We start from the raw sequence: 112,124 nt of genomic DNA on the forward strand, positions 1-112,124 counted from the left end.
GGGCCCTCCGGGCGCTTCCCTTCGGTACTTCATTTTGTGTTGCTGTTGTTCTGTTCTTGCGTTTCCGACTCTATCAGATGCTTTCGTATCCGATTCCCCCGGCCGGCGGGGCCGCCTTCCAGGTTTCCGCTTTCGCGTTTCCCTTTCCAGCGATTCTGACTCTACCAGAACCTTTCGGGCCTGATTCCCAGTCAGAGGGGGGCTTGTCATCCCGGCCCTTCGGCCGTTCCGACGAGTGAGACTTTAGCGGAATCACTGGTCCCGACGCTAATCGGGGCCGCGTCCCTTCGAACGCGGATTCCTCATTTCGCAAAGGCGCACGCAAAACAAGGCGACCTGTTGTCGCTCGTTTGTCGTGTGTCCTGCGGAATGACTGCCCGGGGACCGGACCTAGCCGGTGCTCACGTCGGACAGCTCGCAGCACATTACGGAGGTGTGTAGCGCGTGTCAAATCGAGGTCCTGCGGCTAGTCTTGGGGCCATGACAACGCATGCGTGCATCCTTCAGTGGTGGACCGCCTGACGGCGGCCGCCCCCCACGCATGTACTCAACGGCCGCCGCTTTCGGCGGCCGTTCGCGTTTCTCCCCCCGGGAGCCGGCCGCACGGGCGGTGGCTCCGATCAGGAGGGTGATTCGGGATGACACGGATCTTCAGCGGGATCAAGCCCACGGGGCATCTGACGCTGGGCAACTACCTCGGGGCCGTACGACGGTGGGTCGAGGTCGACCAGCACCAGTCGGACGCGCTGTTCAGCGTGGTGGATCTCCATGCGCTGACGGTCGAACACGATCCGGCCCGCGTGCGCAGACTCACCCGGCAGGCCGCCACGCTGTTGCTGGCGGCCGGGCTGGACCCTGACCTGTGCACCGTATTCGTACAGAGTCATGTGGACGAGCACACCCGGCTGTCGTACCTGCTGGAGTGCACGGCGACCGACGGCGAGCTGCGGCGCATGATCCAGTACAAGGAGAAGAGCGCCGAGGCGCGGACGTCCGGGGAGAGCGTGCGGTTCTCCCTCCTGTCGTATCCGGTGCTGATGGCGGCGGACATCCTGGCCTACCGGACCGACGAGGTACCGGTGGGTGAGGACCAGACGCAGCACGTGGAGCTGACGCGGGATCTGGCCGTGCGGTTCAACCAGCGGTACGGGCACACGTTCGCGATTCCGAAGGCCACGCGTCCGCCGGTGGCGGCGCGGGTCATGAATCTCCAGGACCCGACGTCGAAGATGGGCAAGTCCCATGAGTCCGGCGCCGGGATCGTCTATCTGCTGGACGAGCCCGACGTGGTGCGGAAGAAGATCATGCGGGCCGTGACCGACAGCGGATCCGTGGTCGGGTACGACCGGGAGACCAGCCCGGGGGTGGCGAATCTGCTGGAGATTCTCGCGGCGTGCGAGAACGGGAACCCGATCGACCTGGCCGGTGTATATGAGTCGTACGGCGCACTGAAGAAGGACACCGCGGACGCTGTGGTCGAGGTTCTCCGGCCGTTGCGCGAGCGGCATGCGGTCCTGGCGGCGGATCCCGGCCAGGTGGACGCGGTGTTGAGGGAGGGCGCGGAGCGGGCGAGGGGGATGGCACGTCCGGTGGTCGACGCGGCCTATCGGGCGGTCGGGCTGCTGCCGGCGGGCTGAGGGGGGCGCGTGGCCCGGAAGGCGGCGCGGTAGGTGCTGGGGCTGGTGGCGAGGTTCCGTGCGAAGTGCTGGCGCATGGTGATCTCGCTGCCGAAGCCCGTGCGGCGGGCGATCTCGGTCACGGGGAGGTCGGTCCGTTCGAGCAGTTTCTGGGCCGCGGCGAGGCGTTGGGTGATCAGCCACTGGAGGGGGGTGGTGCCGGTCGTCGCGTGGAAGTGGCGGGCGAAGGAGCGGGGTGACATGCCGGCCCAGGCGGCGAGGTCGGCGACGGTGAGCGGGTCGGGGAGGTGGCGCAGGGCGCGTTCCCGTACGGAGGCGAGGGCGTCGGCGTCGCGGTCCGCCCGGGGTGTGGGTCGTTCGATGAACTGGGCCTGGGTGCCGGTGCGGAAGGGGGCCGTGACCATGGAGCGGGCGACGGTGGCCGCGGCTTCCGCGCCGTGGGCGGTGCGGACGAGGTGGAGGCAGAGGTCGATCCCGGCGGCGGTGCCCGCCGAGGTCCAGAGGGTGCCGGCCCCGGTGGTGTCCTCCACGAAGAGGGCGTCGGCCTCGACCGTGACGGCGGGGTGCCTGGTACGCAGGTCGTCGGCCAGCGCCCAGTGGGTGACGGCGCGGCGGCCGTCGAGGAGGCCGGCCTGGGCGAGGACAAACGCCCCGGCGCAGAGGGCGGCGACCGGGGTGCCCGCGGTGTGGGCGGTGCGGAGGGCTTCGAGGACCGGTTCGGGGGCGGGGAGGTCCGGGCTCTCCAGGCCGGGTACGACGACGAGGTCGGCGTCGGCGAGCCAGGTGAGGGGGCGGTCGGGGGTGAGGCTCAGGCCGCCGGGCATGGCGATGGGGTCCGGGGCCGCGGCCGTGCGGTGGAGGGCGAAGGGCGGGACGGCGCCGGGGGTGCGGTCGGTGCCCCACACCTCGGTGATGACGGAGACGTCGAACGCGCGGATGCCGGGGAAGGCGACCAGCGCCACGCGGTAGGGGGAGGCCATGGGGCCAGTCTGGCAGAGGGCTGGCAGGAAGCCATCGGTGAGCGGCATTGCCGTCACTGTCGACGGGAGGGGGGACGGCTCAGGATCGGGGGCATGGAGATTCGGGAGAACGCAGCGCTGGTGGTCGTGGACGTGCAGAAGGGTTTTGAGGAGGAGGTCTGGGGGCGGCGGAACAATCCGGACGCGGAGGGGAACATCGCCGCGCTGATCGACGTGTGGCAGGCGAGCGGGCGGGCGGTGGTGTTCGTACGGCACGACTCGACGCAGGTGGAGGAGTCGGCGTCGCCGTTGCGGCCGGGGTACGCGGGGAACGGCTTCAAGGACTTCGTGGAGCGGCGGCGGGGGAAGGGGAGCGGGGCTGAGCTGTTGGTGACGAAGAACGTGAACTCGGCGTTCTACGGCGAGCCGGACCTGGACGCGTGGCTCAAGGGCGCGGGTGTGGGGCAGATCGTGGTGGTGGGGATCCAGACGAACATGTGCAACGAGACGACCGCGCGGATGGGCGGGAATCTCGGGTACGAGGTGTTCTTTCCGCTCGACGCGATGCACACGTTCGATCTGGAGGGCCCGTTCGGCTGGACGCACACGGCGGACGAGCTGTCGCGGGCCACGGCGGTGTCGTTGCACGGGGGCGGGTTCGCGAAGGTCGTGACGACGGAGGAGCTGGTGGCGGCGGCCGGTTGAGAGGCTCGTCCGCTGTCAGCCGTTGCCGGTGGCGAGTTCGCGGCTGCGGTCGCGGGCCGCTTCGAGGGCGGCGATGAGGGCGGCGCGTACGCCGTGGTTCTCCAGTTCGCGGATGGCGCTGATGGTGGTGCCGGCCGGGGAGGTCACGGCTTCGCGGAGCTTCACGGGGTGTTCGCCGCTGTCGCGGAGCATCACGGCGGCGCCGATGGCGGCCTGGACGATGAGGTCGTGGGCCTGGGCGCGCGGCAGGCCGAGGAGGATGCCGGCGTCGGTCATGGCCTCGACGAGGAAGTAGAAGTAGGCGGGCCCCGAGCCGGAGAGGGCGGTGGCCGCGTCCTGCTGGGACTCGGGGACGCGGAGCGTCTTGCCGACTCCGCCGAAGATCTCTTCGGTGTGGGTGAGGTGTGCGGCGAGGGCGTGGCTGCCGGCGGAGATGACGGACATGCCTTCGTCCACGAGGACGGGGGTGTTGGGCATGACGCGCACGACGGGGGTGCCGGTGGCGAGGCGTTCCTCGATGAACGCGGTGGTGATGCCGGCGGCGGCGCTGATGACGAGGCGGTCGGGGGTGAGGTGGGGGCCCAGCTCGTCGAGGAGCTTGCCCATGTCCTGGGGTTTGACGGCGAGGATGAGGGTGTCGGCGCGTTTGGCGGCGTCGGCGTTGGTGACGGCTTCGACGCCGTGGCGGTCGTGGAGTTCCGTGGCCCGTTCGGGGCGGCGGGTGGTGACCAGGAGGTTCGCGGGGCGCCAGCCGGCCCGGATCATGCCGCTGAGCAGCGCCTCGCCGATCTTTCCGGTGCCGAGGACTGCGACTGTCTTGCTCATTACGGGGGTCACCTCGCCGGTGGGTGGGTGGGGCGGTCGTACGTGACCATCCTCGCACCGGGGGCGGTGGGAAGCGGGCGGTGTCCGAGGGGCGGGCGCCGGGTCGGGGGGCCTGGGGTCGGGCCGTACGGCGGTCAGGCGGTGCGGCGGCGGAGGGTCGCCGCGCCGAGGGCGAGGACGAGGAGGGCGCAGCCCGCGACGACCAGGGCGTCGCGGACGAAGTCGCCGGTGATGTCGGTGTGGCGGAGGACCTGGTTCATGCCGTCGACGGCGTACGACATGGGCAGGACGTCGGAGATCTTCTCCAGGACGGGCTGCATGGCGGAGCGCGGGGTGAACAGTCCGCACAGCAGCAGCTGGGGGAAGATCACCGCGGGCATGAACTGGACGGCCTGGAACTCGGAGGCGGCGAAGGCGGAGACGAAGAGGCCGAGCGCGGTGCCGAGCAGGGCGTCGAGGAGCGCGACGAGCAGTAGGAGCCAGGGGGAGCCGACGACGTCGAGGCCGAGGGCCCAGACGGCGAGGCCGGTGGCGAGGGTGGACTGGATGAGGGCGAGCAGGCCGAAGGCGAGGGCGTAGCCGGCGATCAGGTCGCCCTTGCCGAGGGGCATGGCGAGCAGGCGTTCCAGGGTGCCCGAGGTGCGTTCGCGCAGGGTGGCGATCGAGGTCACCAGGAACATGGTGATGAGCGGGAAGATGCCGAGCAGCGAGGCGCCGATGGAGTCGAAGGTGCGCGGGCTGCCGTCGAAGACGTACCGGAGCAGGAAGAGCATCACGCACGGGACGAGGATCATCAGGGCGATCGAGCGCGGGTCGTGGCGGAGTTGGCGCAGTACGCGGGCGGCGGTGGCGAGGGTCCTGGCGGTGGAGAGGGTGCCGCTGAGGCGGGAGCCCGTGGTGGGGGCGCTCGCGGCGCCGCCGTCGCCGGTGGTGCCGGTGAGGGGGGTCGTGGTGCTCATCGGGCGTTCTCCTCGAGTGCGTTGGCCTCGTCGACCAGGTGGAGGAAGGCTTGTTCAACGTTCTCGGAGTCCGTACGGCGGCGCAGGGCGTCGGGGGTGTCGTCGGCGAGGATCTCGCCGTCGCGCATGAGGAGCAGGCGGTGGCAGCGTTCGGCTTCGTCCATGACGTGGGAGGAGACGAGGATCGTGACGGCGCGCTGGGTGGCGATCCGGTGGAAGAGCTGCCAGAGGTCGCGGCGCAGGACGGGGTCGAGGCCGACGGTCGGTTCGTCGAGAACGAGCAGTTCGGGTGAGCCGAGCAGGGCGACGGCGAGGGAGACGCGGTTGAGCTGGCCTCCGGAGAGCCGTCCCGCGAGCGAGTCGGCGTGGGAGACGAGGGCGACGTCGGCGATGGCGCGGGCGACGGATTCCTCGCGGGCGTCGCGGCGGGCGCGGCCTGGGTCGAGGACGGCGGCGAAGTAGGCGAGGTTCTGGCGGACCGTGAGGTCCCCGTAGACGGAGGGGGATTGGGTCACGTAGCCGACGCGGGCGCGGAGGGTGGCGTGGCCCGCGGGGTGGCCGAGGACGTCGAGTGTGCCGGTGACCTGGGCCTGGGTGCCGACGACGGAGCGCATCAGGGTGGATTTGCCGCAGCCGGAAGGGCCGAGGAGGCCGGTGATCCGGCCGGGCGGGACGGCGAAGTCGAGACCGCGCAGGACGGTCCTGTCGCCTCGCCGGACGGTGAGGCCGCGGGCCAGGACGGCGGCTCCCGAAGAATTCATCATGTGATGAATAATGCGAGCACCGGCTGCCGCCGTCAAGGGGGTTGAGCGGAACCCCGGATCGGGAAGTCCGATCCGGGGTCCGTCGTTACTTCGTGCACCGCGGCCGTCTGCCGCACCCGCTCACAACTGGTCGGCCGAGCAGGCGGCACCGCCCGGGCCGCCGGCGCCGCCGGTGGCACCGCCGTTGCCGACGCCCGCGTTGCCCCCGTTGCCCGCGCTTCCTCCGTTGCCGGTGCCCGCCCCGGCTCCGCCGGCGCCTCCGACGCCCCCGGCACCTCCCGCGCCGGAGGGGGCGGAGGCGTCCCCGCCGTTGCCGCCGTCGGTGCCGGAGACCCCATCCCCGTTCGGAGCGGTGCCCGCGGCGCCTGCCACACCCGCGATGCCCGCGGGCCCCGCGTCGGCGTGTGCGGGGGTGCCGAGGGCGAGGAGGGCGGCGGTGAGGAGGATGGGTGCGCCCAGAAGGGCGGTGAGCCGTTGCCTGTTCACGGTGGAGTCTCCTTTGCCCGCATGTGCCGGGAGAACCGACAGCGATGCGGCGCACGTTGTGATGCAACGGGGCCCGGCCTCGGCCGGCCCCCTTCGGTGGGTGCCGACGTGGCTCGCACTCAGAAGAGCACCCAACGACCGATACCGCCTGTTCAGCCAACGGCCCTAATCCAACGGAGTTGTCCGCCCCCGCCCGCACCGCCATACGGCCCTGAGGCGCGGCCGTGGCGAGAAGGGCGGGCCTGCCCGGCAGGGTGGTGAACCGGCTTCCCCCATGGTCAAACCGCCTTCGCCCCAGGCGTTTTTGTCGGCGCGGACGTGATCTCCAGGAGGACATAGGGGGTTTTCGGTGATCTTCTTCCCAGTGTGAGCCGGCCCGGTCCCGGGTCGGCCCGGGCCTTTGGAGTCCCGTATGACGATCCACCGCATCGCTCTCGCGTCCCTGGCCACCGTGGTTCTCGCGGTGGGCGGCACCGCGCTCACCGCGGCTCCCGCCGGCGCCGCCCCGGCCTCCTCGCACCGGGCGGCCGTCCCCGACCCCGTCACCTGCGCCGCCGCCACGACCACCACCGAAGCCGCCGTGACCAATGCCCGTACCGCCGCGGTCGCCGCCGCGGCGGACGCGGCCGGCGCCGCGGCAGCCCTCAAGACCCTCACCGCGGCCCTGGCCGCCGTCCCGCCGGACGCGGCCGCCGTCGCCGCCGCCGCCACGACCGCCACCGCCACCGCGGCCGCGGCCGTCACCTCCGCCGACGCGGCGGTCGCCGCCAACGCCTCCGCCGTCACCGCCGCCGCGGCGGCGGTCACCGCCTGCAAGGCCTAGGGCGTGTCCGCGAACGACAACCCGAACGGCACGTAGTTCCTTTGCGGTTGGCGTGAAAAGTCGGTGCTGCGCCGTGACCCCGCGCGGCCACCGGGTGCGGCCCCGTGAAGATCCGCCGGAAAACGACCTAGCCGATGCCGGGGACGTAGCGGAGCGCGGCGGGGTGGCGGGAGGCCAGGCGGAGCATGCGGACGGTGGAGAGCACCACCTGTTCCTTGACGTAGGCGGCCGGGCGGCCGGTGAGGACCCGGGCGCGGGGGGAGTCGTCGGCCCGGACCGGCTGGATCACCCCGTCCCGGCGGCCGAGGCTCACGCACTGGAGCACATAGCCGAAGCGCAGCGGCGGCGGCTCTTCGCCGCGCAGGTCGGCGGCGATCGCGACGGCGGCGTGCGCGCCCGTCGGCAGCGCGGTGGCGCACGCCATGCGCAGGGGGCCGGCGGCGGAGGTGTGCGCGGCGGCCGAGTCGCCCACGGCGTAGACCTCGGGGTGGGACACCGAACGCAGCGCCGTGTCGACCGTGATCCGGCCGGCCCGGTCGACCGCGATCCCCGCGCCGGTGGCGAGGCCGGTGGCGGGGACCATCGAGGCGGCCCAGAGCACCACGTCCGCGTCGACCGCGTCCGGGCCCGCGACGCGGTGGCCCTCCTCGATCCGTACGCCCCGGTCGGCCAGCACCGTACGGACATGCGCCCGGCCGCGCTCCGACAGGCCGGCGCCGACGGCCCCTTCGGTGTGCAGGCCGAACCGCCATCCAGGGTGGGTCTCGGCGAGTTCGGTGGCCAGCTCGACGCCGGTGAGGCCACCGCCGACGACGGCGAGGGAGCCGGGGCCTTCGAGGAGGCGCTTGTGGAGTTCGGCGGCGGACTCGGTGGTGTAGGCGCGCTCACCGTCGGCCTGTGTCCCCTCGACGGGGGTGGTGCGGCTGCCGAGGGCGTGGACCAGACGGTCGTAGGGCAGGACCCGTCCGTCGTCGGTGTGGACCTCGCGGGCGGCGAGGTCCAGCCGGGTCGCCCGTGCGGCGACGTGCGTGATGCCCGTGCCGCGCAGGAAGCCGTCGAGCGCGTGGGTGACGTCGGGGCGCCCGGAGGCCCGTTCGTGGAGGCGGACGCGTTCGGTGAAGTGTCCGGCCGGGTCGACCAGTGTGACCCGGGTGTGCGGGGCGAGACGGAGGGCGGCCATCAGGCCGCCGTATCCCGCGCCGAGGACAACGACGTGGTGGGCGGAGGAGGGACGGTCGGACGAGGGGCCGGTGGTGTTCTGTGTCCGTGGGAGCGTCATGCAAGGGGGACGACACAGCCCCTCCGGGTGTGACACTCCCCCCGTCCTGAGGCCGGTCCGGACGGGACGGTGAAGGTCAGCGGGCGGGAAGGGTGAGGTGTCGCAGCTTCTCCGGGTTGAGTATCGCGTCGATCCCCGTGATCCGGCCGCCGTGCACGGTGAAGGCGAAGACCACGGACGGGGCGCCGGTGGGGTCGGTGAGGATCAGGCCAGGGGCGCCGTTCACGTCCCGCGCGAGCACGGACATCGTCTCCGGGTCGTAGCCACGGGTGAGGCGTACGGCAAAACGGGCGGCCTTCTCGTGCCCGAGGACCGGGAGGCGGGCCGCCGTGACGAGGCCGCCGCCGTCGGAGCGCCACACCACGTCCGGGTCGAGGATCCGGAGCAGCCCGTCGAAGTCCCCGCCCATCACCGCGGCGAGGAAGGCGTCCACGGCCCTGCGGTGCTCGTCCCGGTCGACCGAGCGGCGCGGGGCCTCGGCGCGGACCCGGCGGCGGGCGCGGGAGGCCAGCTGCCGTACGGAATCGGGCGTACGGCCGACGACCTCCGCGATCTCCGGGAACGGCACCGCGAACACGTCGTGCAGGATGAGCGCCGTCCGCTCCGCCGGAGTCAGCCGCTCCAGCACGGTGAGCAGGGCCACCCCGACGGACTCGTCGAGCGTCGCCCGCTCCTCGGGCCCCGACTCGGTGACCACGGGCTCGGGGAGCCAGGGGCCGACGTACACCTCGCGCCGGGCGCGCGCCGAGCCGAGCTGGTCGTAACAGATCCGGCTGACCACGGTCGTCAGATAAGCCCGGGGGTCGTGGACCTCGCCGTCCGGCAGCCCCTGCCAGCGCAGCCAGGTCTCCTGCACCGCGTCGTCCGCGTCCGCGACGGAGCCCGTGACGCGGTACGCGATCGCCCACAGTCGGGTGCGCTGCTCTTCGAATTCGGCCGGGTCTGCCATGGGGTGGGCTCCTCTCCCCGGGTGTCCTGCTGGATTTTCGCTTCTACCGGGAAGACGGCGCAGGGGGCCGAAACGTGAGGGTCAACTCGACCACGTACGACTCCTCCACCGTCCCGTCGGGGAAAAGCCTCAGCAGTTCGTCGCGCTCCCGGCCGAGGAATGCGGTCGTGGCCTCGTCGCCCAGCACGCGGAAGACGGAGTGGCTGCCCAGGTTGTCCAGGTGCGTGGCCAGGGGGACGCGGCGGGACCAGGGCACCTGGCGCCGTACGGTCTTCGGCCCCGTCGGCACGTGCCGGTCGCGCGCTCCCGTGCCGTGGGCTCCGTGGGCCGGACCGCCCGCCTCCTCCCGCAGCCGGGCGTCCTGCTCGGCGATCCAGGGCACGGCGCGGTCCGAGACGTTCCACCACAGGGCGAGCGCGCCGCCCGGGCGCAGGACCCGCATCGCCTCGGGGAGGGACCGGGCCGGGTCGGTCCAGTGCCAGGCCTGGGCGTACGTGATGAGGTCGGCGGTCGCGTCGGCGAGGGGCAGGGCGTCCCCGAAACCGCGCACGAGCGGCACGCCGGGCACGGAGAGGCGCAGCCGGGCCGCCATGCCGGGACCGGGTTCGACGGCGACGACGTGCGCGCCGCGCTCCCGCAGCAGCCGGGTGGCGATGCCGGTGCCCGCGCCGACGTCCACGACACGCGAGCCCCGCAGGGGGCGGCCCGTCACGGCCTCGATCGTGTCGAAGAGGGCGGGCGGGTAGCCGGGGCGGGCGGTGTCGTACTGCTCGGCGACGGCATCGAAGGAAAGAGCGCGCTCGTTCATACGACCCATCCTGTCCTGAGCCTTCTTCCGATGCGCCTTGTTCCCGGTGCGCCTAGTTCCGGTGCGCCTTGTTCTGATGCGCCTTGTTCTAGCGGCGTTTGGGCTTGCGGCCCTTACCCGCGCGGCGGGCGGCCGGGTTGCCGGTACGGGCCGTCCTGCGGCGTTCGTACTCGGTGACCGCCGTCTCGTACTCGCGGCGGCGCAGGCTCTCGCCCGGGGCCTCGGTGAGCGAGCGTACGAAGTACGCGAGCAGCGAGCCGACAAAGCCGATCATCTTGAGACTGCGCAGGGACGCGTCACGGTCCGGGTCCACCGGGCGGCGGGAGAAGCCCGCCCACGTCTGGCGGAACGCGAGCGCGCTGCACACCGCGAACATCACCACCAGCAGGACGTCCACGAAGCCGCCCACGCCCGCGATCGCCAGCCCCTCGTACGCGAAGTTGAGCACGAAGCACGCGGCCACCGCGGCGGCCAGCGAGCCGACGGCCGCCCCGACCCGGCGGAGACCGTAGACGCCGTCGTGGCCGAGCCAGGTCGTGCCGAAGAAGGGCAGCGTCTCGGGCTCGGGACCGCCTGCGGGACCGCCTGCGGGACCGCCGCCGTTACCACCGCCCGTGGTCTCGGTGGCCGCCGTGGCCGTGGCCGCCGTCGTCGTGTCGGTGGTGCGCTCGGGTCGTTCGGTGTGCTCGCTCACGGGATCGAGTATCCCTGGCCGGATCCCGCCGTGCGCACGGTGACGGTCGTGTCACCGTGCGCACGGGGCGGCGTCAGGAGCAGTGCGGCGCCACGTATCCGTCGGAGCCCGTGTGGACGTACGAGTCCGAGACGAACTGACCGTTGGCGATGCAGTCCCAGAGGTTCGTCGTCCCGTACGGCCCCGAGATCCATTCCCCCGGCTTCTGGCAGTTGATCGGCACACTCGCGCCGTACGCCAGCACCCGCACGATCTGGTAGCTCGTCCCCGGCCCGCTGCGGACGTTCACCCGGTAGCCCGGCGCGACCGGGTACCGCGTGGCCGTCGTCGCGGCCGTCGCTTCCACGGCCACCGGAGTGTTCTCCGCCTCTTCGATCGACATGTGTCCTCCCCCATTGAAGGTGCGCACCCTGCGCCGCGCAGGCTAGCAACCCCTGGCTGGATCGCACGCATCATCGACTAGGCTCCGTGCGTCGCGCTTGCGCACGAACACACGGGGGTGGGCGATGCCACCACTGCGCAACACCGGGCAGGCCCCGGAAGCAGAGCGTCCGGAATACGCCGGTCGCTACCTGCTCGAATCCGACCTGGGTTCGGGTGGAATGGGTGCGGTCCATCTGGCCACATCCGCTTCGGGGTTGCGCCTGGCCGTCAAGATCATTCACTCCAACCACGCCTCGGATCCCGAGTTCAGAGCCCGTTTCCGTCAGGAGATCACAGCCGCCCGCCGGGTCAGCGGCGCGTTCACCGCGCCCGTCGTGGACGCCGACCCGGAGGCCGAACGGCCGTGGATGGCCACGCTGTTCATCGACGGCCCGACCCTCTCCGAGCGGGTCAAGCGGAGCGGGCCGCTGAGCACGGACGAGCTGATTCAGCTCGGTGCGGGCCTGGCGGAGGGATTGCGGGACATCCACCGGGCCGGTGTGGTGCACCGCGACCTCAAGCCCAGCAACGTCCTGCTCGCGGCGGACGGTCCCAAGGTCATCGACTTCGGCATCTCGCGTCCCACGGACAGCGATCTGCACACGGAGACGGGCCGGTTGATCGGCACCCCGCCGTTCATGGCGCCGGAGCAGTTCCAGCGACCGCGTGAAGTCGGCCCGGCGGCCGACGTGTTCGCGATGGGCGCGGTGCTCGTCCACGCGGCGACCGGCAAGGGGCCGTTCGACTCGGACAGCCCGTACATCGTCGCGTACCAGGTCGTGCACGACGAGCCGGACCTGTCGGGCGTGCCCGAGAGCGTCCAGCCCCTGATCGCCCGCTGTCTGGCGAAGGAGCCGGCCGACCGGCCGACGCCCGACGAGTTGATGACCGCGCTGCGTATGAATCCGAAGGGGTCGGCGACCGCGCTCGTGCCGCCGAGCCGGAAGCCCTGGACCGACGGCGGCGACCCGACCCCCACCACCCATCCCAAGGCCGGCCGGTCCGGCGGCGGCCGTCCGTGGACCGTGCTGTCGCTCAACCGCCGCGGTCCGCGCACCCGTTGGGCCGCGATCGCCGCCGTCCTGGCCGTGGTGGCGGGAGCGGGTCTGGTGGGGATGCACGCGGCCGGTGACGGGCCCGGCCCGGCGCCCGCGAAGGCGCGCCCCGGCCACGTGGGTCCCACGGAGCGGAAGTTCAGCCCCTGGGACCTTCGACTGCGGGGCGGCACGGGCGAGAACCGCATACCCGCCTGCGCGGCGGACGCTACGGGCGTCTACTGCGCGGCCCCCGGCATCAAGGCGGCCCGGCTCGACCCGCTGAACGGCCACCTCGACTGGTCGAAGAAGAACACCGGCACGGCGACGGACGGCGCGGGCGGCGCGGCGCCCGTCCTGTCGGGCGGCCTCCTGCACGTCATCACCAAAAACGGTGACGGTGGCCGCCTGGAGGCGCTCGACCCCGCCTCGGGCGCGAAGCGCTGGGACGTCGACCTGTCCTCGTACCCCGTCGTGCGCCACGCCGGTGACTCGGTCCTGCTCGTGGCCGACGACGGCACGGTCCGCTCCCTCGACAGCGGAACGGGCAAGGAACGCTGGACGGAGCCGAGGGGCGGACCGGGCTCACTCTGGGTGGCGACGGACGGCGGGGGCTCCGGATCGGACAGCGATCTGTTCGCCGTGACGACGTCGTCCGACGGCGCCTCCACCCAGGTCAGTTCGGTCGATCCCGCGACCGGCGCCCTGCGCTGGGAGAAACGGATCACCGGCACGCTGACCCCGGTGTCCGCGTCGGACGGCGCGCTGTTCCTGCTCGCCGGCAACCTCGACAGCATGACGGTCGGAGTCGTACGGCTGGACACGGCGACCCGTGACGTACGGCGCGTCCCGCTCTCCTCACCGCTCGACCAGGCCCAGGCCACCGTCGCCGGGGACACCGTCTACCTCATCGGCTACTCGGGGTCGCTGGTGGCCGTCGCGACCGAAGGAGGCGGGGGGAACGGGGGGAACGGGGCAGCCGAGCGCTGGCGGCTGGAGACCTCCGTCGCGTGGACGTCGGCCCCGGTGGTCCTGGACGGGCGCCTCTACCTCAGCGCGGGAGACGGACGGCTGCTCGCGGTGGACGCGCGGCGCGGGGTGCTGGAGGGCGAGACCAAGCCCCGGATGGACGACGGGCGGCACACGTTCACCGCCACGCTGGCCGCGCCGGTCGCCGTACCGGGCCGGGTGTACGCCAGCGCCCCCGACGGTTCCGTCTTCGCCGTCGACAGCCGCGACCCCTCGCGCTGGTGACACGCGGTACGTGACAACGGCTGTGGGCCCCGCCCCCCAGAAACATTTCGGGGGACGGGGCCCACAGCCGTCAAAAGAGCAGTCAACCCGGTAAGAGCAGTCAGCCCAGTCGCGAGACGTCCCGCACCGCGCCCTTGTCCGCGCTCGTCGCCATCGCCGCGTACGCCCGCAGCGCCGCCGAGACCTTGCGCTCGCGGCCGACCGGCGCGTACACCCCGCCCAGAGCCGCCCGCCGCGTCTCCAGCTCCCCCTCCGGGACGAGCAGGTCGATCGAGCGGTTCGGGATGTCGATCCGGATCCGGTCTCCGTCGTGGACCAGCGCGATCGTGCCGCCCGAGGCCGCCTCCGGCGACGCGTGCCCGATCGACAGACCCGACGTACCACCGGAGAAGCGGCCGTCGGTGACCAGGGCGCAGGCCTTGCCGAGGCCGCGGCCCTTCAAGTACGACGTGGGGTAGAGCATCTCCTGCATACCGGGGCCGCCGCGCGGACCCTCGTACCGGATGACGATCACATCGCCCTCCGCGATCTCCTTACGGAGGATCTTCTCCACGGCCTCGTCCTGCGACTCGCAGACGACGGCGGGACCCTCGAAGGTCCAGATCGACTCGTCCACGCCGGCCGTCTTCACCACACAGCCGTCGACGGCGAGGTTGCCCTTGAGGACCGCGAGTCCGCCGTCCTTGCTGTACGCGTGTGCCACGTCGCGGATGCAGCCGCCCGCCGCGTCCGTGTCGAGGGTGTCCCAGCGCTCGGACTGCGAGAAGGCCTCGGCGGAGCGGACGCAGCCGGGCGCCGCGTGCCACAGCTCGACGGCCTCCTCGGACGGCGAGCCGCCGCGCACGTCCCACGTCTCCAGCCACGGCTTGATGCCGGGCGAGTGGACGGTGTGCACGTCCTCGTGGAGCAGCCCGCCGCGGTACAGCTCACCGAGGATGGCGGGGATGCCGCCGGCGCGGTGGATGTCCTCCATGTAATACGTGCCGCCGGGGGCGACGTTCGGCGCGACCTTGGACAGGCACGGGACGCGGCGCGAGACGGCGTCGATGTCGGCGAGGTCGTAGTCCAGCTCGGCCTCCTGCGCGGCGGCGAGCAGGTGCAGGATCGTGTTGGTCGAGCCGCCCATGGCGATGTCGAGGGCCATGGCGTTGTCGAAGGCCGCGCGGGTGGCGATGGCGCGGGGCAGGACGGACGCGTCGTCCTGCTCGTAGTAGCGCTTGGTGATCTCGACGACCGTACGGCCCGCGTTCTCGTACAGCGCCTTGCGGGCGGTGTGCGTGGCGAGCACCGAGCCGTTGCCGGGCAGCGACAGGCCCATGGCCTCCGTCAGGCAGTTCATCGAGTTGGCGGTGAACATGCCGGAACAGGAGCCGCAGGTCGGGCAGGCGTTCTCCTCGATACGGAGGATGTCCTCGTCCGAGACCGACTCGTTGACGGCGTCCGAGATCGCGTTGATCAGGTCGAGCTTGCGGACCGTACCGTCGACCAGGGTCGCCCGGCCGGCCTCCATCGGACCGCCGGAGACGAAGACCGTCGGGATGTTGAGGCGCAGCGCGGCGTTCAGCATGCCCGGGGTGATCTTGTCGCAGTTGGAGATGCAGATCAGCGCGTCCGCGCAGTGCGCCTCGACCATGTACTCGACGGAGTCGGCGATCAGGTCGCGGGACGGCAGGCTGTAGAGCATGCCGCCGTGGCCCATCGCGATGCCGTCGTCCACGGCGATCGTGTTGAACTCGCGCGGCACGGCGCCCGCGGCCTTGATCGCCTCGGAGACGATCCGGCCGACCGGGGCGAGGTGGGTGTGCCCGGGGACGAACTCGGTGAAGGAGTTGGCCACGGCGATGATCGGCTTGCCGATGTCCGCGCTCGCCACCCCGGACGCCCGCATCAGGGCACGTGCGCCTGCCATGTTCCGGCCGTGGGTGACAGTGCGGGACCTCAGCTCGGGCATCGTCGCTCGCTCCTTCGGTGAATCCTCGGATCCGGGGTCGAAAATGACTGTCTACGAGCGTACGCCCCGGCTCCAGGATCTGGACAGGTTGTCCGCAATACGGAACGACTGCCCACATTTCCGGTCACGCCCCGGCTCAGGCGCGCGCACGCGCCGCTCACGCCCCGGCTCAGGCGCCCGCGCCCGTCAAGTACCGCTGGAGCGTCGGCGCCACCATCGCCACAATCTCCTCAGGAGGCACCGACGCGAGCGGCTCCGCCTGGATCACATAGCGCAGGAACACGATGCCGACCATCTGCGAGGCGGCCAGCTCCGCGCGGAACGTCGGGTCCGGTACGTCCAGCTCCTCCGCGATCCGCTCGAGAAGCCGTTGCAGCACGAACGTACGTACGATCTTCGCCGCCGCCTCGTGCGTCAGCGCGGAGCGGACGATCGCGAGGAGCGGCGCCCGGCTCACCGGGTTCTCCCACACGCCGAGGAAGAAGCGGGCCAGCCGCTCGCCGAGCCCTTCCGTGCCACCGGCCAGCAACTGCGGCAGCAACAGGGCCGGCTCGAAGGAGACCTCGACGGCGGCGCCGAAGACCTCGTCCTTCGTACCGAAGTAGTGGTGTACGAGGGCGGGGTCGACGCCCGCGGCCTTCGCGATGCCTCGTACGGAGGTCTTGTCGTAGCCGTTTTCGGCGAATTCCGTACGGGCGGCCTCCAGGATCTTCTCCCGGGTGCCGGGGCCGGTCGCGGACCCGTCGCGCGCGGGGCGTCCGCGGCGGCGCGGAGCCGTGTCGGTCATGAAGGACGCGCCCCCGCCGAGGAAGAGGAGGAGGAAGAGGACGGGGCCCCCGGGGGTGTCACGGGTCCGGCCGACGACGACGCCAGATGCAGCCGCGTGAAGGCCAGCGCCTCCGCCAGATCGGACTCGCGCTCGGCCGCGGACATCGCGCGCCGGGTGTTGACCTCGATCACCACATGTCCGTCGAACGCGCTGCCCGCCAGGCGCTCCAGCAGCTCGGCGCAGGGCTGCGAGCCGCGCCCCGGCACCAGGTGCTCGTCCTTCGCCGAGCCGTTGCCGTCCGCGAGGTGGACGTGCCCCAGCCGGTCGCCCATCCGCCCGGCCATCTCCAGGGCGTCGTTGCGGGCGGTCGCGGTGTGCGAGAGGTCGATGGTGAAGTGCCGGTAGTCGTCCTTGGTGACGTCCCAGTCGGGGGCGTACGCGAGCATCTCGCGGTCCCGGTACCGCCACGGATACATGTTCTCGACCGCGAACCGTACGTCCGTCTCGTCCGCCATCCGCCAGATGCCCTCGACGAAGTCGCGCGAGTACTGACGCTGCCAGCGGAACGGCGGGTGGACGACCACCGTCGACGCGCCGAGCTTCTCGGCCGCCGCCCTGGCCCGCCGGAGCTTCACCCACGGGTCGGTCGACCAGACCCGCTGGGTGATGAGCAGGCAGGGGGCGTGCACCGCGAGTATCGGGATCCCGTGATGGTCGGAGAGGCGGCGCAGCGCCTCGATGTCCTGGCTGACGGGATCGGTCCAGACCATGACCTCGACACCGTCGTAGCCCAGGCGCGCGGCGATCTCGAAAGCCGTTGCCGTGGACTCGGGATAGACCGAGGCCGTCGACAGGGCGACCTTCGCATCCGGGATGCGCACCACTGGTTCTGCCACGGAGACAGCCTACGGGCCGTTACCGGGTGGTCGGGAGATGATCCAGCCGGTTCAGGATGACGCCCTCGCGCAACGCCCAGGGGCAGATCTCCAGCACCTCGACCCCCAGGAGATCCATCGCGCCCTCCGCGACGAGCGCTCCGGCCAGCAGTTGCGCGGATCTGCCGTCGGAGACACCGGGCAGGGCGGCGCGCCGGAGCGTGGTCATGCCGGCGAGCTTCGGAACCCACTCCTCCAGTGACGAACGACTCAGTTCGCGCTGTACGTAGAGCCCCTCTGCGGAGCGCGCCGCGCCGGCGATCCTGGCGAGCTGGCGGAAGGTCTTGGAGGTCGCCACGACGTGGTCGGGCTTGCCGAACCGCGCGAACTCTCCGACCGTACGGGCGATCTCGGCGCGTACGTGGCGGCGCAGCGCCCGTACGTCCTGGGGGTCGGGGGGATCGCCGGGCAGCCACCCCGCGGTGAGGCGGCCCGCGCCCAGCGGCAGCGAGACCGTGGCGTCCGGCTCCTCGTCCAGGCCGAACGCGATCTCCAGCGACCCGCCGCCGATGTCCAGGACCAGCAGCTTCCCGGCGGACCAGCCGAACCAGCGGCGGGCGGCGAGGAAGGTCAGCCGGGCCTCCTGGCGGCCGGTGAGCACCTCAAGATCCACCCCGGTCTCGGCCTTGACGCGCCCGAGGACCAGATCGGCGTTGCTGGCCTCCCGTACGGCGGAGGTCGCGAAGGCCAGGACGTCCTCGCAGCCCTTGTCCTCGGCGGCCTGGAGCGCTCCGGCGATCGTCGTCACGAGGCGGTCGAGGCCGACGGGCCCGATGGCGCCGTCGCCGTCGAGGAGTTCGGCGAGGCGCAGCTCGGCCTTGTGCGAATACGCGGGCAGGGGCCGGGCGCCGCGGTGGGCGTCGACCGCCAGCAGATGAACGGTGTTCGAACCGACGTCGAGGACTCCGAGTCTCATGGACCGAACGCTACTGCCGCCGCGGCATACGCTGGACCCGTGCCAAAGACGAAAAAGGCGAAGCCGGGCAAAGCCACGGTCAAGGTCCGGGACACCGTTTCCGCTGAGAACGCGCGGACGCACCCTGATACGAAGTACCAGCAACTGGAGGCGCACAAGGATCTGGCGGGCGCCCGGGGCGTTCCCGACGAGAAGGGCATCGATTTCGCCCGCGCGTGGGTGGAGTTCCCGGACCCGGCGGACGAGGACCAGGTCTTCCGCTGCGACCTGACGTGGCTCACCTCACGGTGGTCGTGCATCTTCGGCAGCGGCTGCCAGGGCATCCAGGTGGGCCGCGCCGACGACGGGTGCTGCACGCTGGGCGCGCACTTCTCCGACAAGGACGACGAGAAGCGGGTCGCGGGGCATGTGGCGCGGCTGACGCCGGAGCAGTGGCAGTTCCACGAGGAGGGCACGGCGGGCGGCGGCTGGACGCAGACCGACGAGGACGGCGAGCGCCAGACGCGCCGCTGGAACGGCTCGTGCATCTTCCAGAACCGGCCCGGTTTCGCGGGCGGCGCGGGCTGCTCGCTGCACATCCTGGCGCTGTCCGAGGGCCGGGAGCCGCTGGAGACCAAGCCGGACGTGTGCTGGCAGCTGCCGGTGAGGCGTACGTACGACTGGATCGAGCGGCCGGACGACACGAAGGTGCTCCAGGTGTCGATCGGGGAGTACGACCGGCGGGGGTGGGGGTCCGGCGGCCACGACCTGCACTGGTGGTGCACGTCGGCGACGTCTGCGCATGGGGCGGGGGAGCCGGTGTTCCGTACGTACGCGCCTGAGCTGACGGAGCTGATGGGGGCGGCGGGGTACGAGGCGCTGGTCGCGCTGTGCGAGGTTCGTCTGGCGAGCGCGTTGCCGCTGTTGGCTGCGCATCCGGCGGATCCGGGTTTGTAGCGTCTGCCCGGTGCGTTTGGCGCGGCTTACTGCTTGTCCTCAATCGCCGGACGGGCTTGGGTGTGCCGTGGTGACGGGGGGCGGGGCCTCCGGAGGCACGTATGTCCGGACTGCATGTTTTACGTCGCGTTCAACCGGTCCAATTGATTGACGATCGCCACGCGACACAAAACACGCTCTACGTCCGGACACACGCACCTCCTCCGACCCCACCCCCCTCACGCCGCCGGGGAGACGGAACGACCCCGCCCGCCCCGGACCGTCTGCCGCCCAGTGCGCGGGCGCGGCTTACCGATGTCCTCAAACGCCGGACGGGCTGGATTTGTTCTGACGCGGGCCTGGAAGGGGGACGGGCAGGGGTCGTGTCCGGAACGTAGAGCGTGTTTTGTGTCGCATGGCGACCGTTGATCAAAACAAGTCGCTGAACGCGACGTAAAACATGCAGTGCAGGACACGACCCCTGACCGGCCCCCGGCAACCGACCCGCACCAAGACCACCCGGCCGCAGCGGCACAACCAAGCCCGTCCGGCGATTGAGGACAACAGTGACCGCAACGCGGTCAGCTCGGCGCAGACGGGGACGGTGGCGCATCCGTGGGGGACGGACTCGGTGGCGTCGGAGTCGGGGTCGGGGACGGCGGGTCCGTGGGGGCGGAGGGATCTGGGCCGGGATCGGACGAGCCGGTGGGATCTGGATCCGACGGACCGGGACCGGGACCGGGGTCCGTCGGCCGGGTCGGCCGGGTCGGCCGACTCGGCCGGGTCGGGGGCGCCGACGACGCCGCACGGCCGTAACCGTCCAGCCTCACGATCGCGCCCGAGGGATGCAGCAGAATCCGAGCCGTCCAGACGCCCCGCGGCTCGTACCGCCGGTCGACCAGGACGCGCAGCGTCACCGCGCCGCCAGGCACAAGCGTTCCCGAACTTTCGCTGAGCCGGATCCAGCCCGCACTCGTACCCGCCGACCACGTCACCGGACCGCCCCCGTACGCCCGGAGCGTGAGCGTGGTCGTGCCGCCGGACGACCGTGCCTCGACCGACAGCCGGCCGGGAGCCGGCTCCCCGGGCCGGGCCGGGCGCGGAGGCGGACCGTCGCTGATCACCTCGACGGACACGTCAGGCGTACGACCCCCACCGGGACCGCCCGCACCGCCCGCAGCCCTCGCTGCGAACCCGTCCCCCGGCCGGACCTCCGCGTTGCCCGCGTTCTCGTAGCGCTCGTACGCGCGGGCCTCCTCACCCGGCGCCCCGTCCCTGTCCCGCGCGCTGACCGAGGGGCCGTCCTGCCCCTCCCCCGCCTGCGGCCCGCCCCGGTACGCCGCCCAGAGCGCGAGCACCGGCGCGGCGACGACCGTCGCCACGACGGTGGTGGTCACGGCGCGGGCGCGCAGCCGGTCGCGGCGCGCGGCCCGGTCCTTGGGGTCCATCGGGAAGCCGTTGCGGCCGAAGCGCGGGGAGGTCGCGCGGCCGCGCGGCGCGCGGACCATCGCGGTGTACGCGGCGGCCCTCGGCGCCTCGATCAGCGGGAGGACGGCCGGTGAGGTACGGGTACGGGCCGAGGGCGTCGTACGGGAACCGGGCCACGGCGCCGACGCCTCCGCGCGCTCGGCGACCCGGCGGCAGCGCGGGCAGTCGTCCACGTGCCGGACCAGTTCACGCCGGAGCGTGGCGGAGAGCAGGACCTGGTTGTCGCCGGTGAGCCGGGCCACCGAGGGACAGCTGCCGGTCTCGACGACCGCGAGGGCGGCGCGGGTGCGCTCCACCTCGCACGCGGCGGAGGCGAGCAGCTCACGCGCCGCCGTCGGCTCCATCGACAGGACGGCGGCCACCTCGTGCGGGCCGAGCTGGTGCCGTACGGCCAGCTCCAGGATCTCGCGCTGCTCGGGCGTCGTGCCGGCGGCCTCGGGCCAGGCCAGCTGGGCCAGTTCACGCCGCCGACGCTCCTCGGTCGCGGCGACGGAGACGGGGTCGGCCGCGGCCGGTACGGCCGGGTCACCCCAACGGCCCCAACCACCCGGCGCGTCCAATCCGCCCGACCGGTCAGCCCGTTCCGGCGTTTCCGACCCGCCCGACCGGTCCTCACGCCCCGGCATGCTCCGCATACCCGCCGCGCCGATGCCGCCAGGCCCGTCTGCGGAGCCTGCCCGGTCTGCCGCGTCGGTCCTGTCCGCACCATCCGCCGTGTCCGACCTGCCGGGCCCGTCCACCAGACTCGACCGGCCCGCCGTGTACGGACCGCCGAACGCGTCCGCCCAAGCCGACGTGTCGGGCCTGCTCGCCGAGCCCGTCCCGTCCGCCCCACCGGGCCTGCCCACACCAGACCGGCCCGCCCCGCCAGACGCGTCCGCCACGCCCGACCAGTCCGCCCAAGCCGACGTGTCGGGCCTGCCCGTCGAGCCGGCCCCGTCCGCCCCACCGGGCGCGTCCGCCCCACCGGGCGCGTCCGCCCCACCGGAGCGGTCCGGGCCACCCACCGCGTCCGGCCTCCGCAGTCCACCAGGGCCGTTCGCCACGCCGGACCGGTGCACACTGCCGGCCGCTTCCGGCCTGCCCGCACCGCCCGCCGCGTCCGTACCACCCATCGCGTCCCTACCGCCCACCCCGCCACGCCCGCCCGCCGCACCAGGCCGACCCGCCGCGTCCGCCGCGCCACCCGCGACGCGCGACCGGCGGTCGGAGCCAGGCCTCCGGTCCCGGGTGGCCGGGCAGTCGCCCGCCTGGTCGCCCACGGCGTCCGCCGCGCCCAGCGCGCGCTCCGGCTCGCGGGGCGCCGAATGCGCCCCGTGGCGCTTGCGGCGCTGGTCGGTGAGTTTGCGCAGGCACGCCCAGCGGGCCAGCGCGTACAGCCACGCCTTGCGCTCCCCCGCGTCGGACGGCGAGCGTCCGAACTGCCGCTCGGAGAGGGCCAGGACGTCGCCGAGCACCTCGGTCGCCGCGTCGTGGTCGCAGAGCACGGAGAGGCAGTAGGTGAACAGGCCGTCCAGATAGGGCTCGTACCGTACGGGCGGCCGCTGCTCCAGGGGGCGGGGGGCGCGACGGGGCGCGCGATGTGCGCCGGTGGTGTGCGGGGAGGTTTCCGGACTGCTGCTGGTCACCCGGTGACGTTAGACAGAGCGGCCCGCGCCCTTCTCACTCCTTGAGCCCATTTAATCCTAACGAGTGACGGTATCCCTCAAAAGGGGACAGGAATCCCCGATTCCGGCGGGCGGAAGGCAAGGACGGTGTTGTGGCCGCCGAACCCGGCCGACGTGCTGAGCGCGAGTCGGACCGGATGTTTGTACGCCCCGCCGGTGACGAGGTCCAGCTCGCCCGTCCCGCTGTCAGGACGCCGGAAGTTCGCGGTGGGCGGCGCCAGTTGGTGGGAGACCGTCAGCACGGTGAGCGCGGCCTCGATGGAGCCCGCCGCGCCCATGGGATGCCCGGTGACCCCTTTCGTGGAGGTGACCGTCGGCGGGCGCGCCCCGAAGAGCCGGCGCAACACGCTCGCCTCCCGCGCGTCGTTGAGCGGGGTGCTCGTGCCGTGGGCGTTGATGTGGTCCACCTCCGCCGGCCCGGCTCCCGCCGCGGCCAGGGCCCGCACCAGCGCCTCGTGCAGTCCGCGCCCCTCGGGATGCGGGGCGACCGGGTCATGCGCGTCGGTGGTGGAGCCGTGCCCCACGAACAGCGCGTGCACCGGCGCACGCCGGGCGGTGGCGTCCGCCGTACGTTCCAGCACCAGCACCCCCGCGCCCTCCGCGATGACAAAGCCGTCCCGGTCCGCGTCGAACGGGCGCGACGCGGCGGCCGGATTGCCCCCGCGCCCGGACAACGCGCCCATCTGGGAGAAGGCCGTCACGCACAGCGGCGTGACCATGGCGTCGGTGCCGCCCGCGACCGCGATGTCGCAGGCTCCCTCACGCAGGAGCATCGCGGCGACGATCAGCGCGGTGGCCCCGGACGCGCAGGCCGTGGCGGTGTGCAGGACGGGGCCCCGCGCGTCGAGGGCGATGGCGGTCTGCCCGGCGGCCATGTTCGGCAGGAACGCCGGGAGGGTGAGCGGCGAGACCGAACGCGGGCCGGTGCGGATCAGCCGGGTGTGCTGGCTCTCGTACGTCGTGACTCCGCCGGCCGCCGATCCCATGACCACCGCGACCCGGGCGCCGTCCCAGGACGCGGGGTCGAGCCCGGCGTCCGCGACCGCCTCCCTGGCCGCCGTGATGCCGAACTGCGTGCAGCGGTCGAGGCGCCACGCCTGCCGTACGCCGACGTGGATCCGGGGGTCGAAGCCCGGGACGCGGCAGGAGAACGGGACGGGGAGGCCGGCCAGTTCGGGGTCCGTGGCGGCGGTCGGCACCCCGGCGCAGACGCGGTCCCAGGTCGCCCGCGTGCCGATGCCCGCGGGGGTGACGAGGCCGATGCCGGTGACGGCGAGAGATTCCGCGGCGAGAGGTGCCGTACGGTCGGCCGTCGCGTGACCGGTCACCGCGCGGTTCCGGTGTCGGCCGCGGCGGAGTCGGTGGAATCGGCGGCGGAGTCGGTGGAATCGGCGGAATCGGCGGAATCGGCGGCGTCAACAGGACCGCCGCCCTCGGGCAGTTGGTCCGCGACCAGCCGCGCCAGGTCGTCGATCGACAGCTCGGCGGCCGCGTCGCTGTCGTCCAGCTCGACGCCCCAGCGCTCCTGCACCGTGACGAACAGCTCCACCACCGCCAGGGAGTCCAACTCCAGCTCGGCGAGGGTCGATCCGGGCTTGACGGCATCGGGGTCGACGTCGAACTTGTCGACGAGCAGGGTCACGAGGTACTGGCTGACAGTTTCCATGACGGATGACTCCGGTCTGTAGGAGGAGGGGAATGGGGGTGGGGCCGGGAAGGGGAATGAGGCGTCGGGTCGGCGGAGAAAGGCAGGACGGCGGGCCAGGTGAGCGCGATCGCTCCCCAGGTCAGCCCGCCGCCGAAGGTGGTGAGCAGCGCCCGCGCGCCGGGCCTGACGAGCCGCCGGGCCGCCGTGTCGGCGAGGGCCAGCGGAATGGACGCGGCGGCGGTGTTGCCGACGTCCGCGATGTTGCCGAAGCGGTGGTGGGCGGGGACGTCGAGCCGTTCGGCCACGGAGTCGAGGATGCGCTGGTTGGCCTGGTGGCCGATGAACGCCTCGACGCTCGGGGCGGGCCAGCCGGCCCGGTCGAGGGCGGTCTGCGCGGAGCGCGTCATGTGCGTCACGGCCTGCGCGTACACCTGGCGTCCCCGCATCCGGAAGTACCTTTCGGCACGGTCGAGTTGGGCCGTGTCGGGCAGCCGGGAGCCGCCCCCGGCGACGGCGATCAGGTCACTGCCCGCGCCGTCCGCGCCGAGGTCGGCGGCGACGAGGGCGCCGGGCTCGTCCCGCTCCCCCGCCCGCAGCAGGAACGCCCCGGCGCCGTCGCCGAAGATCGGGGCGGTGTCGCGATCCTGGGGATCGACGATGGCCGAGTACTTCTCGGCGCCGATGACCAGCGGGTAGCGGCAGGTGCCGTGGGCGATCAGGGCGTTCGCGGTGGTCAGGGCGTACAGGAATCCGGAACAGACGGCCGCGAGGTCGAAGGCGGGTACGGGGCCGAGGCCCAGCCGGTGGGCGACGTCGGGGGCCGTGGCCGGGCACGGCCGGTCCGGGGTGGTGGTGGCGATCAGCACCAGATCGGGCCGGATGCCGGGGGCGGACCGCATGGCCGCCTCTCCCGCCGCGAGGGCCAGGTCGCCGGTGCTGACGTCGGAGGCGGCGTGGCGGCGGCGGGCGATGCCGGTGCGGGAGCGTATCCACGCGTCGGTGGTCGCCAACTCGCCCCGGGCCACGATCTCTTCGTTGGTGAGGGAGCGCGGCGGGAGGCAGGAGCCGATGCCGCAGACAACGGCGGTGGAGTCAGAGACGGGGGAGACGTTCACGGCGTGGGGTCCAAGAACGGCAGCGGCTCGGCAGCCGGGGAAGGCGAGGGCGCCGGCGCCGGCACCGGAGCCACGAACGGGGACGGCGGCTTGGGAGTGCCCGCCAGACCTCCGTCCGGTACGGACATCCCGCCGTCCAGCACCAGCGCGTGGCCGGTCAGGTACGCGGACGCGGGCGAGGCCAGATAGAGCGTGGCCGCCGCCACGTCCGCCACCTCGGCCCACCGCCCCAGCGGCACATGCCCCATCAGCCAGTCGGAGAGCGGCCCGCTGCCGTACGCGAACGCCGTCATGTCCGTGCGGGTCCAGCCGGGGCAGAGCGCGTTGACCCGGACCCCCTGGTGCGCCCAGCCCGTCGCCAGACTCCGTACGAGTGAGATCTGCGCCGCCTTTGAGGCCGCGTACGCCTCCATGCGCGGCGCCCCGACCACCCCGGCCACGGACGACATCAGCACCAGACTGGCCCGGGGGGAGTCCACGAGGTACGGGTACGCGGCCCGGCACACGGCGGCGGTGGCACCGAGGTTGACGTGCAGCACGCTGTCCCAGTCCCGCTGGAAGGACTCCTGGAGGGGCAGGACGACCGGGGACCCGTCGGCCTCCATGGGCAGGATGCCCGCGTTGTGCACGACGATGTCGAGGCCGCCGAGCGCCCGCGCCGCCTGGTCCACGACGTGGACGGCCTGGGCGGTGTCGGCGAGGTCGCCGGGCACGAGCACCGCCGTACGCCCGTGGTCCTGGACGAGGCAGGCGGTCTCCTTGAGCGCGTCGCCGGTACGGGCGGAGAGGGCGACGTCGGCGCCCGCCTCCGCGAGGGCCTGGGCGACGGCCCGGCCGATGCCCCGGGAGGCGCCGGTGACGAGCGCGCGGGCGCCGTCGACGCGGAAGGTGGACAGGACGGTGCTGCCGACACGGGTGCTGCTGGTGCTGCTCGCGCCGGTGGTGCTCACGCCGGTACTGCTCGCGCTGGTGGTCACTGGTGGCTCCTTCGCCGTTCCGTGGGAGGGGGTGCGCCGGGGATCCCGGCGCCGGGGGCGCCGGTCCAGTCGAGGAGGGCGCTGCCCCAGGTGAGGCCCGCGCCGAAGACGGTGATCAGGACCCGCCCGCCGTCCGGTACGAGGCCGCGCGCGGCGGCGGTCGCCAGGGCGTACGGGGCCGAGGCGGCGCCGATGTTGCCCACCTGGTCCCCGACGATCACCAGGCGCTCGGGCGAGATGCCCATCTCGGCGCCGAGGCGTCGCAGCAGCACGGGATTGGGCTGGTGGACGACAAACATGTCGATGTCGTCCAGGACGAGGTCGTTGCGCTTGAGCGTCTCCTCGACCAGCCGGGGAAAGACGTCCACGATGAAGTCGCGGACGGCCCGGCCGTCCATGTGGATGTAGTGGGCGCCGCTGTCGAGCGTCGCGGCGGTGGCCGGCCTGCGGCTGCCACCGGCGGGGATGAGGACGTGATGCGCGCCGTGGCCGTCGGAGCCGAGGCGGAACTCGCTGAATCCGCGGCCCTGTTCGACCGGTCCCAGGATGGCCGCCGCGGCGCCGTCGGCGAAGAGCACCGCCGTACCCCGGTCGGTGAGATCCAGGAACTTGGAGTACGTCTCGACGCCGACGACCGCCGCGTACCGCGCCCGGGAGTCGCCGCGCAGCCAGTCGTGGGCGACCTTGGCGGCGAACAGCCAGCCGGAGCAGGCGGCGCTGACGTCGAGGGCGACCGCGTGGTGGGCGCCGGTGAGGGCCTGGACCCGGCAGGCGGTGGAGGGGCCCAGTTCGTCGGGGGTGGAGGTGGCGGAGACGAGGAGGTCGATCTCGTCGGTCCTGATGCCGGCCGCGTCGGCGGCGGCGCGGACGGCGGCCGCCGCGAGGTCGGAGGCCGCCTCGTCGGGGGCGGCGACATGGCGGGTGCGGACGCCGGTGCGCTCGGCGATCCACTGCGGGGTGACCCCGGCGGACCGGGCGACCTCCTCGTTGTCCCGCTGCCGGGCGGGGAGGTGGGCGCCCATGCCGAGGACACCGATGGAGGGATCCGTATGCGCGCTCATGTGGCCCTGCCTCGTTCGGTGTTGGTGTGGTGGATCCCGGTCCTGTACGGGTCGGTCCCGTACGCGCCCCCGTCCAGCCCCTCCACCAGCGCCGCCGCGTACTCGTCCGCGCCCAGCGGCGCGGGGGCGAGCCCCTCGGGCAGGGCCATGCCCCGCGCCAACAGCGGCAGGTACGGGGTCAGTTCGTCGCACTGGTCGTCCATGAGCGCGGGCAGGGCGGTGACGGTCGGGGCGTCCAGGACCCCCGTGGACTGGAGGACGCCGGACAGGCGGTGCGCCTGGAGCAGTCCGTACAGCGCGGCCAGCGGCGGCAGCGCCTGTTTCACCCCGGGCTCCTCGGCGGCGTTCACGGCGGCGGTGAGGTTCTCGGCCGCGAGCCGGTGCGCGTACACCTCGCCCAGCTGTTGCGCCTGCCTGAGCAAGGGGTTCCACAACTCCAGCCCCTCCAGGCCCTGTTCGGTACGGGCCCGCAGGGCGCCGCGCAGGTCTGCGGTGAGCCGGCGTTGCAGGGCGCGGGTGACGGCCGGCCACCAGGCGGGGTCGGCCGGGGAGAGCGCGTGGTGCGGGGTGCCCGGCTCGGGCTCGGGCGGTACGTCGTCGGTGGCGAGGGCGCGGCCGGTGTCGAGCGTGATCAGCGTGCTGTCGCCGCCCGCGCTGTCGAAGGCGTGGGCGAAGCCCTGCCAGGACTGGAGCCGGTTGACGTCCAGGAATCCGGCGAGTCCGCTGCGGTGCTGGCAGGAGGCGGCGAGCCGGGCGGTCTCCCGTACGGTGAACGCCTTGTAGGCCGCCAGCGGCCGGTCGACGGCCGACCAGGGCGCGAACGTCATCTTCGCGCCGGCGCGTGCCTGGGCCGTCCCCGCGCCGTCCGCCCCCGTGCCTCCCGGGGGCCGGTGGGCCGCGCTCCACGTGTCGCGGGCCGTACCCGCCGTACAGCTCAGCGCGAAGGCCTCCGCCAGGGCGCCGAGCACCGCGTGCTGCTGGGTGCGGTACGTGAGCACCGGCGCGCCCGGGGCGAACCTGCCGTGGGAGCGGCGGTGGGTGGAGTGGCGCAGGGTGGTCACGGCGGCGCCGCGTGCCATCGCCGCCATCGCGGTCGGCAGGGTCGCCCAGAGCGCCTGCCCGACGGACAGGGTCCGCTGGAGCCGGGCGTCGGGGGTGCCGAGCGGGTCGTGCGGGACGCCGTCCGCGTCGAGATCGGCGCTGTCCCGCAGCCAGTTGTCGTACGGGACCCTCACCTGGTCGAAGCGGACCACGGCGTACGCGAGGGGCAGCGCGTGCGCCGAGAGCGGGCCCGAGATGTGGACGCCGGGCACGGTCACGCCGTGGTTGTCGCTCAGTTCGACGGCGAACGAGAACACCCCCGCGTCCCGGCCTCCGGAGAGGACCCGCGCGCAGACGACCGCCGTCTGCGGGAGGCCGAGCACGGCGACGGCGGAGAACTTCGCGGCGCGGGCGTCGGGGGTGTGCAGGACGAACTCCCGCCGCTCCGGGTCGAAGGTCGCGGTGGTGCGGATCGCCAGGTGGCTGCTGGCGTCGCCGATCTCCGTGACCATGAACACGCCCCGGGCGCGCGCCCCTTCGAGCCGCGCCAGGGCGGGAGCGGGCCGGTCCCCGCCGGACAGGGTGAGGACGGAGCCGGCGCACAGGATGTAGTGCGAGAGCACCGCCATGTAGAGGCTCGGGTCGGCGGCGGCGACACAGGCGCTGACCTCGGCGAGCAACTCGGTGTCGGAGAAGACCTCCTGGATGCCGGGCAGGGACTCGGCGAGGCGGCGCAGCCGCAGGTGGACGGCGTGGTCGTCGGGGAGTCCGGCCTCGGCGGGGAGCGGGGCGGGGCCGCCGGCGAGCGCGGCCACGATCCGCTCGCGCAGGCCGGCCGGGCAGGAGGTGCCGGTGATCCGGGCGAGTTCGGCGAGCGCCGCCTCGGTGGCGGTGAAGGAGGCGGTGAAGGGAGCGGTTGCTGAGGTGGGCGCGGTGACGGGCGGGTTCATCCGACGGCTCCGGGGTGGGGTACGGGTACGGGTACGGGGTGCGGCGACCAGCTGAAGCCGGGGTCGGCGAGGGGCGCCCGGGCCAGGGCGCCGGGCACGATGTGCCGGGCGTTACGGGTCAGGGCGCCGCCCGTCCCCGCCTCCAGCAGCAGGGCGGGGCCGGGGGCCGCGCGCCGCAGGGTCTCGGGCAGCCGGGCGGGGCGGGTCAGGCAGTGCGCCAGCGCGGCCGGGAGGTCGGTGCCGGGGCCGTGGACGCCCTGCGCGACGGCCGAGTGGACGGGCAGCAGCGGCGGCCGGGCGGGCAGGTTCCCGACGAAGGCGGCGAAGACGGCCGCCGTGCGGCCCAGCGACGGGTGGTGGGAGAGGAACGGCAGGCGCAGCCGCGTGGCCGGGATCCCTCGCTCGTGGGCGAGTTTCTCCACCAGTTCGAGGGCGGGCAGCGGACCCGCGAGCACGGTCTCGTGGGGGTCGTTGACACAGCCGACCACCACCCGTTCCCAGGAGGGGCCGAGGGCCACACCGGCCGTCCGCACGAGCGCGTGGGCGGTTTCCTCGCCCGCGCCGAGCAGGGTCAGTCCTCCGGGGCAGTCGTGCAGCAACTGCCCCAGCCGCAGGGCGATACGGGCGCCGTCGGGCACGGTGAAGCAGCCGGCGGCGACCAGGGCGGGGATCTCGCCGAAGCTGACGGCCAGCAGCCGTTCGGGGACCCGCCCGGCCGCGCACAGCGCCCGGTGCACGGACAGAGAGGCCCCGAACAGCGCCAACTGGGCGGTCCCCGGCGGCCCTTCGGCCAGGTCGCGCCCGCTGGGCGGAGCGTCGGAGACCAGGCGCGGGCCCAGCGGGGCGAGTCCGTGCTCGACGGCGACCCGGTCGACCTCCTCGAACACCCCGGCGACCGCGTCGCGCAGGGGTGGATGGGCCAGCAGGCCTTTCACCAGAGGGGTGAGAGCGAAATCGCCCTGGCCGGGAAAAAGGTGGAGAGTGGCACGCGGAACGGTGCCGGGAGATGAGGCGGGCATTGCCCCGGACCTCCTGTCGGAAGGAAAGAGAAACATGCGGCCGACACCCCGCTGAACGGGCGGGCCGACCGGCGATCTTCCTCCAGAGTGAAGTACGTGCCCTGTCCCCAAGAATTTTCCGGGCGCCTGACCTGTTAAATGTTCGGCGCTGTCAAAAAGGTGCGGAACACACCGCCCCACCGGCGGTCCACCAATGATCCACCAGTGATCCACCGGCGATTCAAGAGACGCGTGGGGCAGATCCGTACTCAGTTACCTCGCAGACCACAGGGGTCAGGAGACGCGAATCGGACATCGGAGGGCGGCTGTCCGAAAACCCGGTTGTGGATATTGGACACAGGACTGCTCCCTGTCGAATGTGTCGAATGTCGGGGCTGCGGAGGACAATGAGGCGCGCGCATCCGCCACATTCCACAATACGGCCGCCGTTCGAATCAGTTACAGGCCAGTAAATTCATATCGTGGTCACGTGCGTGTTTCTTTGAGCGCCAAAAAGCGCCGGAAGATGAGTCCGAAAGGTTTCCCATGACGTCACGGCGTCCGCCGAACGGATTGTTCAGGGACCTCCTGGCCGAAACAGGCTGGACCGGTGAGGAATTGGCGCGCGCCGTCAATCGCCTCGGCGCCGAGTCCGGCCTGACCCTCCGCTACCAGCGGGCCTCGGTGTCCCAGTGGGCGGCCGGGATCCGCCCCAGACCCCCGGCCCCCGAACTGCTCGCGGAGGCGTTCTCCCGCCGCCTCGGCCGGCGGATCACGGTCGCCGACGTGCTGCCCGAGGCGACCGCCCCCGGGGCGGAGCCGGCGGCCACGGAGACCGGATCACCCGTCGAGACACCCACCCCCGCACGGCAGTTGGTGGATCTGGGCCGGCGGGTCTCCCAGCGCGACCGGGCGGCGGCCGCGCTGGTGTACGAACACGATCCGCGCCCCTCCCCCGACGCACCCCACCCCGGGCACCCCGCCGCCCCGCCCTCGCCCCCCGTCCCGCAGCCCGCCCCGCAGCGCCTGACCCCCGCCGCCACCGCCGCCGTCGCCGCCATGATCGACGTCTTCTCCACGGCCGACCGCACGCACGGTGGAGGCTTCGCCAGGGCCGCGCTGGCCGCGTATCTGAGCCAGAGCGTGGCGCCCCTGCTCCGCGCCCCGGGCCCCTCGCCCCTGCGGCGCCAACTCCTGCGCTCCGGAGCAACGTTGAGCTACCTGTGCGCCTTCATGCACTTCGACGACGAGCTGCACGGACCCGCCCAGCGGTACTACCGCACCAGCCTGGAGCTGGCCGAGGCGGCCGGTGACCCCACGGCCCAGGCCCTCGCCCTGCGCGCGCTGAGCATCCAGGCCCACACCCTCAAACACCACCGGCGCGCCCTGGACCTGGCCGAGGAGGCGCACCGCCGGGTGACGGCGCGTACCCCCGCGCAGGTCCGCGCGGGCATACTCGGACAGCTGGCCGTGGCCGAGGCGGCGACCGGCGGGGGACCCGCCTCGACCCGCCGACTGGACCAGGCGGCCCGGGAGTTGGAGAACGCCGACCGGAACGAACCGGCCGTCGGCGCCTATCACAGCGCCTCCCTCGCCCATCAGCACGCGGCGGTCGCCGCCCACCTCGGCGACGGGACCCGGGCCGTCACCGCCCTCCAGGCCTCCCTCGACCGGCGCCCCGACACCGAACCGCGCTCGCGGGTCATCACCTGCGCGGCCCTGGCCGAACTGCACTTCGCCCGTGGCCATCTGGAGGCCGCGTGCGCGACCTGGCACAGCTTCCTCGACGGATATCCGGCGGTGTCCTCCGCCCGCGCCGACACGGCGCTCACCACGATGAGGTCGCTGACCCGGGTGCACCGGCGCCAGCCCACCGCCCTGGCCCTCATCCAGCGCGCCGCGTCACTGCAACGCCGCTGAGGCGTCACTGGCGTCACTGCAACGCCGTGGACCGCCCGCCCTGTTGGGGCAGGTGCCCGGACCCCCGGACCACGACCCTGCGGTGGATCTCCTGGCGCACCACGCTGTACGGCCCCAGACCCGACAGCGCCTCGGTGACCTCGGCCAGCAGACCCCCGGACGCCTCAGGCCCGGCGGCCACCCCGACGGTCGCGCGGCCGGCGAGCCACTCGCGCCGGATGTCCCGTACGGCCGCGACGGGACGGACGGCCGCCGGGCCCGGCAGATCCGCCAGGAGGGCCGGGTCCGGCCGGTCGAGCAGCAGCACCACGTCACTCGCCGCGGACAGGGACCGCAGGGTGTCCCTGCGGTCCGCCGACCGGTAGCACCACTGGTCAGGATGCTGTCCGCGCAGCCGGGGAAAGGTTTCGCGCAGCGCCTTGAGGACCGGTACGACGTCGTCGACCGGGGTGCAGGGCCGTACCACGAAGGAGACGCTCTCCGGGTCGGCGACCGCCCTCAGCCGGGTCAGCTGACGCTCCACCTCGCGGGTGCTGTCGAACGCGACGAGCCGCTCCGGGCGGTCACCCCCGCGTGGGCCCCCGGGGCCAGTCCTGTCCAGCTCCCCCGAGCCGATCTGGACCACCGTGTCGCCCCGCCGCAGGAACTCCGCCACGGTCTCCCGGGTACGCGCCGCCCCCGCGCAGGACGCCGCCGCCGCCTCCGTACCGGAACAGGTGGCGGCCGTCTCGGCGATCAGCAGCCGGCGCGTACGGAAGAGGGCCGCCCACTCCCGTACGGACCGCTCGGCGGCATCCAGGACGTCCGCGCCCAGTTCCGCCGCCCCCGCCACCGCCACCCCGGCCACCGTGCCGTCGACGTCCACATAGGTGGCCGCGAACACGGCCGCGCTCCCGGCCACCGCCCCCTCCCCCGGACGCCCGGCCCCCAGCCTCAGCGGCGCGAGATGCGTGGGATGCCCGAGCAACTCCAGATCGGCCGCGACGAGCGGCGCGGCGGAACAGCGTACCGCCCCCCGCTCCGGATGCACGGCGGAGGTGGCCACCGTCAGACACCCCGGGCGGACGGCCTCCGTGGCCGACCGCTCGTACAACAGCGTCCTGTTCACCCTCACGACCCTCCGGCCCGGGAAGGGCCGCTCGTCACTCTTCCCTCCGGATTTCCTCCGGCTTTCACCCGGATTTCCTCCGGACCGGCCGGTCAGGGGCGGCATTTCGGCACTCATCCGGCAGAAGTCACCGGATCGGGGCGGGACACCGTGCCGGACGGATTGTCAGTGGTGCCCTATACGGTGGGCGCCATGGCAACCGCCCGTACGAAATCCGCCAAGGACAGGCCGTCCTACCGCTGTACCGAATGCGGCTGGACGACGGTCAAATGGCTGGGGCGCTGCCCCGAATGCCAGGCGTGGGGGACGGTCGAGGAGTACGGCGCACCGGCGGTACGGACCACCGCGGCCGGCCGGGTGTCGACCGCCGCGCTCCCCATCGGCCAGGTCGACGGGCGTACGGCCACGGCGCGCTCGACCGGGGTGGACGAGTTCGACCGGGTCCTCGGCGGCGGGCTGGTGCCCGGGGCGGTCGTGCTGATCGCGGGCGAGCCCGGCGTCGGCAAGTCCACGCTGCTGCTGGACGTGGCGGCCAAGGCGGCCAGTTCCGAGCACCGCACGCTCTATGTGACGGGCGAGGAGTCCGCGAGCCAGGTGCGGCTGCGCGCGGACCGCATCAAGGCCATCGACGACCACCTCTACCTCGCCGCCGAGACGGACCTCTCCGCCGTCCTCGGCCACCTCGACGCGGTCAAGCCCTCCCTGCTGATCGTGGACTCCGTGCAGACCGTGGCGTCGCCGGAGATCGACGGGGCGCCGGGCGGGATGGCCCAGGTCCGCGAGGTGGCGGGCGCGCTCATCCGCGCGTCCAAGGAACGCGGCATGTCCACGATGCTGGTGGGCCATGTCACCAAGGACGGCGCGATCGCCGGGCCCCGGCTGCTGGAACACCTCGTGGACGTGGTGCTGTCCTTCGAGGGCGACCGGCACGCCAGGCTGCGGCTGGTGCGCGGTGTCAAGAACCGGTACGGCACGACCGACGAGGTCGGCTGCTTCGAGCTGCACGACGAGGGGATCACCGGCCTCGCCGACCCGTCGGGGCTCTTCCTGACCCGCCGCGCCGAGGCCGTCCCCGGCACGTGCCTCACGGTCACCCTCGAAGGCCGGCGCCCGCTGGTCGCCGAGGTGCAGGCCCTGACCGTCGACTCGCAGATCCCCTCCCCCCGGCGGACCACGTCGGGCCTGGAGACGTCCCGGGTGTCGATGATGCTGGCCGTGCTGGAGCAGCGCGGCCGGATCACCGCCCTCGGCAAGCGGGACATCTACTGCGCCACGGTCGGCGGCGTGAAGCTCACGGAGCCCGCCGCGGACCTGGCGATCGCCCTCGCCCTGGCCTCCGCCGCCAGCGACACCCCCCTGCCGAAGAACCTGGTCGCGATCGGCGAGGTGGGCCTCGCGGGCGAGGTCAGACGGGTCACCGGAGTCCAGCGCCGGCTGGCCGAGGCGTACCGGCTGGGCTTCACCGAAGCCCTCGTGCCGAGCGACCCCGGACGGATTCCCGCCGGTATGAAGGTCACGGAAGTCGCCGACATGGGGGATGCTCTGAGGGTGCTGCCGCGCCGAGGTCGTGCGGACGCCCCACGGGACAACAACGCTCGCCGGTAGACTTTGCCCTGGTCTCGCCCATCCGTACGAGCCGGAGGAGTGCAGTGGCAGCCAACGACCGGGCATCAGCACCCGGAAAGTCCGGCGCGGGCTCCGGCAACGAGGCGCTGATGCGCGCCTCCCTGAGCGCCGTCGCGCCCGGGATGCCGCTGCGTGACGGCCTGGAGCGGATCCTGCGCGGCAACACCGGCGGTCTGATCGTCCTCGGCATGGACAAGACCGTCGAGTCGATGTGCACGGGCGGCTTTGTCCTGGACGTGGAGTTCACCGCGACCCGGCTGCGCGAGCTGTGCAAGCTCGACGGCGCGCTCATCCTGGACAAGGACATCACCAAGATCCTGCGGGCCGGTGTGCAGCTGGTCCCGGAGTCCTCCATCCCTACCGAGGAGACCGGCACGCGGCACAGGACCGCCGACCGCGTGTCCAAGCAGTGCGGGTTCCCGGTGGTCTCGGTGTCCCAGTCGATGCGCCTGATCGCGCTGTACGTGGACGGGGAGCGCCGGGTCCTGGAGGAGTCGGCGGCGATCCTGTCGCGGGCGAACCAGGCGCTGGCGACCCTGGAGCGCTACAAGCTCCGTCTGGACGAGGTGGCGGGCACGCTCTCCGCGCTGGAGATCGAGGATCTGGTCACGGTCCGGGACGTGACGGCGGTCGCGCAGCGCCTGGAGATGGTACGGAGGATCGCCACGGAGATCGCGGAGTACGTGGTCGAGCTGGGCACCGACGGCCGTCTCCTCTCGCTCCAGCTGGACGAGTTGATCGCGGGCGTCGAGCCGGAGCGTGAGCTGGTGGTACGGGACTACGTACCGGAGCCGACGGCGAAGCGGTCCCGTACGGTGGACGAGGCGCTCGCGGAGCTGGGCTCGCCCAGCCACGCCGAGCTGCTGGAACTGGCCGTGGTGGCCAGGGCGTTGGGGTACAGCGGTTCACCCGAGACGCTCGACTCCGCGGTCTCGCCGCGGGGTTACCGGCTGCTGGCGAAGGTGCCGAGGCTGCCGGGCACGATCATCGAGCGGCTCGTGGAGCACTTCGGCGGACTCCAGAAGCTGCTCGCGGCGAGCGTGGACGACCTCCAGACGGTGGACGGCGTCGGCGAGGCGCGTGCGCGCAGCGTCCGCGAGGGCCTGTCACGGCTGGCGGAGTCGTCGATCCTGGAGCGGTACGTCTGAAGGTTTTCTTGGTCCCCCGGCCGGCGGCTGAATCCAGCCCGTCCGGCGCTTGAGGACACGGCCGAAGGCCGTACCGGGCGGCCACCCCACCCGCCAGGGTCAGTCCTTCTCCAGCCGGATGGACTTCTGCCCCTGCTGCACCGACGCGCCCGCCGTGGTGATCTCCACCAGGTACGTCCCCGGAGCCACCGCCCCGGCAGGCGCCTTCGCACACTTCGGGGCGCTCTTCCTACGGTCCCACTCCACGGTCCGTGTGATCGTCGCGCCCGCCGGGATCTCGAACAGCGCCCGGCCCGTCTTCGGGCAGTCCCCGGAGGACCAGAGCTGGTCGTCCTCCGCGTCGGTGACGGTCAGCACCACGGCCTTCGGCCCGAAGTCCGCCTTGCACGTGGTGGTGGACGTGTTGGTGGCGATGAGCCGGAACGCGGGCTTCTCGCCGGGCTCGTACGCGTTCTTGCTGACGTCGAGGCGCAGGATCAGCGAGCCCCGGACGCAGTTGGGGAGGGTGGAGCCGGCCGGTACCTGCCGCCCCGAGTTGATGCTCCCGGTGCCCCCGGCGCCGCCCGTACCCGCCGTGCCCGTACCGCCGCCCGTACCGCCGTTCGCGGCTCCGGCCGTACCACCGGAACCGGCGCCGCCCGAACCCGCACCGCCCGAACCCGCACCGCCGGAACCCGCGCCGCCCGTGCCCGCCCCGGCGCCGCCGGTGCCCGCGGGGTCGCCGTTCTTGCCGCTGTCGCCCGCGCCGGAGTCCGTACCGCCCTCGCCGCCGCTCCCGCCCGACTCGTCGCGCCCGCCCGGCTGTTCGCTGATGGCGGGCCCGGATCCCGAGGGCCCCGGCGTGATGGACGTGGCCGGATTGGCTCCGTCCGACCGGTCGTCGTTCTTCTTACCGCCGCCCTCACCGGAGGTGACGATCCACACGACCAGCAACGCGAGCAGCGCGATCAGCGTCGCCGCTACTGCCCTCCGTCGCCAGTAGATGGGAGAGGGGAGCGGCCCGACCGGATTACGCAAAGATCCCACGTCGCAAACTGTACGAGAGATCTCCGCCAACTCCCGCCCCCATGCCGTCCGTCTTCGCAAGTTTTACGGATCATCAGCTTGCGCTGATCCTGACGGTGGCCGGTCACGTGCCGAAGACACCCCTCCACACGTCGAAGGCACCCCGCCGCACACGCGTCCGATGCGCCGTCCGCAGGTCGGAACATGCCAGGATCGGAGGTGCCATGACTGCTACCTCTCCGACTCCCGAGACCTCCGCGACGCCGCCGCCCCCGGCCACGGCGTCCGCCGCCGCCCTCCACGCCCCTGTCATCGAGTGGTTCGACACCCACGCCCGCGATCTGCCCTGGCGCCGCCCGGAAGCGGGTGCCTGGGGGGTGATGGTCAGCGAGTTCATGCTCCAGCAGACCCCGGTGAGCCGGGTGCTCCCGGTCTACGAGGCGTGGCTCGCCCGCTGGCCGCGCCCCGCCGACCTGGCGAAGGAGCCGCCCGGCGAGGCCGTCCGGGCGTGGGGGCGGCTCGGCTACCCCCGCCGCGCGCTGCGCCTGCACGGGGCCGCGCAGGCGATAACAGAACGGTACGGAGGGGATGTGCCCAGCGAGCACGCCCAGTTGATCTCGCTGCCCGGGATCGGCGAGTACACGGCGGCGGCCGTCGCGTCGTTCGCGTACGGACAGCGCCACGCGGTCCTCGACACGAACGTGCGCCGGGTCTTCGCGCGGGCGGTCACCGGCGTGCAGTTCCCGCCGAACGCGACCACGGCCGCCGAGCGCAAGCTGGCCCGCTCCCTGCTGCCCCCGGACGAGCCGACCGCAGCCCGCTGGGCCGCCGCCTCCATGGAGTTGGGCGCGCTGGTCTGTACGGCGAAGGGCGAGGAGTGCGTACGGTGCCCGATCGCCGACCGGTGCGCCTGGCGGCTGGCCGGCAAGCCGGCGCACGAAGGACCCGCCCGGCGCGGTCAGACGTACGCGGGCACCGACCGCCAGGTGCGCGGCAAGCTGCTCGCCGTCCTGCGCGAGGCGCTCACCCCCGTACCGCAGGAGGTGCTGGACGCGGTGTGGGAGGAGCCGGTGCAGCGGGCCCGCGCGCTGGACGGGCTGGTGGCCGACGGCCTGGTAGAGCCGATGGAGAACGGTGTGTACCGCCTGCCCCTGAGCTGACGCGTTGAGCCGACCCGTACGCGGGCCCTGGGACCAGGACCCCAGAGGCCCGCCCCGCCTTCCGTTACACAACCGATGGACAGCCGTGCGTTTGCCGACGGCTGCCCCGCACAGCCCCGTGACAACCGCTCCGTAATTTCAGTGGCGCAAGGAAGAACGCGGGAACGGTCACGGGGTCGGAGGCGGTTGGCATGGCGCAGGGCGAAGTGCTCGGAGAGGTGCTCGGGTTCGAGGAGTACGTACGGACCCGGCAGGAGGCCCTGCTGCGCAGCGCCCGGCGGCTCGTGCCCGACCCGGTGGACGCCCAGGACCTGCTCCAGACCGCCCTGGCCCGTACGTTCGGCCGCTGGGACGGCATCGCCGACAAGTCCCTCGCCGACGCCTACCTGCGCCGCGTCATGATCAACACCCGTACGGAGTGGTGGCGCGCGCGCCGGCTCGAAGAGGTCCCCACCGAGGAGCTGCCCGACGCGAGCGTCGAGGACGGCACCGAGCAGCGCGCCGACCGCGCCCTGCTGATGGACATCCTCTCCGTCCTGGCTCCCAAGCAGCGCAGTGTGGTGGTGCTGCGACACTGGGAGCAGATGAGTACGGAAGAGACGGCCGCGGCGCTGGGAATGTCGGCCGGTACGGTCAAGAGCACGCTGCACCGGGCGCTGGCCCGGCTCCGCGAGGAGCTGGAGAGCCGGTCCGCCGACGAGGCGGAGGCACGCATGCTGGAACGGGCGGAGCACGGCGGCGGCCTCATCGGCCGCCAGGATCGGGGGCGGGAGCGGTGCGTGGCCTGAGGGGCCCGGTCCGGCCGGCGACGGCGGGACCACTCACGGCGGGTACGGCGGGATCATTCGCGGCGGCTACGGCGGCCATGGTCGCCGTGGCCGCGCTGTGCCTGCTGGCCGCCGGGTGTTCGACCGGTGGTACGGGTACGAGGGACGAGGGCGCGGCCGTGACCACGCCCGTGGAGCGGGGAGTGCCCGCGCCGGGGGCCTCGGCGGTCCCGCCGGTGAAGACGGTGGACGCGGCGTGGCTGCTGCGCGGGGACCCCACGGTCAGCAAGCGGATCAAGGCCGATCTCAAACCGTGCTCCGAGGGCGCCTATCCGGTGGACACCTCGTACGGGAATCTGACCGGCGGATCCGTCCCTGACGTGGTGGTGAACGTGATGACCTGCGGGGACGCGGTGGGCATCGGCACGTACGTGTACCGCGCGAAGGACGAGACGTACCAGAACGTCTTCGCCGTCGAGGAACCGGCCGTCTATGCCACCATCGACCGGGGGGAACTGGTCCTCACCCAGCAGGTGTACGCGAAGGGTGACCCGGTGGCGTATCCCTCCGGGGAGGACGTGGTCACCTACAGCTGGAGCGACACCAAGTTCACCGAGCGCTACCGCGTGCGCAACAACTACAGCAGCGCGGTCGGCGACGGCGCGGTGGAGGCGCCGGACGCCGTGGACCCGACGGTGCCGCGCCAGAACTGAGACCGCCGCGAACCCACCGCCGACCCACCGCCGACCCACCACGGACAGAGAGAGCAGAGAGAGCCGCCCGATGGCCGACACCCACGTGCTGTTCGTCGAGGACGACGACGTCATCCGCGAAGCCACCCAGCTCGCGCTGGAGCGGGACGGCTTCGTGGTGACCGCGATGCCCGACGGGCTGTCCGGTCTTGAGGCGTTCCGCGCCGACCGCCCCGACATCGCGCTGCTCGACGTGATGGTCCCGGGCCTCGACGGCGTCAGCCTGTGCCGCCGTATCCGCGACGAGTCGACCGTGCCCGTGATCATGCTCTCGGCGCGCGCCGACGCGATCGACGTGGTGCTGGGCCTGGAGGCCGGCGCGGACGACTACGTCACCAAGCCGTTCGACGGGGCGGTGCTGGTGGCCCGGATCAGGGCCGTCCTGCGCCGCTTCGGGCACGCGGGCCGGGCGGCCGGGGACCCGGCGGGGCGGGAGGGGCCCGACGAGCGGGGGGTGTTGACCTTCGGCGAGCTGGAGATCGACACGGAGGGCATGGAGGTGCGCAGGGGCGGGGTGCCGGTCGCGCTGACCCCGACCGAGATGCGGCTGCTGCTGGAGTTCTCGACCGCGCCGGGCACGGTCCTGTCCCGCGACCGGCTGCTGGAGCGGGTCTGGGACTACGGCTGGGGCGGGGACACCCGGGTGGTGGACGTCCACGTCCAGCGGCTGCGTACCAAGATCGGGCAGGACCGGATCGACACGGTCCGCGGCTTCGGCTACAAGCTCAGGGCATGAGGCTCCGCATATGAAAGGCATGAGGCTCCGCGTATGAGGCGCCTGGCGCTGCGGACCGGGGTCCGCTGGAAGATCAGCATCGCGATCGCGGCGGTCGGCGCGCTGGTCGCGGTGGCGCTGAGCCTGGTGGTGCACAACGCGGCACAGGTCTCGATGCTCGACAACGCGCGCGAGGTGCAGCTGGAGCGGCTGCTGTTCGCGCAGCGGATGTACGACACGACCAAGGAGCCCAAGTTCGGCACGAAGGTCAACGACCCGGCGCTGCCGCACGACCTGCGGGAGAAGATGGCGCAGGGCCGGCGGGCGACGTACGTGCAGGACGTCAGCGCCGGTGTGCCGGACGTCTGGGCGGCCGTCCCGCTGGGGAACGGCACGGTGCTCTCCCTCCACAACAAGTTCGCCGACCGCAGTACGACGATCATGAAGGATCTGGACCGGGCCCTGATCATCGGCTCGGTGTCGGTGGTCTTCGGCGGCTGCGCGCTGGGCGTGCTGATCGGCGGCCAGCTGTCCCGCAGGCTGCGCAGGGCGGCGGCAGCGGCGGGCCGGGTCGCGCAGGGCAACACGGACGTACGGGTGGGGGACGCGGTCGGCGGGGTCGTACGCGACGAGACCGACGAACTGGCGCGCGCGGTGGACGCGCTGACCGACGCCCTGAACGAACGGATCGAGGCGGAGCGCCGGGTGACGGCGGACATCGCCCACGAACTGCGCACCCCGGTGACGGGCCTGCTCACGGCGGCGGAACTGCTGCCGCCGGGCCGCCCGACGGAACTGGTGCGGGACAGAGCCCAAGCACTGAGAACACTGGTGGAAGACGTACTCGAAGTAGCCCGCCTGGACAGCGCGTCGGAACGGGCGGAACTCCAGGAGATCGAACTGGGCGAGTTCGTGAAGCGGCGGGTCACCGCACTGGACCGGACGATCACCGTGCACGTGACGAACGACTCGTGGGTGAACACCGATCCCCGCCGCCTGGAACGCATCCTGGGCAATCTGCTGGCCAACGCGGCGAAGCACGGCGGGACGCCGGTGGAGGTCACGGTCGAGGGCCGGGTGGTACGGGTACGGGACCACGGCCCCGGTTTCCCCGACGCGCTCCTGCGCGAGGGCCCGAGCCGCTTCCGTACGGGAGCAAGTGACCGCGCGGGCCACGGCCACGGCCTGGGCCTGACCATCGCGGCGGGCCAGGCCCGCGTCCTGGGCGCCCGCCTGACCTTCCGCAACGCGGCCCAGGACCCCACCCCCACCCCGGAAACCGCCCCCGGGGCGATAGCGGTCCTCTGGCTCCCGGAACACGCCCCCACCACGACAGGCAGCTTCCCGATCCTGCACCTGCCGGGGCCGAGGTGACGCGGCGGACGCGGCTCCGCCCAGAATGCAGCCATGACCGAACGCGACCTGATGCTCAACGAACTCGCCCAGGGACTGCGCTCGATGTCACAGGGCATCGAATGGTTCGAGGCCCTGGGCCCGGCAGAGCAGTCCGAGACACTGCGGTATCTCTCCCATCACTGCGCCCAGGCGCGCGCCGTCACCGAGGACGGCCCGGAAAGCATCCGCCGAGCCGGGCTGCGCCCCACCCACACCCCCGCGGTACTGATCACCCACGGCCGGATCGACCAACAACTGTGGAAAATCGCGTCCCTCACTCCACCCGACGAACGCCGCAAGGCGTTCCGACTGCTGATCGCGCTACTCGCGATCGCCGACGAGCGGCGCCGCGCACGCCACTGCTCCGACGGATGCGGCCACTGGTGGCACAACCTGTCCGTCGCTGACCGGTCGGGGTTCGCCCCCCATGCGGCAGGGCGACCGCACTGCGCACACAACGGAACGTCCCCCGGCGCGAGCGCGTCGGGGGACGTTCCGTTGTGAGTGTGTGCCGCCGGGCGTCAGGCCGACTGGGGGACCCTGCCCTCCGCCGGGGACGGGTCGTCCGCCGGCTTCGGGCCCGCGCCCCGCAGCGGGACCTCCTTGACGAAGAACGCCGCGACGAAGCCGATCACCGCGATCGCCGCGCCCAGCGTGAAGGCGCCGTGGATGCCGGTGGACACCGCGTGCTGGTACGCCTCGCGGGCCGCGTCCGGGAGCTTCGCCAGGCTGGCCGCGTCCAGTTGGGCGGACGCGAGGCCGCCGCTGGTGCTGCCGCCCCTCGCCGCCATCTCGTCCTGTACGCGGGAGTTGAAGAGCGCGCCCATGATGGCGACACCGAACGAGCTGCCCAGCGTACGGAAGAGGGTCGTCGAGGAGGACGCGACGCCCATGTCCTTGGCCTCGACGCTGTTCTGCGCGACCAGCATCGTGATCTGCATCAGGAAGCCCATGCCCGCGCCGAGCACGGCCATGTAGACGCCGGACGTCAGCCGCGAGGTCTCGGTGTCCATCTGCGCGAGAAGGAACAGGCCGACCGTCATCAGGGCGCCGCCCAGGATCGGGAAGATCCGGTACTTGCCGGTGTTGGTGGTGACCCGGCCCGCGATCAGCGAGACGACCATCATCGACAGCAGCATCGGCAGGAGCAGCAGGCCCGAGTTGGTGGCGGAGGCGCCCTGCACGGACTGCTGGTACAGCGGCAGGAAGAGCACCGCGCCGAACATCACGAAGCCGGTGAGGAAGCCGATCACCGACATGAGGGTGAAGTTGCGGCTGCGGAAGATGTGCAGCGGCAGCAGCGGCTCCGCGGTCCTCTTCTGGACGACGACGAAGCCGATGAGCGCGACCACACCGAGCGCGATGAGCTCCATGATGATCGCGGAGCTCCAGTCGTACTCCGTGCCGCCCCACGTCGTGACCAGCACGATCGAGGTGATGCCGACGGTCAGCAGCCCGGCGCCCAGGAAGTCGATCCTGACCTTCGAGCGGTCCTTCTTGGGCAGGTGCAGGACGGCCGTGACCATCGCCAGCGCCACCGCGCCCAGCGGCAGGTTGATGTAGAAGCTCCAGCGCCAGCCGAGGTGGTCGGTGATGGCGCCGCCGACCAGCGGTCCGCCGATCATGGCGAGGGCCATCACGCCGGCCATCATGCCCTGGTACTTGCCCCGCTCGCGGGGCGGGATCAGGTCACCGATGATCGCCATCACGCCGACCATCAGACCGCCCGCGCCCAGGCCCTGTATCGCGCGGAAGCCGATCAGCTGGCTCATGTCCTGGGCCATCCCGCTCAGCGCGGAACCGATCAGGAAGATCACGATGGAGACGAGGAAGACGCCCTTGCGGCCGTACAGGTCGCCGAGCTTGCCCCAGATCGGGGTCGAGGCGGCGGTGGCCAGGGTGTACGCGGTGACCACCCAGGACAGGTGCTCAAGGCCGCCCAGCTCCCCGACGATCGTCGGCATGGCCGTACCGACGATCATGTTGTCCAGCATCGCCAGCAGCATCGCGATCATGAGCGCGAGCAGCACGATGCGCACGCTGCGCGGCTGCGGCTCCGGCTTGCCGGGCGTCAACGTCCCGGCTGACGGGTCCCCGGGTGCCGCGGCCTGTTCGGCCTTCCCCGTCTGACGGCTCGTCTGACTCATCGTCCCCTACTCCCCTGACTTACTTGCCGCCCGGCAAGCTAGCATTACACTCAGGAAGGTAGACGGCTAACTTGCCGGGCGTCAAGTAAGTTTTTCCCCAAGGAGAGCACCGTGGGCAGCACTCAGCACCCCCGACGGGGCAACACCCGTCAGCGCATCCAGGATGTCGCCCTGGAGCTCTTCGCCGAACAGGGATACGAGAAGACCTCGCTGCGGGAGATCGCCGAGCACCTGGACGTTACCAAGGCCGCGCTCTACTACCACTTCAAGACCAAGGAAGACATCCTGATCAGCGTCTTCCAGGACGTGACACGGCCGATCGACACGCTGATCGAGTGGGGCAAGACCCAGCCCGCCACGCTGGAGACGAAACGGGAGATCCTGCGCCGCTACAGCGCCGCCCTGCGCGGCGCCTCCCCGATCTTCCGCTTCATGCAGGAGAACCAGGCGACGATACGGGACCTGAGCATCGGCGAGACCTTCAAGGACCGCATGATGGCCCTGATGGAGCTGCTGCTGGACCCGGACGCCACCATGGTCAACCGCGTACGGTGCACCAGCGCGATCTTCACCATGCACGCGGGGCTGTTCGCCCTCAAGGACATCGAGGCGGACCCCGAGGAGAAGCGGCTGGCCATCCTGGAGGTCTCCACCGACCTGATCACCCAGGCCCACCACGTCGAACTCTGAGGACGGCCCTCGATCAGGGCCCGTCCGGCCGATCCTCGTGATCTTCGTGTACGAGGCGGCCCGCGAACCACGTCTGCCTCACCCGCGTGGCGTGGATCCGTTCGACCGGCACGTCGAAGAGGTTGTGGTCCAGCACGATGAAGTCGGCGGACATGCCGGGTGAGAGCCGCCCGGTCCGCTCGGCCAGGCCCATGGCGAGGGCCGCGTTGACGGTGTGGGCCCGTACGGCCGTGTCGAGGTCCAGCGCCTGGTCGGCCGCCAGCGCACCGGGGAACGCCGGGTCGGGGCTGCGGCGCGTGACCATGGTCTCGATGCTCAGCCACGGATCGGGCAGCGGCATGGCCACGGGCCAGTCGGATCCGGCCGCCACGAGGACGCCCGCGTCGTGCAGGTCCCGCAAGGGCCAGATGCGTTCCATGTAGTGGTCTTGGACCTGCTGGGCGATGATGCCGTTCATCGGGTGGGGGAACCACAGCACCGGTGAGGCGTCGGCCACCACACCCAGGTCGGCGAAACGGATCACGTCGTCGGGGTGGACGAACTCCGGATGCGCGACATGGAACAGGGGACCGTCGCCGTGCCGCTCCCGCATGACGGCGATGGCGTCGAGCGCCTGGCGTACCGTCGCGTCCGCCGTGGCGTGCAGCTTGACGTGCAGCCCGCGCGTGACCGCCTCCTCCAGCAGCCGGAGGAGTTCCTCGTCGCTGAACAGCCCCTCGCCGTGGAACGGGCACACATGACCGGCCGGGGTACCCCCGGGAGCGAACGGATCGGGCTTGTACGGGTCCAGGAACTTCGAGGTCCGGGTCATGGGCACCCCGTCGAGCACCCCCTTCACGAAGTCCGACCGCACATGCGCCGACCGGCGGGCCGGAGCGGTGTCGAACAGCTCGGTCCCCGCCGGGCCCGACTCGACGAACTCCCTCGCCGGCAGAGACCCCACGATCCAGGCGTTCAGCTCGCCCGCCCGGTCGAGTGCGGTGAACACGTCCAACCAGGCCCCCATCGTCGCCGCGTCCTGGATCGCGGTGACCCCCACCGAGTTGAAGATCGACACGGCGGTGCGCGCCGACCGCGCATCCCGCTCGGGTACGTCCCCGGAGCTCCGCCGGACGGCCAGTTCGGCATCGGTGGACGGCCCGCCCAGCAGGAGTCCGACCGGACGGCCCGCCGCGTCCCGCACATAACTCCCGCCGGTCGGCTCAGACGACGCCACGCCCACGCCCACGCCGAGGATCTCCAGGGCCCGGGAATTCACCCACCGGTTGTGCAGCGAGTCGTCCCGCAGCATCACCGGCCGGCCCAGACTCGCCTCGTCCAGGGCCGCCAGACTCTCCAGACTGCCCAGCGCGTGGAACACCGGACTGCTGACGACACCGCCGGCCACCCACGCGTCGGGACCCAGGCCGCGGGCCCGGTCCCGTACCGCCGCGAGGATCTCCTCGACACCGGACGCCGGCGACAGCGCCAGCTCCCAGGCGGCCGCCTGACCGCCGAACCCGACATGGGCGTGCACGTCGGCCAGACCCGGCATGACCATGCCGCCCCCGGTCTCGACCACCCGGGTCTCCGGGCCCGTCACCGCCTCGACGTCGGCCTCGTCGCCCACCACCAGGACCGTCCCGTCCCGCACCGCGAAGGCGTCCGCCCACGGCCGGCCGGGGTCGAGGGTGTAGACGGCGGAACCACGGACGACCAGGTCAGCGGGTTGACTACCAGGGGCGGACACCTGAGAAGACATCGGGCACACCCTCCGGGCCCCACCGGAAGGTGCGGCCTCACATCCACGTCAGAAGATGCCGTGATGGCACCTTTTGTCACGGTAGAAGCGCCCCCGCCTCACACCCCGCTCAGACCGTGACACCCGCGTGGCGCAGGAAGGTGAGCGGGTTGATCGCCGAGCCGTAGTTCGGGGTCGTACGGATCTCGAAGTGCAGGTGGGGACCGCTGGAGTTGCCGGTGTTGCCGGAGTACGCGATCCGCTGGTCGGCCTTCACGTGCTGGCCGACCCACACCTTGATCTTGGACAGGTGCGCGTACTGCGAGTACTTCCCGTCACTGTGCCGGATCACGATCGCGTTGCCGTACGCGGATCCGTCACCGGCGCCGTTCGGTCCCGCCTTGACCACCGTGCCGCTGTGGGCCGCCTTGACCGAGGTGCCGGTCGGTACGGCGAAGTCCTGGCCGGAGTGCTTGTGGGACCACATGCTGCCGCCCCGGCCGAACGTCGCGCTCAGCTGGTAGCGGTCGACGGGGTCCGTCCAGCCGTGCGCCTTCTTGATCTTGGCCGCCTTCGCCTTGGCCCTGGCCTTGTCCGCCTTCATCTTCGCGGCCTTCTTCTTCGCCTCGGACTCGGCCTTCTTCGCCTCCGCCTCCGCGCGCTCGGCCTGGGCCTTCTTGGCGTGCGCCGCGGCCGTGGCCTGCGCGGCGGCCTGCTTCGCCACCGCGCCGGACGCCACGGAGGCGGTCGCGGCGGTCGCGGTACGGCTCACTCCGCCATCGGCGCCGTCGCCACCGGTCGCGGCGACCGCGGCCCCCGCCCCGCACGCCATGGACACCCCGAGGCCGGCGGCCAGCAGGCCGGTACGGGTACGCAGGGTGGACGGGAGACGGGAGAGACGGAACTGGTCGCGCTGGAACATGCGGGGAAAACCTCCGGGCATGAAGGGACCCGACACGGATGCCGGGCGGTCCCCACCTTGGTAACCCAGACCCCCATCTCCGCCCAAACCACCCATCTACGACATGCCGTCGTAGGAGTCGGAACGGCATAAAGTCCCTTGACGCGGACACCGCCCCATCCGGCCCCGGCCCCCCGGGCCCACCCCGCTCCGCACCCGGCACTACGTCCCCTAGTAGCCCCGAAACGCCCTGTGCGGCTTGTCACGACCCCCGGACCGAAGCCCTGTCCGTTTCAGGACCAAGGGCCCCACCGGCCGGACATCCAAAAGGCACACGCCGCAAAGGCACACACGCCAAAAGGGGCTGCCCCGCACCGTGAGAAACGGTCCGGGGCAGCCCCTTCGTGCGTACGCGCCTTCGCGAGGACTACACGTCCTTCGTCAGGTTCGGGCCGCCGCCCGCCGCCTGCTCGATCGGCGGGGCGTCCGGCAGCGCCGACTTCTCCTCGCCGCGGAAGGTGAACTTCTTCGCCTCACCCTCGCCCTCGGTGTCCACGACCACGATGTGACCCGAGCGCAGCTCGCCGAAGAGGATCTTCTCCGACAGCATGTCCTCGATCTCACGCTGGATCGTCCGGCGCAGCGGCCGGGCGCCCATCACGGGGTCGTAGCCCTTCTTGGCGAGGAGCGACTTGGCGGCCGGGCTGAGCTCCAGGCCCATGTCCCGGTCCTTGAGCCGCTCGTCCACCTTGTCGACCATCAGGTCGACGATCTGGATGATGTCTTCCTCGGTGAGCTGGTGGAAGACCACCGTGTCGTCCACACGGTTGAGGAACTCGGGCCGGAAGTGCTGCTTGAGCTCTTCGTTGACCTTCGTCTTCATCCGGTCGTACGTGCTCTTGGTGTCACCCTGCGCCGCGAAGCCCAGGTTGAACCCCTTGGAGATGTCCTTGGTCCCGAGGTTGGTCGTCATGATGATGACCGTGTTCTTGAAGTCCACGACCCGGCCCTGGGAGTCGGTCAGGCGACCGTCCTCCAGGATCTGGAGCAGGGAATTGAAGATATCGGGGTGGGCCTTCTCGACCTCGTCGAACAGAACGACGGAGAACGGCTTCCTGCGCACCTTCTCGGTGAGCTGGCCGCCCTCTTCGTACCCCACGTAACCGGGGGGCGAACCGAAGAGGCGCGAGACCGTGTGCTTCTCGCTGAACTCCGACATGTCGAGCGCGATCAGCGCGTCCTCGTCGCCGAAGAGGAATTCGGCGAGCGTCTTGGACAGCTCGGTCTTACCGACACCGGACGGACCGGCGAAGATGAACGAGCCACCGGGGCGCTTCGGGTCCTTCAGACCCGCTCGCGTACGGCGGATCGCCTGGGAGAGCGCCTTGATGGCGTCCTTCTGGCCGATGACGCGCTTGTGGAGCTCGTCCTCCATGCGCAGCAGCCGCGAGGACTCCTCCTCGGTGAGCTTGAAGACCGGGATGCCGGTGGCCGTCGCCAGGACCTCGGCGATCAGCTCCTCGTCCACCTCGGCGACGACGTCCATGTCGCCGGCCTTCCACTCCTTCTCCCGCTTGGTCTTCGCCGCCAGCAGCTGCTTCTCCTTGTCGCGGAGAGACGCCGCCTTCTCGAAGTCCTGGGAGTCGATCGCCGACTCCTTGTCGCGGCGGACGCCCGCGATCTTCTCGTCGAACTCGCGGAGGTCCGGCGGGGCCGTCATCCGGCGGATGCGCATCCGGGAGCCGGCCTCGTCGATCAGGTCGATCGCCTTGTCCGGCAGGAAGCGGTCCGAGATGTAGCGGTCGGCGAGCGTCGCGGCGGCGACCAGCGCGGAGTCCGTGATGGACACGCGGTGGTGCGCCTCGTAACGGTCGCGCAGCCCCTTCAGGATCTCGATCGTGTGCGGCAGCGACGGCTCCGCGACCTGGATGGGCTGGAAACGGCGCTCAAGGGCCGCGTCCTTCTCCAGGTGCTTGCGGTACTCGTCCAGCGTGGTCGCACCGATGGTCTGGAGCTCACCACGGGCCAGCATCGGCTTCAGGATCGAAGCCGCGTCGATCGCGCCCTCGGCGGCGCCCGCACCCACCAGGGTGTGGAGCTCGTCGATGAACAGGATGATGTCGCCGCGGGTGCGGATCTCCTTGAGGACCTTCTTGAGCCGCTCCTCGAAGTCACCGCGGTAGCGGGAACCGGCGACGAGCGCGCCCAGGTCGAGGGTGTAGAGGTGCTTGTCCTTGAGGGTCTCGGGCACCTCGCCCTTGACGATGGCCTGCGCCAGTCCCTCGACGACCGCCGTCTTGCCGACGCCGGGCTCGCCGATGAGCACAGGGTTGTTCTTCGTCCGGCGGGACAGCACCTGCATGACCCGCTCGATCTCCTTCTCGCGCCCGATGACCGGGTCGAGCTTGGACTCACGAGCGGCCTGGGTGAGGTTCCGGCCGAACTGGTCGAGGACCAGGGACGTGGAGGGCGTGCCCTCGGCAGGACCGCCGGCGGTGGCGGCCTCCTTGCCCTGGTATCCGGAGAGCAACTGGATGACCTGCTGCCGCACCCGGTTGAGATCGGCGCCCAGCTTCACGAGGACCTGGGCGGCGACGCCCTCACCCTCGCGGATCAGGCCGAGCAGGATGTGCTCCGTGCCGATGTAGTTGTGGCCCAGCTGAAGGGCCTCGCGGAGCGACAGCTCCAGGACCTTCTTGGCACGGGGAGTGAAGGGGATGTGGCCGGACGGGGCCTGCTGCCCCTGCCCGATGATCTCCTCCACCTGCTGGCGGACCGCCTCGAGCGAAATCCCGAGGCTCTCCAGGGCCTTAGCGGCGACACCCTCACCCTCGTGGATAAGGCCCAGGAGGATGTGCTCGGTGCCGATGTAGTTGTGGTTGAGCATCCGGGCTTCTTCCTGAGCCAGGACGACAACCCGCCGCGCGCGGTCGGTGAACCTCTCGAACATCGTTAATCGCTCCTCAGAGCGGTCAGGCAGTAAAGGGGTCGGTCCCCTCCCTGTCCTTCCGCAGCTTAGTCCCGCAAGCGGGGACCGCTCATTCCAACTGCCGGGTCCCGCGTCCTCGGCCGTGAGCCCCGGACGCCGTCAACAGCTCCAACCTGATGGTGCGAGACGATGTTCCCGCAGGCCAGGCAGATACCCTCATCGGCAGTACGCCGATGGCGAACGTGAGACGCCCGAAACCGCGTGTCGCCCCTCCCCACTAGGAATGTCTTACCCGCAAAGACTGACAGTCCATGCGGCGCACGCCGATTCCCTCCGCTACGGGCGAACAACCTTGCGCTCCGCAATGCGCCCGTACGCCCGCAAGTCGGACACTCTGTGCGACCTGTCGCACACATTCCGTAACTCTGGGTCGCCCCCGGGAGTTCCCCGTTCATGACGGCCACCGTTCCACTCCCCCGCCGCGCACCGCTCCAGGGCGGTCGCGTCCCCCGTGCTTCCGCGTGGGCGCGGTGGTACGGCGACGGGCCCGGCGGACTCGGCTGGCCCACGGACGGGGGATCCCCGCTCGCTCTGCTGACGGGCGTGCGCTTCGACGTGCTGGAGCTGCCCGCGGGCGCCGGTGCGGCCCTGCTGCGGCGGATCGGCCCGACCGGTCCTGTGGCGCTCGGCGACGGGCGGATGCGGCTGCTGGTGGCCGCGGGAAGCTCGGAGGAGCTGCCGGGGCTGCTCGACTGGCTGGAATGGGGCGCGACCGGCTCCCTGACGCCGGGCCTGACCGCGCTCGGCGCGGGAGACCGGACGCCGGCGCCCGTACCGCCATGGTGGCCGGCGGAGGGCGTCGCGCAGGGGGCCGCCGTATGGCTGCGGCCCCCCGAGCCTGGGCGCGAGGTGGAGGCGACACTGCCGGCGCTCGTCCCGTTCGGACGTGTCACGGGCAACGGGGGCAGTGGGGTTGCCCCCGATCTCGTACGCCTCGTGGACGCGGCGGCGACGGAGTGCCACCGGGCCCGGCTGCTGCACAGAATTACGCTCCGTACGAATGCTCAGCCGTTGGCGTTCTCGTAAGCCTCGCGGATCTCGGCGGGAACGCGGCCGCGATCGTTGACGCTGTAGCCGTTCTCCTTGGCCCACTTGCGGATTTCCGCGGTGTCCTTGTTACCGCCGGCCGCGACACGGCCCTTGCCACGGCTGCCCGCGGCACGGCCGCCGGTACGCCGGCCGCCCTTGGTGTACGGATCGAGGAGACCCCGCAGCTTGTCCGCATTGGCGGTAGTGAGGTCGATCTCGTAGGTCTTGCCGTCGAGAGCGAACGTCACTGTCTCGTCTGCCTCGCCACCGTCGAGGTCATCGACAAGAAGGACCTGAACCTTCTGTGCCACCGGATTTCCTTTCATCGAAAAATGCAGTACGCGGAAAGGAAACCGCTTTTCTCAGGAAAACACAAACCCTCGGCAGAGGTTCAGTGGCGCGAGAAGACGGGAAACGTGCGCGATTCGGACATAGGGTTCCGGCACATCGGACGGTCACAGGTGCAGAAGCATCCGACTGTTGCCCAAGGTGTTCGGCTTCACCCGTTCGAGACCGAGGAACTCCGCAACACCCTCGTCATAGGAACGCAGCAGCTCCCTGTACACATCTCGGTCGACCGGTGTCCCGCCGATCTCCACGAAGCCGCGCTTCGCGAAGAACTCGACTTCGAAGGTGAGGCAGAATACGCGCCGCACTCCGAGCCAGCGGGCGGTCTCCAGCAGCTTGTCCAGCAACAGATGGCCCGCTCCCAGGCCTCTGACCGCAGGATCCACGGCCAGGGTGCGCACTTCGGCGAGGTCTTCCCACATCACGTGCAAGGCGCCGCAGCCGATGACACGCGCGTCCTCGTCGCGTTCCGCGACCCAGAACTCCTGGATGTCCTCGTAAAGCGTCACCGGCGCTTTGTCGAGGAGGATGCCTTGGCGTACGTAAGGGTCCACGAGTCGGCGGACCGCCGGCACATCCCCGGTCCTGGCCCGCCGGACCGTGAGGGCATTTGCGGGTGCATTGGGAACCGGAACGGCTGAGGACATGCCCGGACGCTATCGCCCCGCCTCCGCGGCCCCGTCGGCGCCCTCGGCGGGGCGTTCCCCGCGACGTTCCCCGCGACGGCCTTCCGCCGGGGCACCTTCCCCTTGCCCTTCCCCTTCCCCGGGACCGCCTTCCCCCGGGGAGTCTTCCGCGGCGTCGCCTTCCGGGCGGTCGGCGCGGGCCATACGGACGGCGTCTTCGAGAGATCTGCGCTGCTCGGGCGACATCATGCCGAAGAACGCGACAAGGGCGGCGGCCGGGTTGTCGCTCTTCGACCATGCTTCGTTCATCAAGGCGGCGGCGTAGGCGGCGCGGGTGGAGACCGCCGTATATCGATAGGCGCGGCCGTCGACTTCCCTCCGTACCCAGCCCTTCTGATGGAGATTGTCCATTACGGTCATGACGGTGGTGTAGGCGATGGACCGTTCCTGCTGAAGGTCTTCGAGCACTTCCCGGACGGTGACCGGGCGGTTCCATTGCCAGACGCGTGTCATGACGGCGTCCTCAAGGTCTCCCAATTGGCGGGGCACAGCGCCACCATAGTAGGAGATGTCGGAATGGCCGGTTATTGACGTAACAAAAAGGACGTACGACTGGGAATCAGTCGTACGTCCAGGTCACGGGCGACGGGGTCGGGGCGGCGCGCCGGCCGGGCGCCCGCCGGCGCCTCAGACGCCGTGGGTGTCCGGTGTACGGCCCTGCTGGGCGGCCTCCGCGCGGGCGAGCGCCGCGTCCACGGCCGCGTCCTCCTTGGCCTTGTTCGCACCGCCCTGGCTCTTGACGATCGTCCGGACCAGCGCGATGAAGAAACCAGCCATCACCACAGGGGGCACAAGCGCGGATACGTAGTCCATGGCGACCAGACTAGCTAAGGGCTGTCCCGCGATCCCCGGCGGGCGCGCGACGCCAGCTACGGCACCTCGCGGCGTTGTCGGAATGCCCGCATACGGCCAGTATGCGGGCATTCCTCCGCCTTGCGAGGCACCGCATCTGACGCCGCGCGCTGATCCACCGGGGATCACGGGACAGCCCTTACCCTGCCGCCCGTTCTTCTGGCGGGGGCTTCGGGCGGCGGCGCGGCGGGAAGACCTCGGACGGCTTGGGCATCGGGCGGGGGGGCTCGCCGGGCTTGCGCGGCTCGCGGGGGTCCTGGGGCCGCTTCGGCTGGTTCGGCTGGACGGGCTGCGGCTGCCTGGGCTGCTTCGGTTCGTCGGCGGCGCGGCCGCCGGGGAGCGAGAAGAGCCGGGTGCGGGGGGCGGGGAGGTCCTGGCAGCGGTCCAGCAGGGCGGCGGCGAGGGTGTTGCCGCGCAGGGCGCGCAGGGCGGCGAGGTCGTCGGGCCCGGGCACGTAGCCACCGGCGAGGGCGTCCTGGAGCAGCTCCAGGTAGCCCCCGACGGAGCCGGGCAGGGCGGCGCGGTACCGGGCGAGGTCCGCGAGCAGGAACGCCCGCATGCGGTCGGCCTCCCCCTCCGCCTCGTCCACGGACTCGGCGAGCCGCAGGCAGGCCCGGACGTCCTCGTCGGGAAGCGGGGCGGGACGAAGGGCGACGGCGAGGGCGCGTCGGAGCACACGCAGCTCGTCAGCGCCGAACGCCATGCCGCCACGGGATCCGTATGGCGTGGGCATGCGGCGACCCTACGCGCTGGGGGGACAAAATCCGCTTAACGGTCCTTCCCGGGCGCGGCCCGGCGGCCCCGCCCGGCGCCGCCCGGCCTCACCTGGTGGCGGGCCGGCGGACGGCGGACAGCGTCACATGCGCGAGACGTTGCGTTCGTACACCAGCCGCAGCCCGATCAGCGTCAGCCACGGTTCGTGCTCGTCGATCACCGACGCCTCCCCCAGCACCATCGGCGCCAGGCCGCCCGTCGCGATCACCGTCACCTCGTCGGGGTCGTCGGCCAGCTCCCGCTTCATCCGGGTCACCACCCCGTCGACCTGGCCCGCGAAGCCGTACACGATGCCGGACTGCATCGCCTCCACCGTGTTCTTGCCGATCACGCTCCGGGGGCGGGCCAGCTCGATCTTGCGGAGCTGCGCGCCCTTCACCCCGAGCGCCTCGACGGAGATCTCGATGCCGGGGGCGATCACCCCGCCCGCGTACTCCCCGCGCGCGCTGACGGCGTCGAACGTCGTCGCCGTACCGAAGTCGACCACGATCGCCGGACCGCCGTAGAGATCGACGGCGGCGACCGCGTTGATGATGCGGTCCGCGCCGACCTCCTTGGGGTTGTCCATGAGAATCGGCACCCCCGTCTTGATGCCCGGCTCGACCAGGACGGAGGGAACGTCTCCGTAGTAGCGGCGAGTCACCTCGCGCAGCTCGTGCAGGACGGAGGGGACCGTGGAACAGATCGCGATCCCCTCGACCCCCTCGCCCAGTTCGTCGCCGAGCAGCGGGTGCATCCCCATCAAGCCCTGGAGCAGGACGGCGAGTTCGTCGGCGGTACGGCGGGCGTCCGTGGACACACGCCAGTGCTCGACGATGTCCTCGCCGTCGAACAGGCCCAGAACCGTATGGGTGTTGCCTACGTCGATGGTGAGCAGCATCAGGCGCCCGCCCCGTCGGGTCCGTCGTGCGGCTCCGCGTCCGACACGAGATCGGCGAGGGCGTCCGCGTCGAAGGGCTCGGCCTCGCGCAGGTCCAGGCCGATGTCCAGGATCGGGGAGGAGTGCGTGAGCGCCCCCACCGCGAGGAAGTCGACACCCGTCTCCGCGTACGCACGCGCGGTGTCGAGCGTGAGCCGCCCGGAGGACTCCAGGATCGCGCGTCCCGCGACGATGCCCACCGCCTCCGCCGTCTCGGCCGGGGTGAAGTTGTCCAGCAGGATCAGGTCGGCGCCCGCGTCCAGGACCTCGCGGACCTGGTGGAGGGTGTCGACCTCCACCTCGACGGCCAGGCCGGGGAAGCTGTCCCGTACGGCCTTGAAGGCCTCCGCGACACCCCCCGCCGCGACCACGTGGTTGTCCTTCACGAGCGCCGCGTCGGACAGCGACATCCGGTGGTTGACGCCCCCGCCGCACCGCACCGCGTACTTCTCCAGGGCCCGCAGCCCCGGCGTGGTCTTGCGGGTGTCACGGACCTTCGCCGACGTCCCGTCCAGGACGTCCGCCCACTCGCGCGTGGCCGTCGCGATGCCGGACAGCCGGCACAGGAGGTTGAGCGCGCTCCGCTCGGCGGTGAGCAGGTCGCGGGTGCGGGCGGTGACGCTGAGCAGCTTCTGCCCGGCCTCCACGCGGTCGCCGTCCGCGACGTGCCGTTCCACCGCGAACTCGTCGGTGGCCACGACGGACAGCACGGCCTCGGCGACGTGCACGCCGGCGACCGTGCCGCTCTCGCGGGCCGTGAAGTCACCGGTGGCGACGGCGTCCTCGGGGACGGTCGCGACGGTCGTCACGTCCACCCCGTGGTCGAGGTCCTCCTCCACGGCGACGTGCGCGATGTCCTCGACCTGGACGGGGTCGAGGCCGGACTCGGCGAGCAGCTGGGCGAGCACGGGATCGAGCCCGCACTCCAGGTCGTCGGGGCCGAAGCCGTCCGCGCCGCCGGAGCAGCCGCAGCCGTCGCCGCAGCCACCCCCGGCGGACGCCGCGGCCGGGGCGCCGATCTGGATCAGGGGTACGTCCACGGGCTCGGGGCGCGGACTGTCTTCGGGCGTGCTCACGGTTACGGCTCCCTGGGGACGTCGGGTTCTGCATGTACGTATACGGGGTCGACGGCCGGGAACGCAGCCGTTCCGGTACGCCGGACCGTCAAACTACGGTCGGGTGCCAAACGGACGACCAGATGCCGGCGCCACTGCGCGTCGTCGCGCTCGGGCCGGTCCTCGCGCCAGTGGCAGCCACGGGTCTCCTCGCGCTCCAGGGCGGCGGCGACGAGGACGCGGGCGACACAGAGGAGGTTCGACGTCTCCCAGGAGTCCACACCGGGGACGGCGGCCTTGGCCTCGCCCTCCCCCGGCTGCTCGTCGGCGCGCAGGGCGTCCAGGTGGACGGCTTCGAGGGCCTGGGCGGCGGTGCCGAGGCTGCGGGCCGAGCGGAGGACTCCGGCGCCCTCGGACATGATCCGCTGGATCCGGATGCGGGCCTCGGGGGTGATGAGGGGGAGCTGGCGGGAGGCGGGCGGGGAGAGGTCGGAGGGGCGGAGGGGGGCGTCGGGGATGGCGTCTTCAGTGGAAGAGACGGCACTCGCCCCGGGAGAGCGGCGTTCCGCCACGTCCGCCGCGATCCGCTCCGCGAACACCAGCCCCTCCAGGAGCGAGTTCGACGCCAGCCGGTTCGCGCCGTGGACGCCCGTGCAGGCCACCTCACCGCACGCGTACAGCCCCGGGACCGTCGTCCGCCCGCGCAGGTCCGTGCGGACGCCGCCCGAGGCGTGGTGGGCCGCCGGGGCCACCGGGATCGGTTCCGTCACCGGGTCGATGCCGTGGGAGCGGCAGGCCGCCAGGATCGTGGGGAACCGGGTCTCCCACATCGCCGCGCCGAAGTGCCTGGCGTCCAGGTACATGTGGTCGGCGCCCTGCTCCAGCATGCGCCGCATGATCGCCTTGGCGACGATGTCGCGGGGCGCCAGCTCGGCCAGTTCGTGCTGGTCGCGCATGAAGCGCACCCCGTCGGCGTCCACGAGGTGGGCGCCCTCGCCCCGTACCGCCTCGGACACCAGCGGCTGCTGGCCCTCCGAGCCCGCGCCCAGGAACAGCACCGTCGGGTGGAACTGCACGAACTCCAGGTCCGAGACCTCGGCGCCCGCCCGCAGCGCCAGTGCCACGCCGTCGCCGGTGGAGACGGCGGGGTTGGTGGTCGCCGCGAAGACCTGGCCCATGCCGCCGGTGGCGAGGACGACCGCGGGCGCGTGGACCGCGCCGACGCCGTCGTGCTGGCCCTCGCCCATCACATGGAGGGTGACCCCGGACGTACGGCCGTGCTCGTCGGTCAGCAGGTCGAGGACGAGCGCGTTCTCGACGGTCGTGAGCGCGGCGGCGCGGACCGCCTCGACGAGCGCCCGGGAGATCTCCAGACCGGTCGCGTCGCCGCCCGCGTGGACGATACGGCGCCGGTGGTGGCCGCCCTCGCGGGTGAGCTGGAGTTCACCGCCCGCGCCGGTGTCGAAGTGGGCGCCGGTCCCGATCAGCCGGCGTACGGCGTCCGGGCCCTCGGTGACGAGCGTGCGGACGGCCTCCTCGTCGCACAGGCCCGCGCCCGCGATCAGCGTGTCGTCCAGGTGCTGCTCGGGGGTGTCTCCCTCGCCGAGCGCCGCGGCCACGCCGCCCTGGGCCCAGCGGGTGGAGCCGTCGTCCAGGCGGGCCTTGGTGACGACGACCGTACGCAGTCCGGCGGCGGTGCAGCGCAGGGCCGTGGTGAGCCCGGCGACGCCCGAGCCGACCACGACGACGTCGGCGTCCAAGGCCCAGCCGGGGGCGGGGGCGGCCAGCCGTATCCCGGTCGCGGCGGCGTACGGCGCTCCGGGGGGTATCTCCTGGGAAGGCGCGGATCCTGACGATCCGGGGAGCGTCCCCCGGAAGGACTCTGCGGTCACTGGGGAGCTCCGAAGGTCAGGGGGATGTTGTCGATGAGCCGGGTGCCGCCGACCCGCGCCGCGACGGCCAGGATCGCCTCGCCGGTGTGGTCGTCGGGGACTTCCGTGAAGTCGGCGGGGTCGACCAGGGCGAGGTAGTCCAGCGTCAGGGGCGGCACGGCCCTGGCGGCGGGCATGAGGACCGCGCGGGCCGCCGCCCGTACGGCGTCCGCCCCGCACGGGCGCGCCGGCGCCCCGCCGCGCGCCACCGCGTGCGCGTCGGCCGCGAGCCGGGGCTCGCCGAGGGCGGAGAGTCCGGCGGCACGCGCGTCCGGCGCGGGCGCCCACTCCGCGCGGGCGCGCAGCGCGTGCTGGGCGCCGAGGCGGTCCCGGGCCGCGAACAGGGCGCGGGAGAGCGCGAGGGCGGTACGGCGTTCCGCCACGGACAGGAAGCGGTTGCGGCTGGACAGCGCCAGGCCGTCGTCCTCGCGGACCGTCGGTACGCCGACGATCTCGACGGGGAAGTTCAGGTCGCGTGCCATGCGGCGGATCAGGGCGAGCTGCTGGGCGTCCTTCTGGCCGAAGAACGCGACGTCGGGGCGGGTGAGGTGGAGCAGCTTGGCGACGACGGTGAGCATGCCGTCGAAGTGGCCGGGCCGCGAGGCGCCTTCGAGCAGTTCGCCCATGGGGCCGGCCGTGATCCTGACCTGGGGCGCGCCGCCCGGGTACACCTCGTCCACGGACGGGGCGAAGACGGCGTCGGCGCCCGCGTGCTCGGCGGTCTTGAGGTCGGCGTCGAGGGTGCGGGGGTAGCGGTCGAGATCCTCGCCGGCGCCGAATTGCAGCGGGTTGACGAAGACGGTGACCACGACGAACCCGGCGGGGCCGACGTGCGCGCGGGCCGCCCGTACGAGCGTGGCGTGCCCTTCGTGGAGGGCGCCCATGGTCATGACGACCGCGACCGCGTCCCGCCGGCCGGGGTGGGTGGCGTGCCACGCGTCGAGCAGGCGGTCCAGGTCCGCGCGGGAGGGGACGGGGGCGAGGCTCATCGGGTGCCCCCGCCGGCGCCTCCGCGGGTGTCCCCGAGGCTGTCGCCGTCCGCGAGGACGTCCAAGAGGTCTTCCGCCAGCTCGGGCTTGAGCATGCCGTGGGTGAGCGCGCGGTCCGCGGTCGTCCGGGCCATCGCCAGGTAGCCGGCGACGGCGGCGGGCGCGTGCTCGCGCAACACCTCCACGTGCGCGGCGACCGTGCCGGCGTCCCCGCGCGCGACAGGGCCGGTCAGGGCCGCGTCGCCGGAGCGCAGCGCGTTGTCGAGGGCCGCGCCGAGGAGCGGGCCCAGCATCCGGTCCGGGGACTCGACCCCGGCCTTGTGCAGCAGCTCCATCGATTGGGCGACCAGCGTGACCAGGTGGTTCGCGCCCAGCGCCAGCGCCGCGTGGTAGAGCGGACGGGATTCCTCCGCGATCCACTCGGCCTCGCCGCCCATCTCGATGACCAGCGCCTCCGCCGCCAGCCGCAGCTCCTCGGGCGCCGTCACGCCGAACGAGCAGCCCGCCAGCCGCTGCACGTCCACGGAGGTGCCGGTGAACGTCATGGCCGGGTGCAGGGCCAGCGGCAGCGCGCCCGCGCGCAGGGCCGGGTCGAGCACCTTGGTGCCGTACCGCCCCGAGGTGTGGACGAGCAACTGCCCCGGCCGTACGGCCCCGGTCTCGGCGAGCCCCTGGACCAGCGCGGGCAGCGCGTCGTCCGGGACCGTCAGGAGGACCAGCTCGGCGCGCGCGAGGACCTCGGCGGGGGTGACCACGGGGACGTCGGGGAGCAGGGTGGCGGCGCGCCGCACGGAGGCGTCCGAGACGCCGGAGACGGCGACCGGGCGGTGCCCCGCGAGGCGCAGGGCGGCGGCGAGGGCCGGGCCCACCCGGCCGGCTCCGACCACGCCGACCGTGAGCCGGGCGGGGCGGTCCCGCGGGTCGAGAGGTTCCTGTGCTGCTGAATTCACGCGTCGGGGCCTTCCGTTCCAGTCCGCGGCGGGTACCGGACGATTTCTGGCCATGCTACGCCAGCGCCGGGCCCGCCTCCCCGGTTGTCCACAGCCCCCGGACCGAGTTGTCCACAGGGCTGTGCGCGCCGGACGGCGGCTGGGCGATGATCGGTGCATGGGTGACACGAGCGAACAGGCCGAGGACGTACGGGACACCTCTCCCGGAAAGGCGGGGGACGGCTTCGCCGGCGCCGGGGACGGCTCCCCCGCCGACGAGCGGGACCGTCGGCGGGCCGCCTGGCACGCCTCCGGGCGGACGCTGTGGCGCGGCTCGGTGAACGAGCCGATGGGCGAGCGGCTGGCCGCGCTCGCGGCGGACGCGGCGTCCGTGTACGACATGGACGGCTGGGCGGACGTGTACGGGGACGGGGTGGTCGCCGAGCTGGAGCGCCGGGTGGCCGCGCTGCTCGGGTTCCCCGCCGCCGTCTTCTTCCCGACCGGCACGATGGCCCAGCAGGTGGCGCTGCGCTGCTGGGCGGGGCGTACGGGCAACCCGGTGGTGGCGCTGCATCCGCTGGCGCATCCGGAGGTCCACGAGGGCGGTGCCCTGTCGGTCGTCAGCGGGCTGCGGACGGTCCGGGCGACCGGCGAGCCCCGGCTCCCGACGGCCGGGGAGATCCAGGAGCTGGCGGAGCCGTTCGGCACGCTGATGCTGGAGCTGCCGCTGCGGGACGCCGGGTTTGTCCTGCCCACGTGGGACGAGCTGGTCGCGGTGGTGGACGCGGCACGCGCGCGGGACGCGGTGGTGCACTTCGACGGCGCGCGCCTGTGGGAGTGCGCGTCCCACTTCGGCCGCCCGCTGGCGGAGATCGCGGGGCTCGCGGACAGCGTGTACCTGTCCTTCTACAAGTCCCTCGACGCCCTGTCGGGCGCCGTGCTCGTGGGTCCTGAGACGCTCGTGGAGGAGGCGCGCGTGTGGCGCCACCGCTACGGGGGCCAGCTGTTCCAGCAGTACCCGGCGGCCCTGTCGGCGCTGCTCGGCCTGGAGCGTGAGCTGCCGCGCCTGCCGTCGTACGTGGCGCACGCGCGCGTGGTCGCGGCGGCGCTCGCCGAGGGTCTCGCGGAGTCGGCGGTGCCGTGGTTCCGCGTCCATCCGGAGCCGCCGCACACCCACCAGTTCCAGGTGTGGCTGCCGTACGACCGGGAGGTGCTGAACGACGCCGGGGTGCGGCAGGCGGAGGAGACGAAGGTGACGCTGTTCCGCCTGTGGCGCGAGGCGGGGGCGGGGCCGCCCGGGGTCTCGGTCACGGAGGTCACGGTGGCGGAGGCGGGCCTGGAGTGGAGCGCGGAGGACGTGAAGGCGGCGGTGGGGGACTTCGTACGGCGAGTGACCGGGTGAGCGGGTGAGCGGGGTGGTCCGCCAGGAGGCGCGGCGGGGATCAGGCTCCGCCGCCGCCCGCCCGTACCAGCCCCGACTCGTACGCGAGCACGACCACCTGCACCCGGTCGCGCAGACCGAGCTTGGTGAGGATGCGGCCGACGTGGGTCTTCACGGTCGCCTCCGACAGCACCAGCCGCCCGGCGATCTCACCGTTCGACAGGCCCTGCGCGACCAGGAGCATCACCTCGCGCTCCCGCTCGGTCAGCCGTTCCATCTGCTTGTTCCGCGGCTTGTCGGCGCTGGGCAGCAGCGGGGCGAACCGGTCGAGCAGCCGCCGTGTCGTGGAGGGCGCGACCACGGCGTCGCCGCTGTGCACCGAGCGGATCGCGCTCAGCAGTTCGCTGGGCGGCACGTCCTTGAGCATGAAGCCGCTGGCCCCGGCCTTGAGCCCGGAGAACGCGTACTCGTCCAGGTCGAAGGTGGTCAGGATGAGCACCTTCGGCGGGTTGGGCTCCGCGCAGATCCGGCGCGTCGCCTCCACCCCGTCGAGCCGGGGCATGCGGACGTCCATCAGCACGACGTCCACGGCGGTGGCGCGGAGGTTCTCGATCGCCTCGGCGCCGTCCCCCGCTTCCGCGACGACCTCCATGTCGGGCTGCGCGGCCAGCACCATACGGAAACCGGTACGCAGGAGCATCTGGTCGTCGACGAGCATGACGCGGATCGACATCGGGGGTTCCTTCTCCGTGGGGTGGGGGCTCATGCGTGCGGGGCTCATGCGCCGGGCCTCGTGCCCGGGGGCGCGCTCGTGCGCGGGGGTCGCGACGGTGCGGAGGAGCGGCCGGGCACGTCAGTGTGCCGGTTTCAGCGGGAGCAGCGCGCTGATCCGGAAGCCGCCGCCGGGGCGGGGCCCGGCGTCCAGCGTGCCGCCGACCATCCCGACCCGCTCCCGCATCCCGATGAGGCCGTGGCCGTGGCCGTCCGCGCCGCCGTCCACGTACAGCTCGTGGGCGGCGCCCCGGCCGTCGTCCTCGACGAGCAGGCCCAGACCGTCGTCGAAGTAGACCAGCCGCACGCTCGCGCCCACGTCGGGTCCGCCGTGCTTGCGGCTGTTGGTGAGGGCTTCCTGCACGATCCGGTACGCGGTCAGCTCGACCCCGCTGGGCAGCGGACGCGCGGTGCCCTCGATCTTGAAGTCCACGGTGAGGCCGGCCCTGCGCACCTGCTCGACCAGGTCCTCGATCTGGTCGACGTCGGGCTGGGGCACGTACTCCCCGCCCTCCCGCGTGTCCCCGGTCCGCAGGACACCGAGCAGCCTGCGCATCTCGGCGAGGGCCTGGCGGCCGGTGCTCGAAATGGTCTCCAGGGCCTGCTTGGCCTGGTCGGGGGCGGCGTCCAGGACGTACGCGGCGCCGTCGGCCTGGACGACCATCACGGACACGTTGTGCGCCACGACGTCGTGCAGCTCCCGGGCGATCCTGGCCCGCTCGGCGGCGACCGCCACCTTGGCCTGCGCCTCGCGCTCCTTCTCCAGCCGGGTGGCGCGCTCCTCCAGCTGGTCGAAGTAGGCGCGGCGGGTACGGAGGGAGTCGCCGAGCACCCAGGCGAGGACGAACGGCACGGTCAGCACCACACCCGCGAAGACCCGGCCGAAGGTACTCGCCTCGTCCACGGGCCAGCGCAGCTGCGAAAGCGGTGCCGCGAACAGCCCGCCGACCAGGGCGAGCCGGGAGGCCCAGCGCGGGCCGCCCTCGGCTGCCACGGTGTAGATGATGACCAGCATGGCGAAGTCGCCGGGATTGACCGGGACGTCCAGCGCGAGCTGGACCACGCCCAGCGCGACGACGAGCAGCAGCATCCTGGCCGGGGCCCGGCGGCGCAGCGCGACCACGATGCTGAGCAGCACGACCACGCCGATGGCCCGCAGCCGCGGCCCGACCCCGTCCACCGCGGTGACCGCCCACAGCAAAGACACCCCGAGGAGCATGACAGCCAGGAAGGTGTCGACGCCCGTGGGGTGTCTGCGGAGGAAGTCGTAGAAGCGCTGCACGTTATCCAGCGTAGGGAGGCGGAGAAGGCGGAGGGGTCAACCGGAGGGTCGATCCGGTCGGCGGAAGCGTACTCCCCAAGGTGGAGACTTGACGCCGTGACGGATGACAACGGGAAGCACCGGGGGGCGCGCGCCCGCCCGGACGATCCCCTGGCCACCCCCCAGGACGGCCTCCGGGCCGAGGGGTGGCGGGCGGCGGCGGAGCGCGCGCTGTACGGGCCCGGGGGCTTCTACCTGCGGCCGGAGGGCCCGGCCGGCCACTTCCGCACCTCGGTGCACGCCTCCCCGCTCTTCGCGGCGGCCGTCGCCCGGCTGCTGACCGCCACCGCCCGGGCGCTGGGGACGGACGAGGTGGCGTTCGTCGACGTGGGCGCGGGGCGGGGGGAGTTGCTGACCGGGGTGCTCGCCGCGGTCCCGGCGGGGCTGACCGTGCGCCCGTACGCCGTGGAGCGCGCGGCCCGGCCCGCGGGGCTCGATCCGCGTGTGGAGTGGTGCGCGCGGCCCCCGGCGGGGGTCGGCGGGCTGCTGTTCGCGAACGAATGGCTGGACAACGTCCCGGTGGACGTCGCCGAGACGGATCCCGACGGGGTGGTGCGGTACGTGCTCGTGCGCCCCGACGGCTCGGAGGAGCTGGGCGCACCGGTCGGGGGCGCGGACGCGCGGTGGCTGGCGCGCTGGTGGCCGCCGGCCGGGCCCGGCACCCGCGCGGAGATCGGCCGGCCCCGCGACGAGGCCTGGGCGGCGGCCGTCGCCACGCTGGAGCGCGGGCTCGCGGTCGCCGTCGACTACGCGCACGTACGGGACGCCAGGCCGCCGTTCGGGACGCTGACGGGCTTCCGGGAGGGCCGGGAGACGGCCCCCGTACCGGACGGGAGCTGTGACCTGACCGCCCATGTGGCCCTGGACGCCTGCGCGTTGCCGGGCGCGGAGCTGACCGACCAGCGCACGGCGCTGGGCCGCCTGGGGGTGAGCGGGGCGCGCCCGCCGCTGTCCCTGGCCGCCGCGGAGCCGGCCGCGTACGTACGGGCGCTGGCGGCGGCCGGGGAGGCGGCGGAGCTGACGGCGCGGGGCGGGCTCGGCGACTTCGGCTGGCTGGCCCAGCCGGTGGGCATCACGCCGGGCGGCCTGGGCGGCGGCGCCCTCCCCACCCTCGCGGACCCGGGCGTCTGACGGTGCCCCCCGGACCTCCGGGAGTCCGGCCCCCGGCCTCTGAGAGACTGTCGTCCATGACGGAGACCACGCGGACGACGGTCGGCATCGGCGGCGCGGCGGAGAGCACCGACATGGTGCTCAACATCGGCCCCCAGCACCCTTCGACGCACGGTGTGCTCCGGCTCCGCCTGGTGCTCGACGGCGAGGTGATCCGCGAGGCGGAGCCCGTCATCGGATACATGCACCGGGGCGCGGAGAAGCTCTTCGAGGCGCGCGACTACCGGCAGATCGTGATGCTCGCCAACCGCCACGACTGGCTGTCGGCGTTCTCCAACGAGCTGGGCGTCGTGATGGCCGTCGAGCGGATGCTCGGCATGGAGGTCCCCGAGCGCGCCGTGTGGACCAGGACGCTGCTGGCCGAGCTGAACCGCGTGCTCAACCACCTGATGTTCCTCGGCTCGTACCCGCTCGAACTGGGCGGGATCACCCCGGTGTTCCACGCGTTCCGGGAGCGGGAGGTCATACAGGCCGTGATGGAGGAGGTCTCCGGCGGCCGGATGCACTACATGTTCAACCGGGTCGGCGGCCTCAAGGAGGACCTCCCGGCCGGCTGGCAGGGCCGGGCCCGGCAGGCGGTCGCCGAGGTCCGCTCCCGGATGGACGTGTACGACGGGCTGGTCCTCGGCAACGAGATCTTCCGGGGCCGTACGCGCGGGGTCGGCGTGCTGTCGCGCGAGGCGGTGCACGCGTACGGCGTCTCCGGGCCGATCGCCCGCGCCTCCGGCGTCGATTTCGACCTGCGCAGGGACGAGCCCTACCTGGCGTACGGCGAACTCCAGGACACGCTCACCGTCGTGACCCGGGAGGCCGGGGACTGCCTGGCGCGGTTCGAGTGCCTGCTGGAGCAGACGCACAACGCGCTGGACCTGGCGGACGCCTGTCTGGACCGGCTCGCGGAGCTGCCTCCCGGGCCGATCAACCAGCGGCTGCCCAAGGTGTTGAAGGCCCCGGAGGGACAGACGTACGCCTGGACCGAGAACCCTCTCGGCATCAACGGCTACTACCTGGTGTCGAAGGGCGAGAAGACGCCGTACCGCTTGAAGCTGCGCTCGGCGTCGTTCAACAACATCCAGGCGCTGACCGAGCTGCTGCCCGGGACGCAGGTCGCGGACATGGTGGCGATCCTGGGGTCGCTGTTCTTCGTCGTGGGCGACATCGACAAGTAACCGACACGTGGCCCACAGACAGCGTCACCGTCAACCGGTGGCGCTGCGTACGCCTCCCACTTCGAGACGCCCCTTCGCGTCCTTCTCCGCAGGGTCGTCTTCGCCGGCCTTGTCCTCGCCGCGGTCCGGCTCGGTCAGGTCGATGACCGCGCCGACCGCCGGGTCCTCGGACCGCCGCCGCTCGGCGAGAGCCTCCTCGCCCACGACGTCCGCGAGATCCTCGCGCTCGACGGTGGTGCTCCCGGACGACGCGGCAGGCGTGGCCGGCGCGGGGTCGTCCTGGTCCGCCGATTCCACCGAGTCCCTGGTGCCCTTGCCGCCGCTCGCGGCCGGCTGCGGGCCGCCCGCGTCCTCCGCCTTGGGGTGCGCCCCGGCCTGCGTACCGAAGAAGTCGAAACCGCTGCCCGGCCGCCGCGCCGGGCGGCGCTGCGCGGAGTACGGAACGATCGCGGACGCGCCCGGCACCCGCTTGGCGAGCGCGGCGGCCGGGCGGGTGTGCTGCTCCGCCGTACTCCGGCCGGTGCCCGCGCCGTCGAACACGGACGCGTCCGCGCCCTCGGCGTCGTCGCCGGTGCCGTCCGTCGCGTCCTCCGCCGAGGCGTCGCCCGGGGCCCCGTCGCCGGGCTCACCGCCGGTGGCCGCGGGCTCCTTCGCCGGCGCCTCGTCCGTGGCGGCTTCCTCCGCGGTGGTGTCCGCCCCGGACCCGCCGTCCTTCGCGCCCCCCTCCGGGGTCGCCGCCGGCTGGAGCGCCCGCCGGTCCTCGGCGGTCTTGATCAGATTGTCGAGCGCCTGCGCCGCGCGCAGATAGACGGACGCGGTGGGCGTACTGCCCGCCGCCGGGAGCGCCTTGGGCTCGACGGCCGCCTCCAGGGCGAGCTGGCGCCGCCCCTCCAGCGCGGTGGCACGCTCGGTCTCCGCCGTGGCGTACCGCCGCAGCAGCGCCGCGTGTTCACCACGCAGCCCCGCCAACTCGATCCGCTTCGTGCGGAGTTTGGCGTCGAGCTTGACGCGCAGTTCGCGCGACTCGTCGACGTCCGCCTCCAGCTCGGCTATCCGCTCCTCGGTCTTCCACTGGTCGCTCTCCCGCGCGCGGATCAGATCCGCGACCCGGCGACCGGCGCTCTCGTCCCAACTGCGCATGAACACCGCGCCGGTGAGCGCCGCCACGGCCGTGGCGGCGACCAGACCGCGCAGCGCCGCCGGATCCGCGAGGAGCCAGGCCCCCGCCGCGCAGAGGACCGCGGCTCCGGCGACCGCCAACGGCGGAAGAAGCTTGTGGAGAGGTGGGGAATGGCGGTGGCGTCCACGTGGCATGGCCTGAAATTTACCGTGCGTGGAGACCGGATGGGGTGCCCGTCGGACAATCTTTCCCGGCCCGTTGCCGTTCCGCCGCCGATTCGGCTTTCCCGCCCCGCCATTCGCCGACCCGCTCTACTTCGTAAGAAGGCCCTTCGACTCCAGGTACTCCTTCGCCACGTCCTCCGGCTTCGCCCTCTCCGCGTCGACCTTGAGGTTCAACGCGGCGAGATCGCTGGTGGTCAGAGCGGCCGTCAGCTTGTTCAGGACCGCGGCCACCTCCGGCGTTCCGGCCTCCTTGGCATTGACGACAGGAAGCAGGTTGTCCGCGTTCTGGAGCTTCTTGTCGTCCTCCAGCACCACCAGTCCGAAGCTGTCGAGCGTGCCGTCGGTGGTGGAACTCAGCACGACCTGGTCCACCCCGTCCTTGACGGCCTGCTTGGACTGCGGCGTACCGACACCCTTGGGGTCGATGCCCGCGACGTCGATGCCGTACGTCTTCTTGAGGCCCGGCGCGCAGAACGGGCGCACCTCGCACTCGTCACCCGCGGCGATCTTCACCTTGATCTTCGACTTGCCGAGATCGGAAAGCGTCTTGAGGTTGTTCTTCTCGGCGAATTCCTTGGTGACCGCGAAGGCATTCTGGTCGACGGCCTGACCGACCTCCAGCACCTTCAGTCCGCGCGGCTCGGCTAGCTTCTTCAGCTCGGCCACGGTCGCGGCGGCGTCGCTGGACGCGAGCGGGTTCGCCTCGGCCTTCTTCGCGCCGTTCACCTTGGCGTTGAGGAATTCCGTGATCGTCGCCGCGTATTCCGGTACGACGTCGATCTCGCCCTTCTCCAGGGACGGTTCGTACAGCTCACGGTTGTTCACCGTGGTGACCGACGTCGAGTACCCGGCGTCGCCGAGGATCTGGGCGTACAGCTGTGCCAGCACCTTGGACTCGGTGAAGGCCGCCGCGCCGATGACGAGCGAGCCCTTCTTGCCGGAGCCGGAGCCGGAGCCCGCGTCGGTGCCCGTGGAACTACCGGAGTCGCTCTTGCCCTTCTCCAGGCTGTCGCCGCCGCACGCGGCGAGCGAGACGGTCAGCACCGAGGCTCCGAGGACCGCACCCGCGATGCGCGAGATCTTGCTCATGAGATTCACCATCCAAAAAAGAACAGAAGTCGTTGTTCACGCGGTCGTGGGGGACCCGGCGGCATCAGTGGCACCGGAAGTCTGTGAGGGGCGCGAGCGCGCGGAGGCGCTGCGCCTGCCGGGGTCGATCAGCCGGTCGAGCAGCAGCAGCGCGCCCTCGACGAGCAGGGCGAGCAGCGCCACGAGGAGCGCGCCCGCGACCACCTGCGGGGTGTTGTACGTGTTGAAGCCGGCCGTGATGATCCGCCCGAGCCCGCCCTGGCCGACCATCGCCGCGATGGTGGCCGTGGCCACCACCTGGACGGCGGCGGAGCGCAGGCCGGTCATGATCAGCGGGTACGCGAGGGGCAGTTCGACCCGTACGAAGACCTGGCGCCCCGACATGCCCATGCCCCGGGCGGCCTCCACCACCGCGCGGTCCACCTCGCGCATGCCGACGTACGCGTTGGTCAGCAGGGGCGGCACGGCGAAGAGCACCAGCGCGATGATCGTCGGCACATAGCCGGAGTTGCGCAGCGGCGAGACCATGAAGAGGGCGAGCACGGCGAACACGGGGACCGCCCGGCCCACGTTGGAGATGTTGATCGCGAGCGCGCCGCCCTTGCCGAGGTGGCCCAGGTACAGCGCGACGGGCAGGGCGACGAGGCAGGCCAGGACGAGGGCGACCCCGCTGACGTACACATGCTCCCCGAGTCTGTTCCAGACCCCGCTGGTGCCCGACCAGTTGGCGCCGGTCGTCAGCCAGGTCCAGGCGTCTCCCAGGACTCCCACGGTCAGCCCACCGCCTTCACGGGATCGTCGGCGGTCGTGCGGTCGTCGTCCGTGGACGGGCCACCGGTGCCCGGCCGGGCGGCGCGGTCCGTACGGCGCGGGAGGCGCGCGCGGCGCGAGGCGCGCCCGGTGCCGGCCCGGGTCCAGGGCGTCAGCAGCCGCTGCACCCCGAGGAGCAGCAGGTCGGCGACGACCGCCAGCAGCACGCAGAGCACCGACGCGGCGAGCACCTGCGCCTTGAAGAAGCTGGTCAGCGCGTCCGTGATCAGGTTCCCGAGGCCGCCCTTGCCGACGATCGAGCCGACCGTCGTGAGCGCCACCGTCGAGACCGTGGCGATGCGCAGCCCGGCCATCAGGGCGGGCAGGGCGAGCGGCAGCTCGACCTCCCAGAGCAGCCGTCCGGGGCCGTAGCCGAGTCCGCGGGCCGCTTCCCTGGCCTCCTCGGGCACCGATTCCAGCCCCGCCATGATGTTCCGCACGAGGATCGTCAGTGAATACAGCACCAGGCCGGTGATCACGAGTCCGGCGGAGAGCCCGAAAAGCGGCAGCAGCAGCGAGAACATCGCCAGGGAGGGAATCGTGTACAGCAGGGTCGTCAGTCCCAGCACGGGTCCGGCGAACGCCGGCCTGCTCCGCGCCAGCAGTGCCAGCGGGAAAGCGACGAGCAGCCCGATGGCGACCGACACGGCCGTGATCCAGATGTGCTGGACCGTCGCGTCGGTCAGTTCTTGGCTACGGGAGCGGAGATACTCCCCGCAGATCCAGTCGTTCGCCGCCAGGCATCCTTGTGCGCTCATCCGTCCCCGCCTCCCCCCTCTTCCCGTACCTATGTGTCCGAACGTATGTGTCGTCCGTGTGTCCGGCGAGACTATCCCCGACCACTGACATTCGCGGAAATCCGCCACATTCCAGCAACATGGCCTTCACATAAGACGCCGCACAATGGGGAATCATGATCCGATTCGAGAACGTCACCAAGCGCTACCCGGACGGCACCACCGCCGTCGACGACCTCTCCTTCGAGGTCTCCGAGGGCGAGCTGGTCACGCTCGTCGGACCGTCGGGCTGCGGCAAGACCACGACCATGAAGATGGTCAACCGGCTGATCGAGCCCTCCGAGGGGCGGATATTCCTCGACGGGGACGACATCTCCGCCATCGACCCGGTCCAGCTCAGGCGGCGTATCGGATATGTGATCCAGCAGGTCGGGCTGTTCCCGCACAAGACCGTGCTGGAGAACACCGCGACCGTCCCGCACCTCCTCGGCTGGAAGCGCGACAAGGGCCGGGCCCGCGCCGCCGAACTCCTCGACCTGGTGGGCCTCGACCCTTCGGTGTACGGCGACCGGTACCCGGAGCAGCTCTCCGGCGGCCAGCGCCAGCGCGTCGGCGTGGCCCGCGCCCTGGCCGCCGATCCGCCCGTCCTGCTGATGGACGAGCCGTTCGGCGCGGTCGACCCCGTGGTGCGCGACCACCTCCAGAGCGAGTTCCTGCGACTCCAGGCGGCGGTCCGCAAGACCGTGCTGTTCGTCACGCACGACATCGAGGAGGCCGTGCGGCTCGGCGACCGTATCGCCGTCTACGGACAGGGCAGGATCGAGCAGTTCGACGCCCCGGCGGCGGTGCTCGGCACGCCCGCCACCCCGTACGTCGCGGACTTCGTCGGCGCCGACCGCGGTCTCAAGCGGCTCTCCGTGACCCCGATCGAGGAGGGCGACCTGGAACAGCCGCCCGTCCTGCACCTCGACGACCCGCTGAGGCGCGCCGCCGCGAAGCTGGAGAAGGAGGGCGCGCGCTGGGCGGTCGTCCTGGACAGCGACGACAACCTGCACGGCTGGATCTCCACCGAACAGACCGGCGCGGAGGGGACCGTACGGGAACACGCGCGCCGCATGGAGGCGTGGCTCCCCGTCGGCGCCTCCCTCAAGCAGGCGTTCTCCACGATGCTCCAGCACGACGCGGGGTGGATCGCGGTGATCGACAAGGAGGGGACGGGACGCTTCCTGGGCGTCCTCACCCCGGCCCGGCTCCACGAGGCGCTGCGCCGCTCGATCGACGCGGACGCGCACGCCGTCCCCCGTACCGCCGTGGAACTGGAAACGATCAGCAAGATCGGGTGAAGCCCCTCTCCTACCGACAACCCCTAGGGTGTCGGTATGAGTACGTTTCGCGGGCGAGGCACGGTCGAGGGACTGCCGCAGTGGGACCGCTGCGCGGTCATGGGGGTCGTCAATGTGACGCCCGACTCCTTCTCCGACGGAGGCCGCTGGTTCGACACCACGGCCGCCGTCAAGCGCGGCCTCGACCTGGTCGCCGCGGGCGCGGACCTGGTCGACGTCGGCGGTGAGTCGACACGCCCCGGGGCCACCCGGGTCGACGAGGACGAGGAGCTGCGGCGGGTTGTCCCCGTCGTGCGCGGGCTCGCCTCCGAGGGCGTCACGGTCTCCGTGGACACCATGCGCGCCTCGGTCGCCGCGCGGGCGGTCGAGGCCGGGGCCGCCCTGGTCAACGACGTGAGCGGCGGCCTGGGCGACCCCGACATGGTGCCCGTCGTCGCCGCCGCCGGGGTGCCCTTCGTGGTGATGCACTGGCGCGGCTTCAGCCAGGAGATGAACAGCCTCGCGGTGTACGAGGACGTCGTCGCCGAGGTCGTCGCCGAACTCCGCACCCGGATGGACGCGGTGATCGCGGGCGGCATCGCCCCGGAGCGGATCGTGATCGACCCCGGCCTCGGCTTCGCCAAGCGGGCCGAGCACGACCTCGCGCTGGTCGCGCACCAGGCCGAGCTGCGCACCCTGGGCCGCCCGCTCCTCATCGCCGCGTCCCGCAAACGCTTCCTGGGGCACGTCCTGGCCACCGAGGGCGCCCCGCCCCCGGCCCGCGAGCGGGACGCGGCCACCGCCGCGATCTCCGCGATCACCGCCCACCAGGGCGCCTGGGCGGTCCGGGTCCACGAGGTACGGGCCACGGCGGACGCGGTCCGCGTGGCGCGCGCCGTCGAGGACGCCGCATGACCGCCCGCACGGACGTCGAGCAGGTCGAGCTGGCGAACACCACCTTCTACGAGGCCATGGAGCGGGGTGATCTCGACGCGCTGACCGCGCTCTGGCTGGAGGACGAGGACGGCATCTCCTGCGTCCACCCCGGCTGGCCCGTGCTCTCCGGCCGCGCCGAGGTGCTGCGCTCGTACGCCCTGATCATGGCGAACACCGAGTACATCCAGTTCTTCCTCACCGACGTCGTCGTGTCCGTCGCCGCCGACACCGCCCTCGTGACCTGCACCGAGAACATCCTCAGCGGCGGCCCCGCCGAGGAGAGCGGCGAGCTGGGGCCGCTCGTCGGCCAGCTGGTCGTGGCGACCAACGTGTTCCGCCGCACCCCGGAGGGGTGGAGGGTCTGGTCGCACCACGGTTCCCCCGTCCTGACGGAAACCGATGAGGAAGAAGAGGAGGAGCCGTCCTCCTGAGTGGGTAGGGGCCTCTTGCGGGACGGGGCCCCAGGGCCCCGTGGAAGAGCGCTGTCGGTGCCCGAAGGTAGATTCGAATAAGGGCACCCCGCCGCCCACCCGCGGCGGGACGTCCCGACGACCGACAACAGCAGGAGTGATTCGCGTGGATCGTGTCGCGCTGCGCGGCCTCAAGGCCCGCGGGCACCATGGCGTCTTCCCCAGGGAGCGCGAGGAAGGACAGACCTTCGTCGTGGACGTGGTGCTCGGCCTGGACACGCGCCCCGCGGCGGCGGACGACGACCTCACCAAGACCGTGCACTACGGAATCGTGGCCGAGGAGGTCGTGGAGATCGTCCAGGGGGATCCGGTCGATCTGATCGAGACACTCGCGGAGCGCATCGCCCAGCGGTGCCTCAAGCACGACGGCGTCCAGGAGGTCGAGGTGGTGGTGCACAAACCCGACGCGCCGATCACCGTGCCCTTCGACGATGTGACCATCACCATCACCCGGAGCCGACTATGACCGCCCCCTACGCGAACGGGCCCCAGAGCGACCCGACCGTCCAGCCGGTACCCGCCTCCGTCGTCGCCCAGGTCGACGCCGCCGACGTCACGCTGTCCAACCCCAAACGGGCGGTGGTCGCCCTCGGCTCGAACCTGGGAAACCGGCTGGAGACGCTCCAGGGGGCCATCGACGCCCTGGAGGACACCCCGGGCCTGCGCGTCAAGGCCGTCTCCCCGGTGTACGAGACCGAGCCGTGGGGCGTCGACGCCGGCTCCCAGCCGACGTATCTGAACGCGGTGGTCGTGGTCAAGACCACCTTGCCGCCGTCGTCCCTGCTGGAGCGCGGCCAGGCCATCGAGGAGGCCTTCGACCGGGTACGCCTGGAGCGCTGGGGTCCCCGGACGATCGACGTGGACATCCTGGCGTACGCGGACGTCGTCCAGGACGATCCGCTGCTCACCCTGCCCCACCCCCGCGCCCACCAGCGCGCCTTCGTCCTGGCCCCGTGGCACGACGTGGAGCCGGAGGCCAAGGTGCCGGGCCTCGGGGCCGTCGCCGACCTGCTGGCCTATGTCGGGACGGACGGCGTCCAGCCCCGCGCCGACCTGGAACTCCGCCTGCCCGATTAGTCGTTAGGCTCAACGGATTCCGGTACGGATTCCCGGCACGGATCCGCGACCCGGATTCCGTACGGCTCAGGACGGCAAGGCGAAGGGCGGCTCTCTCGGTGCAGCAGTTGCGGATCAAGGTGCTCGCCGGCCTGTTCGTGGTGGCCGGCGTGCTCTCCTGGGGCGCCGCCCGTCTCTGGGACGCCGTCGGCAGCCTGCCGGGGGTGCCGCTCGCGGCGCCCATCGTGCTCGCGGTGATCGCCGTGGTCCTCGCGGCCACGGCGCTGTCGCTGCGCTCACGGCTGCGGGCCCAGCGCGAGCGGCGGCCCGGGGCCAAGGGCGTCGACCCGCTGATGGCCGCCCGCGCCCTGGTCTTCGGCCAGGCCAGCGCGCTTGTCGTGGCCCTGGTCTCGGGGATGTACGGCGGCGTGGGCGTCTTCCTGCTCACCAAGCTCGACGTCCCCGCCCGCCGCGACCAGGCGATCTACTCGGGCTTCGCCGTCGTGGCCGGCATCGCGGTGATCCTCGCGGCCTTCTTCCTGGAGCGCGTCTGCAAGCTCCCGGAGGACCACGACGACGACCACCCGACCGCGACGCGCGCCTGAGCCGTACGTTCAGCGGGCCATGATCAGGCTCATCGCCTCGGCACGCGTGGCCGGCACCCTCATCTGACCGCGGACCGCCGACGTGATCGTCTTCGCGCCCGGCTTCCGTACCCCGCGCATGGTCATGCACATGTGCTCGCACTCGATGACCACGATCACCCCACGGGGATCGAGGATCTCCATCAGCGAGTCGGCGATCTGGGTCGTCAGCCGCTCCTGGACCTGCGGGCGCCGGGCGTACACGTCCACGAGCCGGGCCAGCTTGGACAGTCCGGTGATCTTGCCGTCCGCCGACGGGATGTAGCCGACGTGGGCCACTCCGACAAACGGCACGAGGTGGTGCTCACAGGAACTCATGACCTCGATGTCCTTCACCAGGACCATCTCGTCGTGCCCCAGGTCGAACGTGGTCGTCAGGACGTCCTCGGGCGTCTGCCACAGACCCGCGTATATCTCCTTGTACGCACGTGCCACCCGCTCCGGGGTCGCTCGCAGACCGTCGCGGTCCGGGTCCTCACCGATGGCGAACAGCAGCTCCCGCACCGCATTCTCCACCCGCTTCTCGTCGAACTCGCGGATCGGGCTCTCCCCGTCCAGAGTCACCGGGTCGGTCATGTATGTGCCTCGTTCCTCTGCCGTCCTGTGGGCGCGCAAACGAATGCCGCGCCCCCACAGGCTAAAACCTGGGGGACGCGGCATGCATTCCGGGCCTTCTCGGCGGTCCGGGATCAGCTTTCCGGGCGGTCCTCGGGGATCGCTTCGGTCGGTGTCTCACCGGTCGTCACGGAGGGCAGGCCACCGTTCGAACCGTTGGCGCCGATGGCGCCGTTGGTGAGCGCCAGCTCCTTCGGTGAGAGCACCGGCGGACGCGTCGAAGGCGTACGACGCGAGGAGCCGGTCCACGCCGGGCGGGCGGGGCGCCGAACAATGGTGGAGAAGATCTCGGCGATCTGCTCCTTGTTCAGCGTCTCCTTCTCCAGGAGCGCGAGGACCAGGTTGTCGAGAACGTCGCGGTTCTCGACCAGGATCTCCCAGGCCTCATTGTGCGCGGTCTCGATGAGCTTCTTGACCTCTTCGTCGACCAGCGCCGCGACCTCTTCCGAGTAGTCGCGCTGGTGGCCCATCTCACGGCCGAGGAAGGGCTCGGTGTTGTCGCCGCCGAACTTGATGGCGCCGAGCCGCTCGGTCATGCCGTACTGGGTCACCATGGCCCTGGCGGTCGCCGAGGCCTTCTCGATGTCGTTGGCGGCGCCCGTGGTCGGGTCGTGGAAGACCAGTTCCTCGGCGGCGCGCCCGCCCATCATGTACGCGAGCTGGTCGAGCATCTCGTTGCGCGTGGTGGAGTACTTGTCCTCGTCGGGCAGGACCATGGTGTAACCCAGGGCCCGGCCGCGGGACAGGATGGTGATCTTGTGCACCGGGTCGGAGTTCGGAGACGCCGCGGCGACCAGGGCGTGTCCGCCCTCGTGGTACGCGGTGATCTTCTTTTCCTTCTCGGACATGATCCGGGTCCGCTTCTGCGGGCCCGCCACCACACGGTCGATCGCCTCGTCCAGCGCGTGGTTGTCCACGAGCTTCTTGTCACCGCGCGCGGTGAGCAGCGCGGCTTCGTTCAGCACGTTCGCCAGGTCGGCGCCGGTGAAGCCGGGCGTACGACGGGCGACCGCGCTCAGGTCGACGTCCGGGGCGACCGGCTTGCCCTTCTGGTGGACCTTGAGGATCTCCAGACGGCCCAGCATGTCGGGGCGGTCGACGGCGATCTGCCGGTCGAAGCGGCCCGGGCGCAGCAGCGCCGGGTCGAGGATGTCGGGCCGGTTCGTGGCGGCGATCAGGATCACGCCGCCCTTCACGTCGAAGCCGTCCATCTCCACGAGCAGCTGGTTCAGCGTCTGCTCGCGCTCGTCGTGGCCACCGCCGAGACCCGCACCGCGGTGCCGGCCGACGGCGTCGATCTCGTCGACGAAGACGATCGCCGGGGCGTTCGCCTTGGCCTGCTCGAAGAGGTCACGCACGCGGGACGCGCCGACACCGACGAACATCTCGACGAAGTCGGAGCCGGAGATCGAGTAGAAGGGCACCCCGGCCTCCCCCGCGACAGCGCGGGCGAGCAGCGTCTTGCCCGTACCGGGCGGGCCGTACAGCAGCACACCCTTCGGGATCTTGGCGCCGACGGCCTGGAACTTCGCCGGCTCCTGGAGGAACTCCTTGATCTCGTGGAGCTCCTCGACGGCCTCGTCGGACCCCGCCACGTCGGCGAACGTCGTCTTCGGGGTGTCCTTGGTGATGAGCTTGGCCTTGGACTTCCCGAACTGCATGACGCGGGAGCCGCCGCCCTGCATCGAATTCATCAGGAACAGGAAGACCACGACGATCAGCACGAAGGGCAGCAGCGAGAACAGCACCGAGAGGAACGGGCTCTGCTTCGACGGCGAGACCGTGTAGCCCTTCTTGATGTCGCCGCTGTCGAACTTCGCCTGAAGCGTCTTGGCCAGGGTCGAGCCCTGGCTGCCGATGTAGCTCGCCTGGATCTTGTTGCTGTCCTTGATCTTCACGCCGGGCGCGAGCTCGGCCTTGATGATCTGATCGTCGCCGGTCGTCAGTTTGACCTGCTGGACCTGGTTCTTGTTGATCGCCTGGATCACCTGGCCGGTGTCCACTGTCTTATAGCCGCCCGACGAGCCGACGACCTGCATCAACACGACCACGGCGAGGACGGCCAGCACGATCCACATGACCGGCCCACGGAAGTATCGCTTCACGTCCATCCATACGGAGCGAGAACGCTCCGTCCCTCCTGCCCGTAGGTAAATGCCGCTGTGAGAAAAGACTGTTCTTCGGACGGTACCCCAGCATTGTCACCCGCGACCGCACGGGACGGCTGACAAACCGGCCTTCCCATGCTCCAACGGCGGGAGGGGGGCCGGGGTTCCCGTCCGGGGCCGAACGGTTCAGCCGCCGTACACGTGCGGTGCGAGTGTGCCGACAAAAGGCATGTTGCGGTACTTCTCGTTGTAATCCAGGCCATATCCGACGACGAACTCATTCGGAATGTCGAAGCCGATCCACTTCACGTCGATCGCGACCTTTGCGGCATCCGGCTTACGGAGCAGGGTGACGACCTCCAGCGAGGCCGGCTCCCGGGAGCCCAGGTTGGACAGCAGCCACGACAGGGTCAGCCCCGAGTCGATGATGTCCTCGACGATCAGGACGTGCCTGCCCTTGATGTCGGTGTCCAGGTCCTTGAGGATCCTGACCACACCGGAGGACTGCGTGCCCGCCCCGTACGAGGAGACGGCCATCCAGTCCATCGTCACGGGGGTGGACAGAGCTCGCGCCAGATCCGCCATCACCATCACGGCGCCCTTGAGCACCCCGACGAGAAGCAGATCCTTGCCCGCGTACTCCGCGTCGATCTTCCCGGCCAGCTCGGCCAGCTTCCCGTCGATCTCTTCCTTGGTGATGAGTACCGATTGAAGATCGGTGCCCAAGTCCTTGTCGTCCACCCGCATCACTTTCGTCGTCGCCAGGAGACCAGCGCTTCAGCCCTGCCGGATGACCAGTCTGCCACCCTGCCTCCTGGCCTCCACGCGGCCGGGCAGGTTGATGGCTCCCTGGCCGCGCCAGCCCGTGATCAGGCGGTCGACCTCCTCGATGTGCCGGGCGAACAGCGAACCGGCCGGGGCGCCCGCGGTGATGACCGCCGTACGCAGCACCCGGCGGCGGACGGCGGGCGGCAGCGCGTACAACTTGGCGCACTCCAGCAGACCCGACGCGTCCCGTACGGAACGCTCCACGTCGGCCGCCCAGGCGTCCAGGGCGTCGGCGTCGTCGCGGGAGAGCCGTGCCGTGCGGGCCAGGGCCTCCACCACCCCTTTGCCGAGCGCCTTCTCCAGGGCGGGCAGGCCCTCGTGGCGCAGCCGGGAGCGGGTGTAGGCCGGGTCGGTGTTGTGCGGGTCGTCCCAGACGGGGATCGACTGCACCAGACAGGCCTTGCGGGCGGTCTGGCGGTCGACCTGGAGGAACGGGCGGCGGTACCGGCCGGCCGCTCCCGAGACGGCCGCCATACCGGAGAGCGAGCGGGTGCCCGAGCCGCGGGCGAGGCCCAGCAGCACGGTCTCCGCCTGGTCGTCGCGGGTGTGGCCGAGCAGGACGGCGGCGGCGCCGTGGCGCTCCGCGGCGGCGTCCAGCGCCGCGTACCGCGCGTCGCGGGCGGCGGCCTCGGGGCCGCCGTCGCGGCCGACGGTCACCGCGACGGACTCGACGGGGTCGAGCCGCATGCCGCCCAGGCGGGCCACGACCTCGGCGGCGCGGAGGTCCGAGCCGTCCTGGAGGCCGTGGTCGACGGTGACGGCGCCGGCGCGGACGGAGAGTTTGGGGGCCTCGAAGGCGAGGGCCGAGGCGAGCGCCATGGAGTCGGCGCCGCCGGAGCAGGCGACGAGGACGAGCGGGCGGTCGTCGGCGACGAGCGTCGAGGAGCGGTGGGGGGTGGTGACGCGGGACGTCTCGGGTCGCTCGGTGAGGACGTCGTGCAGTACGTCGTGGAGTACGCGGCGGACCGCCAGGCGTATCGCCGCGACCGCAGGATGGGGACCCATGTCCGGTGCCCTTCGTGATGTTTTTCGGGGGGTGCCTCGGTCGGAGACCGGCCTGAGACCGTCACGCAGAGTGCGTAGATGGTGACAGATCCGAGCCACTACCCGAGCATGGCACGCCTACCCCTGGCTCACGGTCCCTCGGACGGGTGATTACTGAGGCGTACTTCTGCCGTCGGCGGGATCCGGGTCAGGAATCTGTCTTACGGTGCACCCTCGCCACCCAGTCCGCGGGCTTGGCGATCTCGGCCTTGGTGGGCAGGGTGTTCGGCGAGGTCCAGACGCGGTTAAAGCCGTCCATGCCGACCTCGTCCACCACGGCGCGCACGAACCGCTCCCCGTCCCGGTACTGGCGCAGTTTGGCGTCGAGCCCCAGCAGCTTGCGCAGCGCCTGGTCGAGCCGGCTCGCGCCGCTGGCCCTGCGCTGCTGGAACTTCTCGCGGATCTCCGCGACGGACGGCACGACCTGCGGTCCCACACCGTCCATCACGTAGTCCGCGTGGCCTTCGAGCAGGGACATCACGGCGGTGAGCCGGCCGAGGACCTCGCGCTGCCCGGGGGTCTGCACCAGTTCGACGATGCTGCGCCCGCTGTCGCCGTCGATGTCCGCACCCTCGGGGCGACTGCCCGTCAGGGACTGCGCCGCCTCCCTGAGCCGTTCCACGACGGTCATGGGGTCGACGTCGGTCTCGGCGAGGAAGGACTGGATCTCACCCTGGAGGTGGTCCCTGAGCCAGGGCACGCCGGTGAACTGCGTGCGGTGCGTCTCCTCGTGGAGAGCCACCCAGAGCCTGAAGTCGTGGGGGTCGACGTCCAGTTCGCGCTCGACGTGGACGATGTTGGGGGCGACGAGCAGCAGCCGGCCGCCGCCGTTCGCGCCCGACGGCAGGTCGCGGGTGGGCGGTGCGAACGTCTCGTACTGGCCGAGGACCCGGGACGACATGAACGACAGCAGCATGCCCAGCTCCACGCCGGTCACCTTGCCGCCGACCGCGCCGAAGACGGCGGAGCCGGGGCTGCCCGAGCGACGCTCCTGCATCTTCTCGAACAGCGGCTTGAGCAGCTCGCGGAACCCGGCGACGTTGGCGCGCACCCAGCCGGCCCGGTCCACGACCAGCACGGGGGTGTCGGCGGGCTCGTGCCCCTCGGGGATCATCCGGGTGTATCCCCGGACGTGCTCCTCGGAGGCCTTGGCGTGCCGCCGCAGCTCGGCGACGATCTCGCGCGCCTCGTCCCGCGTCACTTCCGGGCCGGGCCGCGCCAGGCGGATCGCGGTCGCGACCGCGAGGTTCCAGTCGACCATCTCTGCACCACCGATGCTCGTCATGCGTCAACCGTACGTGCTCGGCGGCGGAGTCGTCAGGGGACGACCGGCACGGCCCGGCGGCCTCAGCGGTGGCCGAGGGCGGCGGAGAGGCGGTCCAGGGCCGTCTGGGCGGGGTCGGGGGCGGGGGTCGCGCCGGCCAGGAAGGCGAAGGCCAGGAGCCGTCCCCCGGCGTCCACGACGGTGCCCGCGAGGGTGTTCACGCCGGTGAGCGTGCCGGTCTTCGCCCGAACGAGTCCCCTGGCCGGTACGTCGTCCCCGTACCGGCCGCGCAGGGTGCCGCTGAATCCGGCGACCGGCAGCCCGGTCAGGACGGGGCGCAGCTCCGGGTGGTCGGGGTCGGCGGCCCGGGCCAGCAAGGCCGTCAGCAGGGAGGCGCCGACCCGGTCCTCGCGGCTCAGTCCGCTGCCGTCGGTGAACCGGGCGTGGCCGAGGGGCAGTTCCAGTTCCTCGATCTCCTCCGCGACGGCCCGTCCGGCGCCCGCGAAGCTCGCCGGTTCGTCCTCGGCGAGCGCGGTCTGGCGGGCCAGGGACTCGGCGATGTCGTTGTCGCTCTCGGTCAGGGTGCGCTCGACCAGGGCGGACAGGGGGGCGGAGTACGTCCTGGCCAGGGGCTTCGCGTCCTTGGGGGCGCGGTGGGGCCCGGTGGTGGCGGTGATCCTGACGCCCAGGTCGCGCAGCAGCCCGGCGAAGACGTCGGCGGCGTCGCCGGCCGGGTCGCCGCTGCGGGGGGCGGGCCCGCTGGTGGAGTCGTCGAGGCGGCCCTCGTCGGCCATCAGGGCGACGACGGGGGCGATGTTGTCGTTGGGGCCGATGGGGTGTTCGCGGGGGCCCGAGTAGAGGGAGACGTCGTAGCCGATCTCGACGGCGGCGATCCCCCGGTCGCCGAGGGCGCGGGCGGTGTCGTCGGCGAGGGCGCCGAGCCGCCGGGTGTCGAGGGTGGCGTCGCCGCCGCCGACGAGGGTCAGCTTCCGCGCGTCGCGGCCGGCCACGACGGTGGTGGGGATGCGGTGTTCGGGGCCGAGCGCGGAGAGGGCGGCGGCCATGGTGGCGATCTTCACCGTGGAGGCGGGGACCATCGGGGTGTCGGGGCCCTTGCCGTACAGCCGCCGGCCGGTGGCGACGTCGATGACCTCCGCCGTACGGACCTTGCCGAGCGCGGGGTCGTCCAGGAGCGGCCCGAGCTTCTTCCCGAGCCTCTCGGCGAGGCCGGCGGGCAGCCGGGCGGCGGCCGGGGCCGCACCGCCGAGCGCGGCGAGCACGGCGGGGGCGCTGGGAGCGGGGGCGGGGGCGGGCCGCCGGGCGGGGCCGTGCGCGGCCGGCGGGCCGTGATCTGCGCCACCTGTACGGTCCTGGGCGGCGGCCCAGCGCCGCTCGGCCTTACGCTGGCCGGAGTCCCACGGGCCCGCGAGCGTGACGGCACCGGCGGCGAGCACCAGGCCGACGGCGACAGAACCCGCCGTGAGCTGCCACACTTTCGGCTCAAGCACGGCTGACCAGCCCCTTTCGCGAACACACAGCTGCGTGGGGGACACTTAATCACTGCGCCTTGCCACGAGCACGGCACCCCGGCCAACGGCGGCCCGTCCGGCCGCGGCACGGGGTGCTTCTCCGTGAGGCCGCAACCTCACCGTACGCATGTGTTGATCATGGAGGAGCACCCGTGGAGTTCGACGTCACCATCGAGATCCCTAAGGGTTCGCGGAACAAGTACGAGGTGGACCACGAGACCGGTCGGATCCGCCTTGACCGTCGTCTCTTCACCTCGACCAGCTACCCGGCCGACTACGGCTTCGTCGAGAACACCCTGGGCGAGGACGGCGATCCGCTGGACGCGCTCGTCATCCTGGACGACCCGACCTTCCCCGGCTGCCTCATCAAGTGCCGCGCGATCGGCATGTTCCGGATGACCGACGAGGCGGGCGGCGACGACAAGCTGCTGTGCGTCCCGGCGTCGGACCCGCGGGTGGAGCACCTGCGCGACATCCACCACGTCTCCGAGTTCGACCGCCTGGAGATCCAGCACTTCTTCGAGGTCTACAAGGACCTGGAGCCCGGCAAGTCCGTCGAGGGCGCCGACTGGGTCGGCCGCGCCGAGGCCGAGGCCGAGATCGAGGCCTCGTACAAGCGCCTTGAGGCGCAGGGCGGCGCGCACCACTGACCGCCTGACCGTGTACGACCGTACGGGCGGCGCATCCCTCCGGGGGTGCGCCGCCCATCCGTGTGTAAGGGCTACGGGGGACCGCAGGACAACAAGACGACGTGGAAGAGAGCGGGAAGCAGACAGTGGTGGCCGAGTTGGACGGTCCTGAGGACCGCAAGCCTCCTTCGGACGAGGCGCGCAGTGCCTTCGCCCCTCCCCTCCGGGCGGGCAGGGCGCCCGCGTACGGTCTGCCGTCCCAGGCCCTCACCCCGGCGGAGGGCACCCCCCTCGTCCGGTTGACGAAGGACGCGCCCTGGCAGGACCGGATGCGCACCCTCCTACGGATGCCGGTCGGTGAACGGCCCGTACCGGAGACCGTGCAGCGGCACGACGACGCGGGCCCCGCCGTCCCCCGGGTGCTGGACCTGACGCTGCGTATCGGTGAGCTGCTGCTCGCGGGCGGCGAGGGCGCGGAGGACGTCGAGACGGCCATGTTCGCGGTCAGCCGCGCGTACGGACTGGCCCGCTGCGAGCCGACCGTGACCTTCACCCTGCTGTCGATCTCCTACCAGCCGTCGCTGGTGGAGGACCCGGTGACGGCCAGTCGGACCGTACGGCGCCGGGGGACGGACTACACGCGGCTCGCGGCGGTCTACACGCTCGTGGACGACATCACGGCCGAGGACACGGACGTCACGCTGGAGGACGCGTACCGCCGGCTGGCGGTGATACGGCGCAACCGCCACCCGTACCCGGGGTGGGCCCTGACGCTGGCGAGCGGGCTGCTGGCGGGGGCCGCGTCGGTGCTGGTCGGCGGTGGTCCCGTGGTGTTCGTCGCGGCGGCGCTCGGGGCGATGCTCGGCGACCGGCTGGCGTGGCTGGCGGCGGGGCGCGGGCTGCCGGAGTTCTACCAGTTCGTGGTGGCGGCGATGCCGCCGGCCGCGATGGGGGTGGCGCTGACCCTGCTGGGCTCGGCTGTGCACTGGGACGGCCGGCCGTCGGCCGTGATCACCGGTGGACTGTTCGCGCTGCTGCCGGGACGGGCGCTGGTGGCCGGGGTGCAGGACGGGCTGACGGGGTATTACATCACTGCGGCCGCGCGCCTGCTGGAGGTCATGTACTTCTTCGTCGCGATCATCATCGGTGTGCTGCTGGTGCTCTATCTGGGGGTGCAGCTCGACGCGCAGCTGAACCCGGACGCGGCGCTGAACACCCCCGCGCGGCCCGTGATACAGATCGTCTCGGCCGTCGTGCTGAGCTTCGCCTTCGCGATCCTGCTCCAGCAGGAACGTTCCACCGTGCTGATGGTGTCCGTCAACGGCGGGGTGGCGTGGACGGTGTACGCGGCGATGCACCACACCGGGGGCATCTCGCCGGTGGCGGCGACGGCCGTGGCGGCGGGTCTGGTGGGGCTCTTCGGACAGCTCTTCTCGCGCTACCGCTTCGCGTCCGCGCTGCCGTACGTGACGGCGGCGATCGGTCCGCTGCTGCCCGGCTCCGCCACGTACTTCGGGCTGCTGGGCCTCGCCCAGAACGACCTGGACCACGGGCTGGCGTCCCTGTCGAAGGCGGCGGCGCTGGCCCTGGCGATCGCGATCGGGGTGAATCTCGGCGGGGAGATCTCCCGGCTGTTCCTCAAGGTGCCGGGAGCGGGCCGTGCGTCCGGCCGCCGCGCGGCCAAGCGGACGCGCGGCTTCTGATCGGCGAGATGCGGGGGGACAGCGGGGTCAGCGCTTCGCGTGGCGGCCTCGGCCGCCGCCCTCCGGGGCGGTGTCCGGGACGGTCCGGCCCGCCGTGGAGCCGCCCTCCTTCTTGGACTTGGAGCGCGCCCGCAGGAACTCGATGGCGATCGGCAGCACCGAGATCAGCACGATCGCGATCAGGATCATCTCGATGTGCTGGTGGACGAAGGCGATCTTGCCGAGCGCGGCGCCGAGCAGGGTGACGCCCGCTCCCCAGAGCGTGCCGCCGATGATGTTGAACGTGATGAACGAGCGGTAGTTCATCCGGCTCACACCGGCGATGATCGGCGTGAACGTCCTGACCACCGGGACGAAGCGGGCCAGGACCAGCGACTTGGGCCCGTACTTCTCGAAGAATTCGTGCGCCTTCTCGACGTTCTCCTGCTTGAAGAGCTTGGAGTCCGGGCGCTTGAACAGCGAGGGCCCGACCTTGCGGCCGAAGAGATAACCGACCTGGTCCCCGATGATGGCCGCCAGCACCACCAGCACACAGACGAGCCACAGCGGGTGGTCGAGCGTGCCCGCCGTGACCAGCAGGCCGGTGGTGAAGAGGAGCGAGTCCCCCGGCAGGAAGAAGCCGATGAGGAGGCCGGACTCGGCGAAGACGATGGCGAGGACACCGATCAGTCCGAAGGTCCCGATCAGATAGTCCGGGTCCAGCCAGCTGGGTCCGAGCGCAAGGGTGGTCACGGGTTCCGGACTCCTGTGTCGTTGGTCGGTCGATCGTCGAATCGGCGTGGTCGGCCGCGCACAAGCTATCAACGCCTACCCCCGCTCCCTGGTTCCACCCGCCCCCATGAGATCCGCCCCGGTCCCAGGGGGACAAATGACCCCGGGAACGGCCCGCCGTCCCCCCGGTCCCGGCCGGCGGTTCTTTCCGGCCGCCATGCCCTCTTTTGCGGGGGTACGGGCCATCCGCCGCCGTACGGTGGGCGCGTGGCCCCCGACGCTCCGCCGACCGGCACCGCGCCGGCGCCCGCGCCCTCCGCGCGCACGCTGCTGCCCCTGGTCGTCCCCTCCCTGGTGACCGGCGTGGTCGCCAGCCTCGTCCTGCTGGGGGTGAGCGGGCTCGCGGACCGGCTCAAGGACGTCCTGTGGAAGCTGCTCCCCGACGCGCTCGGGGTCGGCCGGTACTCCTCGCTCTGGATGATCGTGATGCTCACGGCGACCGGGCTGGCGGTGGGGATCGTCGTGCGGCAGGTGTACGGGCACGCCGGACCCGACCCGGCCACCACCGGCCTGGTCGACAGGCCCATGCCCGCGGGGGTGGTGCCCGGCCTGCTCGTCGTGACCGTGCTGGCGCTGGCGGGCGGGGTGAGCCTCGGCCCGGAGAACCCCGTCACGGCGGCCAACATCGCGCTGACGTACTGGCTCGGCCGCAAGGTCGCGCCGAAGGCGCCCGCGGTGCTGTGGATCTCGCTGGGCGCGGCCGGCACGATCGGCGCGCTGTTCGGTACGCCGGTGGCCGCCGCGCTCGTCCTCTCCGAGACGCTCGCGTCGCGTCCCGGTCCCGGCTCGCTGTGGGACAAGCTGTTCGGTCCGCTGATCGCGGCGGGGGCCGGCGGGCTGATGACCGTACTGATCGACCACCCGACGTTCGACCTCGACCTGCCGGATCATTCCGGCACCCACTGGAGCGACGCGCTGGCCGCGCTGGTGATCACGCCGGTCGCGGCGGGGCTCGGACTGGTGATGGTCTATGCCTTCCCGTACGCCCACACGGCCTTCCAGCGCCTCCGGCGCCCCGTCCTGGCCCTGACAGTCGGCGGGTTGCTGCTGGGCCTTCTGGGGGCCCTGGGCGGCCGTCTGACGCTTTTCAAGGGGCTGGACGAGGTGAAGACCCTGGCCGCCGATCCCGACGGCTGGTCGGCCGGGTGGTTCGCGCTGATGGCGGTGGTGAAACTGGCGGCGGTGCTCGTCGCGGCCGCGTGCGGTTTCCGGGGCGGCCGGATCTTCCCCGCGCTCTTCGCGGGGGTGTCCCTCGGGCTCTGCGCCCACGCCCTCGTGCCGGGCGTGGACACCACGGTCGGGGTGGTCTGCGCGGTGCTCGGGATGCTGCTCGCGGTCACCCGGCAGGGCTGGCTCAGCCTGTTCACTGCGGCGGTGCTGGCCGCCGACCCGAACCTGCTCCCGCTGCTGTGCGTGGCGCTGCTCCCGGCCTGGCTGCTCGTCACCGGCCGTCCGCAGATGCAGGTGCGGGAGGACGGGACGGCGGTGCGGTGAGCGTGCGTCCCGCGCGTGCGGCGTTCGGGCTCGCGTGCGCGCCGCTCGTACGGCCGCCCCGTTCGTCCGGCTGCCCCGTTCGTCCGTCCCGTCGGGCGACCCGCGCCGAACCTCCGTATCCTCGCCGAGGGGGCCTTTCCGACGCCTAGGAGACCCGCCGTGTCACTCCACCGAGGAGCGCCCCCGTCGCCGCACGGCTCCGAGGAGCACGCCGCCGAGACGCGCAGGCTGTCGCTCAACCCCTTCTACGGGGAGGCGGATCCGGTCGGCGGCATGACCTCCGCGCCGCCGCTGCACCGGCTCGCCGACGGTCCGATGCCACCCTCCACGGCGTACCAGCTGGTCCATGACGAGCTGCTCCTCGACGGCAACTCCCGGCTCAACCTCGCCACCTTCGTCACCACCTGGATGGAGCCCCAGGCGGGGATCCTGATGGGTGAGTGCCGGGACAAGAACATGATCGACAAGGACGAGTACCCCCGTACCGCCGAGCTGGAGCGGCGGTGTGTGGCGATGCTCGCCACTCTCTGGAACGCCCCCGACCCGGTGACGGCCGTCGGCTGTTCCACCACCGGGTCGAGCGAGGCCTGCATGCTCGCGGGGCTGGCGCTGAAGCGCCGCTGGACCACCCGTAACGCCGCTCGCTACCCGGCGACGGCCCGGCCGAACCTGGTCATGGGGATCAACGTCCAGGTCTGCTGGGAGAAGTTCTGCAACTTCTGGGAGGTGGAGATGCGGCAGGTGCCGATGGAGGGCGACCGCTTCCACCTCGACCCGCAGGCCGCCGCCGACCTCTGCGACGAGAACACCATCGGCGTGGTCGCCGTTCTCGGCTCGACCTTCGACGGGAGCTACGAACCGGTCGCCGAGCTGTGCGCCGCCCTGGACGCCCTCCAGGAACGCACCGGTTTTGACATCCCCGTCCACGTCGACGGGGCGTCCGGCGCCATGGTCGCGCCCTTCCTCGACGAGGATCTCGTCTGGGACTTCCGGCTCCCGCGTGTCTCGTCCATCAACACCTCGGGGCACAAGTACGGCCTGGTCTACCCGGGGGTGGGCTGGGCGCTGTGGCGCTCGCCCGCCGAGCTGCCCGAGGAGCTGGTGTTCCGGGTGAACTACCTGGGCGGCGAGATGCCCACGTTCGCGCTGAACTTCTCCCGGCCGGGCGCGCAGGTGGTCGCGCAGTACTACACCTTCCTGCGCCTGGGCTGGGACGGCTACCGGGCCGTCCAGCAGACGGCCAGGGACATCGCCACGAACCTGTCCGGGCGAATCGGGGCGATGGCGGAGTTCCGGCTGCTCACCCGGGGGGACGAGCTGCCCGTGTTCGCCTTCACCACGGCCCCCGGGGTGACGAACTTCGACGTCTTCGACGTGTCGCGGCGGCTGCGCGAGCGGGGCTGGCTGGTGCCCGCGTACACCTTCCCCGCCAACCGCGAGGATCTGGACGTCCTGCGGATCGTGTGCCGCAACGGCTTCTCGGCGGACCTCGGCGAGCTGCTGATCAACGACCTGGAGAAGCTGCTGCCCGAACTGCGCGCGCAGGAGCACCCGCTGGCCCGGGACAAGACGGCGGCGACGTCGTTCCACCACTGACGGACGGCCGTACGGGTCCGGCGAGTGCCCCGGACCCGTACGGCGGCGGTGGACAGAGCCGCGGACACGCCCTAGCGGCTCAGGCGGCCGAACCGGCGTACGGCCAGGGGGAAGAACACCAGGAACAGTGCCACCGGCCACGCCACCGCCAGCAGTCCCGCGTGCTCGGCCGGCCATGAGCCGGCCGTCACGACCGGGTTGCCGAAGAGGTCACGTACGGCCGTGGCCGTGGCGGACAGCGGATTCCACTCCACCACCGCGCCCAGCCACCCCGGCATGGACTGCGGCGTCGCGAAGGCGTTGGAGAGGAAGCCGACCGGCCAGACGAGGATCTGGACCGTCTGCACCATCTCCGGCCGGCCCGCCACCATCGCCAGCTGGATGCCGGCCCAGAGCATGGCGAACCGGAACAGGAGCAGCAGCCCGACGGCGCCCAGGAAGGCGACGGGACCGTCGTGCCAGCGCCAGCCGATCGCCCAGCCGACGCCGATCATGACCACCAGGCCGGCCGCGGACTGGATCATGTCCGCGACGCTGCGTCCCACCAGGACCGCCGACGCCGCCATCGGCATGGAGCGGAAGCGGTCGATGACGCCCTTGTTGAGGTCCTGGGTGACGGCGAGCATCGTCGATTCGATGCCGAAGGCCATCGTCAGGGCGAGCATGCCGGGCACGAGGTAGTCGACGTAGTCCCCGGCGAGGCCCCGGCCGCCGCCGATCAGGAAGCCGAACATCAGGAGCAGCATCACCGGGAAGGCCAGCCCCACGACGATCTGGACGGGCTGCCTCGCCCAGTGGGCGAGTTCGCGCCGGGTCATGGTCCACGAGTCGGCGAGCGCCCACCCGAGCCGGTTGCCCCCGCCGGGTGCGGGGACGGGCGGTGTGGTGTCCAGGGTGGTCATACGAGAGCCTCCCGCTGCTGGTCGTGGTGGCCCGGGGTGTCCCCGCCGGTGAGGTGGAGGAAGACCTCGTCGAGCGTCGGCCGCCGCAGCGCGATGTCCTCGGCCTCGATGCCCGCCGCGCCCAACACCCGTACCACCTCGGTCAGAACGGCCATCCGGTCCGTGACGGGCGCGCTCAGCAGGCGCCGGTCCACGTCCGTGCCGACGGCGTACGTGCCCGCCGCGCCCGCCAACAGTCTTGCCGCCTCGCCGAGTTGGTCGGCGTCCCGCAGGACGACGTCGATCCGGTCGCCGCCGATCGCCGCCTTGAGCGCGTCCGCCGTACCGTCCGCGACGACCCGCCCGCCGTCCACCACCGAGATGTGGTCGGCCAGTTGGTCGGCCTCCTCCAGATACTGGGTGGTGAGGAGGACGGTCGTCCCGCCGCCCACCAGCGAGCGCACCGCGCTCCACACCTCCGCCCGGCCGCGCGGGTCGAGCCCGGTGGTCGGCTCGTCCAGGAAGAGCACCTCCGGGCCGGTGATCAGCGAGGCCGCGAGGTCGAGGCGGCGCCGCATCCCGCCGCTGTACCGCTTGACCGCCTTGCGCCCGGTGTCCCCGAGGCCGAAGCGGTCGAGCAGTTCGCCGGCTCTGGCGCCGGCCCGCCGGGCGCCGAGCCGGTGGAGCCGGCCGAACATCTCCAGGTTCTGACGGCCGCTCAACTCCTCGTCCAGGGCGGCGTGCTGGCCGAGCAGCCCGATCCGCCGCCGCACCTCGGCCCCCTGCGTCCGTACGTCGAAGCCGGCCACCCGCGCCACGCCCTCGTCGTGCCGCAGCAGCGTGGTCATGACCCGTACGGCCGTGGTCTTGCCCGCGCCGTTGGGCCCCAGCACACCGTGCACCGTGCCGCGCGCCACCGTCAGGTCGAGACCGTCCAGCGCCCGCTTGTCGCCGTACCGCTTCCGTACGCCGTCCATGACGATCACATCGATCAGGTCAGCCACCAGCGTCTCCTCCACCCCGAGTAGTCAAATTTGACCAGGACGAGAAAGGTATCCCCTGACCGCGCATTGGTCAAACTTGATTAGCTTCTGTCGCCCTCGTGGGTGACACCCGTCGCGTACGGGTTCTCCTCGCCCTCGCCGAGCACCCCGATGAACGGCTCGCCCTCGCCCGCGAAGGTGTACGCCCCGCCCTCGATGCGCGCGATCAGCCCGCGCGTCCACTCCGCGCCCGCGTCCGCCGTGTACACCCAGAGGTTCAGGATCTCGCCGATGTGGCCGAGCTGCTCCGGGCCGTCCTCCGGTACGTAGTTCTCCGTCACCGCGCCCCGCCAGGCCTCGATCGCGGCCACCCGCTTCTCCAGCAGGTCGACCACCTCCGCCCTCGGCAGGTCGAGGATGAAGCCGACGGCGGCGGAGAGCACGTCCACGTTCTGGTCGTACGCCGTCAGCGACTCGCGGAGCAGCCTGAAGTACTCCGCGTGGCCCGCCTCGGTGATCTCGTACTCGGTCCGCGGCGGCCCGCCCGCCGTGCTCGGCGCCACCTCGTGGGCCAGCAGCACGCCCTGCTTCGCCATCTGCTTGAGGGCGTGGTAGATCGAGCCGGGCTTGGCGTTGGACCACTCGTGCGCGCCCCAGTACTCCAGGTCGTTGCGCACCTGGTAGCCGTGGGCCCGCCCGTGCTGGCGCACCGCGCCCAGCACGAGCAAACGGATCGGTGACATGCCTCCAGGCTATTGCCCTGGCAGGGCACGCTCCTCGCCAGCCCCGCCACTCGTTTTCGGCCGTCTCACCGCTTCAGCCCCCCACTCGGCCGTCTCGCCGCTTCAGCCCCCCACCTCGCCGCGCTCCCGCGCGACCAGCTCGAAGGCCGTCCTCCCGTCGAGGGTCTCGCGGATGATGTCGGCGTGGCCGGCGTGCCGGGACATCTCCGTGACCAGGTGCAGCAGCAGCCAGCGCATCGACGCCCGCTCGCCCGGCGGGAACCACGGCGCCTCGGGCAGCGGGAACGTCTCGTCCAGGCGGCCAAGACCGCGGATGAACGTCTCCGTACGCTCCGCGACCTTGTGCCAGTACTCCAGCCTCTCCGCGACCGTCTCGTCCCCGACGAGCACGAAGCTCTCGTCCCAGTCGCTCTCGTCCCGCTGGACCTCGGGCATGACCTGCCGCGCCGTGGCGAGCCAGCTCTCCTCGGTCTCCGCCGCGTGCTTGAGCAGGCCGGAGAGCGACAGCGCGCTCGCGCTGGGGGTCGTCGCGGCCCGCTCGTCGGACAGGCCGAGGACCGCCCTGCGGATGCCGCCGCGCTGGGCGTCCAGGAAGGCCAGGAGCGCGTCGCGCTCGTCGCCGTGGATCTCGGGGCCGACCTGGGTGCCCATGGGGAACCGCCTTCTGTAGGTACCGGTCCGTTCCGGTACCCACAAAATTACGGACCCTTGCGGTCAGCTTCCGTCCTCATTGCCCGTCGGACACGGGTGCACTCAGGGACGCGGGTGCACTCAGAAGGGGAACCGCGAGCGGCCGTACTGCACCGAGATCCACTTCTGGGTGGTGAACGCCTCGATCATCGACTCGCCGTTCAGCCGTCCCGACCCCGAGTGCTTCTCGCCGCCGAAGGGGACGATCGGCTCGTCGTGGACCGTACCGTCGTTGATGTGGATCATGCCGGTACGGATCCGGTGCGCGATCCGCACCCCGCGCTCGACGTCCCCGGTGTGGACGGCGCCGCTCAGGCCGTACGGGGTGTCGTTGGCGATCCGGACCGCCTCGTCCTCCCCGTCGAACGGGACGAGGAGCGCGACCGGGCCGAAGATCTCCTGCGCCAGGACGGGAGAGTCGGCGTCCAGACCGGTCAGCACCGTCGGGGAGACGAGGTTGCCGACGGTCGAGCCGCGCAGCAGCGCGGTCGCGCCCGCCGCGACGGTCTGCTCGACCACCGCCGTCACGGCGTCGGCCTGCGAGGAGTTGATGAGCGGACCGATGTGGGTCGCCGGGTCCGCCGGGTCGCCGACCTTCAGCGTCTTCACCTTGGCGACGAACTTCTCGGTGAACTCCTTCTCCACCGACCGGTCCAGCAGGATGCGGTTGGCCGCCATGCAGACCTGGCCCTGGTGCACGAAGCGGCTGAACACCGCCGCGTCCACCGCGTAGTCGATGTCGGCGTCGTCCAGGACGATGAGCGCGCTGTTGCCGCCCAGTTCGAGGACGGCGCGCTTGAAGTTCCTGGCACAGACGGTGGCGACGTGCTGTCCCACCTTGTCGGAGCCGGTGAAGGAGATGACCGCGGGTACAGGGTGCTCCAGCAGCGCGTCGCCGATCTCCGCGATGTCGGTGATCACGACGTTCAGCACGCCGGGCGGCAGGCCCGCGTCCTCGAAGACCTTCGCCACCAGGGATCCGCCGCAGATCGGGGTGTTCTGGTGGGGCTTGAGGACCACGGCGTTCCCGAGCGCCAGCGCGGGCGCGACCGACTTGAGCGACAGCAGGAACGGGAAGTTGAAGGGGCTGATGACACCGACGACCCCGACCGGCAGCCGGTAGACGCGGTTCTCCTTGCCGTCGACCGGCGAGGGAAGTATTCGGCCCTCGGGGCGCAGCGCCAGCTGGATCGCCTCGCGCAGGAACTCCTTGGCGAGGTGCAGTTCGAAGGCGGCCTTGAGCCGGGTCCCGCCCAGCTCCGCGACGATCGTCTCGGCGATCTCGTCCTCACGGTCCTCGACCACCCGCAGGGCGCGCTCGAACACCAGCCGGCGCGTGTACGGGTTGCTCTCGCCCCAGGGCACCTGCGCGCGTTCCGCCGCACGGTAGGCCTGGTCGACCTCCGCCACCGAGGCCACCGTGATCGCGGCCAGCTTCTCCCCGTTGTACGGGTTGAAGTCGATGATGTCCCAGGAGCCGCTCCCGGGCTTCCACTCACCGTCGATGTACTGGTGGGCGAGGCTGGTGAAGAAGGACATGAGACTCGACCCCTCGTCGCAGGACTACCGCGTAACCGATGTCACTGATGTCACGTCATCATACTTCTGTATCAGCAGAGTTCGAGGAGTCCACGAAGCAGATCGCGGCTCTCACCGGGGCCGGGACTGTCCTGGTGGAGCCGCTCCATCACCCGTTCGTAGTGGGCGATCTCCTCGCGCTTGTCCAAATACAGCGCGCTGGTGAGCTGTTCGAGGTAGACGACGTCGGAGAGGTCCGACTCGGGGAAGCTCAGCATCGTGAAGGCACCGGTCTCGCCCGCGTGGCCGCCGAAGCTGAACGGCATCACCTGGAGCGTGACGTTCGGCTGCTCGGAGATCTCGATGAGGTGCCTCAACTGGCCCTGCATCACGGAGCGGTCGCCGTACGGGCGCCGCAGCGCGGCCTCGTCCAGCACGGCGTGGAAGCGGGGCGCCCGTTCGGAGACGAGCACCTTCTGGCGCTCCAGCCGCAGCGCGACGCGCCGTTCGATCTCGGCACACTGCTTCTCGGGGTCGCGCATCCCGCGGGTGACCACGGCATGGGCGTACGCCTCGGTCTGCAACAGGCCGTGCACGAACTGCACTTCATAGATACGAATGAGTGAGGCGGCGCCCTCCAGACCGATGTAGGTCGGGAACCAGCCGGGCAGCACGTCGCTGTAACTGTGCCACCAGCCCGCGACGTTGGCCTCCCGGGCCAGGCCGAGGAGAGCTCCGCGCTCCCGCTCGTCCGCGACCCCGTAGAGGGTCAGCAGGTCCTCGATGTCTCTGGCCTTGAAGCTCACCCGTCCCAACTCCATACGGCTGATCTTGGACTCGGATGCGCGGATCGAGTAGCCGGCGGCCTCACGTGTGATGCCGCGCGTCTCGCGCAGGCGCCTCAACTGTGAGCCCAGCAGAATGCGCCGCACTACGGAACCGCCCGATTCGGCTGCGGTCACGTCTCCAACCCTCCCCATCACAAGTGGTTCACCGCAGGGCACCCCCGAGCCCCAAGCCCCGGATTCTGCCATCAAAACGCTTCAGCGCGTACTCATTCGATTACGGAAAGAAGAAGGCTTTACGGAGAGCCTAAAAGTAGTCGGTGGGAGAAATGTGAAAGAACCGTCACGGGAAGGGACAGGTCCGGCACGTGCACGTGCATCTGCCCTTGCATCTGCCGTACGCATTCGGAACCATGGTCCCCGCGCACCTGTGTGCTCGTTCGTGATTGACGTGTTGTGACGCTGGACCACCGCGCAGTATCGCTACGGCCGCGAATCCCGGGAGTGCCTCGCATGGGGACGAATGGATCGACCATGCTCGAGCCTTTAAGGCAGGGGCTTCCCCCCATCGATCCCGCAGGGGTGGCGAGCTCGGCGTCGTGCGCCCTGCCCGCCCGCTACGAGGCGGTGCGCGGGGCCAGGCAGTTCACCCGGACCACGTTGGACCAGTGGGAACTTGACGACCGCTTCGACGATGTCGCGCTTGTCGTGTCCGAACTCGTCACCAACGCGCTGCGGCACGCCCTGCCGGCGGACACCCCGCGGGAGCCTCAGGACTCCCCCGTACGCCTGCACCTGATGCGGTGGAAGTCGCGTCTGGTGTGCGCGGTCCGCGATCCCAGCCACTCGAGTCCGGTGGCACGGGAGACGGACGAGGACTGTGCGGCGGAGTCCGGCCGGGGCTTGTTCCTGGTCGACTCCTTCAGCGACACCTGGGGTTGGCACCCGCTGGCGGGTTCGCTGCACGGAAAGGTGGTCTGGGCGCTCTTCCAGCTCCAGACCGACTGACCCACCGACCGACGGACACGAGGGTGGCCGGAACGCATGCGTTCCGGCCATACTCTCCGGGCGATTTCGCCCGTTTCGGCGCCCTCAGCTCTCCGCTTCGGCGCTCTCAGCCCTCCGCGATCAGGTGGTCGAACTCGCCGTCCTTGATACCGAGCAGCATCGCCTCGATCTCGGCCGGCGTGTACACCAGCGCGGGGCCGTCCGGGTGGCGTGAGTTCCGTACCGCCACCTCCCCACCAGGCAGCTTGGCGAACTCCACGCAGGATCCCTGGGAGTTGCTGTGCCTACTTTTCTGCCAGACGACGCCGTGCAGCTCTGTGGCCGCAATGCCGTTGTACACGTGGTGCACAGGTCGCTCCCCGAGTTGCAAGGTGCAAGTGTCAACTTTCCCGGATCATAGCTGTGTTCATGTGCGCATGCATGAGCAGATGCACGTGCACGCGGGGTGGTCCTTCGGTTACTCCTTCGCGCGTGCACGTGCGCTCTCCTGGAACAGACGCACAGAACGGCTTTCTGGCTCCAGTGTCCAGGTAAAGATCGAGGGCATCACACCGGCCCCATGGGTCGCACGGGTCACACAGGTAACGCGGAAGAGGCTTCCCCCACGCCGTGGGGGAAGCCTCTGTCGGCCGGAACGCGGGGCGCGTGACGCCCCGCGCGGCGTCACGCGCCCGATCGCGCCGGTCAGCGCGGTGCCGAGCGGTACGGCAGCAGGCCCATCTCGCGGGCGTTCTTGATCGCCCGCGCCAACTGCCGCTGCTGCCGCGCGGTGACGCGTGTCACCCGGCGGCTGCGGATCTTGCCCCGGTCCGAGATGAACTTCCGCAGCAGGTCGGTGTCCTTGTAGTCGACGTACGTGATGCCCGCGTGGTCCAGCGGGTTGGGGCGGGCGGACGGCTTACGGTCCGCGCGGCGGCCGGAGCCGGCGCCGCGCGCGGAGGACGCGGGGCCTCGGGTGGACATGTCAGACCTCCAGGAGGGCGTCGAAGGCGGGGGGCAGTCGCTTCCAGGACTCGCGGCCCGCGCGGTACTCGGCGTCGGTCAGCAGGCAGGAGTCGAGGAGCAGCTCGATCCCGTCGCGGTCGAGGCCGGGCGAGGTGAAGACCAGGTGCTGGCAGCGGTCGCCGTGCTCGGGGTGCCAGTCCAGCGCCGCGGCGGCCCGCCGCAGCGGGGGCACCGTGTCCCATGCGGCCTCGGGCAGCGAGGCCAGCCAGGGCCCGAAACTCTCCACGCAGAGGGCGCCGCCGGCGGCGTCCCAGGCCACCAGGGTGTCGGGCCGGTCGGCGAGCCAGAAGCGGCCGCGGCTGCGGGCCGCCGCGCAGCACAGTTCTTCCAGGGCCCGGTAGAGCCGCTCGGGGTGCAAGGGGCGGTCGCGGTGCCAGACGTACGTACCGACACCGCATTCGTCCGCGTCCTGCGGCAGCAGGGCGCAGGCCGGGTGGTGCCGGGCCGCGGCCGACTCGACGTCGAAGCCGGCCAGCGCGGCGGCGGCCAGCCCGCCGCCGTCCGCGATCCGCACCTGCGGGGCGGTGGGGTGGAGCTGGGCCAGCAGCGCGCGGTCCTCGTCGTCCGCGAGCGGGTTGTCGGCGACGGCGAGCACCGACGCGTACTCCAGCTGCCTGGCCCAGGTGTCGGCGACGGTCCGGTGGTCGGAGCGTGCGGCGGCGAGGCCGGCGTCGGAGAGGTCGTCGCCGTTGCCGAGATAAGGCAGGAGCAGGGCGGGATCGACAGCGGTCAGTACGGAGGTGACCACGAGCCGTTCGCCGTGCGCGGCGATGACCTCGGCCATGCCGCGCGGCTCGACGGAGTCCCAGAGCTCGACGACCGCGAGGCGGGTGAGGCCGTCGTCGGCGAGCCGGACCAGCTCGGGGACGAGATCCTCGCGCAGGGCGCAGCAGGCGCAGTCGTTGACCAGCGGGGTCTCGCTGTGGGAGAGCAGGGAGGAGGCGTCGCGGACGGTCCGCACGACCGTGCCGCGCTCGGCGGTGGAGAGGTCGTGGTGGAGCGCGACGCTGCCGGGGACGGCGGTGAGCAGCCGCTGGACGGCCTGCTTGCGGGCGTCGGAGTGCAGGCCGCCGACGAGGGCGACGGGGAGGCGGCGGCCGGGGCCGTCAGGGCCGCCTCCGTGCGCCCCCGCGCCGTTCGACGCGCCCATCAACGGGCCTCGGGCTTACGGCCGTAGCGGCGCTCGAAGCGCTCGACGCGCCCCGCCGTGTCCAGCACGCGGGCGGTGCCCGTGTAGAAGGGGTGGCTCGCCGAGGACGTCTCGACGTCCACGACGGGGTAGGTGTTGCCGTCCTCCCACTCGACCGTCCTGGTGCTGGTGAGGGTCGACCGGGTCAGGAAGGCGAAGTCGGCGGCCTTGTCTCGGAAGACGACCGGCCGGTAGTCGGGGTGGATTCCGGGCTTCATGGGGGTCCTCTCGTCGGGGCGCGGATCAGCTGGAGGTGCGGATCAGCTGGGGTCGCGGATCAGTTGGGGGCGCGGATCAGCGTTCTTCGCGGAAGTCGACGTGCCGGCGCACGACCGGGTCGTACTTGCGCAGGGTCATGCGGTCCGGGTTGTTACGGCGGTTCTTGCGGGTCACGTACGTGAAGCCGGTCCCCGCCGTGGACCTGAGCTTGACGATCGGGCGTAGTTCGTTGCGGGCCATGGGGTTAGTATATGGAAATGGTTTCCATTACCAAAGAGAGGGGTGCGTGACCTTGTCCGCCCACTGCCAACTGACCGGCGCCAAGCCCGGATTCGGCAACCAGATCTCCCATTCGCACCGGCGCACCTCCCGCCGGTTCGACCCGAACATCCAGCGCAAGCGCTACTGGCTCGCGAGCGAGGGCCGGCACGTACGCCTCACGCTCAGCACGAAGGGCATCAAGACCATCGACTCGATCGGCATCGAGGCCGCCGTGGCCCGGATCCGCGCCCGTGGGGTGAGGGTCTGATGGCGAAGAGAAGCAAAATCGTCCGCAACGAGCGGCGCAAGGTGATCGTCGAGCGGTACGCGGCACGGCGCGCCGAACTCAAGGAGATCCTGCGGCGGCCCGGCACACCCGAGGCCCAACGGGTCGCGGCGCGCGCGGAGTTGCTGCGCCAGCCACGGGACGCCAGTGCGACGCGGGTACGGAACCGGGACAGCGTGGACGGGCGGCCGCGCGGTCACCTCAGGAAGTTCGGCCTCTCCCGGGTCCGGCTGCGCGAGCAGGCACACGCCGGATTCCTGCCGGGGGTGCGCAAGTCGTCCTGGTAGGCGGGGCTGGTGGGGGACAGGCCCTAAGGCCGGTCCGTGCCCGGGCGGATCCGGCCGCGCCCGTCCCCCGTGCCCCTGCCGCCCGGCACCCGCGCCGCGTCCGCCGCCGAGGTGCCGTGGGTCCAGCCCGCCTCGTCCGTCACCCCGCGGACCCGGGTCGCGACCGTCTCGGGGAACATCCGGTCCGTACGGTCCTCGACCGCCACGTCCCGCGCGGCGAGCACGGGGAGCAGGGCGGCGCCCCCGGATTCCTCGCGCACGTCCGCGTCCGCCGTGACCTGGTCGGTCGCCGCGGCCAGCCGTTCGCCCATGCGGTGCGCGTACGCCATCAGGAAGGACTGGCGGAAGGTCTTCGTCCGCTTGCGCCCCGCCGCCCGCTGCTCCGCCTCCGCGCGGGTCATCGCCGCCGTCCCCTGCACCAGCAGCGAGGTGTGGAGCAGTTCGACGGCCGCCAGGTCGGCCTCGAAACCGACCACGGTGGAGAAGCCGTACGCGCTGTTCCACACCGCGCGGCAGCGGTTGGCGGTGGCGACGGCGTCGAGCAGGATCGCCTTCGCCGTCTCGTACGGCGCGTCCACCCCGATCCGGCACGCGCCGGGCACATCGCCCCGCATCGTCCGGTCCGCGAGCAGCGCGTCGTCGATGCTGTGCCGGGCCATCAGCTCCTGCGCCTTGGCGGTGAGCGCCTCGGCCTCCGGCGGGTAGCCGGTCGCCTCCGCCTTCGCGAGCAGCGCGCGGATCCGGGTGAGCATGCGGGGCTCGCCCTCGGCGGGCGGCAGATGGAGGGGCGTGCCCGGTACGGGACCGGCCGGTTCGACGGCGGGCAGGCGGATGAGCAGCCGGTACAGCTCCAGGACGGCGGTGGCGTGGGAGAAGCGGTCGGCCCGGGGCGGCGCCGGCGCCTGTGCCGACCCGGCGGTGAGGTCCGCGAGCTGCTCGGACCAGCGCGGCGGGAGCCGCTCGTACCGCCGCGTCTCCGCCGTGATCAGCTCGGTGACGAGCCGTACGTGCGCCTCGCCGAGATCGCGGCGGACCAGCCGTACGACGTCGGCGGGCTGCCAGCCGCGCTCCCAGGCCAGCCGTACGAACCGCTCCCCCCGCCGGCGCAGCTCGGCGTCGGCGGTGGGGTCGGCGGCGAGGAGGGAGGCGCCGGTGTCGACGCCTTCGCTCCCGTCGCCTCCCCGGCCGCCGGCCGCCAGGAGGGCGGCGAGGGCCAGCTCGACGGTCCGTGTGCCGGCCTCGCTCATGCCACTGCCCTCTCCGTACCTCCGTACCTGCCCGAAGGATCCATGATCCCAGACAGGGTGTACGGCTACCGTGGGCGCCTCCGTGTACGTCATACGTATCGGCATACGCATCGCATACGCATCCGACGAGAGGACCTCCGTGGGCGAGAACAAGCGGCGCATGCTGGCCGGGGAGTGGTACATCGCGGACGACGAGGAGCTGGGCGCGGAGACCGAGCGCCGCTTCGCGCTCTGCGCGGCGTACAACGCGAACGGAGGGGCCGCGCGCGCCGATCGCGCGGGGATCCTGGCGGAGCTGCTCGGTTCGGTGGGTGAGCGGGTGAACATCCGGCCGCCGTTCCACTGCGACTACGGCACGTACATCAGCATCGGCGCCCGTACGTTCGTCAACTTCAACGCGGTGTTCCTGGACGCGGCCCCGATCACCGTCGGGGCCGACGTCCAGATCGGCCCGAACGTCCAACTGCTCACGCCGCTCCACGAACTGGACACGGAACGGCGGCGGGCGGGCTGGGAGAGGGCGGCGCCGATCACCATCGGGGACAACGTCTGGCTGGGGGGCGGGGTGATCGTCTGCCCGGGGGTGACGATCGGCGAGAACACGGTGGTGGGGGCGGGGGCCGTGGTGACGAAGGACCTGCCGGCGGGGGTGCTGGCGGTGGGGAATCCGGCGAGGGTGGTCAGGGCGCTTACGTAGGAGGGGGCGGGGAATGTGTCCCCCGCCCCCACCGATTCACGGTTTACGGCTTTACGGCTTTACGGCTCTACGGCTCTACGGCTCTACGGCTCTACGGCACGATCACCAGCTTGCCCGTCGGGTGGCCCTCTTCGCTCCGCGTCTGCGCCTCCGCCGCGCCGGACAGCGGAAACGTCTCGGCGATCCGGAGGTGCAGGCCGCCCTCGACCGCCAGCTCCGCGTTCCGTACCAGCGAGTCCCGCCTCGACTCGTCGTTGGGCGCGCCGGACGTCATCGTCACCCCGTACTCGGCGGCCTCCCCGTCGGCGATGGTGACGATGCGGTCGGTCGTACCGCCGCGCAGTTCGATCGAGTCGGGCAGCGCTCCCTTGCCGGCCGCGTCGAACACGGCGTCCACCCCTTGGGGCGCGACCTTCCGGACCCGCTCGACCAGACCGTCGCCGTACGCCACGGGCACGGCGCCCAGCGAGCGCACGTAGTCGTGGTTCGCCGGGGCCGCCGTACCGATGACGTTGACGCCGCGCGCCACCGCGAGCTGTACGGCCACCGCGCCGACACCGCCGGACGCCCCGTGCAGGAGCAGGGTCTCGCCGTCGGCCACGGCCAGCAGGTCCAGCACCCGGCGCGCGGTCTCCCCGGCGATCGGGATGGCCGCGGCCTGCGCCCAGCCGAGGCCGGCGGGCTTGGGGGCGATGACGTCGGCGAGGGCGTACTCGGCGTACGAACCGGTGGCGCTCCACCCCAGCACCTCGTCGCCGACGGCGTACTCCGTCACCCCCTCACCGATCTCGTCCACGACGCCCGCGAATTCCAGACCCGGGACGTACGGCAGCGGGGTGGGGAAGAAATCTTTCAGCCATCCGTGGCGGATCTTGTAGTCCATCGGGTTGACGCCGGCGGCCTTCACGGCCACGCGGACCTGGCCGGGGCCCGCGTGCGGTTCGCCGACGTCCTTGAGGTGCAGGACCTCGGGGCCGCCGAACTCCTCGAACTGGATCGCCTTCATGCGTGTCTCCGTGGGGTGGGGGTGGAGGTCGTGTTGTCTACGGAATCGATCGTGCCGCTTCACGGACCCGCCTGGCTGTCAGACCCTCCTGCGAGACTCGATTCCATGACCGAACGATGGGCTGTCGCACCGACGGACGGCGGCGGCGCGCTGCTCGCCCCGCTGGGCGCCGACGGCCTGCCCGCCGGGCCCGTGCTGCGGGAGCCCGAGCTGGTCGCGGCGGTCAGGGAGCGGCTGCCCGAGGTCGGGCGGTGGGTGTGGCGGTCGACGGCGGAGACATATCCGCGCCTGCTGGCGGCGGGGGTACGGGTGGAGCGGTGTTACGACATCGAGGCGGCGGAGCAGCTCCTCCTCGGCCACGAGGGCCGCCTCGGGGAGCCCCGGTCCGCGGCGGCGGCCTGGGCGCGGCTGCGCAACGGGCCCGTACCGCCCGATCCGCCGCCGCGCTCGGCCGCGCCGGGCTCGCAGTCGTCGCTGTTCGAGTCGCACGCGGGCGCCGACGTCCCCTTCGAGGGTCTGCTGGAGGTCTACGCGCGGCAGCAGGAACGCCACGCGGCGGCCGAACACCCCGGACGGATGCGGCTGCTCACGGCGTCGGAGTCGGCGGCCATGCTGGTGGCCGCCGAGATGCACCGCGCGGGGCTGCCGTGGCGGGCGGACGTGCACCGGGAGGTGCTGCACGAGTTGCTCGGCGAGCGGTACGCGGGCGGGGGTGAGCCGCGCCGGCTGGCGGAGCTGGCGGACGAGGTGTCGGCGGCGTTCGGGCGGCGGGTGCGGCCGGATCTGCCCGCCGATGTGGTGAAGGCGTTCGCGGGGGCCGGGATCAGGGTGAGGTCGACGCGGCGCTGGGAGCTGGCGGAGATCGACCACCCGGCGGTGGAGCCGCTGATCCAGTACAAGAAGCTGTACCGGATCTGGACGGCGCACGGCTGGGGGTGGCTCCAGGACTGGGTGCGGGACGGCCGGTTCCGGCCGGAGTACCTGCCGGGCGGTACGGTCTCCGGCCGCTGGACGACCAACGGCGGCGGGGCGCTCCAGATCCCCAAGGTGATACGGCGTGCCGTCGTCGCCGACGAGGGGTGGCGGCTGGTGGTGGCGGACGCCGACCAGATGGAGCCCCGGGTGCTGGCGGCGATCTCGCGCGACCCGGGCCTGATGGAGGTGGCCGGGCACGGCGGCGATCTGTACACGGCCCTGTCCGACCGGGCGTTCGCGGGCGACCGCGACCACGCCAAGGTCGCGCTGCTGGGCGCGATCTACGGCCAGACCTCGGGCGACGGGTTGAAGAACCTGGCGGCGCTGCGGCGCAGGTTCCCGCTGGCCGTGGCGTATGTGGACGACGCGGCGAAGGCGGGCGAGGAGGGCAGGCTCGTACGGACGTGGCTGGGGCGCACCAGCCCGCGCGCGGCCGGGGCGGAGGACGACGGCGAGGCGGGGATCCCGCAGGACGCGGGCGAGGCGGTGCCCGTGGACGGCGAGTTCACCCCGGGGTACGCGTCGACGAACGGGCGGGCGCGCGGGCGCTTCACGCGGAACTTCGTCGTGCAGGGCAGTGCGGCCGACTGGGCGCTGCTGATGCTGGCCGCGCTGCGGCGGGCGACGGCGGGGATGCGGGCGGAGCTGGTGTTCTTCCAGCACGACGAGGTGATCGTGCACTGCCCGGAGAAGGAGACCGCGGAGGTGACGGAGGCGATCCGCGCGGCGGGCGAGCTGGCCGGGCGGATCGCCTTCGGTGAGACGCCGGTGCGGTTTCCGTTCACGACGGCGACGGTGGAGCGGTACTTCGACGCGAAGTGAGCGGGACGGACGGGCCCAGGCCGCGGCGATCCGCCGAGCCCCCCGGCTCGGCGGATCGGTGGTGCTGGTCCCCCGGCAGATGTTCCTAGCGTGCCGTCAGCCACTTCTCGCTGGTGGCGAGCGCGGTGAGCTGGGCGATCGAGAGCACGGGCGCCTTGCGGGTCGCGTCGGCGTGGAACCCGCCGGCGTTGAGCGCGGAGACCACCACACGGAGCCCGTCGGGGCGCATGGTGTCGGCGGTCCACATGACCGCGCCCTTGCCGCCCTTCTCGCTGGGCTCCTTGGTCGTCTTCAGGAGCGTGCCGTCCGGCAGGGTCGTCGCGCCCTCGCCGTATAGATCGTCCGCGACATCGAGCATGTCGGGCTGCACGTTGATCTGGACGAACCCGGCTCCCTTGCCGTCGTCCACGACGGCGTACGCGTACTCGTCCTCCTGGCCGCCCTGTTCCAGCACCTTCACCCTCTTGGGGAGCAGGGACAGGAACGTCTCACGGACCGACCCCGGTACGGTGACGGCGGACCCGCCCGTGCCCTTGCCTGCCCCCGCTGTCGAGGACTCGGAGGGGCCGGCCGTCCGGTTGGCGTCCTTCCCGGGCGGGGCCGCGGGCAGCGCGCGCAGTGGCCCGCTCCATTCCTTCGACGTCACCAGGGCCCGCAACTCCGCCGCTCCGAGGGGAGGTTCGGGCCGGGAGACCTGGGCGCCCTTCTCGGCCGGGGCGTTGTACTCGGTGACGTCGACCAGGAACCCGCCGTTCATCCACGTCGCCTGCCACCGCTTGACGCCCTCCTTCAGGTCCGGGCCCTCGAACCCCTGGAAGATCCGGAGCGCCGAACCGTCGGGGAGCCTGCTGCGGGAGCAGGACTCGTACGGTACGAACACCTGATCCGGGCACTGCGTCTCCGGGATCCCGGGCTTGCCGCCCAGGTGGGTGAGGACGACGGAGATCGCGGCCGGGCCCTTGCCGTCGTCGAAGACCCCGGACACGACGGCGCTGGGCGAGTCCCCGGGCCCCCGGGCGCTCACCTCGCTCAGCGTTCCCCCGGGAAGCAGACCGGTCAGGATCTTGGTCAGCTCGGCGCCGGAGACCCCTGCCTCGGTGGCGGACAGGGCCGGCACGGCGAGGGACGTACCGCCGCTCTCCGTACCTCCCAGCAGCCCGCCCCCGTACGCCCCGCCGACGCCGACCACGGCCAGCGCCAACACGCCGCCGGTCACGGCGGCCGAACGCCGGCGGGCCACCTTGCGGCGCCCGCGCGCCAGTCCGCCGTCGACCAGGCCGGACCAGTCGGCGGGCTCGAATGCGTCGCCCGTGGCACGCAGCGCGTGACCGATCTTGTCCTCGGATGGCTCTTCAAAGGGCATGGTTGATCCCACTCCTTACTCATGATTCACGGGACAGGACAGTTCTGAACAGGAGTTCCGCCAGGATCAGTGGTCGGCGAACTCGGCGAACACGCCGCCCAGTTGCTCACGCAGCTTGGCCAACGCCCGTACGGATCTGGTCCGTACGGCCGCCGAGCTGCAATTCATCGCCTGGGCCGTCTCCTCGATGCTGCGGTCCTCCCAGTACCGCAGCACCACCACCACCCTGTCCTTCGGGGGCAGTTGGCCGAGCGCGGCGAGGAGCGCCACGCGCAGCGCGGGGTCGTCGCCCGAGTGGGGCACCGTCTCGGGGATCTCCCCGACGGGCTGTTCGGTGGCCGAGCGCCGCCGCCGGTGGGTGAGGAACGTACGGACCAGGACGGTCTGGGCGTACCCCGCCGGGTTGTCGATCCGGGCGACGCGCCCCCACAGCGCGTACATCCGGCCGAGTGTCTCCTGCACCAGGTCCTCGGCGAGATGCGTGTCCCCGCTGGTCAGCAGGCACGCGGAGCGGAAGAGGTGGTTCGTACGGCCGGCCGCGAACTGTTTGAAATCGTCCGCACGGGACGTGCGCACGCCCTCACCGCTCCGACGCCCCCTCATTCCCATGAGGCCCATGGTTTCCCCGTTCACCTGGACTGCCCCGGCATCCCGCCCTTACCTCTCTCTGACGCGACGACAGGGCGGAAATGTTTCACAGGGATGTGGCGAGAACGGGGCGACGGCGGTTACGAGCGAACCGGGCCGCCGTCCGGGCGGTGGCGGTCGCGCTGTCGTTCGCGGCTGCGCAGCAGGTGGTCCGTCATCGCCTCCGCCGCGCGCTCCGGGTTGCGGCGCAGGACGGCGCGCAGGATCCGGTCGTGTTCGGCGAGCGTCAGGGGCCCCGCGCCCGGGATGCTCGTCAGCCGGAAGATGTGCAGGTGGGAGTGGAGCCGGCCCACCGCGTCGGCGAGCAGCGGGCGGGCGGCGGCCTGGGCGACCGTGTCGTGGAAGCGCTGGTCGACGGCGGCGAACTCGCGGTACACGACGTACCGTTCGCCCGATCCCGGGCGCCCCCGCATCTCCTCCACCAGGCTCTCGATACGGTCGAGCTGCTCCTCGTTCGCGTTCTCGGCGGCCAGCGCCGCCGCCCGCGGCTCCAGCAGCAGACGCATCTCGAAGAGTTCTTCGAGGCCCTGCGGGGTCAGCAGCTCGGTGGCGCGGTACCCGGCGAGCGAGCGCTTGGTGACCAGGCCGTCGGACTCCAGCCGGGCCAGCGCCTCCCGTACCGGGGTCGGCGAGACTTCGAGCGTACGGGCGAGCGCCTCGATGCCGACACGCGCGCCCGGCTCGATCTCGTGGTCCATGACCATCGCCTTGATGGCCTCGTACACGCTGTCGGCCAGCACCTGGCGCGGCGGCTCCGGCTCCGCGGGCCTGCCGCCGGCCGGGGGGTCGGGCAGGGGGTCGGGCACCATCCGGCCTCCTCTGCTGGCTGTGCGCTCGTGACGCGGTTGTCCTTCATATCCTATAGAGCTGTCGGCCGGACCGGCCCGGTCCTTCCCCCTTGCCGCCGTGTTCACCTCGTCGCCGAACCTCTCGAAACCTATAGGAAATGTCCGCTTTCGGCGCGGGAGCGGCGGCGGCGTACCCGTACTCCACAAGCCTCACCGCCCGACTCGATTAGGGTGAATAGAGGCACAAAAGGGACAGACGGCGACAGGTGGTGGGCGGATGACGGTCCCATGGAGCGGCGCGGGCCTGCCTCCGGCCGCCGAGCTGCGCATCACCGAGGCCCAACGAAGCGGAACGTGGTCGTCCGCCCTCTCCACGAGCGCCTTCGCGGCGATCCGCTCGGTGGGCTTCGAGCCGGTCGGCCAGGCGATGGGATCGACGGTCTACCAGGTGGGACGGAACGGCCGGTTCTGGGGCTACTACGACTGCCTCTACCTCGGTGCGGGATACACGATGTCGACGGCGCCCGGCCAGGTGGCCCTGTCCGGGGACGGCGCACCGGCGGCCGGGCTCGTCCACGTGTTCGACGAGGCGCGCCGTACCGCTCTCAGCAGGCTGGCGGCGGAGTGCACGGCCCTCGGTGGCGACGGGGTGGTGGCGGCGGAATTCACCATGGCCCCCTTTCCGTCGCAGCCGAACTGCCTGGAGTTCAAGGTGATCGGTACGGCGGTCCGGGCCCGGGGTGACGTGCGCGCGCCGCGCCCCTTCACCTGCCACCTGGACGGCCAGGGCTTCGCCAAGCTCGTCGCGGCCGGCTGGGTGCCGGTGGAACTGCTGGTCGGCATGTCGATCGGCGTCCGCCACGACGACTTCGGCACCCGCTCGCAGGCGTTCTCCTGGAACAACACCGAGGTCGGCGCCTGGAGCGAGCTGGTCGGGGATGTACGGGCCGACGCCCGGCACCAGCTGGAGCTGCAAGGGACCCACGCCGGTGGCGACGGAGTCATCCTCGCAAGCGGTGACCTGCGGATCTGGCGAGAGTCGTGCGTACGGGCGTCCCGGTACGGCACCGAGGCGGAGGACCACGTGGCCGAGTCGACGATGGTGGCCACGACCATCGCCCGTTTCGAGGCGCGGGCGGAACGGCCGCCGACGCTCGCCGTGATGCCGCTGGGCCGGCGGGGCGAGCGGCTGCGGCGCCGGCTCGCGGCGATGGAGGCCAGTCCGTACGGGGATCCGGTCGAGCGGCGCAGGCTCGGTGAGGAACTGGAGGAGCTGGGCGACCAGGGATGACAGCGACAACGGAACCGGACGGTCAGGGGCACGGCGCGAGCAGCCCGGAAGAAGAGGTGGAGACGTGAGCGGTGACAACGCGGACGAGGGTACGAACCCCGGCACCGGCGGCGCTGAGGACGAGACGCGGAACCCCGGCACCGGCCCCAGCGACCAGGGTGTCCCGGTCGACGCCATGCGCAGGCTGGCGGCCCTGGAGCCAGGGAAGGCCGGTTCGATCTTCACCAGCGACCTCTCGGTGAACGAGTTCCTGCTCGTACGGGAGGTGGGCTTCCGCCCCATCGGCCTGGTGCTCGGCAGCTCGATCTACCACGTGGGCATCCAGCTCGGCCGGTGGAACAAGAACCAGGAGCTGGAGACCCTCAGTCAGGCGATGTACCACGCACGTGAGTTGGCGATGACCCGGATGGAGGCCGAGGCCGCGCAGCTGGGCGCGGACGGCATCGTCGGGGTCCGACTGAGTGTCGAGGCGCGGGAGTTCGGCAACGACATCGCCGAGTTCATCGCCATCGGTACGGCGGTGAAGTCCGACCACCCGGCGCCGGGCGGCACGGCCTGGCGCAACAACAAGGGCCAGCCCTTCACTTCGGACCTCTCGGGCCAGGACTTCTGGACACTGATCCGCGCGGGCTACGCACCGCTCGGCATGGTCATGGGCACGTGCGTCTACCACATCGCCCATCAGCGGATGGGGTCGACGTTCTCCAACTTCGGCAAGAACGTGGAGATCGAGAAGTTCACCCAGGCCCTCTACGACGCCCGTGAACTGGCGATGGCCCGGATGCAGGCGGAGGCGGAGGAGCTGGACGCGGAGGGTGTGGTCGGCGTCCAGCTGAACGCGCATAACCACCGCTGGGGCGGGCACACCACGGAGTTCTTCTCGATCGGTACGGCGGTACGGCCGCTGCGCTCCGACCACGAGATCGAACGTCCGACGATGGTGCTGAGCCTGGACGGGTGACACCGCGATGGAGAGCGAGCCCCCCAAGAACGACGAGCCCGACGAGCCCGGCCCCCGCCTCCCCGCCGCCGCCCCGGCCGAGTCGGTCGACACGCTGGCGGCGGCGCTGCGCAGGGACGCGGCGGACCTGGAGATCTACGGCCAGGTCCTGAGCGGCTCCCTGGCGGCGGCGCTCCCGCCCGGCTCCGTCACCCTGGACCGCAGACGCACGCTGTCGGACCGCCTCGCCGGCCGCGAGGGCCGGGTGGAACGTGTGGAGATCGCCCTGGAGGACGAGCGCCTCACCCTCACCCTGACCCACGGCCACCCGGTGGCGGAGGTCGCCAAAGTGGTCCGCGGCGTGGTCCTGTCCCGCACCCCGGTCGCCCTGGACGAATGGACCCGCCGCCTGGCCGCGGCCATGGCCGCCCGCTCCCGCTCCGACGCCGAGGCCCGCGCGGCCCTGGAGAAACTGATCCTGGAGGGCTGACCGCGCCCGGGGCCCCGGCATCGCAGCAACGACGTTCTGGTGACGAGCCGGTGACGGTACGTCAGGCGCCGACCAGGATCTCCGCCGCCGCGACTCCCGAGGCCGCCGTGGCGCCGTGGGTGAAGATCTGGACCGCGCCGGGGGCGGTGGAGCCGGGCAGGCCCATTTCCACCACGATCGCGTCGGGGCGCGCCGCGGTGAGGTCGGCGAGGGCGCGTCCGATCCACTTGTTCCGGGAGGCGTCCCGTACGACCACGACGATCGGGCGGCCCGACGCGGGTGCCAGCGCGTGCTTCTCCAGGACCGTGGAGTCGGCCTCCAGCTGGTCGTGATGCACCCGTACGAAGGTGGTTCCGGGCAGCCGCTCGCGCAGCGGAACGGCGACGCCCCACGGCGTCTCCTTGCCGATGGCCAGGTTGTTGGAGGGCACCAGCTCCACCACGTGGGGTGCGGCGGTCAGCGGGAGAACGCCCTGTGTCGAACCGCTCGTACGGATCGCGCGCCGGGCGGCGATGAAGCCGATGTCGCCGCTGACGGGGTTGACCGGGACCCCCTGGCCCAGGCGTGTGGACCAGTCGGCCAGTTCGGCGACCCGGCCGGACGCCTCCGCCAGGCGGTCCTCGGCGAGGTCCCCGGAGGTCACCGCGCGGACGAGAGCGTCGGCGAGGAGGCCGACGGTGGACTCCTCGGCATTCTCCCCGCCGACGCAGATGGCGTCGGCCCCGGCCGCGACGGCCATGACCGTGGCGCCCTCGATCCCGTAACGGTTCGTCACCGCGCCCATCTCGATGGCGTCGGTGACGATCAGTCCGTCGAACCCGAGTTCCTTGCGGAGCAGGCCGTTGAGGACGCGGCTGCTGAGGGTGGCCGGCAGGTCGGGGTCGTACGCCGGTACGAGGAGATGGGCGCTCATGACCGCGCGTACCCCCGCCTCCAGAGCGGCCCGGAACGGGGGCAGTGCCTGCGCGGCGATCTCGTCCAGGTCCGCGTCGTAGGTGGGCAGGCCGTGGTGGGAGTCGACGGCGACGTCCCCGTGGCCCGGGAAGTGCTTGGCGCAGGCGGCGACACCGCCCGACTGGAGGCCCTGGATCCACGCGGCGGCGTGCCGGGAGACCAGTCCGGCGTCGACGCCGAAGGACCTGACGCCGATGATCGGGTTGTCGGGGTTGGAGTTGACGTCCACGCTGGGCGCGTAGTTGAGGCTCACGCCGGCCGCGTGCAGCTGGCGGCCCAGGTCGCGCGCGACGGAGGCGGTCAGCTCGGGGTCGTCCACGGCGCCGAGGGCGAAGTTGCCGGGCCGGGTGGAGCCGGTCGAGGACTCGATGCGGGTGACGTCCCCCGCCTCCTCGTCGATGGCGATGATCAACGAGGGGTTCTCGGCGCGGAGTTGGGCCGTCAGCCTGGCGACCTGTTCGGGCGACACGATGTTGCGGGCGAAGAGCACGACGGACGCCAGACCGTCACGGATGTCGCGCAGGACCCAGTCCGGCGCTTCGGTACCCACGAAGCCCGGCTGGAGGACGGAGAGCGCGAGTCGCCGCAGCTCTTTGCTGTGCTTGCTGGAGGACATCGGCTGGGCCTTCCGGTAGTGCCGGATGACCCGGCCCCTTGGTACAGACCAACGGATATTCGCCTAGCTCAATCGGCAGTGTCAAGACACCCCCTCGGCCCCGGCCACCGAACTCACGCCGCCCGTACGCCCGTTCTCGTCACCCCACCGACACCAACCGTGACCACCGAATAACGAGACCATTCTCGTAACCTCATCGGCACTATCCGTGACCGTCAAACCGGAATCTCATCACCTTGTTAGCGCACCCGGAATCCTTGCCCATTTCTACAGTTGACACGGAGCCGCTGGTCTAGTCCAATTTGTGTGGCGCGAGTTCGCCAGGGGACGCGAGGGGACGCAAGGGGCTTGTGAGGCGGACCACCTCTGACGGGACCGTGCGCCGGTACTCACCGCTGTGCGTATCAACTCCCGTACTGACAGCGACAACTGACCGACGATGTGTCCCGCCGCGGGTTCGGCCCGGGAGCGATCCGCTCAAGGAAATTCGAGCATTGGAGCGACTGTATGTCGGAGCCTGACAACTATCTCTATCGAGCGCCTTCGGACGTCCCGTATTTCAGTTCGGACGGCGAAACCTATCTCGCGCAGACGCAGTTGCGGGATCTCCGGAAAACACAGAAGCTCCGCGTGCTGTCCGAGGAGGACTTCACCTTCTGGCAGACGTACGGCTACATCGTCGTCAAGGAAGCGATCCCGGCCGCTTCGGCGAAACGCCTGCTCGATTTCGCCTGGGACTTCCAGGGACTTGATCCGGGCCGGCCCGACACGTGGTACGAGGAACGGGAGTTCCGCTCGGACCTCGACCGGGAACTGCACATCTACGGCTTTGTCGAGGCGTACCACCACCAGCTCATGTGGGACAGCCGCCAGACACAGCGCGTATACGACGCGTTCGCCGACGTGTGGGACTGCGAAGAGCTGTGGGTGAGCCTGGACCGGCTCAACCTCAACCCGCCCAACGTCAAGAACCGCGACCGCGCGTACATCGCCCCCACGGAGCGCGGGTTCGACATCGACCTCCACTGGGACGTCGACACCACGCTCGGCGTACTGCCGCAGCGGGTGCAGGGCATCATCGCGCTCAACGACACCAGGCCGGACCACGGCGGCTTCCAGTGCAACCCCGAGCTGTTCCGGCAGTTCGACCCGTGGCGGGTGGCCCAGCCCGCGGACCGCGACCCGATCAGGCCCGCCGTCGACCGAACCGAACTGCCCGTGATCCGGCCCGAACTGGAGGCCGGGGACCTGCTGATCTGGAATGGTCTGCTGGCCCATGGAGTGGCCCCCAACACCTCGGAGAACGGGGTCCGGGCGGTCCAGTACCTGACGATGATGCCCGCCCTGGAATCGCACGAGGAACTGCGCCGTTCGCGCGTCGACTCCTGGCGCCATCTCCGTACACCGGAGTGGAACAAGACGCTGGTCGGCGACGCCACCAAGCACGAATCCCTCCGGTACGGAGCCGCCGAGCTGACCGACCTGGGTGCCAAACTGCTGGGTCTTGAATCCTGGGGCAAGCAGGACCGCGAACAGTCGAGCGGGGACCGGCCATGCGCAGAATCTGTCTGACCCTTCCGACCAACAGAGCCTGCGCCGAGACGATTTCGGCCATCGCGGAAGAAGCGGCTTACGCGGCGGGGCAGTTCGACGTCGAGGTCCACCTGCTGATCCTCGACTCCTCCGACGCGGCCACGTTCGCCGAACACGCCCGGGTCGTACGCGAGACCCCCGCCGTACCGCGGGTGATCAGCCATCACCTGGACGAGGCGGAACAGCGGGAGTTTCTCCGGCGGGTCATCAACCGCGCCGGCACCGCCAAGCCCGAGCTGCTCCTCGACCTCATGCTGCCCGCCGGTCTTTCGTACGGCGCGTGCACCAATCGCGCGTTCCTCATCGCCGCCGCTCTCGGCTGCGAATCCGTCCACCGCCGGGATTCGGACAGCCGATACCAGGCCGTGGACGGGGTGCCGGTCTTTCCCGTCCACCACGAACTCATGTCGCTCGGAAAGCGCGCGGCCGACGCGGCCGACGGCGTGGACGAGACCACGCTCGATCCCCGGCACGCGGACAAGCCGGTGACGATGGTGGGCAGTTCGTTCGTGGGTGAGATGTCCGTCGACATCGATGAGATGTACCGGCTCGACCGGGACGTCTACTACGACGTGGTCAGCCTGTGGGCGCCCGGCCAGTGGTCGGCCGAGGAGAAGAAGAAGCTCGCCGACGAGTCCTTCCGTGGAGCCGGCACCGAGGCCTTCACCCGGGACCACGCGACGCTGACCGTGGTCGACCCCATGCACGTCGACATGTGCAACATCGCGTTCCACCAGGTGCACGAATCGGTGCCGCTGCCGCCCGCGACCGACACCATCGGCAGCGACTACTTCCTGCTGCACCTGGTCCACGATTCCACGCTGCCCGGCGTGCTGCACAACCGCAACATCGTGAACTACTACACGGGCGAGCGGCGCACCGACGCCGGATTCCTCTCGTACCAGACGAGGTTCGCGAAGTTCTTCCTGTCCATGCTCTACTTCAATTTCATCTACGCCAGAATGGCGGCGGCCGGCGAGACACTGCTGGACGAACAGCACCGGGTACGTGTCCCCGCGATCGCCGAATTCGTCAGGGAAAGCGCCGAGCTGGACCGTACGGAAAACGTACAGCGGCTGGACACCCTCGACCGGTCCTACCGGAAACTGGGCGGCAGATACGCCGAGTTCGCGGACGTCCTTCTCGCGGGCCGCGAGCGGCTTCTGGACGAGGCCCGACAAGACATCAATGATTTCGCGCTGCTGATCGAGGCATGGGCCCCGCTGACGCACGCGAGCCGAGCCACGAGCCTTTACCGGCTCGAACGGCAGTCTGGCTGAACCTGTCGATGACGCACGAGAACATATCCATGCTCACCGCCCTGGCCGCCGCCACCGATGACCGGATCATCTTCGACCTCGCGGGAATCGAGGCGAGTTACGACGTCCTCACCCGCGAACTCCCCGAAGCCGCTGTCCGCTTCGCCATGAAAGCCTGCCCCGTGGACGAGGTG

Annotated in this window: 108 protein-coding genes (1 of these 108 running past the window's edge); 40 read left to right on the forward strand and 68 right to left on the reverse strand. The window is 71.8% G+C overall.

What is annotated here, in order from left to right; all coding sequences use genetic code 11:
• Nucleotides 1–638 precede the first annotated feature (638 nt).
• Nucleotides 639–1,637 (forward strand): tryptophan--tRNA ligase, encoded by a 999-nt coding sequence (gene trpS, locus ACIO1C_RS26130; protein ID WP_401867482.1) that lies wholly within the window; start codon nt 639–641, stop codon nt 1,635–1,637.
• Here the strand turns inward: trpS and ACIO1C_RS26135 are convergent.
• A complete protein-coding gene (locus ACIO1C_RS26135; protein ID WP_401867485.1) occupies nt 1,604–2,617 on the reverse strand; it encodes a GlxA family transcriptional regulator in 1,014 nt (337 codons plus the stop codon). The two genes, trpS and ACIO1C_RS26135, sit on opposite strands and share 34 nt — an antisense overlap.
• Nucleotides 2,618–2,710: 93 nt before the next feature.
• Here ACIO1C_RS26135 and ACIO1C_RS26140 point away from each other — a divergent pair, with 93 nt between their 5' ends.
• Nucleotides 2,711–3,301, forward strand: a complete 591-nt coding sequence (locus tag ACIO1C_RS26140) for a cysteine hydrolase family protein (RefSeq protein ID WP_401867488.1) — start codon at nt 2,711–2,713, stop codon at nt 3,299–3,301.
• 15 nt (nt 3,302–3,316) lie between these two features.
• Here ACIO1C_RS26140 and proC read toward each other — a convergent pair whose 3' ends face one another.
• The 4 genes from proC to ACIO1C_RS26160 form a co-directional block, all read right to left on the reverse strand.
• The gene (gene proC / locus ACIO1C_RS26145; RefSeq protein ID WP_401867491.1) at nt 3,317–4,126 is read right to left on the reverse strand and encodes a pyrroline-5-carboxylate reductase; all 810 of its coding nucleotides are present in this window, start codon (nt 4,124–4,126) and stop codon (nt 3,317–3,319) included.
• Between the two features lie 134 nt (nt 4,127–4,260).
• Nucleotides 4,261–5,085 (reverse strand): ABC transporter permease, encoded by an 825-nt coding sequence (locus ACIO1C_RS26150; RefSeq protein WP_401867494.1) that lies wholly within the window; start codon nt 5,083–5,085, stop codon nt 4,261–4,263.
• Nucleotides 5,082–5,849: an ABC transporter ATP-binding protein gene (locus tag ACIO1C_RS26155; RefSeq protein ID WP_401867496.1), complete on the reverse strand. Its 768-nt coding sequence runs from the start codon at nt 5,847–5,849 to the stop codon at nt 5,082–5,084. The genes ACIO1C_RS26150 and ACIO1C_RS26155 overlap by 4 nt, the downstream gene beginning before the upstream one ends.
• 120 nt (nt 5,850–5,969) lie before the next feature.
• Nucleotides 5,970–6,335: a hypothetical protein gene (locus tag ACIO1C_RS26160; protein ID WP_401867498.1), complete on the reverse strand. Its 366-nt coding sequence runs from the start codon at nt 6,333–6,335 to the stop codon at nt 5,970–5,972.
• A gap of 412 nt (nt 6,336–6,747) precedes the next feature.
• Here ACIO1C_RS26160 and ACIO1C_RS26165 point away from each other — a divergent pair, with 412 nt between their 5' ends.
• A complete protein-coding gene (locus ACIO1C_RS26165; RefSeq protein ID WP_401867501.1) occupies nt 6,748–7,158 on the forward strand; it encodes a hypothetical protein in 411 nt (136 codons plus the stop codon).
• Between the two features lie 127 nt (nt 7,159–7,285).
• Here ACIO1C_RS26165 and ACIO1C_RS26170 read toward each other — a convergent pair whose 3' ends face one another.
• The 5 genes from ACIO1C_RS26170 to ACIO1C_RS26190 form a co-directional block, all read right to left on the reverse strand.
• The gene (locus ACIO1C_RS26170) at nt 7,286–8,437 is read right to left on the reverse strand and encodes an NAD(P)/FAD-dependent oxidoreductase (protein WP_401867502.1); all 1,152 of its coding nucleotides are present in this window, start codon (nt 8,435–8,437) and stop codon (nt 7,286–7,288) included.
• Nucleotides 8,438–8,513: 76 nt separating this feature from the next.
• Nucleotides 8,514–9,386, reverse strand: a complete 873-nt coding sequence (gene sigJ / locus ACIO1C_RS26175) for an RNA polymerase sigma factor SigJ (RefSeq protein WP_401867505.1) — start codon at nt 9,384–9,386, stop codon at nt 8,514–8,516.
• A 43-nt stretch (nt 9,387–9,429) separates the two neighbouring features.
• A complete protein-coding gene (locus tag ACIO1C_RS26180) occupies nt 9,430–10,203 on the reverse strand; it encodes a class I SAM-dependent methyltransferase (RefSeq protein ID WP_401867506.1) in 774 nt (257 codons plus the stop codon).
• Nucleotides 10,204–10,282: 79 nt separating this feature from the next.
• Complete coding sequence (locus ACIO1C_RS26185; RefSeq protein WP_401867508.1) at nt 10,283–10,888, reverse strand: hypothetical protein; 606 nt, start codon at nt 10,886–10,888, stop codon at nt 10,283–10,285.
• Between the two features lie 73 nt (nt 10,889–10,961).
• Nucleotides 10,962–11,270, reverse strand: coding sequence for an SH3 domain-containing protein (locus tag ACIO1C_RS26190; RefSeq protein ID WP_401867510.1), 309 nt, complete (start codon nt 11,268–11,270; stop codon nt 10,962–10,964).
• A gap of 124 nt (nt 11,271–11,394) precedes the next feature.
• On the opposite strand from ACIO1C_RS26190, the gene ACIO1C_RS26195 reads away from it, so the two are divergent.
• Nucleotides 11,395–13,599, forward strand: a complete 2,205-nt coding sequence (locus ACIO1C_RS26195) for a PQQ-binding-like beta-propeller repeat protein (RefSeq protein ID WP_401867513.1) — start codon at nt 11,395–11,397, stop codon at nt 13,597–13,599.
• Nucleotides 13,600–13,699: 100 nt separating this feature from the next.
• Here ACIO1C_RS26195 and ilvD read toward each other — a convergent pair whose 3' ends face one another.
• From ilvD to ACIO1C_RS26215, 4 genes are all read right to left on the reverse strand, one after another.
• Nucleotides 13,700–15,550 carry a dihydroxy-acid dehydratase gene (gene ilvD / locus ACIO1C_RS26200; RefSeq protein WP_401867516.1) on the reverse strand — a complete coding sequence of 617 codons (1,851 nt, stop codon included), beginning with the start codon at nt 15,548–15,550 and terminating at the stop codon, nt 13,700–13,702.
• A 169-nt stretch (nt 15,551–15,719) separates the two neighbouring features.
• On the reverse strand, nt 15,720–16,337 hold the full coding sequence (locus tag ACIO1C_RS26205; RefSeq protein ID WP_401867519.1) for a TetR family transcriptional regulator: 618 nt from the start codon (nt 16,335–16,337) through the stop codon (nt 15,720–15,722).
• Nucleotides 16,334–17,215, reverse strand: coding sequence for a sugar phosphate isomerase/epimerase family protein (locus ACIO1C_RS26210; protein ID WP_401867522.1), 882 nt, complete (start codon nt 17,213–17,215; stop codon nt 16,334–16,336). Before ACIO1C_RS26210 ends, ACIO1C_RS26205 begins: the two co-directional genes overlap by 4 nt.
• A gap of 19 nt (nt 17,216–17,234) precedes the next feature.
• The gene (locus ACIO1C_RS26215; protein ID WP_401867525.1) at nt 17,235–18,170 is read right to left on the reverse strand and encodes a Ppx/GppA family phosphatase; all 936 of its coding nucleotides are present in this window, start codon (nt 18,168–18,170) and stop codon (nt 17,235–17,237) included.
• A 144-nt stretch (nt 18,171–18,314) separates the two neighbouring features.
• Here ACIO1C_RS26215 and ACIO1C_RS26220 point away from each other — a divergent pair, with 144 nt between their 5' ends.
• Nucleotides 18,315–19,106, forward strand: coding sequence for a hypothetical protein (locus tag ACIO1C_RS26220; protein ID WP_401868103.1), 792 nt, complete (start codon nt 18,315–18,317; stop codon nt 19,104–19,106).
• A gap of 560 nt (nt 19,107–19,666) precedes the next feature.
• On the opposite strand, the gene ACIO1C_RS26225 is transcribed toward ACIO1C_RS26220, so the two are convergent.
• The 8 genes from ACIO1C_RS26225 to ACIO1C_RS26260 form a co-directional block, all read right to left on the reverse strand.
• A complete protein-coding gene (locus ACIO1C_RS26225; RefSeq protein WP_401867527.1) occupies nt 19,667–22,201 on the reverse strand; it encodes a hypothetical protein in 2,535 nt (844 codons plus the stop codon).
• A 77-nt stretch (nt 22,202–22,278) separates the two neighbouring features.
• Complete coding sequence (locus ACIO1C_RS26230; protein WP_401867529.1) at nt 22,279–23,568, reverse strand: beta-ketoacyl-[acyl-carrier-protein] synthase family protein; 1,290 nt, start codon at nt 23,566–23,568, stop codon at nt 22,279–22,281.
• Nucleotides 23,565–23,906 carry an acyl carrier protein gene (locus ACIO1C_RS26235; protein ID WP_401867531.1) on the reverse strand — a complete coding sequence of 114 codons (342 nt, stop codon included), beginning with the start codon at nt 23,904–23,906 and terminating at the stop codon, nt 23,565–23,567. The genes ACIO1C_RS26230 and ACIO1C_RS26235 overlap by 4 nt, the downstream gene beginning before the upstream one ends.
• Nucleotides 23,879–25,003: a beta-ketoacyl-ACP synthase III gene (locus ACIO1C_RS26240; RefSeq protein WP_401867534.1), complete on the reverse strand. Its 1,125-nt coding sequence runs from the start codon at nt 25,001–25,003 to the stop codon at nt 23,879–23,881. The genes ACIO1C_RS26235 and ACIO1C_RS26240 overlap by 28 nt, the downstream gene beginning before the upstream one ends.
• Nucleotides 25,000–25,899, reverse strand: coding sequence for an SDR family NAD(P)-dependent oxidoreductase (locus ACIO1C_RS26245; RefSeq protein ID WP_401868105.1), 900 nt, complete (start codon nt 25,897–25,899; stop codon nt 25,000–25,002). Before ACIO1C_RS26245 ends, ACIO1C_RS26240 begins: the two co-directional genes overlap by 4 nt.
• A 77-nt stretch (nt 25,900–25,976) precedes the next feature.
• Nucleotides 25,977–27,041: a 3-oxoacyl-ACP synthase III family protein gene (locus ACIO1C_RS26250; RefSeq protein WP_401867537.1), complete on the reverse strand. Its 1,065-nt coding sequence runs from the start codon at nt 27,039–27,041 to the stop codon at nt 25,977–25,979.
• Nucleotides 27,038–29,032: an acyl-CoA dehydrogenase gene (locus ACIO1C_RS26255; protein WP_401867539.1), complete on the reverse strand. Its 1,995-nt coding sequence runs from the start codon at nt 29,030–29,032 to the stop codon at nt 27,038–27,040. The genes ACIO1C_RS26250 and ACIO1C_RS26255 overlap by 4 nt, the downstream gene beginning before the upstream one ends.
• Nucleotides 29,029–30,051 carry an ACP S-malonyltransferase gene (locus tag ACIO1C_RS26260; protein WP_401867541.1) on the reverse strand — a complete coding sequence of 341 codons (1,023 nt, stop codon included), beginning with the start codon at nt 30,049–30,051 and terminating at the stop codon, nt 29,029–29,031. The genes ACIO1C_RS26255 and ACIO1C_RS26260 overlap by 4 nt, the downstream gene beginning before the upstream one ends.
• A gap of 525 nt (nt 30,052–30,576) precedes the next feature.
• Here ACIO1C_RS26260 and ACIO1C_RS26265 point away from each other — a divergent pair.
• Nucleotides 30,577–31,950, forward strand: a complete 1,374-nt coding sequence (locus ACIO1C_RS26265) for a hypothetical protein (protein ID WP_401867544.1) — start codon at nt 30,577–30,579, stop codon at nt 31,948–31,950.
• 13 nt (nt 31,951–31,963) lie between these two features.
• Here the strand turns inward: ACIO1C_RS26265 and ACIO1C_RS26270 are convergent, their stop codons facing one another.
• Nucleotides 31,964–33,058, reverse strand: coding sequence for a hypothetical protein (locus ACIO1C_RS26270; protein ID WP_401867547.1), 1,095 nt, complete (start codon nt 33,056–33,058; stop codon nt 31,964–31,966).
• Between the two features lie 192 nt (nt 33,059–33,250).
• Here ACIO1C_RS26270 and radA point away from each other — a divergent pair, with 192 nt between their 5' ends.
• The gene (gene radA / locus ACIO1C_RS26275; RefSeq protein WP_401867550.1) at nt 33,251–34,663 is read left to right on the forward strand and encodes a DNA repair protein RadA; all 1,413 of its coding nucleotides are present in this window, start codon (nt 33,251–33,253) and stop codon (nt 34,661–34,663) included.
• A gap of 44 nt (nt 34,664–34,707) precedes the next feature.
• Complete coding sequence (gene disA, locus ACIO1C_RS26280; protein WP_161307535.1) at nt 34,708–35,832, forward strand: DNA integrity scanning diadenylate cyclase DisA; 1,125 nt, start codon at nt 34,708–34,710, stop codon at nt 35,830–35,832.
• 99 nt (nt 35,833–35,931) lie between these two features.
• Here the strand turns inward: disA and ACIO1C_RS26285 are convergent, their stop codons facing one another.
• Nucleotides 35,932–36,858 carry a hypothetical protein gene (locus ACIO1C_RS26285; RefSeq protein WP_401867553.1) on the reverse strand — a complete coding sequence of 309 codons (927 nt, stop codon included), beginning with the start codon at nt 36,856–36,858 and terminating at the stop codon, nt 35,932–35,934.
• A 203-nt stretch (nt 36,859–37,061) separates the two neighbouring features.
• Here ACIO1C_RS26285 and ACIO1C_RS26290 point away from each other — a divergent pair, with 203 nt between their 5' ends.
• The 6 genes from ACIO1C_RS26290 (at nt 37,062) to ACIO1C_RS26315 (ending at nt 42,130) form a co-directional block, all read left to right on the forward strand.
• Nucleotides 37,062–37,997 (forward strand): A/G-specific adenine glycosylase, encoded by a 936-nt coding sequence (locus ACIO1C_RS26290; RefSeq protein WP_401867554.1) that lies wholly within the window; start codon nt 37,062–37,064, stop codon nt 37,995–37,997.
• A gap of 191 nt (nt 37,998–38,188) precedes the next feature.
• Nucleotides 38,189–38,785 (forward strand): SigE family RNA polymerase sigma factor, encoded by a 597-nt coding sequence (locus tag ACIO1C_RS26295; protein WP_401867557.1) that lies wholly within the window; start codon nt 38,189–38,191, stop codon nt 38,783–38,785.
• On the forward strand, nt 38,773–39,477 hold the full coding sequence (locus ACIO1C_RS26300; protein ID WP_401867559.1) for a hypothetical protein: 705 nt from the start codon (nt 38,773–38,775) through the stop codon (nt 39,475–39,477). Before ACIO1C_RS26295 ends, ACIO1C_RS26300 begins: the two co-directional genes overlap by 13 nt.
• A gap of 70 nt (nt 39,478–39,547) precedes the next feature.
• Nucleotides 39,548–40,252: a two-component system response regulator CseB gene (gene cseB, locus ACIO1C_RS26305; RefSeq protein ID WP_401867561.1), complete on the forward strand. Its 705-nt coding sequence runs from the start codon at nt 39,548–39,550 to the stop codon at nt 40,250–40,252.
• Nucleotides 40,253–40,285: 33 nt separating this feature from the next.
• Nucleotides 40,286–41,605, forward strand: coding sequence for a two-component system sensor histidine kinase CseC (cseC, locus tag ACIO1C_RS26310; protein WP_401867564.1), 1,320 nt, complete (start codon nt 40,286–40,288; stop codon nt 41,603–41,605).
• Between the two features lie 33 nt (nt 41,606–41,638).
• Nucleotides 41,639–42,130, forward strand: a complete 492-nt coding sequence (locus tag ACIO1C_RS26315) for a DUF5958 family protein (protein ID WP_401867567.1) — start codon at nt 41,639–41,641, stop codon at nt 42,128–42,130.
• A gap of 17 nt (nt 42,131–42,147) precedes the next feature.
• Here ACIO1C_RS26315 and ACIO1C_RS26320 read toward each other — a convergent pair whose 3' ends face one another.
• On the reverse strand, nt 42,148–43,773 hold the full coding sequence (locus ACIO1C_RS26320) for an MDR family MFS transporter (protein ID WP_401867569.1): 1,626 nt from the start codon (nt 43,771–43,773) through the stop codon (nt 42,148–42,150).
• 111 nt (nt 43,774–43,884) lie between these two features.
• On the opposite strand from ACIO1C_RS26320, the gene ACIO1C_RS26325 reads away from it, so the two are divergent.
• Nucleotides 43,885–44,463 (forward strand): TetR/AcrR family transcriptional regulator, encoded by a 579-nt coding sequence (locus ACIO1C_RS26325; RefSeq protein WP_401867571.1) that lies wholly within the window; start codon nt 43,885–43,887, stop codon nt 44,461–44,463.
• Between the two features lie 13 nt (nt 44,464–44,476).
• Here ACIO1C_RS26325 and ACIO1C_RS26330 read toward each other — a convergent pair whose 3' ends face one another.
• From ACIO1C_RS26330 to ACIO1C_RS26340, 3 genes are all read right to left on the reverse strand, one after another.
• Complete coding sequence (locus ACIO1C_RS26330; RefSeq protein WP_401867573.1) at nt 44,477–46,204, reverse strand: amidohydrolase; 1,728 nt, start codon at nt 46,202–46,204, stop codon at nt 44,477–44,479.
• 109 nt (nt 46,205–46,313) lie between these two features.
• Nucleotides 46,314–47,105, reverse strand: coding sequence for a M23 family metallopeptidase (locus ACIO1C_RS26335; protein WP_401867576.1), 792 nt, complete (start codon nt 47,103–47,105; stop codon nt 46,314–46,316).
• A 406-nt stretch (nt 47,106–47,511) separates the two neighbouring features.
• The gene (locus tag ACIO1C_RS26340) at nt 47,512–50,034 is read right to left on the reverse strand and encodes an ATP-dependent Clp protease ATP-binding subunit (protein ID WP_401867579.1); all 2,523 of its coding nucleotides are present in this window, start codon (nt 50,032–50,034) and stop codon (nt 47,512–47,514) included.
• A gap of 432 nt (nt 50,035–50,466) precedes the next feature.
• Here ACIO1C_RS26340 and ACIO1C_RS26345 point away from each other — a divergent pair, with 432 nt between their 5' ends.
• Complete coding sequence (locus ACIO1C_RS26345) at nt 50,467–51,099, forward strand: SCO3374 family protein (protein ID WP_401867581.1); 633 nt, start codon at nt 50,467–50,469, stop codon at nt 51,097–51,099.
• On the opposite strand, the gene ACIO1C_RS26350 is transcribed toward ACIO1C_RS26345, so the two are convergent.
• From ACIO1C_RS26350 to ACIO1C_RS26395, 10 genes are all read right to left on the reverse strand, one after another.
• Entirely contained in the window at nt 51,078–51,413 is a 336-nt protein-coding gene (locus ACIO1C_RS26350) for an Lsr2 family protein (RefSeq protein ID WP_161308513.1), read from the reverse strand. The genes ACIO1C_RS26345 and ACIO1C_RS26350 overlap by 22 nt on opposite strands.
• A gap of 144 nt (nt 51,414–51,557) precedes the next feature.
• Nucleotides 51,558–52,097, reverse strand: a complete 540-nt coding sequence (locus ACIO1C_RS26355) for an amino-acid N-acetyltransferase (protein WP_401867584.1) — start codon at nt 52,095–52,097, stop codon at nt 51,558–51,560.
• A 9-nt stretch (nt 52,098–52,106) separates the two neighbouring features.
• The gene (locus ACIO1C_RS26360) at nt 52,107–52,589 is read right to left on the reverse strand and encodes a BlaI/MecI/CopY family transcriptional regulator (RefSeq protein WP_401867586.1); all 483 of its coding nucleotides are present in this window, start codon (nt 52,587–52,589) and stop codon (nt 52,107–52,109) included.
• A 174-nt stretch (nt 52,590–52,763) separates the two neighbouring features.
• Entirely contained in the window at nt 52,764–52,949 is a 186-nt protein-coding gene (locus ACIO1C_RS26365) for a hypothetical protein (protein ID WP_401867588.1), read from the reverse strand.
• Nucleotides 52,950–53,127: 178 nt separating this feature from the next.
• The gene (locus tag ACIO1C_RS26370) at nt 53,128–53,691 is read right to left on the reverse strand and encodes a hypothetical protein (RefSeq protein WP_401868108.1); all 564 of its coding nucleotides are present in this window, start codon (nt 53,689–53,691) and stop codon (nt 53,128–53,130) included.
• Nucleotides 53,692–53,844: 153 nt separating this feature from the next.
• Complete coding sequence (locus ACIO1C_RS26375; protein WP_161308517.1) at nt 53,845–54,642, reverse strand: type III pantothenate kinase; 798 nt, start codon at nt 54,640–54,642, stop codon at nt 53,845–53,847.
• The gene (nadC, locus tag ACIO1C_RS26380; protein ID WP_401867590.1) at nt 54,642–55,757 is read right to left on the reverse strand and encodes a carboxylating nicotinate-nucleotide diphosphorylase; all 1,116 of its coding nucleotides are present in this window, start codon (nt 55,755–55,757) and stop codon (nt 54,642–54,644) included. Before nadC ends, ACIO1C_RS26375 begins: the two co-directional genes overlap by 1 nt.
• 2 nt (nt 55,758–55,759) lie before the next feature.
• Complete coding sequence (locus tag ACIO1C_RS26385; RefSeq protein WP_401868110.1) at nt 55,760–57,565, reverse strand: L-aspartate oxidase; 1,806 nt, start codon at nt 57,563–57,565, stop codon at nt 55,760–55,762.
• 59 nt (nt 57,566–57,624) lie between these two features.
• A complete protein-coding gene (gene panC, locus ACIO1C_RS26390) occupies nt 57,625–58,656 on the reverse strand; it encodes a pantoate--beta-alanine ligase (protein ID WP_401867592.1) in 1,032 nt (343 codons plus the stop codon).
• Nucleotides 58,653–59,660, reverse strand: coding sequence for a Rossmann-like and DUF2520 domain-containing protein (locus ACIO1C_RS26395; RefSeq protein WP_401867594.1), 1,008 nt, complete (start codon nt 59,658–59,660; stop codon nt 58,653–58,655). The genes panC and ACIO1C_RS26395 overlap by 4 nt, the downstream gene beginning before the upstream one ends.
• A gap of 103 nt (nt 59,661–59,763) precedes the next feature.
• Between ACIO1C_RS26395 and ACIO1C_RS26400 the strand changes: the two genes are divergently transcribed.
• Nucleotides 59,764–60,987 carry a threonine aldolase family protein gene (locus ACIO1C_RS26400; RefSeq protein ID WP_401867597.1) on the forward strand — a complete coding sequence of 408 codons (1,224 nt, stop codon included), beginning with the start codon at nt 59,764–59,766 and terminating at the stop codon, nt 60,985–60,987.
• Nucleotides 60,988–61,027: 40 nt separating this feature from the next.
• Here ACIO1C_RS26400 and ACIO1C_RS26405 read toward each other — a convergent pair whose 3' ends face one another.
• Nucleotides 61,028–61,699, reverse strand: a complete 672-nt coding sequence (locus ACIO1C_RS26405) for a response regulator (protein WP_401867600.1) — start codon at nt 61,697–61,699, stop codon at nt 61,028–61,030.
• Nucleotides 61,700–61,819: 120 nt separating this feature from the next.
• Nucleotides 61,820–63,019, reverse strand: coding sequence for a sensor histidine kinase (locus ACIO1C_RS26410; protein WP_401867602.1), 1,200 nt, complete (start codon nt 63,017–63,019; stop codon nt 61,820–61,822).
• 150 nt (nt 63,020–63,169) lie between these two features.
• On the opposite strand from ACIO1C_RS26410, the gene ACIO1C_RS26415 reads away from it, so the two are divergent.
• Nucleotides 63,170–64,189, forward strand: coding sequence for an SAM-dependent methyltransferase (locus tag ACIO1C_RS26415; protein WP_401868112.1), 1,020 nt, complete (start codon nt 63,170–63,172; stop codon nt 64,187–64,189).
• A gap of 56 nt (nt 64,190–64,245) precedes the next feature.
• On the forward strand, nt 64,246–65,397 hold the full coding sequence (locus ACIO1C_RS26420) for an NADH-quinone oxidoreductase subunit D (protein ID WP_401867605.1): 1,152 nt from the start codon (nt 64,246–64,248) through the stop codon (nt 65,395–65,397).
• A gap of 30 nt (nt 65,398–65,427) precedes the next feature.
• Here the strand turns inward: ACIO1C_RS26420 and ACIO1C_RS26425 are convergent, their stop codons facing one another.
• From ACIO1C_RS26425 to ACIO1C_RS26440, 4 genes are all read right to left on the reverse strand, one after another.
• On the reverse strand, nt 65,428–66,711 hold the full coding sequence (locus tag ACIO1C_RS26425) for a hypothetical protein (RefSeq protein ID WP_401867607.1): 1,284 nt from the start codon (nt 66,709–66,711) through the stop codon (nt 65,428–65,430).
• Between the two features lie 117 nt (nt 66,712–66,828).
• Nucleotides 66,829–67,830 (reverse strand): ABC transporter substrate-binding protein, encoded by a 1,002-nt coding sequence (locus tag ACIO1C_RS26430; RefSeq protein WP_401867609.1) that lies wholly within the window; start codon nt 67,828–67,830, stop codon nt 66,829–66,831.
• Nucleotides 67,831–67,866: 36 nt separating this feature from the next.
• Nucleotides 67,867–68,601 (reverse strand): ABC transporter permease, encoded by a 735-nt coding sequence (locus ACIO1C_RS26435; RefSeq protein ID WP_401762164.1) that lies wholly within the window; start codon nt 68,599–68,601, stop codon nt 67,867–67,869.
• A gap of 2 nt (nt 68,602–68,603) precedes the next feature.
• On the reverse strand, nt 68,604–69,398 hold the full coding sequence (locus ACIO1C_RS26440; protein WP_401867611.1) for an ABC transporter permease: 795 nt from the start codon (nt 69,396–69,398) through the stop codon (nt 68,604–68,606).
• Between the two features lie 155 nt (nt 69,399–69,553).
• Here ACIO1C_RS26440 and ACIO1C_RS26445 point away from each other — a divergent pair, with 155 nt between their 5' ends.
• The 6 genes from ACIO1C_RS26445 to ACIO1C_RS26470 all read left to right on the forward strand — a co-directional run bounded on the left by ACIO1C_RS26445 (nt 69,554) and on the right by ACIO1C_RS26470 (nt 73,766).
• Nucleotides 69,554–70,720 carry a betaine/proline/choline family ABC transporter ATP-binding protein gene (locus ACIO1C_RS26445; protein WP_327235198.1) on the forward strand — a complete coding sequence of 389 codons (1,167 nt, stop codon included), beginning with the start codon at nt 69,554–69,556 and terminating at the stop codon, nt 70,718–70,720.
• Nucleotides 70,721–70,756: 36 nt separating this feature from the next.
• Complete coding sequence (gene folP / locus ACIO1C_RS26450; RefSeq protein ID WP_401867615.1) at nt 70,757–71,614, forward strand: dihydropteroate synthase; 858 nt, start codon at nt 70,757–70,759, stop codon at nt 71,612–71,614.
• Nucleotides 71,611–72,066, forward strand: coding sequence for a nuclear transport factor 2 family protein (locus tag ACIO1C_RS26455; protein WP_401867617.1), 456 nt, complete (start codon nt 71,611–71,613; stop codon nt 72,064–72,066). Before folP ends, ACIO1C_RS26455 begins: the two co-directional genes overlap by 4 nt.
• 145 nt (nt 72,067–72,211) lie before the next feature.
• Nucleotides 72,212–72,571, forward strand: a complete 360-nt coding sequence (gene folB, locus ACIO1C_RS26460) for a dihydroneopterin aldolase (RefSeq protein WP_401867620.1) — start codon at nt 72,212–72,214, stop codon at nt 72,569–72,571.
• Nucleotides 72,568–73,182, forward strand: a complete 615-nt coding sequence (gene folK, locus ACIO1C_RS26465) for a 2-amino-4-hydroxy-6-hydroxymethyldihydropteridine diphosphokinase (RefSeq protein ID WP_401867623.1) — start codon at nt 72,568–72,570, stop codon at nt 73,180–73,182. The genes folB and folK overlap by 4 nt, the downstream gene beginning before the upstream one ends.
• A 98-nt stretch (nt 73,183–73,280) precedes the next feature.
• Complete coding sequence (locus ACIO1C_RS26470; protein ID WP_401867625.1) at nt 73,281–73,766, forward strand: DUF3180 domain-containing protein; 486 nt, start codon at nt 73,281–73,283, stop codon at nt 73,764–73,766.
• Nucleotides 73,767–73,775: 9 nt separating this feature from the next.
• Here ACIO1C_RS26470 and folE read toward each other — a convergent pair whose 3' ends face one another.
• The 6 genes from folE to dacB form a co-directional block, all read right to left on the reverse strand.
• Complete coding sequence (gene folE / locus ACIO1C_RS26475; protein ID WP_161311208.1) at nt 73,776–74,381, reverse strand: GTP cyclohydrolase I FolE; 606 nt, start codon at nt 74,379–74,381, stop codon at nt 73,776–73,778.
• A 113-nt stretch (nt 74,382–74,494) separates the two neighbouring features.
• The gene (ftsH, locus tag ACIO1C_RS26480; protein ID WP_401867628.1) at nt 74,495–76,531 is read right to left on the reverse strand and encodes an ATP-dependent zinc metalloprotease FtsH; all 2,037 of its coding nucleotides are present in this window, start codon (nt 76,529–76,531) and stop codon (nt 74,495–74,497) included.
• Between the two features lie 183 nt (nt 76,532–76,714).
• Entirely contained in the window at nt 76,715–77,275 is a 561-nt protein-coding gene (gene hpt, locus ACIO1C_RS26485; protein WP_161311206.1) for a hypoxanthine phosphoribosyltransferase, read from the reverse strand.
• 30 nt (nt 77,276–77,305) lie between these two features.
• Entirely contained in the window at nt 77,306–78,361 is a 1,056-nt protein-coding gene (gene tilS / locus ACIO1C_RS26490; protein ID WP_401867631.1) for a tRNA lysidine(34) synthetase TilS, read from the reverse strand.
• A 187-nt stretch (nt 78,362–78,548) separates the two neighbouring features.
• Nucleotides 78,549–79,685, reverse strand: a complete 1,137-nt coding sequence (locus ACIO1C_RS26495) for a zinc-dependent metalloprotease (RefSeq protein WP_401867634.1) — start codon at nt 79,683–79,685, stop codon at nt 78,549–78,551.
• 62 nt (nt 79,686–79,747) lie between these two features.
• The gene (gene dacB, locus ACIO1C_RS26500; RefSeq protein ID WP_401867637.1) at nt 79,748–81,172 is read right to left on the reverse strand and encodes a D-alanyl-D-alanine carboxypeptidase/D-alanyl-D-alanine-endopeptidase; all 1,425 of its coding nucleotides are present in this window, start codon (nt 81,170–81,172) and stop codon (nt 79,748–79,750) included.
• 173 nt (nt 81,173–81,345) lie between these two features.
• Here dacB and ACIO1C_RS26505 point away from each other — a divergent pair, with 173 nt between their 5' ends.
• Both ACIO1C_RS26505 and ACIO1C_RS26510 read left to right on the forward strand, forming a co-directional pair.
• Nucleotides 81,346–81,843: an inorganic diphosphatase gene (locus ACIO1C_RS26505; RefSeq protein WP_161307199.1), complete on the forward strand. Its 498-nt coding sequence runs from the start codon at nt 81,346–81,348 to the stop codon at nt 81,841–81,843.
• A 125-nt stretch (nt 81,844–81,968) separates the two neighbouring features.
• On the forward strand, nt 81,969–83,525 hold the full coding sequence (locus ACIO1C_RS26510) for a threonine/serine exporter ThrE family protein (RefSeq protein WP_401868114.1): 1,557 nt from the start codon (nt 81,969–81,971) through the stop codon (nt 83,523–83,525).
• 27 nt (nt 83,526–83,552) lie between these two features.
• Here ACIO1C_RS26510 and ACIO1C_RS26515 read toward each other — a convergent pair whose 3' ends face one another.
• Nucleotides 83,553–84,257, reverse strand: a complete 705-nt coding sequence (locus ACIO1C_RS26515; RefSeq protein WP_401867639.1) for a DedA family protein — start codon at nt 84,255–84,257, stop codon at nt 83,553–83,555.
• 246 nt (nt 84,258–84,503) lie between these two features.
• Between ACIO1C_RS26515 and ACIO1C_RS26520 the strand changes: the two genes are divergently transcribed.
• Nucleotides 84,504–85,790 carry an ion channel protein gene (locus tag ACIO1C_RS26520; RefSeq protein WP_401867642.1) on the forward strand — a complete coding sequence of 429 codons (1,287 nt, stop codon included), beginning with the start codon at nt 84,504–84,506 and terminating at the stop codon, nt 85,788–85,790.
• A 159-nt stretch (nt 85,791–85,949) separates the two neighbouring features.
• On the forward strand, nt 85,950–87,386 hold the full coding sequence (locus ACIO1C_RS26525) for a glutamate decarboxylase (protein ID WP_401867645.1): 1,437 nt from the start codon (nt 85,950–85,952) through the stop codon (nt 87,384–87,386).
• 71 nt (nt 87,387–87,457) lie between these two features.
• Here the strand turns inward: ACIO1C_RS26525 and ACIO1C_RS26530 are convergent, their stop codons facing one another.
• The 6 genes from ACIO1C_RS26530 to ACIO1C_RS26555 form a co-directional block, all read right to left on the reverse strand.
• Complete coding sequence (locus ACIO1C_RS26530) at nt 87,458–88,288, reverse strand: ABC transporter permease (protein WP_401867648.1); 831 nt, start codon at nt 88,286–88,288, stop codon at nt 87,458–87,460.
• Nucleotides 88,285–89,262, reverse strand: coding sequence for an ATP-binding cassette domain-containing protein (locus tag ACIO1C_RS26535; RefSeq protein WP_401868117.1), 978 nt, complete (start codon nt 89,260–89,262; stop codon nt 88,285–88,287). The genes ACIO1C_RS26530 and ACIO1C_RS26535 overlap by 4 nt, the downstream gene beginning before the upstream one ends.
• 89 nt (nt 89,263–89,351) lie before the next feature.
• Nucleotides 89,352–89,993: a PadR family transcriptional regulator gene (locus ACIO1C_RS26540; protein ID WP_401867650.1), complete on the reverse strand. Its 642-nt coding sequence runs from the start codon at nt 89,991–89,993 to the stop codon at nt 89,352–89,354.
• Nucleotides 89,994–90,095: 102 nt separating this feature from the next.
• Nucleotides 90,096–90,644: a DinB family protein gene (locus ACIO1C_RS26545; RefSeq protein WP_401867653.1), complete on the reverse strand. Its 549-nt coding sequence runs from the start codon at nt 90,642–90,644 to the stop codon at nt 90,096–90,098.
• Between the two features lie 120 nt (nt 90,645–90,764).
• On the reverse strand, nt 90,765–92,222 hold the full coding sequence (locus tag ACIO1C_RS26550; protein WP_401867655.1) for an aldehyde dehydrogenase family protein: 1,458 nt from the start codon (nt 92,220–92,222) through the stop codon (nt 90,765–90,767).
• Between the two features lie 71 nt (nt 92,223–92,293).
• Nucleotides 92,294–93,163 carry a helix-turn-helix transcriptional regulator gene (locus ACIO1C_RS26555; protein WP_345943794.1) on the reverse strand — a complete coding sequence of 290 codons (870 nt, stop codon included), beginning with the start codon at nt 93,161–93,163 and terminating at the stop codon, nt 92,294–92,296.
• 336 nt (nt 93,164–93,499) lie between these two features.
• Between ACIO1C_RS26555 and ACIO1C_RS26560 the strand changes: the two genes are divergently transcribed.
• Nucleotides 93,500–93,994, forward strand: a complete 495-nt coding sequence (locus tag ACIO1C_RS26560; RefSeq protein ID WP_327235215.1) for an ATP-binding protein — start codon at nt 93,500–93,502, stop codon at nt 93,992–93,994.
• 106 nt (nt 93,995–94,100) lie between these two features.
• Here the strand turns inward: ACIO1C_RS26560 and ACIO1C_RS26565 are convergent, their stop codons facing one another.
• From ACIO1C_RS26565 to rpmG, 5 genes are all read right to left on the reverse strand, one after another.
• Nucleotides 94,101–94,343, reverse strand: coding sequence for a DUF397 domain-containing protein (locus ACIO1C_RS26565; protein WP_161309512.1), 243 nt, complete (start codon nt 94,341–94,343; stop codon nt 94,101–94,103).
• Nucleotides 94,344–94,678: 335 nt separating this feature from the next.
• A complete protein-coding gene (gene rpsR / locus ACIO1C_RS26570; RefSeq protein WP_401867660.1) occupies nt 94,679–94,957 on the reverse strand; it encodes a 30S ribosomal protein S18 in 279 nt (92 codons plus the stop codon).
• Nucleotide 94,958: 1 nt separating this feature from the next.
• Nucleotides 94,959–96,149 (reverse strand): CobW family GTP-binding protein, encoded by a 1,191-nt coding sequence (locus ACIO1C_RS26575; protein WP_401867662.1) that lies wholly within the window; start codon nt 96,147–96,149, stop codon nt 94,959–94,961.
• Complete coding sequence (locus ACIO1C_RS26580) at nt 96,149–96,406, reverse strand: type B 50S ribosomal protein L31 (protein ID WP_401867664.1); 258 nt, start codon at nt 96,404–96,406, stop codon at nt 96,149–96,151. Before ACIO1C_RS26580 ends, ACIO1C_RS26575 begins: the two co-directional genes overlap by 1 nt.
• 76 nt (nt 96,407–96,482) lie before the next feature.
• The gene (rpmG, locus tag ACIO1C_RS26585; protein ID WP_161309516.1) at nt 96,483–96,647 is read right to left on the reverse strand and encodes a 50S ribosomal protein L33; all 165 of its coding nucleotides are present in this window, start codon (nt 96,645–96,647) and stop codon (nt 96,483–96,485) included.
• A 52-nt stretch (nt 96,648–96,699) separates the two neighbouring features.
• On the opposite strand from rpmG, the gene rpmB reads away from it, so the two are divergent.
• Together rpmB and rpsN are read left to right on the forward strand one after the other, a co-directional pair.
• Nucleotides 96,700–96,936, forward strand: coding sequence for a 50S ribosomal protein L28 (rpmB, locus tag ACIO1C_RS26590; RefSeq protein WP_401868120.1), 237 nt, complete (start codon nt 96,700–96,702; stop codon nt 96,934–96,936).
• The gene (rpsN, locus tag ACIO1C_RS26595) at nt 96,936–97,241 is read left to right on the forward strand and encodes a 30S ribosomal protein S14 (protein WP_401867668.1); all 306 of its coding nucleotides are present in this window, start codon (nt 96,936–96,938) and stop codon (nt 97,239–97,241) included. The genes rpmB and rpsN overlap by 1 nt, the downstream gene beginning before the upstream one ends.
• A 23-nt stretch (nt 97,242–97,264) precedes the next feature.
• On the opposite strand, the gene ACIO1C_RS26600 is transcribed toward rpsN, so the two are convergent.
• Nucleotides 97,265–98,488, reverse strand: coding sequence for a DUF2786 domain-containing protein (locus tag ACIO1C_RS26600; protein WP_401867671.1), 1,224 nt, complete (start codon nt 98,486–98,488; stop codon nt 97,265–97,267).
• Between the two features lie 139 nt (nt 98,489–98,627).
• Here ACIO1C_RS26600 and ACIO1C_RS26605 point away from each other — a divergent pair, with 139 nt between their 5' ends.
• On the forward strand, nt 98,628–99,185 hold the full coding sequence (locus ACIO1C_RS26605; protein WP_401867673.1) for a sugar O-acetyltransferase: 558 nt from the start codon (nt 98,628–98,630) through the stop codon (nt 99,183–99,185).
• A 91-nt stretch (nt 99,186–99,276) separates the two neighbouring features.
• On the opposite strand, the gene ACIO1C_RS26610 is transcribed toward ACIO1C_RS26605, so the two are convergent.
• Nucleotides 99,277–100,191, reverse strand: coding sequence for an NADP-dependent oxidoreductase (locus ACIO1C_RS26610; RefSeq protein ID WP_401867675.1), 915 nt, complete (start codon nt 100,189–100,191; stop codon nt 99,277–99,279).
• Nucleotides 100,192–100,296: 105 nt separating this feature from the next.
• On the opposite strand from ACIO1C_RS26610, the gene ACIO1C_RS26615 reads away from it, so the two are divergent.
• Nucleotides 100,297–101,988 carry a bifunctional 3'-5' exonuclease/DNA polymerase gene (locus ACIO1C_RS26615; RefSeq protein ID WP_401867677.1) on the forward strand — a complete coding sequence of 564 codons (1,692 nt, stop codon included), beginning with the start codon at nt 100,297–100,299 and terminating at the stop codon, nt 101,986–101,988.
• Nucleotides 101,989–102,073: 85 nt separating this feature from the next.
• Here the strand turns inward: ACIO1C_RS26615 and ACIO1C_RS26620 are convergent, their stop codons facing one another.
• The 3 genes from ACIO1C_RS26620 to ACIO1C_RS26630 form a co-directional block, all read right to left on the reverse strand.
• On the reverse strand, nt 102,074–103,351 hold the full coding sequence (locus ACIO1C_RS26620; protein ID WP_401867680.1) for a hypothetical protein: 1,278 nt from the start codon (nt 103,349–103,351) through the stop codon (nt 102,074–102,076).
• Nucleotides 103,352–103,417: 66 nt separating this feature from the next.
• Nucleotides 103,418–103,927 carry a SigE family RNA polymerase sigma factor gene (locus ACIO1C_RS26625; protein ID WP_401867683.1) on the reverse strand — a complete coding sequence of 170 codons (510 nt, stop codon included), beginning with the start codon at nt 103,925–103,927 and terminating at the stop codon, nt 103,418–103,420.
• Between the two features lie 152 nt (nt 103,928–104,079).
• Nucleotides 104,080–104,808 (reverse strand): GntR family transcriptional regulator, encoded by a 729-nt coding sequence (locus ACIO1C_RS26630; RefSeq protein ID WP_401867686.1) that lies wholly within the window; start codon nt 104,806–104,808, stop codon nt 104,080–104,082.
• A gap of 256 nt (nt 104,809–105,064) precedes the next feature.
• Here ACIO1C_RS26630 and ACIO1C_RS26635 point away from each other — a divergent pair, with 256 nt between their 5' ends.
• From ACIO1C_RS26635 to ACIO1C_RS26645, 3 genes are all read left to right on the forward strand, one after another.
• On the forward strand, nt 105,065–106,078 hold the full coding sequence (locus tag ACIO1C_RS26635; protein WP_401867688.1) for a heavy metal-binding domain-containing protein: 1,014 nt from the start codon (nt 105,065–105,067) through the stop codon (nt 106,076–106,078).
• A 64-nt stretch (nt 106,079–106,142) separates the two neighbouring features.
• Nucleotides 106,143–107,039 (forward strand): heavy metal-binding domain-containing protein, encoded by an 897-nt coding sequence (locus ACIO1C_RS26640; protein WP_401867691.1) that lies wholly within the window; start codon nt 106,143–106,145, stop codon nt 107,037–107,039.
• 7 nt (nt 107,040–107,046) lie between these two features.
• Nucleotides 107,047–107,508: a hypothetical protein gene (locus ACIO1C_RS26645; protein ID WP_401867693.1), complete on the forward strand. Its 462-nt coding sequence runs from the start codon at nt 107,047–107,049 to the stop codon at nt 107,506–107,508.
• A 61-nt stretch (nt 107,509–107,569) separates the two neighbouring features.
• Here the strand turns inward: ACIO1C_RS26645 and ACIO1C_RS26650 are convergent, their stop codons facing one another.
• Entirely contained in the window at nt 107,570–109,078 is a 1,509-nt protein-coding gene (locus ACIO1C_RS26650; protein ID WP_401867695.1) for a glycoside hydrolase family 3 protein, read from the reverse strand.
• 507 nt (nt 109,079–109,585) lie between these two features.
• Here ACIO1C_RS26650 and ACIO1C_RS26655 point away from each other — a divergent pair.
• The 3 genes in view from ACIO1C_RS26655 to ACIO1C_RS26665 are tightly spaced (at most 8 nt apart) and all read left to right on the forward strand, a layout consistent with a single transcriptional unit that may run on beyond the window.
• Nucleotides 109,586–110,650, forward strand: a complete 1,065-nt coding sequence (locus ACIO1C_RS26655) for a phytanoyl-CoA dioxygenase family protein (protein ID WP_401867697.1) — start codon at nt 109,586–109,588, stop codon at nt 110,648–110,650.
• Entirely contained in the window at nt 110,632–111,951 is a 1,320-nt protein-coding gene (locus ACIO1C_RS26660; protein ID WP_401867700.1) for a DUF6271 family protein, read from the forward strand. The genes ACIO1C_RS26655 and ACIO1C_RS26660 overlap by 19 nt, the downstream gene beginning before the upstream one ends.
• A gap of 8 nt (nt 111,952–111,959) precedes the next feature.
• A protein-coding gene (locus tag ACIO1C_RS26665) for a type III PLP-dependent enzyme (protein ID WP_401867702.1) crosses the window boundary here: on the forward strand, nt 111,960–112,124 show its 5' end (the start). Its footprint extends 1,044 nt past the window's final position; only the first 165 of its 1,209 coding nucleotides appear in the window; it begins with the start codon at nt 111,960–111,962; its stop codon lies beyond the right edge, outside the window.

It is taken from the genome of Streptomyces sp. NPDC087420 (assembly GCF_044744165.1).
Lineage (GTDB): Bacteria > Actinomycetota > Actinomycetes > Streptomycetales > Streptomycetaceae > Streptomyces.

Excerpts from the sequence above, each read along its gene's own strand:
- sigJ (WP_401867505.1), bottom strand. The coding sequence starts at position 9,386 with ATGGCAGACCCGGCCGAATTCGAAGAGCAGCGCACCCGACTGTGGGCG.
- ACIO1C_RS26620 (WP_401867680.1), bottom strand. The coding sequence starts at position 103,351 with ATGCCCTTTGAAGAGCCATCCGAGGACAAGATCGGTCACGCGCTGCGT.
- ACIO1C_RS26340 (WP_401867579.1), bottom strand. The coding sequence starts at position 50,034 with ATGTTCGAGAGGTTCACCGACCGCGCGCGGCGGGTTGTCGTCCTGGCT.
- ACIO1C_RS26360 (WP_401867586.1), bottom strand. The coding sequence starts at position 52,589 with ATGACACGCGTCTGGCAATGGAACCGCCCGGTCACCGTCCGGGAAGTG.
- ACIO1C_RS26295 (WP_401867557.1), top strand. The coding sequence starts at position 38,189 with ATGGCGCAGGGCGAAGTGCTCGGAGAGGTGCTCGGGTTCGAGGAGTAC.
- ACIO1C_RS26315 (WP_401867567.1), top strand. The coding sequence starts at position 41,639 with ATGACCGAACGCGACCTGATGCTCAACGAACTCGCCCAGGGACTGCGC.
- folK (WP_401867623.1), top strand. The coding sequence starts at position 72,568 with ATGACCGCCCCCTACGCGAACGGGCCCCAGAGCGACCCGACCGTCCAG.
- rpsR (WP_401867660.1), bottom strand. The coding sequence starts at position 94,957 with ATGTCCACCCGAGGCCCCGCGTCCTCCGCGCGCGGCGCCGGCTCCGGC.
- ACIO1C_RS26530 (WP_401867648.1), bottom strand. The coding sequence starts at position 88,288 with ATGACCACCCTGGACACCACACCGCCCGTCCCCGCACCCGGCGGGGGC.
- ACIO1C_RS26150 (WP_401867494.1), bottom strand. The coding sequence starts at position 5,085 with ATGAGCACCACGACCCCCCTCACCGGCACCACCGGCGACGGCGGCGCC.
- ACIO1C_RS26580 (WP_401867664.1), bottom strand. The coding sequence starts at position 96,406 with ATGAAGCCCGGAATCCACCCCGACTACCGGCCGGTCGTCTTCCGAGAC.
- ACIO1C_RS26170 (WP_401867502.1), bottom strand. The coding sequence starts at position 8,437 with ATGACGCTCCCACGGACACAGAACACCACCGGCCCCTCGTCCGACCGT.
- cseB (WP_401867561.1), top strand. The coding sequence starts at position 39,548 with ATGGCCGACACCCACGTGCTGTTCGTCGAGGACGACGACGTCATCCGC.
- ACIO1C_RS26645 (WP_401867693.1), top strand. The coding sequence starts at position 107,047 with ATGGAGAGCGAGCCCCCCAAGAACGACGAGCCCGACGAGCCCGGCCCC.
- ACIO1C_RS26660 (WP_401867700.1), top strand. The coding sequence starts at position 110,632 with ATGCGCAGAATCTGTCTGACCCTTCCGACCAACAGAGCCTGCGCCGAG.
- ACIO1C_RS26180 (WP_401867506.1), bottom strand. The coding sequence starts at position 10,203 with ATGGGTCGTATGAACGAGCGCGCTCTTTCCTTCGATGCCGTCGCCGAG.
- ACIO1C_RS26550 (WP_401867655.1), bottom strand. The coding sequence starts at position 92,222 with ATGTCCTTCTTCACCAGCCTCGCCCACCAGTACATCGACGGTGAGTGG.
- ACIO1C_RS26400 (WP_401867597.1), top strand. The coding sequence starts at position 59,764 with ATGGGTGACACGAGCGAACAGGCCGAGGACGTACGGGACACCTCTCCC.
- ACIO1C_RS26190 (WP_401867510.1), bottom strand. The coding sequence starts at position 11,270 with ATGTCGATCGAAGAGGCGGAGAACACTCCGGTGGCCGTGGAAGCGACG.
- ACIO1C_RS26215 (WP_401867525.1), bottom strand. The coding sequence starts at position 18,170 with ATGAGACTCGGAGTCCTCGACGTCGGTTCGAACACCGTTCATCTGCTG.
- ACIO1C_RS26575 (WP_401867662.1), bottom strand. The coding sequence starts at position 96,149 with ATGGGCGCGTCGAACGGCGCGGGGGCGCACGGAGGCGGCCCTGACGGC.
- ACIO1C_RS26165 (WP_401867501.1), top strand. The coding sequence starts at position 6,748 with ATGACGATCCACCGCATCGCTCTCGCGTCCCTGGCCACCGTGGTTCTC.
- ACIO1C_RS26445 (WP_327235198.1), top strand. The coding sequence starts at position 69,554 with ATGATCCGATTCGAGAACGTCACCAAGCGCTACCCGGACGGCACCACC.
- ACIO1C_RS26630 (WP_401867686.1), bottom strand. The coding sequence starts at position 104,808 with ATGGTGCCCGACCCCCTGCCCGACCCCCCGGCCGGCGGCAGGCCCGCG.
- ACIO1C_RS26440 (WP_401867611.1), bottom strand. The coding sequence starts at position 69,398 with ATGAGCGCACAAGGATGCCTGGCGGCGAACGACTGGATCTGCGGGGAG.
- ACIO1C_RS26335 (WP_401867576.1), bottom strand. The coding sequence starts at position 47,105 with ATGTTCCAGCGCGACCAGTTCCGTCTCTCCCGTCTCCCGTCCACCCTG.
- ACIO1C_RS26255 (WP_401867539.1), bottom strand. The coding sequence starts at position 29,032 with ATGAACCCGCCCGTCACCGCGCCCACCTCAGCAACCGCTCCCTTCACC.
- ftsH (WP_401867628.1), bottom strand. The coding sequence starts at position 76,531 with ATGGACGTGAAGCGATACTTCCGTGGGCCGGTCATGTGGATCGTGCTG.
- ACIO1C_RS26355 (WP_401867584.1), bottom strand. The coding sequence starts at position 52,097 with ATGTCCTCAGCCGTTCCGGTTCCCAATGCACCCGCAAATGCCCTCACG.
- ACIO1C_RS26540 (WP_401867650.1), bottom strand. The coding sequence starts at position 89,993 with ATGTCACCGATCCGTTTGCTCGTGCTGGGCGCGGTGCGCCAGCACGGG.
- ACIO1C_RS26345 (WP_401867581.1), top strand. The coding sequence starts at position 50,467 with ATGACGGCCACCGTTCCACTCCCCCGCCGCGCACCGCTCCAGGGCGGT.
- ACIO1C_RS26545 (WP_401867653.1), bottom strand. The coding sequence starts at position 90,644 with ATGGGCACCCAGGTCGGCCCCGAGATCCACGGCGACGAGCGCGACGCG.
- ACIO1C_RS26425 (WP_401867607.1), bottom strand. The coding sequence starts at position 66,711 with ATGCCACGTGGACGCCACCGCCATTCCCCACCTCTCCACAAGCTTCTT.
- ACIO1C_RS26370 (WP_401868108.1), bottom strand. The coding sequence starts at position 53,691 with ATGGCGTTCGGCGCTGACGAGCTGCGTGTGCTCCGACGCGCCCTCGCC.
- trpS (WP_401867482.1), top strand. The coding sequence starts at position 639 with ATGACACGGATCTTCAGCGGGATCAAGCCCACGGGGCATCTGACGCTG.
- cseC (WP_401867564.1), top strand. The coding sequence starts at position 40,286 with ATGAGGCGCCTGGCGCTGCGGACCGGGGTCCGCTGGAAGATCAGCATC.
- tilS (WP_401867631.1), bottom strand. The coding sequence starts at position 78,361 with ATGGGTCCCCATCCTGCGGTCGCGGCGATACGCCTGGCGGTCCGCCGC.
- ACIO1C_RS26290 (WP_401867554.1), top strand. The coding sequence starts at position 37,062 with ATGACTGCTACCTCTCCGACTCCCGAGACCTCCGCGACGCCGCCGCCC.
- ACIO1C_RS26195 (WP_401867513.1), top strand. The coding sequence starts at position 11,395 with ATGCCACCACTGCGCAACACCGGGCAGGCCCCGGAAGCAGAGCGTCCG.
- ACIO1C_RS26365 (WP_401867588.1), bottom strand. The coding sequence starts at position 52,949 with ATGGACTACGTATCCGCGCTTGTGCCCCCTGTGGTGATGGCTGGTTTC.
- ACIO1C_RS26560 (WP_327235215.1), top strand. The coding sequence starts at position 93,500 with ATGGGGACGAATGGATCGACCATGCTCGAGCCTTTAAGGCAGGGGCTT.
- ACIO1C_RS26235 (WP_401867531.1), bottom strand. The coding sequence starts at position 23,906 with ATGGAAACTGTCAGCCAGTACCTCGTGACCCTGCTCGTCGACAAGTTC.
- ACIO1C_RS26135 (WP_401867485.1), bottom strand. The coding sequence starts at position 2,617 with ATGGCCTCCCCCTACCGCGTGGCGCTGGTCGCCTTCCCCGGCATCCGC.
- ACIO1C_RS26600 (WP_401867671.1), bottom strand. The coding sequence starts at position 98,488 with ATGAGCGAGGCCGGCACACGGACCGTCGAGCTGGCCCTCGCCGCCCTC.
- proC (WP_401867491.1), bottom strand. The coding sequence starts at position 4,126 with ATGAGCAAGACAGTCGCAGTCCTCGGCACCGGAAAGATCGGCGAGGCG.
- ACIO1C_RS26610 (WP_401867675.1), bottom strand. The coding sequence starts at position 100,191 with ATGAAGGCGATCCAGTTCGAGGAGTTCGGCGGCCCCGAGGTCCTGCAC.
- ACIO1C_RS26650 (WP_401867695.1), bottom strand. The coding sequence starts at position 109,078 with ATGTCCTCCAGCAAGCACAGCAAAGAGCTGCGGCGACTCGCGCTCTCC.
- ACIO1C_RS26430 (WP_401867609.1), bottom strand. The coding sequence starts at position 67,830 with ATGAGCAAGATCTCGCGCATCGCGGGTGCGGTCCTCGGAGCCTCGGTG.
- ACIO1C_RS26205 (WP_401867519.1), bottom strand. The coding sequence starts at position 16,337 with ATGACCGACACGGCTCCGCGCCGCCGCGGACGCCCCGCGCGCGACGGG.
- ACIO1C_RS26455 (WP_401867617.1), top strand. The coding sequence starts at position 71,611 with ATGACCGCCCGCACGGACGTCGAGCAGGTCGAGCTGGCGAACACCACC.
- ilvD (WP_401867516.1), bottom strand. The coding sequence starts at position 15,550 with ATGCCCGAGCTGAGGTCCCGCACTGTCACCCACGGCCGGAACATGGCA.
- ACIO1C_RS26635 (WP_401867688.1), top strand. The coding sequence starts at position 105,065 with ATGACGGTCCCATGGAGCGGCGCGGGCCTGCCTCCGGCCGCCGAGCTG.
- ACIO1C_RS26655 (WP_401867697.1), top strand. The coding sequence starts at position 109,586 with ATGTCGGAGCCTGACAACTATCTCTATCGAGCGCCTTCGGACGTCCCG.
- radA (WP_401867550.1), top strand. The coding sequence starts at position 33,251 with ATGGCAACCGCCCGTACGAAATCCGCCAAGGACAGGCCGTCCTACCGC.
- ACIO1C_RS26140 (WP_401867488.1), top strand. The coding sequence starts at position 2,711 with ATGGAGATTCGGGAGAACGCAGCGCTGGTGGTCGTGGACGTGCAGAAG.
- ACIO1C_RS26615 (WP_401867677.1), top strand. The coding sequence starts at position 100,297 with ATGACCGAACGATGGGCTGTCGCACCGACGGACGGCGGCGGCGCGCTG.
- ACIO1C_RS26265 (WP_401867544.1), top strand. The coding sequence starts at position 30,577 with ATGACGTCACGGCGTCCGCCGAACGGATTGTTCAGGGACCTCCTGGCC.
- folE (WP_161311208.1), bottom strand. The coding sequence starts at position 74,381 with ATGACCGACCCGGTGACTCTGGACGGGGAGAGCCCGATCCGCGAGTTC.
- ACIO1C_RS26330 (WP_401867573.1), bottom strand. The coding sequence starts at position 46,204 with ATGTCTTCTCAGGTGTCCGCCCCTGGTAGTCAACCCGCTGACCTGGTC.
- folP (WP_401867615.1), top strand. The coding sequence starts at position 70,757 with ATGAGTACGTTTCGCGGGCGAGGCACGGTCGAGGGACTGCCGCAGTGG.
- panC (WP_401867592.1), bottom strand. The coding sequence starts at position 58,656 with ATGAGCCTCGCCCCCGTCCCCTCCCGCGCGGACCTGGACCGCCTGCTC.
- ACIO1C_RS26405 (WP_401867600.1), bottom strand. The coding sequence starts at position 61,699 with ATGTCGATCCGCGTCATGCTCGTCGACGACCAGATGCTCCTGCGTACC.
- rpsN (WP_401867668.1), top strand. The coding sequence starts at position 96,936 with ATGGCGAAGAGAAGCAAAATCGTCCGCAACGAGCGGCGCAAGGTGATC.
- ACIO1C_RS26260 (WP_401867541.1), bottom strand. The coding sequence starts at position 30,051 with ATGCCCGCCTCATCTCCCGGCACCGTTCCGCGTGCCACTCTCCACCTT.
- ACIO1C_RS26155 (WP_401867496.1), bottom strand. The coding sequence starts at position 5,849 with ATGATGAATTCTTCGGGAGCCGCCGTCCTGGCCCGCGGCCTCACCGTC.
- ACIO1C_RS26495 (WP_401867634.1), bottom strand. The coding sequence starts at position 79,685 with ATGACGAGCATCGGTGGTGCAGAGATGGTCGACTGGAACCTCGCGGTC.
- ACIO1C_RS26320 (WP_401867569.1), bottom strand. The coding sequence starts at position 43,773 with ATGAGTCAGACGAGCCGTCAGACGGGGAAGGCCGAACAGGCCGCGGCA.
- ACIO1C_RS26420 (WP_401867605.1), top strand. The coding sequence starts at position 64,246 with ATGACGGAGACCACGCGGACGACGGTCGGCATCGGCGGCGCGGCGGAG.
- rpmG (WP_161309516.1), bottom strand. The coding sequence starts at position 96,647 with ATGGCCCGCAACGAACTACGCCCGATCGTCAAGCTCAGGTCCACGGCG.
- hpt (WP_161311206.1), bottom strand. The coding sequence starts at position 77,275 with ATGCGGGTGGACGACAAGGACTTGGGCACCGATCTTCAATCGGTACTC.
- ACIO1C_RS26250 (WP_401867537.1), bottom strand. The coding sequence starts at position 27,041 with ATGAGCGCGCATACGGATCCCTCCATCGGTGTCCTCGGCATGGGCGCC.
- ACIO1C_RS26395 (WP_401867594.1), bottom strand. The coding sequence starts at position 59,660 with ATGGCCAGAAATCGTCCGGTACCCGCCGCGGACTGGAACGGAAGGCCC.
- ACIO1C_RS26375 (WP_161308517.1), bottom strand. The coding sequence starts at position 54,642 with ATGCTGCTCACCATCGACGTAGGCAACACCCATACGGTTCTGGGCCTG.